Annotated in this window: 90 protein-coding genes and 2 pseudogenes; 34 read left to right on the top strand and 58 right to left on the bottom strand. The window is 73.1% G+C overall.

What is annotated here, in order from left to right:
* Positions 1-25 precede the first annotated feature (25 nt).
* Positions 26-532, bottom strand: coding sequence for an STAS domain-containing protein (locus OYE22_RS29720; protein ID WP_277323278.1), 507 nt, complete (start codon positions 530-532; stop codon positions 26-28).
* Between the two features lie 934 nt (positions 533-1466).
* Here OYE22_RS29720 and OYE22_RS29715 point away from each other — a divergent pair.
* Together OYE22_RS29715 and OYE22_RS29710 are read left to right on the top strand one after the other, a co-directional pair.
* The gene (locus tag OYE22_RS29715) at positions 1467-2237 is read left to right on the top strand and encodes a class I SAM-dependent methyltransferase (protein WP_277323277.1); all 771 of its coding nucleotides are present in this window, start codon (positions 1467-1469) and stop codon (positions 2235-2237) included.
* A gap of 302 nt (positions 2238-2539) precedes the next feature.
* On the top strand, positions 2540-3277 hold the full coding sequence (locus OYE22_RS29710) for a MerR family transcriptional regulator (protein ID WP_348652281.1): 738 nt from the start codon (positions 2540-2542) through the stop codon (positions 3275-3277).
* 141 nt (positions 3278-3418) lie between these two features.
* On the opposite strand, the gene OYE22_RS29705 is transcribed toward OYE22_RS29710, so the two are convergent.
* From OYE22_RS29705 to OYE22_RS29645, 13 genes are all read right to left on the bottom strand, one after another.
* A complete protein-coding gene (locus OYE22_RS29705) occupies positions 3419-4276 on the bottom strand; it encodes a hypothetical protein (protein WP_277323275.1) in 858 nt (285 codons plus the stop codon).
* Between the two features lie 511 nt (positions 4277-4787).
* Positions 4788-5360, bottom strand: coding sequence for a phage tail protein (locus tag OYE22_RS29700; RefSeq protein ID WP_277323274.1), 573 nt, complete (start codon positions 5358-5360; stop codon positions 4788-4790).
* A gap of 1 nt (position 5361) precedes the next feature.
* Complete coding sequence (locus OYE22_RS29695) at positions 5362-7356, bottom strand: putative baseplate assembly protein (RefSeq protein ID WP_277323273.1); 1995 nt, start codon at positions 7354-7356, stop codon at positions 5362-5364.
* Positions 7353-7760 (bottom strand): GPW/gp25 family protein, encoded by a 408-nt coding sequence (locus tag OYE22_RS29690; protein ID WP_176160548.1) that lies wholly within the window; start codon positions 7758-7760, stop codon positions 7353-7355. The genes OYE22_RS29695 and OYE22_RS29690 overlap by 4 nt, the downstream gene beginning before the upstream one ends.
* Before the next feature lie 2 nt (positions 7761-7762).
* Positions 7763-8038, bottom strand: a complete 276-nt coding sequence (locus tag OYE22_RS29685) for a PAAR domain-containing protein (protein ID WP_176160549.1) — start codon at positions 8036-8038, stop codon at positions 7763-7765.
* 33 nt (positions 8039-8071) lie between these two features.
* Entirely contained in the window at positions 8072-9973 is a 1902-nt protein-coding gene (locus OYE22_RS29680; protein WP_277323272.1) for a VgrG-related protein, read from the bottom strand.
* On the bottom strand, positions 9967-10908 hold the full coding sequence (locus OYE22_RS29675) for a LysM peptidoglycan-binding domain-containing protein (RefSeq protein ID WP_277323271.1): 942 nt from the start codon (positions 10906-10908) through the stop codon (positions 9967-9969). Before OYE22_RS29675 ends, OYE22_RS29680 begins: the two co-directional genes overlap by 7 nt.
* Positions 10909-10979: 71 nt before the next feature.
* On the bottom strand, positions 10980-11411 hold the full coding sequence (locus tag OYE22_RS29670) for a phage tail protein (protein WP_277323270.1): 432 nt from the start codon (positions 11409-11411) through the stop codon (positions 10980-10982).
* A 137-nt stretch (positions 11412-11548) separates the two neighbouring features.
* Entirely contained in the window at positions 11549-13669 is a 2121-nt protein-coding gene (locus OYE22_RS29665; RefSeq protein ID WP_277323269.1) for a hypothetical protein, read from the bottom strand.
* Between the two features lie 34 nt (positions 13670-13703).
* Entirely contained in the window at positions 13704-13847 is a 144-nt protein-coding gene (locus OYE22_RS29660) for a DUF6760 family protein (RefSeq protein WP_176160554.1), read from the bottom strand.
* Positions 13844-14311 carry a hypothetical protein gene (locus tag OYE22_RS29655; protein WP_277323268.1) on the bottom strand — a complete coding sequence of 156 codons (468 nt, stop codon included), beginning with the start codon at positions 14309-14311 and terminating at the stop codon, positions 13844-13846. The genes OYE22_RS29660 and OYE22_RS29655 overlap by 4 nt, the downstream gene beginning before the upstream one ends.
* The gene (locus tag OYE22_RS29650; RefSeq protein WP_176160556.1) at positions 14311-14754 is read right to left on the bottom strand and encodes a phage tail protein; all 444 of its coding nucleotides are present in this window, start codon (positions 14752-14754) and stop codon (positions 14311-14313) included. Before OYE22_RS29650 ends, OYE22_RS29655 begins: the two co-directional genes overlap by 1 nt.
* 44 nt (positions 14755-14798) lie before the next feature.
* On the bottom strand, positions 14799-16358 hold the full coding sequence (locus OYE22_RS29645; RefSeq protein ID WP_277323267.1) for a phage tail sheath subtilisin-like domain-containing protein: 1560 nt from the start codon (positions 16356-16358) through the stop codon (positions 14799-14801).
* 284 nt (positions 16359-16642) lie between these two features.
* On the opposite strand from OYE22_RS29645, the gene OYE22_RS29640 reads away from it, so the two are divergent.
* The 3 genes from OYE22_RS29640 (at position 16643) to OYE22_RS29630 (ending at position 21702) form a co-directional block, all read left to right on the top strand.
* Positions 16643-20476 (top strand): hypothetical protein, encoded by a 3834-nt coding sequence (locus OYE22_RS29640; protein WP_277323266.1) that lies wholly within the window; start codon positions 16643-16645, stop codon positions 20474-20476.
* A gap of 60 nt (positions 20477-20536) precedes the next feature.
* On the top strand, positions 20537-21103 hold the full coding sequence (locus OYE22_RS29635; RefSeq protein WP_277323265.1) for a HEAT repeat domain-containing protein: 567 nt from the start codon (positions 20537-20539) through the stop codon (positions 21101-21103).
* Between the two features lie 293 nt (positions 21104-21396).
* Positions 21397-21702 carry a hypothetical protein gene (locus tag OYE22_RS29630; RefSeq protein WP_277323264.1) on the top strand — a complete coding sequence of 102 codons (306 nt, stop codon included), beginning with the start codon at positions 21397-21399 and terminating at the stop codon, positions 21700-21702.
* A 22-nt stretch (positions 21703-21724) separates the two neighbouring features.
* Here OYE22_RS29630 and OYE22_RS29625 read toward each other — a convergent pair.
* From OYE22_RS29625 to OYE22_RS29610, 4 genes and pseudogenes are all read right to left on the bottom strand, one after another.
* A pseudogene (locus OYE22_RS29625) lies at positions 21725-23894 on the bottom strand (ATP-binding protein).
* Positions 23891-24673: a DUF4255 domain-containing protein gene (locus tag OYE22_RS29620; protein ID WP_277323263.1), complete on the bottom strand. Its 783-nt coding sequence runs from the start codon at positions 24671-24673 to the stop codon at positions 23891-23893. Before OYE22_RS29620 ends, OYE22_RS29625 begins: the two are co-directional and overlap by 4 nt.
* Before the next feature lie 87 nt (positions 24674-24760).
* Positions 24761-27505, bottom strand: coding sequence for an HYR domain-containing protein (locus OYE22_RS29615; RefSeq protein WP_277323262.1), 2745 nt, complete (start codon positions 27503-27505; stop codon positions 24761-24763).
* A 679-nt stretch (positions 27506-28184) separates the two neighbouring features.
* Complete coding sequence (locus OYE22_RS29610; protein WP_277323260.1) at positions 28185-28823, bottom strand: response regulator transcription factor; 639 nt, start codon at positions 28821-28823, stop codon at positions 28185-28187.
* Between the two features lie 222 nt (positions 28824-29045).
* Here OYE22_RS29610 and OYE22_RS29605 point away from each other — a divergent pair, with 222 nt between their 5' ends.
* Positions 29046-30485 carry a hypothetical protein gene (locus OYE22_RS29605; RefSeq protein ID WP_277323259.1) on the top strand — a complete coding sequence of 480 codons (1440 nt, stop codon included), beginning with the start codon at positions 29046-29048 and terminating at the stop codon, positions 30483-30485.
* Between the two features lie 101 nt (positions 30486-30586).
* Here the strand turns inward: OYE22_RS29605 and OYE22_RS29600 are convergent, their stop codons facing one another.
* A complete protein-coding gene (locus OYE22_RS29600; RefSeq protein ID WP_277324385.1) occupies positions 30587-31015 on the bottom strand; it encodes a MerR family transcriptional regulator in 429 nt (142 codons plus the stop codon).
* Between the two features lie 135 nt (positions 31016-31150).
* On the opposite strand from OYE22_RS29600, the gene OYE22_RS29595 reads away from it, so the two are divergent.
* Positions 31151-32221: an alkene reductase gene (locus OYE22_RS29595; protein ID WP_277323258.1), complete on the top strand. Its 1071-nt coding sequence runs from the start codon at positions 31151-31153 to the stop codon at positions 32219-32221.
* Between the two features lie 45 nt (positions 32222-32266).
* Here OYE22_RS29595 and OYE22_RS29590 read toward each other — a convergent pair whose 3' ends face one another.
* Complete coding sequence (locus OYE22_RS29590) at positions 32267-33142, bottom strand: DUF4157 domain-containing protein (protein ID WP_277323257.1); 876 nt, start codon at positions 33140-33142, stop codon at positions 32267-32269.
* Positions 33143-33454: 312 nt separating this feature from the next.
* Here OYE22_RS29590 and OYE22_RS29585 point away from each other — a divergent pair, with 312 nt between their 5' ends.
* The gene (locus tag OYE22_RS29585) at positions 33455-33883 is read left to right on the top strand and encodes a hypothetical protein (RefSeq protein WP_277323256.1); all 429 of its coding nucleotides are present in this window, start codon (positions 33455-33457) and stop codon (positions 33881-33883) included.
* Between the two features lie 90 nt (positions 33884-33973).
* On the opposite strand, the gene OYE22_RS29580 is transcribed toward OYE22_RS29585, so the two are convergent.
* Positions 33974-35005 carry a chitinase gene (locus tag OYE22_RS29580; protein WP_277323255.1) on the bottom strand — a complete coding sequence of 344 codons (1032 nt, stop codon included), beginning with the start codon at positions 35003-35005 and terminating at the stop codon, positions 33974-33976.
* Positions 35006-35410: 405 nt separating this feature from the next.
* Positions 35411-36424, bottom strand: coding sequence for a dihydrodipicolinate synthase family protein (locus OYE22_RS29575; RefSeq protein ID WP_277323254.1), 1014 nt, complete (start codon positions 36422-36424; stop codon positions 35411-35413).
* A gap of 72 nt (positions 36425-36496) precedes the next feature.
* Here OYE22_RS29575 and OYE22_RS29570 point away from each other — a divergent pair, with 72 nt between their 5' ends.
* The 5 genes from OYE22_RS29570 to OYE22_RS29550 all read left to right on the top strand — a co-directional run bounded on the left by OYE22_RS29570 (position 36497) and on the right by OYE22_RS29550 (position 46449).
* Positions 36497-37597, top strand: a complete 1101-nt coding sequence (locus OYE22_RS29570; RefSeq protein ID WP_277323253.1) for a LysR substrate-binding domain-containing protein — start codon at positions 36497-36499, stop codon at positions 37595-37597.
* 45 nt (positions 37598-37642) lie between these two features.
* Entirely contained in the window at positions 37643-38353 is a 711-nt protein-coding gene (locus tag OYE22_RS29565; protein ID WP_277323252.1) for a transketolase, read from the top strand.
* A gap of 97 nt (positions 38354-38450) precedes the next feature.
* Positions 38451-39353 carry a transketolase C-terminal domain-containing protein gene (locus OYE22_RS29560; protein ID WP_277323251.1) on the top strand — a complete coding sequence of 301 codons (903 nt, stop codon included), beginning with the start codon at positions 38451-38453 and terminating at the stop codon, positions 39351-39353.
* Between the two features lie 496 nt (positions 39354-39849).
* Entirely contained in the window at positions 39850-43116 is a 3267-nt protein-coding gene (locus OYE22_RS29555; protein ID WP_277324384.1) for an amidohydrolase family protein, read from the top strand.
* A 213-nt stretch (positions 43117-43329) separates the two neighbouring features.
* Entirely contained in the window at positions 43330-46449 is a 3120-nt protein-coding gene (locus tag OYE22_RS29550) for a glycoside hydrolase family 2 TIM barrel-domain containing protein (RefSeq protein WP_277323250.1), read from the top strand.
* Between the two features lie 186 nt (positions 46450-46635).
* On the opposite strand, the gene OYE22_RS29545 is transcribed toward OYE22_RS29550, so the two are convergent.
* Entirely contained in the window at positions 46636-47481 is an 846-nt protein-coding gene (locus tag OYE22_RS29545) for a hypothetical protein (RefSeq protein WP_277323249.1), read from the bottom strand.
* A 253-nt stretch (positions 47482-47734) separates the two neighbouring features.
* Between OYE22_RS29545 and OYE22_RS29540 the strand changes: the two genes are divergently transcribed.
* Positions 47735-49165 carry a PLP-dependent aminotransferase family protein gene (locus OYE22_RS29540; protein ID WP_348652254.1) on the top strand — a complete coding sequence of 477 codons (1431 nt, stop codon included), beginning with the start codon at positions 47735-47737 and terminating at the stop codon, positions 49163-49165.
* A gap of 150 nt (positions 49166-49315) precedes the next feature.
* Here the strand turns inward: OYE22_RS29540 and OYE22_RS29535 are convergent, their stop codons facing one another.
* The 4 genes from OYE22_RS29535 to OYE22_RS29520 all read right to left on the bottom strand — a co-directional run bounded on the left by OYE22_RS29535 (position 49316) and on the right by OYE22_RS29520 (position 53836).
* On the bottom strand, positions 49316-50503 hold the full coding sequence (locus OYE22_RS29535) for an aromatic acid exporter family protein (protein ID WP_277323247.1): 1188 nt from the start codon (positions 50501-50503) through the stop codon (positions 49316-49318).
* A gap of 297 nt (positions 50504-50800) precedes the next feature.
* Positions 50801-51994: an MBL fold metallo-hydrolase gene (locus OYE22_RS29530; RefSeq protein WP_277323246.1), complete on the bottom strand. Its 1194-nt coding sequence runs from the start codon at positions 51992-51994 to the stop codon at positions 50801-50803.
* 115 nt (positions 51995-52109) lie between these two features.
* Positions 52110-53423, bottom strand: a complete 1314-nt coding sequence (locus OYE22_RS29525) for a DUF6745 domain-containing protein (protein ID WP_277323245.1) — start codon at positions 53421-53423, stop codon at positions 52110-52112.
* A gap of 86 nt (positions 53424-53509) precedes the next feature.
* Positions 53510-53836: a hypothetical protein gene (locus OYE22_RS29520; protein WP_277323244.1), complete on the bottom strand. Its 327-nt coding sequence runs from the start codon at positions 53834-53836 to the stop codon at positions 53510-53512.
* Between the two features lie 306 nt (positions 53837-54142).
* Here OYE22_RS29520 and OYE22_RS29515 point away from each other — a divergent pair, with 306 nt between their 5' ends.
* From OYE22_RS29515 to OYE22_RS29495, 5 genes are all read left to right on the top strand, one after another.
* Positions 54143-55093: an STM4015 family protein gene (locus OYE22_RS29515; protein ID WP_277323243.1), complete on the top strand. Its 951-nt coding sequence runs from the start codon at positions 54143-54145 to the stop codon at positions 55091-55093.
* 188 nt (positions 55094-55281) lie between these two features.
* Positions 55282-56496, top strand: a complete 1215-nt coding sequence (locus OYE22_RS29510) for an STM4014 family protein (RefSeq protein WP_277324383.1) — start codon at positions 55282-55284, stop codon at positions 56494-56496.
* Between the two features lie 124 nt (positions 56497-56620).
* Positions 56621-57424 carry an STM4013/SEN3800 family hydrolase gene (locus tag OYE22_RS29505; protein ID WP_277323242.1) on the top strand — a complete coding sequence of 268 codons (804 nt, stop codon included), beginning with the start codon at positions 56621-56623 and terminating at the stop codon, positions 57422-57424.
* Positions 57421-58815 (top strand): STM4012 family radical SAM protein, encoded by a 1395-nt coding sequence (locus OYE22_RS29500; protein ID WP_277323241.1) that lies wholly within the window; start codon positions 57421-57423, stop codon positions 58813-58815. Before OYE22_RS29505 ends, OYE22_RS29500 begins: the two co-directional genes overlap by 4 nt.
* Positions 58816-58841: 26 nt before the next feature.
* Complete coding sequence (locus OYE22_RS29495; protein ID WP_277323240.1) at positions 58842-59777, top strand: STM4011 family radical SAM protein; 936 nt, start codon at positions 58842-58844, stop codon at positions 59775-59777.
* Here the strand turns inward: OYE22_RS29495 and OYE22_RS29490 are convergent.
* The 3 genes from OYE22_RS29490 to OYE22_RS29480 all read right to left on the bottom strand — a co-directional run bounded on the left by OYE22_RS29490 (position 59767) and on the right by OYE22_RS29480 (position 61772).
* Positions 59767-60567: an SAM-dependent methyltransferase gene (locus OYE22_RS29490; protein WP_277323239.1), complete on the bottom strand. Its 801-nt coding sequence runs from the start codon at positions 60565-60567 to the stop codon at positions 59767-59769. The two genes, OYE22_RS29495 and OYE22_RS29490, sit on opposite strands and share 11 nt — an antisense overlap.
* Positions 60568-60662: 95 nt before the next feature.
* Positions 60663-60899 carry a DUF397 domain-containing protein gene (locus tag OYE22_RS29485; protein ID WP_277323238.1) on the bottom strand — a complete coding sequence of 79 codons (237 nt, stop codon included), beginning with the start codon at positions 60897-60899 and terminating at the stop codon, positions 60663-60665.
* 3 nt (positions 60900-60902) lie between these two features.
* Positions 60903-61772 carry a helix-turn-helix transcriptional regulator gene (locus tag OYE22_RS29480; RefSeq protein WP_277323237.1) on the bottom strand — a complete coding sequence of 290 codons (870 nt, stop codon included), beginning with the start codon at positions 61770-61772 and terminating at the stop codon, positions 60903-60905.
* Positions 61773-61909: 137 nt separating this feature from the next.
* Here OYE22_RS29480 and OYE22_RS29475 point away from each other — a divergent pair, with 137 nt between their 5' ends.
* The gene (locus OYE22_RS29475) at positions 61910-62419 is read left to right on the top strand and encodes an ATP-binding protein (RefSeq protein ID WP_277323236.1); all 510 of its coding nucleotides are present in this window, start codon (positions 61910-61912) and stop codon (positions 62417-62419) included.
* Between the two features lie 136 nt (positions 62420-62555).
* Here OYE22_RS29475 and OYE22_RS29470 read toward each other — a convergent pair whose 3' ends face one another.
* Positions 62556-63347, bottom strand: coding sequence for an SGNH/GDSL hydrolase family protein (locus OYE22_RS29470; protein ID WP_277323235.1), 792 nt, complete (start codon positions 63345-63347; stop codon positions 62556-62558).
* A 227-nt stretch (positions 63348-63574) separates the two neighbouring features.
* On the opposite strand from OYE22_RS29470, the gene OYE22_RS29465 reads away from it, so the two are divergent.
* A complete protein-coding gene (locus tag OYE22_RS29465) occupies positions 63575-64399 on the top strand; it encodes a tyrosine-protein phosphatase (RefSeq protein ID WP_277323234.1) in 825 nt (274 codons plus the stop codon).
* Between the two features lie 56 nt (positions 64400-64455).
* Here OYE22_RS29465 and OYE22_RS29460 read toward each other — a convergent pair whose 3' ends face one another.
* The 16 genes from OYE22_RS29460 to OYE22_RS29385 form a co-directional block, all read right to left on the bottom strand.
* Positions 64456-65853, bottom strand: coding sequence for an aspartate aminotransferase family protein (locus tag OYE22_RS29460; RefSeq protein ID WP_277323233.1), 1398 nt, complete (start codon positions 65851-65853; stop codon positions 64456-64458).
* A gap of 114 nt (positions 65854-65967) precedes the next feature.
* Entirely contained in the window at positions 65968-66990 is a 1023-nt protein-coding gene (hpnH, locus tag OYE22_RS29455) for an adenosyl-hopene transferase HpnH (RefSeq protein WP_277323232.1), read from the bottom strand.
* Between the two features lie 5 nt (positions 66991-66995).
* A complete protein-coding gene (locus OYE22_RS29450) occupies positions 66996-67754 on the bottom strand; it encodes a 1-hydroxy-2-methyl-2-butenyl 4-diphosphate reductase (protein WP_277323231.1) in 759 nt (252 codons plus the stop codon).
* Positions 67754-69694, bottom strand: coding sequence for a squalene--hopene cyclase (gene shc / locus OYE22_RS29445; protein ID WP_277323230.1), 1941 nt, complete (start codon positions 69692-69694; stop codon positions 67754-67756). The genes OYE22_RS29450 and shc overlap by 1 nt, the downstream gene beginning before the upstream one ends.
* Before the next feature lie 145 nt (positions 69695-69839).
* Complete coding sequence (locus tag OYE22_RS29440) at positions 69840-70940, bottom strand: polyprenyl synthetase family protein (protein WP_277323229.1); 1101 nt, start codon at positions 70938-70940, stop codon at positions 69840-69842.
* Positions 70937-72364 (bottom strand): hydroxysqualene dehydroxylase HpnE, encoded by a 1428-nt coding sequence (gene hpnE, locus OYE22_RS29435; RefSeq protein ID WP_277323228.1) that lies wholly within the window; start codon positions 72362-72364, stop codon positions 70937-70939. The genes OYE22_RS29440 and hpnE overlap by 4 nt, the downstream gene beginning before the upstream one ends.
* A 302-nt stretch (positions 72365-72666) precedes the next feature.
* Positions 72667-73617 (bottom strand): presqualene diphosphate synthase HpnD, encoded by a 951-nt coding sequence (hpnD, locus tag OYE22_RS29430; RefSeq protein ID WP_277323227.1) that lies wholly within the window; start codon positions 73615-73617, stop codon positions 72667-72669.
* Positions 73614-74480, bottom strand: a complete 867-nt coding sequence (hpnC, locus tag OYE22_RS29425) for a squalene synthase HpnC (protein WP_277324382.1) — start codon at positions 74478-74480, stop codon at positions 73614-73616. The genes hpnD and hpnC overlap by 4 nt, the downstream gene beginning before the upstream one ends.
* 453 nt (positions 74481-74933) lie before the next feature.
* Positions 74934-75686: a TetR/AcrR family transcriptional regulator gene (locus OYE22_RS29420; protein ID WP_277323226.1), complete on the bottom strand. Its 753-nt coding sequence runs from the start codon at positions 75684-75686 to the stop codon at positions 74934-74936.
* Between the two features lie 508 nt (positions 75687-76194).
* Positions 76195-76986: an ABC transporter ATP-binding protein gene (locus OYE22_RS29415; RefSeq protein WP_277323225.1), complete on the bottom strand. Its 792-nt coding sequence runs from the start codon at positions 76984-76986 to the stop codon at positions 76195-76197.
* The gene (locus OYE22_RS29410) at positions 76979-77914 is read right to left on the bottom strand and encodes an ABC transporter permease (protein WP_277323224.1); all 936 of its coding nucleotides are present in this window, start codon (positions 77912-77914) and stop codon (positions 76979-76981) included. The genes OYE22_RS29415 and OYE22_RS29410 overlap by 8 nt, the downstream gene beginning before the upstream one ends.
* A 78-nt stretch (positions 77915-77992) precedes the next feature.
* Positions 77993-78838, bottom strand: coding sequence for a glycosyltransferase (locus OYE22_RS29405; protein ID WP_277324381.1), 846 nt, complete (start codon positions 78836-78838; stop codon positions 77993-77995).
* Between the two features lie 41 nt (positions 78839-78879).
* On the bottom strand, positions 78880-79665 hold the full coding sequence (locus tag OYE22_RS29400) for a CDP-alcohol phosphatidyltransferase family protein (protein WP_277323223.1): 786 nt from the start codon (positions 79663-79665) through the stop codon (positions 78880-78882).
* Positions 79643-80704, bottom strand: coding sequence for an iron-containing alcohol dehydrogenase family protein (locus OYE22_RS29395; RefSeq protein ID WP_277323222.1), 1062 nt, complete (start codon positions 80702-80704; stop codon positions 79643-79645). Before OYE22_RS29395 ends, OYE22_RS29400 begins: the two co-directional genes overlap by 23 nt.
* Positions 80692-81441, bottom strand: coding sequence for a phosphocholine cytidylyltransferase family protein (locus OYE22_RS29390; protein ID WP_277323221.1), 750 nt, complete (start codon positions 81439-81441; stop codon positions 80692-80694). The genes OYE22_RS29395 and OYE22_RS29390 overlap by 13 nt, the downstream gene beginning before the upstream one ends.
* Complete coding sequence (locus tag OYE22_RS29385) at positions 81438-83327, bottom strand: DUF5941 domain-containing protein (protein ID WP_277324380.1); 1890 nt, start codon at positions 83325-83327, stop codon at positions 81438-81440. Before OYE22_RS29385 ends, OYE22_RS29390 begins: the two co-directional genes overlap by 4 nt.
* 275 nt (positions 83328-83602) lie before the next feature.
* On the opposite strand from OYE22_RS29385, the gene galE reads away from it, so the two are divergent.
* The 3 genes from galE (at position 83603) to idi (ending at position 86545) form a co-directional block, all read left to right on the top strand.
* Positions 83603-84583 carry a UDP-glucose 4-epimerase GalE gene (galE, locus tag OYE22_RS29380; protein WP_277323220.1) on the top strand — a complete coding sequence of 327 codons (981 nt, stop codon included), beginning with the start codon at positions 83603-83605 and terminating at the stop codon, positions 84581-84583.
* A 345-nt stretch (positions 84584-84928) separates the two neighbouring features.
* On the top strand, positions 84929-85876 hold the full coding sequence (locus OYE22_RS29375) for a cation diffusion facilitator family transporter (RefSeq protein WP_277323218.1): 948 nt from the start codon (positions 84929-84931) through the stop codon (positions 85874-85876).
* A 57-nt stretch (positions 85877-85933) separates the two neighbouring features.
* Positions 85934-86545, top strand: a complete 612-nt coding sequence (gene idi, locus OYE22_RS29370) for an isopentenyl-diphosphate Delta-isomerase (RefSeq protein ID WP_187064919.1) — start codon at positions 85934-85936, stop codon at positions 86543-86545.
* Here idi and OYE22_RS29365 read toward each other — a convergent pair.
* Positions 86520-87014 (bottom strand): ATP-binding protein, encoded by a 495-nt coding sequence (locus tag OYE22_RS29365; RefSeq protein ID WP_277323217.1) that lies wholly within the window; start codon positions 87012-87014, stop codon positions 86520-86522. The genes idi and OYE22_RS29365 overlap by 26 nt on opposite strands.
* A 783-nt stretch (positions 87015-87797) precedes the next feature.
* On the opposite strand from OYE22_RS29365, the gene OYE22_RS29360 reads away from it, so the two are divergent.
* The 4 genes from OYE22_RS29360 (at position 87798) to OYE22_RS29345 (ending at position 92556) form a co-directional block, all read left to right on the top strand.
* Complete coding sequence (locus OYE22_RS29360) at positions 87798-88556, top strand: enoyl-CoA hydratase/isomerase family protein (protein WP_277323216.1); 759 nt, start codon at positions 87798-87800, stop codon at positions 88554-88556.
* A 179-nt stretch (positions 88557-88735) separates the two neighbouring features.
* Positions 88736-89596, top strand: coding sequence for a hypothetical protein (locus tag OYE22_RS29355; RefSeq protein ID WP_277323215.1), 861 nt, complete (start codon positions 88736-88738; stop codon positions 89594-89596).
* A 131-nt stretch (positions 89597-89727) separates the two neighbouring features.
* Positions 89728-89862, top strand: a complete 135-nt coding sequence (locus OYE22_RS29350) for an LPFR motif small protein (protein ID WP_277323214.1) — start codon at positions 89728-89730, stop codon at positions 89860-89862.
* A 264-nt stretch (positions 89863-90126) separates the two neighbouring features.
* Entirely contained in the window at positions 90127-92556 is a 2430-nt protein-coding gene (locus tag OYE22_RS29345) for a Tex family protein (protein ID WP_277323213.1), read from the top strand.
* A gap of 132 nt (positions 92557-92688) precedes the next feature.
* Here OYE22_RS29345 and OYE22_RS29340 read toward each other — a convergent pair whose 3' ends face one another.
* On the bottom strand, positions 92689-93681 hold the full coding sequence (locus OYE22_RS29340) for an alpha/beta fold hydrolase (RefSeq protein ID WP_277323212.1): 993 nt from the start codon (positions 93679-93681) through the stop codon (positions 92689-92691).
* Between the two features lie 700 nt (positions 93682-94381).
* Between OYE22_RS29340 and OYE22_RS29335 the strand changes: the two genes are divergently transcribed.
* Both OYE22_RS29335 and OYE22_RS29330 read left to right on the top strand, forming a co-directional pair.
* A complete protein-coding gene (locus tag OYE22_RS29335) occupies positions 94382-96133 on the top strand; it encodes an ABC-F family ATP-binding cassette domain-containing protein (RefSeq protein WP_277323211.1) in 1752 nt (583 codons plus the stop codon).
* 264 nt (positions 96134-96397) lie between these two features.
* Complete coding sequence (locus OYE22_RS29330; protein WP_277323210.1) at positions 96398-97042, top strand: HD domain-containing protein; 645 nt, start codon at positions 96398-96400, stop codon at positions 97040-97042.
* Positions 97043-97161: 119 nt separating this feature from the next.
* Here the strand turns inward: OYE22_RS29330 and OYE22_RS29325 are convergent, their stop codons facing one another.
* Complete coding sequence (locus OYE22_RS29325) at positions 97162-98943, bottom strand: ABC-F family ATP-binding cassette domain-containing protein (RefSeq protein WP_277323209.1); 1782 nt, start codon at positions 98941-98943, stop codon at positions 97162-97164.
* A gap of 146 nt (positions 98944-99089) precedes the next feature.
* Here OYE22_RS29325 and OYE22_RS29320 point away from each other — a divergent pair, with 146 nt between their 5' ends.
* The gene (locus tag OYE22_RS29320; protein WP_277324379.1) at positions 99090-100043 is read left to right on the top strand and encodes an FAD-dependent oxidoreductase; all 954 of its coding nucleotides are present in this window, start codon (positions 99090-99092) and stop codon (positions 100041-100043) included.
* Between the two features lie 244 nt (positions 100044-100287).
* On the opposite strand, the gene OYE22_RS29315 is transcribed toward OYE22_RS29320, so the two are convergent.
* Positions 100288-101154, bottom strand: coding sequence for an alpha/beta hydrolase-fold protein (locus OYE22_RS29315; protein ID WP_277323208.1), 867 nt, complete (start codon positions 101152-101154; stop codon positions 100288-100290).
* Positions 101155-102077: 923 nt separating this feature from the next.
* Between OYE22_RS29315 and rfbD the strand changes: the two genes are divergently transcribed.
* Positions 102078-103046 (top strand): dTDP-4-dehydrorhamnose reductase, encoded by a 969-nt coding sequence (rfbD, locus tag OYE22_RS29310; RefSeq protein ID WP_277323207.1) that lies wholly within the window; start codon positions 102078-102080, stop codon positions 103044-103046.
* Positions 103047-103148: 102 nt separating this feature from the next.
* Here the strand turns inward: rfbD and OYE22_RS29305 are convergent, their stop codons facing one another.
* Together OYE22_RS29305 and OYE22_RS29300 are read right to left on the bottom strand one after the other, a co-directional pair.
* Complete coding sequence (locus tag OYE22_RS29305; RefSeq protein WP_277324378.1) at positions 103149-104840, bottom strand: BCCT family transporter; 1692 nt, start codon at positions 104838-104840, stop codon at positions 103149-103151.
* A gap of 202 nt (positions 104841-105042) precedes the next feature.
* Positions 105043-107046 carry a Xaa-Pro dipeptidyl-peptidase gene (locus tag OYE22_RS29300; RefSeq protein ID WP_277323206.1) on the bottom strand — a complete coding sequence of 668 codons (2004 nt, stop codon included), beginning with the start codon at positions 107044-107046 and terminating at the stop codon, positions 105043-105045.
* Between the two features lie 245 nt (positions 107047-107291).
* On the opposite strand from OYE22_RS29300, the gene OYE22_RS29295 reads away from it, so the two are divergent.
* Positions 107292-108860, top strand: coding sequence for a M1 family metallopeptidase (locus OYE22_RS29295; RefSeq protein WP_277323205.1), 1569 nt, complete (start codon positions 107292-107294; stop codon positions 108858-108860).
* A gap of 191 nt (positions 108861-109051) precedes the next feature.
* On the opposite strand, the gene OYE22_RS29290 is transcribed toward OYE22_RS29295, so the two are convergent.
* The 4 genes and pseudogenes from OYE22_RS29290 to OYE22_RS29275 all read right to left on the bottom strand — a co-directional run.
* Positions 109052-109537, bottom strand: a complete 486-nt coding sequence (locus tag OYE22_RS29290; RefSeq protein ID WP_277323204.1) for a hypothetical protein — start codon at positions 109535-109537, stop codon at positions 109052-109054.
* 84 nt (positions 109538-109621) lie between these two features.
* Positions 109622-111088, bottom strand: coding sequence for an amino acid permease (locus OYE22_RS29285; protein ID WP_277323203.1), 1467 nt, complete (start codon positions 111086-111088; stop codon positions 109622-109624).
* 112 nt (positions 111089-111200) lie between these two features.
* Positions 111201-112706 (bottom strand): AMP-binding protein, encoded by a 1506-nt coding sequence (locus tag OYE22_RS29280; protein WP_277323202.1) that lies wholly within the window; start codon positions 112704-112706, stop codon positions 111201-111203.
* A 7-nt stretch (positions 112707-112713) separates the two neighbouring features.
* Positions 112714-113070 (bottom strand): annotated as a pseudogene (locus OYE22_RS29275) (AMP-binding protein); the annotation flags it as partial.
* A 394-nt stretch (positions 113071-113464) separates the two neighbouring features.
* Here OYE22_RS29275 and OYE22_RS29270 point away from each other — a divergent pair.
* On the top strand, positions 113465-114307 hold the full coding sequence (locus OYE22_RS29270) for a MerR family transcriptional regulator (RefSeq protein WP_277324377.1): 843 nt from the start codon (positions 113465-113467) through the stop codon (positions 114305-114307).
* Between the two features lie 74 nt (positions 114308-114381).
* Here OYE22_RS29270 and OYE22_RS29265 read toward each other — a convergent pair whose 3' ends face one another.
* A complete protein-coding gene (locus tag OYE22_RS29265; RefSeq protein ID WP_277323201.1) occupies positions 114382-115326 on the bottom strand; it encodes an erythromycin esterase family protein in 945 nt (314 codons plus the stop codon).
* Between the last annotated feature and the right edge of the window lie 17 nt (positions 115327-115343).

The following is a 115343-nucleotide window of genomic DNA, read 5'->3' as shown; positions in this document are numbered from 1 at the left end:
TCATCGGCGCCCACGCCAGTGGGCGTCACCCATCGTGGGGTGAGGGCGCCGCCGGCGCGTCGGGCCGGGGTCTGGTCCGGTGGTACGAGGGGATGACGCTGGCGATGGTCGCGCCGAGCGCCGCTCGCCCCGCGCCGCCGGGCCCGTGGCCCGCCGGTGGTGGGGAACTCAGCGGCAGGCCAGCCGCGCTGCGGGCCTCGCGCAGCGAGCCGTGCACCACGAAGGCGTGGTGCAGTCGGGTCAACCGCAGCATCTTGAGGGTGACCGGACGGGTGGTCAGGACGCGCAGGCGGCGCCCGCGCGCCATCAGCCGCTCGTGCAGTGAGCACAGCAGGCCGAGCCCGCTGCAGTCGATGAAGGTCACCGGCCGCAGGTCAACGATCACCTCGCCACCCGCCGCGGCGATCAGCCGGCGCAGCCGGGGCGCGAGTGCCTCGGCTGCCACGATGTCTATCTCTCCGTGAAGCTCGACGACGGTGATCGCGTCGTCGTACCAGCATCTCGCTTGGAACTCGGAATGCCACTGGCGCATGAGATGCCCTCATCGCTGTCGGTGCGTCCTCGGTTAGACGGTGAACCGTCGGTGCGTGCCGAGATTCTGGCTCCTCGACACGCGGCATACGTGCGGTGGGGGACGGTAGTCGCCAGGGGCAGGGCGACACCGGTCTTCACACTATTGCCGCTGTCACGTGCGACTACACCGACACTTACCGGCCAACTCCGAAACGGCGGCAGAACGGCGAGCTTTGGCCGGCGGAGCCGCGGTTGACCGTTCTCTGACAGCGCTTGCGCCGCCCGCCCCGAAGATCGCCCCGCGCCGACGAACCGGCGCCCAGCCGGGGCCGTCACCACCCTCGTGACCACGGCAGGCCCGGTGAGCGCGGCACGCCAGCGCCCGAGACACCCCTGTGGCGGGCCGCGACGCGGCCGCGCGACCGGGCCACCCGCGCGACGCGTTCGGCCGGCGCGGGACCAGCGGATAGAAAGCGCCGCCACCGGGGTGCGCGGGGGCGGATTGGCCGGTCATCTGGCTGGTTCCGGCCTGTTCTGCGCGGCGGGCGTCCGGCATGGCGAGACCCGGTGACGGCGCGCCGAACCGCCGTACGAGGACAGCGGCGAGGGGCGCCGAGCGGCGTACGAGCCGGGGGTCGGCGGCTCTCGGGCGGTGCGAGCGCGGGGTGACGGAGGTCGCGCGGGCGCGGGCGCCCGGGGTCGGCGGGGGGTGGGTCGCCCCTCGCGCGCCCGGCGTCACGGGACGTGCCCGAACCGGTGACGTACGGCCCACGGAAGCGGCGGGGGCGGTTCCACGCGCCTCTACACGCCCCAGAGGATGGCCGAAATTTTTCCCCCCTTGCGTGCCGCTTCTCCTTGCTGCCACCCGATTCCCCCGAAAGCCTCCTGGCTCGCCCGCGCGCGACCGCGAAAATCGCTGTGCCCGCCGCGAACCAGCACGTAGTTTCCGACACATGGACAGCACTGCCGGTACACCACCCCCGCGCCTGACCCGCCTCACCTTCCACGGCCCGCTCTCGGAGGAGCGGGCCGCGCGCATGATCGATCGGCTCGCCAGGAACGAACCCCGATCCATCCTCGACATCGGCTGCGGCTGGGGGGAGTTCCTGCTCCGCACGCTCGCGGCGACGCCCGGCGCCACGGGCGTGGGCGTGGACCTGAACGAGGAGGACATCGCCCGGGGCCGGGCGCTCGCCACCGCGCGTGGGTTGGACGAACGGGTCACCTTCCACGCCGAGTCCGGCGTCGCGACCACCCGTGGCCCCGCCGACCTCGTGCTCTGCTTCGGCGCCAGCCACGCCCTGACCGACGCCGCGCCGCCCGGGCACACGGCCGCCGCGCTCGAGGCGCTGCGCGGCCTGGTCAACCCCGGCGGCCGGGTGGTGCTCGGCGAGGGTTTCTGGGAGCGCACCCCCGCGCCCGCCGAACTCGCCGCCATGTGGCCGGACGCCAGCCCCGACGAGCACCCCAGCCTTGCGGAGTTGGTCGACCTGGCGGTGGCCGCCGGGTTCCGCCCGGAGTGGATCGAGTCGGCCGGCGCCGACGAGTGGGAGGAGTTCGAGTCCGGCTACCGGGCCGATGTGGAGGAGTGGTTGGCGAACCACCCCACGCACCCTGCGGCCGAGGAGACCCGCGCCCGCGTGGACCAGCAGCGCTCACGTTGGCTGCGGGGCTACCGAGGCGTGTTGGGCATCGCCTACCTCACGCTGGTCCCGGTGGCGTGAGCCCGGCCTCCCGCCGGCCGCGGCCTCGGCAGTGCGACGGCGCGACGGTATTGAGTGGCGCCGCGGCCGGTCGCTGAGGCGGTCGACGGGAGCCGTCCCACCCGCTCGCGGTGACGGGCCGCCCCAGCGGGGGCGGCCCGGGGCGTCGACGGCGGTTCAGGGCAGAGTGGGCGGGGCGCCCTCCCGGCGTACGGGGCGGGGGCCCGCGCATAATGGGCAGTGGAACTATCCGCTTCGGACGGTGCCGCCGGGCCCGCTCATGCCAGTCGATCGGGACGGAATCCGAGGAGAACCACGTGAAGATGTCCGAGCTGAGCCGCCGCAGTGGGGTGGCCATCCCCACGATCAAGTACTACCTGCGCGAGGGGCTGCTGCCGGCCGGGCACGCGACGGCCAGCAACCAGGCGGAGTACGACGCGGATCACCTGCGGCGGCTACGGCTGGTCCGCGCGCTGATCAGCTTCGGCGGCCTCTCGGTCACCGCCAGCCGCGAGGTGCTGCGCGCCATCAGCGAGCCGCTCGACCTCTACCACACGCTCGGCGTCACCCACTACGCGTTGGGCGCGCCGGTCGCCGACACCGGCGCGCGCGCCGGCACGGGCGGCCCGGGCACCCCGGACCAGGACGACGACTGCGCGGCCGAGGCGGCGGCGCTGGTCGACCGGATGGGCTGGTCGGTCGGCGAGGAGTCACCGGGCCGCACCGCGCTGGCCGCCGGGCTGCGCGCGCTGCGCAGGGTGGGCGCGGACGTCGGGACGGACGACCTGCTGCCGTACGCCGAACTCGCCGCGGCCACCGCCCGGGTGGACCTTGACCACCTGGCCGGCATCGAGGACCGCATCGACGTCGCCGAACGCGCGCTGGTCATGACCGTGCTGCTGGAGCCGGTCCTCGCCACCCTGCGCCGGATGGCCCAGGAGCACGAGGCGGCGCTGCGCTACCCGAGCGAGTCGAAGCAGGGTCCGCGACCCCCGGCCGCCCGGGCTGGGACCGACAACGCCGAGCCGGGCACGGGCACCGGTTCCCACCCCGCGTCCTGAGCGGCCGGCCGCGCCCCCCTGGTTCGCGGCACACAGCGCGGCCCCCGCTCCCGTCCGCCGCCCCTCCCCCGCGTACGCCCGGCGCACCGGGCGGCGCGTCGGCGGTGGCGCCGGGCGACGACACCAGCCGAAGACACCGACTCACCTGCGGCCGAAGAACTCCACCTCGGCGACGGCGACGCGGCGCTTGGCGCTCGCGCCGTAAGCCGCGTCGACGGCGAGCCGCACGCGTACGACGTCGGAACCGCGCACGTCGAAGGTCTGCTGGCCGGGCTGGTCCTTGAGGTTGACCGCCTTCGTGGAGCGCTCGCCGTCCGTGGTGAAGAGCGTGACGGTCAACTCGGCGGGGCGGGCCTGGGTCAGGAACTCGTCCTGGTTGGCCGACCGCCCCGAGATGACCAGCAACTTCCGCAGCCGCACCGGTTTCTCGAACGTCGCCTCCAGGTACTGGCCGGTCGCGGGGCCGGTGTCGGCGGGGGCCCAGTAGCGGTTGGTGAAGCCGTCGAAGGCGGCGCCCGCGCGGTGCCCGCCCGCCTCGCTGGAGGCCCGCGCCTCGGCGGGCCGCAGCGCCTCCGGCTTGCCGGTCTGGTCCTGCGTGAAGGTGAGCGCGTCCGAGAGCTGGGAGCGGGCGAAGTACGCGGCCGCCAGGAGGATCAGCAGCGTCAGCGGCAGCGCGAGCCGTGGCCTGGGCCACGTGCGGTGCCGGGGTCGGCTGCCGGCCTCCAACACCCGGTCCCGGTCGCGCCCGAACAGTCGCCGCCACCACGGGAGTCGGTTCTGCCCTGGGGCCCGGGCCGGGTCGCCGAGCTGCGCACCGCAGCGCTGGCAGAACCGCCGCTCGTGCGGGTTGTCCGCCCGGCAGCGCGGGCACGGGCGGCTGCCGGTACGGGTGACGGGCCCGGGCGCGGGCCCGGGGTCGTCCGGTGCCGGTGCCACCCGGTGGTCGGGCCCGGGGTCGTGCGCGTCCTCGCGCCGGTCGCCGGGGCGCCGCAGGGTCACCCCGTCCGGCCCGGGCTGGGGCGCCGGCCCCGGAGTCGTTCGGGCATCGGGCCGGGGAGTTGGCCGCGGGTCCGGCAGCGGGCCCGGCGGTGGAACGGCCGGTGACTGGCGCGGGCGCGGCGGCGCGGGCCGGTCGGGCGTGCGGGTCGGCGGTGGAGCGGGGGGCGGTGCTGGTTGCGGGGGCGGTCCCGGGGGCCCGGGCGCGCGGCCGACGCCGGGCGGGGCGGAGTCGGGGTCGGTGGTCGGGGGCGGGGTGGCGGTGGCGGCGTCGGGAGGGGGCGTGCTCGGGCGAGGTTCGGCGGGCGGCGGGCTGGGAGCACGGTTGGGGGCGGGATTCGGGGCGCGCCCGACGGGGGTTGGCTATCCGCGCCGCCCGCGTCCGGAGGCGGGTCGGCGGCGGCGCGGCCCGCCCGGTCGGCTTGGTCCGCCGCGCGTTCCCAGTCCAGGAAGGCCCGGCACGAGGCGCAGAACTGGGCGCCGGGCGCGTTGCGGTGTCCGCAGTCGGGGCAGGTCATGCCGGGCCCCCGGGTTCCTCGCCGGTCGCCTCGGCGGCCAGGACCTCCAGGCGGTACCCGACGTGCGCGGGGACCTCGGCGGCGACCAGCCGCTCCAGGCGGGCCCGGTCGAAGCGCTCCGGGTCGGCCACCCGCAGCCGGACCCGCACCCACGGCGGCGCCGAGCCCGGCAGCGCGCCACCGTGCTCGACCGCCCAGGTGGTGGCCCCACTCTCGGTGATCTCGGGCTCGATACCGGTCTCCACCCGGATCGCCGAGGCCAGCCCCGCGCGCGTGCCGCGCTCGCGGTGGCGTACGACCGCGCTGGCCACCACCGCCCGGCGCTGGTTGACCGGCCGCTCCTCGTCCGTGCGGGTGGCGACCCAACTCGCCATCCAGGCCACGAAGTCGTCCGGGGCGGTACGCGGATGCAGGTAGGCGGGCAGGTTGTCGAGGGTCAGCAGCACGGGGGCGAGCACCTCGTCCAGCGCGCCGAGGAACCGTACGAGGAAGTCCTGGTCCAGGTAGACGGCCGGGAGCTGGTCGGCCAGCGGGTGGGGGGTGGGAAGCCCGGGGATCACGGCACGCATCTCACACCTCCCGGACCCGCAACTGGTGCTCGAAGCTGAACACCAGCGCGTGCTGATCGAGGAGGATCTTGTTGGCGGGCTCGGCGCGGTCCCCGGTGACCGGGTCGGCCGGGAACAGCAGCACGTCCTCGACCAGTTCGACGCCGGGCAGCCGCTGCAACACGGCGTACACCTCGCCGGCGTGCACGGGCCGCCCGAAGGGCCAGCCGTCGCCGTCGGGGCCGCCCGAGAGCGGGTTGAAGTAGCCGTACAGGGCGGCGAGTCCGGCCTCGCGCAGCCGGTCGGCCGCCGCGCCGCGCTGCGCCTGCACCTTGGCGACGACGGTCACGCCCTGGTAGTAGGGCGGCTCGACGTGCAGTCGGGTGCCCAGCGGGCGGCGCTCGTCGAGGTGGGTACCGATCATCGAGAGCGTCTCGGACGAGGGGGTCAGGTCCTCGAACCTGATCCGGCCCTGTTCGTCGCCGCGCCCGGCCGGCACGACGAGCAGCCGCACCCCGCCCGCGTCCGCGGCCCGCCCCGCCCGGCCCTCGGCGGACTCCGTAGCGTCGTCGGCCAGTTCGCCCACCGGTACGCAGTGCACCCGGGCCACGTCGGGCGCGGCCTCGCGGGCCAGTTGCTCGTAGTCGTGCGGCACGACGGCCCGGTGCAGGGTGGCCAGCGTCAGCGGGCCGCGCACCCGCGCGTCGTCCACGCTCTCGCCGTCGACGCCGCCGAGCGCCGGACGCCGGTTGTCGACCCGCGCCACGTACGGCATCGAGCTGCGCAGGATGCGCAGCGCGTGCCGGGAGACGTTGCCGCGCCGCCCGCCGCCGGTGCGGTAGCGGCGCACCCGCACGGTGCTGCCCTTGGGTGGCACGGCGCCGAACAGCCTGAGCGATCCGTCGCGTTCGCGCACCGCCGGACCGAAGTCCACCTGTCCTGAGTTCGGGTCCAGGGTGATGTGTCGTTCGTACGCGGTGGAGTGGGCGAAGTTGTCGACGCGGGTCCACTCCACCCAGCCCGCGCCCTCCGCGACCTCGACCACGAACGGCTCCTCGCTCGGCACCACCGGCGGCCTGGCCACCTGGAAGCTCTGCCCCGGCACCCCCTCGCAGACACCGATGACCTCGTCGGTGACGGTCTCGGCGTGGCTGGCCTCCACGGTGCCGCCGATGGTGAACGCGGTGATCTCGCGCACCGTCGGCGAGGCCACGTAGGTGGGTTGGTCGGGCGCGGCCTTGAGCAGCCGGCACCGTATCCAGCCGGCGGTGTGCCGGGCCACCACCGACGTGGCGTGCTGGGCGGGCAGGTGGATGATGACCTCGCCCGCCTTGTTGAAGCCACCCGTGTCGTCCTTGTCCACCTCGCAGGCCACCCAGGCGGTGCCGTCCCACGCCTCCCACAGCAGTGGCGGGCGGCGCGGGTCCACGCCCACGCCCTCGACCCTGCAGTCCAGGCGCAGCACGACGACGCAGGCCGGCGCGGGGTTGGACAGGCCGACGTACAGGCAGTCCCCGGGGCGCGGGGTGGTGCCGAAGCAGTGGACGTCGCGGCCGAGCGCCAGTTCCTCGGTGCCGTCGGTGGCGTCCCCGTCCAGCGGCCAGGTCGCCAGGTGGGCCAGCGAGCACGGCACGACGGACAGGTCGGAGCTGGTGGTGAAGACCACCGCCTCCTCGGCCTCGGTGCGCACGGTGGCGACCTCGGTGCCGGCGGGGACCCGCACCGGCTCCGGCTGCGGGGCCGAGAGCCAGAAGGTGACGTCGGTGCGGGCCGCGGTGGGTGGGTAGAGGCGGACGCCGATCAGGTCGAGGAAGGCCAGGTAGTTCTTGTCGGGCACCCGGTTCAGCCGGTAGACGAGTTGGTCGACCATGCTGGCGAACGCCTCGATGAGGGTGACACCGGGGTCCGAGACGTTGTGGTCGGTCCACTCCGGGCAGCGCTGCTGCACCAGGCGCTTGGCCTCGTCCACCAGCCCCTGGAAGTGCCGGTCGTCCAGGTTGGGGCTGGGGAGCGTCATGTGCCCTCCTCGTGCCGGGGGATGACGTAGAACGGGAAGACCAGGTTGCGCGGGTCGTTGGCGCCCCGTATCGCGTAGCTGATGTCGATGTAGAGCACGCCCTCGTCCGCCTCGTCGAAGCGCACCGCCACGTCGGCCACGTCGATGCGTGGCTCCCAGCGCTCCAGGGCCAGTCGCACCTCGTAGGCGAGTTGTCCGGCGGTGCCCGCGTCGGCCGGGGCGAAGACGTAGTCGCCGAGCGCGCAGCCGAACTCGGGGCGCATCGGGCGCTCGCCCGGTGACGTGGACAGGATCAGCCGGATGGACTCCGCGATCTCCTGCCCGCCACGGACCAGGGCGATGCTGCCGGTGGCGTCGGTACGGGGCGGGAAGGCCCAGCCGGCGCCGATGAACTGCTGGACCATGGTCAGCCTCCGATCAGGACGGTGGGGCACCCGGCGACGATCGGCGAGCCGCAGCCGGCCGCGTCGCCCACCCGGGCGGCCGGTCGGCCCCCGATGAAGACGCTGGCGCTGCCGGGCGGGCGCAGCGGGGACGCCGGGTGCGCGGCGGGTGACGCGCACTGGTGCGGGGTGCCGACAGTGGCCGCCGGGCGCCCGCCGATCAGCACCGTCGGTACGCCAGGTCCGCCCACCACCCCGGGGTGGCCGGTCGGATCGCCCACGCGGGCGGCTGCTGGCATGCGCGCTCTCCCCCTGTCTTCGCCGTGGTTCGGTCAATTGATGCGTACCAGCGGGGAGTTGATGGCCACGGTCGAGCCGCCCTTCACCTCGGTCCGGTTGGTGCCGTGCACCGCGACCTGGTTGCCCCGCACCTCGACGGAGCCGCCGGTGGCGAGCTTGACCTCGCCGTTGCCGCCGTTGACCTCGACCCCGCCGCGGGCGGTGAGCCGCACCGCGTCGCCGGCCAGTTCCAGCGTTCCCTTGCCCGCGTCCAGCGAGACGCCGCTGCCCGCCTTGATGGACACCTGCTGGGTGGCCTCGATCTCCACGGTCCCGTCGCTGTGCAGCACGATGGTGGTGCCCTTCCGGTCGAGGTTGATGCTGAGCTTCCCGTCGCCGGTGACCAGGCGCAGGCCCTGCGGGCCGTTCGCCGTGTCGAGGAGTTCCAGCTTGTTGCCGCCCTTGGAGCCGAACGCCCGCTTGGTGACCGCCCCGCTGGTCGGGTCCACGGCCCCGCCGCCACCCGCGCCACCGGCGCCGCCGCCACCGGCGGCCCCCTGGCCGCCGCCACCGCCGGGCTTGTCCTGCCCGTTGTAGAGCGCGGCCAGCACGTACGGACGGTCCATCCGGGCCTGTTCGAAGCCGACCAGCACCTCGTCGCCCACCTCGGGGATGAACGCCTCTCCCCCGCCGATGCCGCTGGCCTGCGCGGTGCGCGCCCAGTCGCTCGCGTACTCGTCCGACAGCCACGGGAAGCGCACCTTGACCCGGCCGAGTCCCTCCGGGTCCTTGGTGTCGGTCACCGTGGCGTTGACGAGCCCGGCCCGGTGCGCGCCACTGGTCTGGCCGCCGCCGCCCGTGCCGCCGGTCAGCCCGTACAGCGAGCGCTCCTGCTGTCCGGAGACCGTCAGCCAGGTCTCGTAGCCGCGTACGGCGTCGAAGACGTGCCGGGACGAGGTGACGGTGTACCGGCCCTCGAAGGGCTTGCCGACGCCGGTCAGGGTGACCGCGCCGCCGGCCCGCACCGCCGGGTTGCCCCTGATCACGGCCTCCAGCTCGGCGAACGAGCCGGCGATCCGCTGGGCCAGCGCCTTCGCCGCCTGGTCCACCTCGGCCTGGCTGGCGTAGGCGGCGTCGGTGGCGACGTAGGTGGCCTCGCCGAATGGCTTGGCCGCGTCCGCCGCCGTGAGCCCGAGTTCCAGGGTGGCCGCCGTGCCGGCCTCCGCCCGGCCCACCAGTGGCTGCTTGGCCCGCACGTCCCAGCCGCGCACCTCCACGGCCGACACCTGTTCGGCCGCCGAGACCGCGGCCCGGCAGCGCAGCAGGTTGTCACCCATCTCCAGGACCAGCGGGTTGCTGTCGGCGCGGGCCGCTGTGTCGGGGGCGCCGCCGGCCTCGGTCGGCTTGGTGACGTGCAGTTGTCCGTCCATCACCCACGCCTGCGCCCCCGCCCCCTCGGCCAGGGTGCGGATGAACTCCCAGTCGGTGACGTTGGGTTGGGCCACGTGTTCCAGTACGGGCCCCGCCACGTCCACCGTGCCGGGGCGCAGGCCGGCGCGCTGGGCGACGCGGGAGACGACGTCGGCGAGCGTCATGTTCTGGTAGCTGGCCACCCGGCGGCCCCGCAGCAGCCGGTGCGACTCGTCCAGGCCGCGCACCACCGTGAACGTTCCGGTGTCGTCGATGTCCACCTCAAGCGCGGTGACGTGCCCGCTCAGCAGCGGCCCCGAGGCCCCCTCACCGGCCTGGGCCAGCAGCCGCACCGGCGCCCCGATCTCGATGCCCGCCTGCTCCAGGAAGACCCGGCTCGGGTCGCGGAAGCGCAGCAGGAACAGGTCGGGCAGGGTACGGCTGTCGTCCACGTACGCCTCGACCAGCGTGTTGGCCCACGCCGCGGGCAGCGGCCGGCCCGCCACCTCCACCACCAGCGTCTTCGCGACGCTCTGGCTCACCATCGGCGCCCCTGTGCCGACGGGGCACTGGGCAGCGGGCTCGGCGCGGCCACCGGGGCCGGCCCGCGCTCCAGCTCCCGGGCGCGGGCGGAGGGCGCGAGTCGACCCTGTTGGCCACGGGCGGCCAGATCCTGGGCCGTCGACCCGCGGCCGGGCAGCGCCGGGGCCGCGGCGCTGGCCGCGCGCAGCCGGGTCAGCTCGTCCGGCGCGGGCAGCAGCAGCTCCCGGCCGTTGGCCAGCCGCATCGGGTCGTCGATGCCGTTCGCCTCGGCGATCACCCGCCAGGCCGTCGGGTCTCCGTACTCGCGCCAGGCCAGGTCCGGCAGGGTGTCGCCGGTGCGCACCTGGTGCACGCGGCGCGCGTGCAGCGCGCCGGACGTCGGGTTCTGGCCCGGCGTCTCGCCGCTGATCTCCTCCATCGTCACCTGGCACACGGCCCGGATCGGCACCCCGGAGGTGGTGAACAGGGTGTACTTCACCTGGACCTGGCTGAGGTAGCCGGGGAAGCCGGTGAGGCCGCCCCAGTGGAAGACCACCCACGGCGGCGACGAGCGCTGTTGCTGCCGGGTCTCGCTGGTCGGCACGCAGCAGGCGAGCAGCTTCTCCACCGAGGTCACCACGCTGGTGTCCTGGGTGTCGCTGGCGTCGAAGAACATCTCCACGGTCAGCTTGCTGGGCTTGGGCCCCTGGTACTCGGGCGGACCCGCGCTCTTCGCGCCCTTGGCCGGGCTGCGCTTCCAGGCCGCCGCCTTGGTGAGGGTCAGCTCCTTCGGGTTGAACTGGAAGTCGATGCGCCCGGCCGGCCCACCCGGGGTCAGGCTGCCACCCGGCGGCGGGGTGCGCATCTCCAGGTACGCGTGTTCCAGCTTGGGCCGCGCCCCGCCGCCCCCGGGCCCACCCCCGGTGCCCGCCGCGCTGAACGCCACGGAGCCGCTCATGTCGTACCCCTCCGCCCCCTCCGCCCGCGCCCGCCGACCCAGTGCGGCCCGCCGACCGCCCCGGACACCACTCAGCCCTCCATGACGTAGCCGTGGTGGGCGATCTCGATGGTCTCGATGGCCACCTTGGGCGACTCGGGGTTGAACGAGGGCCCCGTCCAGCGCACCGGCACCACCTCAAGCAGGCCCCACTGGGCCACCTTCGTCCCGTCGCCGGTACGGGCCTCGATGTGGGCCGTCTTGCGCTTGAACCCGCCCGTCATGCTCGCGAACCACCTGGCCACCTTCTCCGTCTCCCGGGTCAGTGGCCGCGACAGCTTGACGTTGGAGTACTTGAGCCGGGTGGGGAGCTGCCACAGGTGGCCGTTGTTGCCACCCTCCTCGCGCTGTTCGAGCACCACCTCGCACCCCAGGCCCTCACACGTGTTGAAGGAGCCCAGCTCGATGCCGTCGATGGTGACGACGAAGCACACGGTCACCGCCGGGTCATCGGTCACGCTCACGCCGTACCTCCCTTCCCTGCCTGCTCATCGCCGCCCGCTCGCCGGGTGCCTGTCGTCGGTCCGTGCTCATCGGTGCGTGGTTATCGGTGCCTGGTCGTCAGTGCCTGGCTATCGGATGCCTGGCCCCTGGGGTCCGCTCATCGGTGTCTCGTCTCGATCAGGAAGCCGGCGCGTTCGCGCTCAAGCCGCAGCTCGGCCTTGAGCAGCCGGCTCAGCGGCGCGAACAGGGCCCGCACCAGCTCGTCGGTGACCGCCGGCGCGCCCCGCCCCCGTCCGTCGGAGGCCGCCTGTCCGCCACCCGGCCCGGCCTCCCCGTCCCCGCCCGGCGGCTCGTCCCCACCGGGCGGCTCGGCGTCCGGTACGGGCTCGGGGCCGGGCTCCGGCTCGGGCTCCGGTACGGGGTCGGGCGGCGGGTCCGGGGGCGGCGGCTCGGCGGTCTCGACGTCCCGTTGTACGGGCGGCGGCCCGACGGTGCGCTGCGCGGCGGCCGGCTGGTGGAAGACCACCGAACCGTCGGCCATGCGTTGCGCCACGCCGGCCGCGACGGCCACCGCACCGGCGTCGGGCAGCGGGCCCGAAGGGCTCGACTGCCTTACGCCACCTCGCTGTTGGGCCGCGGACCGGGGCGGCTCCGTGGCGCGTTGCAGGGCCGGGGACGGCGCGGACGGGCCGGTACGGGCCGGGCCTCGCTCGCCGCCGGGTGCGCTCGGCCCGCCGGATCGTGGCCCGGCCCACCGCTGTACCTCGACGGCCGGCCCGCGCGCGCCACCGGAGCCCGGCGCGAGGGTCTCGCCTCCCGTGCCCGACGCGGCCGGCCCGTTCGTCGTGGCTGACGCGGCCAGCTCCGTCTCGGGAGCGTCCCACCGCACCGGAACGGCGGCGTCCGACGGCTCGGACAGCGGGCCGCGTACGGCATCCCGTACCGGACCGGAGAACAGCGGCACCGCGCGCTGGGCCACCAGCGGCGCCACGACCACCGGCGCCGGCGCCGGACCGGTGGGCGCGGGCAGCGGGCTGCCGTCGGCCACCGCCGGGCGCACCGGGACCGCCGTCCGCTGCACCACCTCGGCGCCTCGTCCGGGCCCTACGCTCCCTTCCGTAGGGCCCGTGGCGGCCTCTCCGTATGTCGGGCTCTGGTTCACCGGCCGGGCCTGCCCCAGCGGCATGTCAGCCGAGGTGGCGACCGCCGGCTCGGCCGGTTGGTCGGACACGGCCACGCGGGAGACCAGCGGGTCGGCGCCGAGCAGCGGACGGGTCGGCGGCTCGGGGGCGGGGGACGAAGGGGGCGCGGGCTCGTCGGCGTGCGCGGACCCGTCGGGGGCGGGCGGCGGGTCGGCGGGCGGCGGGGCCGACGTGTCCGCAGGCAGCTCCGGGGTGGCGGCGTCGGCGGTGGGTCCGGCGCCGGTCGGGTTGGGTGCCGGGGGTTGGCCACTGGTGCTCGCCGCGGGGGTGCGCTGGGCCGTGGGCGGCAGCCCGGACAGCGGCGCGCCCAGCCCCGTGCCGCGCGTGCCCCGGGGCGGGGTGCCGGCGCCCGACGGCCCGGGCGTCGCCGAGCGCTGCACGGCGAACGGCGGCACGCCGCCGGAGGCGGGAGGCGGATCGCTGGACTCCGTGGCGGGCCGTGGCGTGGCCGGCGGCAGGCTCGGCACCTCCCGCAGCAGCGCGGTCTCCAGCGGGCGCGCGGAGGTCAGCGGCTGGGTCGGTTGGGTTGGCTGGGTCACCGCGCGCTGGACCGCCGCCCCCGGCTCGGCCGGGCTCACCGGGGCGGCGTGACCCGTCGAGTCAGCGTGGCTCGTCAGGTCGGCGTGGCTCGTCGGGTCAGCGTTGCTCGTCGGGTCGGGCGCGAAGTGGCGTACGGAGGCGGTTTCGTGGCTCGCGCCGGAGGGGGCCGAGGCGGTGTCCGGGGCGGCCGGGATGTCGGCCTCCGTGGGCCCGGTCGCGGTGGCGAGGTCGTGGCCGAGCCCGGCGGGCGCGTCGGGGCTGACGAGGTGGCCCAGCGGCGTGCTCAGCGAGGCGTCCTGCCAGGTACCGAGCGAGGCGTGGAACGGTTCGGGGTCGGCCACCAGGGGCGCGGCGCCCACGGTCCGTTGCAGCGGCGGCAGGTCGCGCCACGCCTGACCGCCGGACCCGCGCCCGGCGGCGCCGGGGCCCGGGGCGGCGGCGGAGGCCGGGGCGGTCGCGGACTCGGGTGACGCGCTGCCGGCCGAGGCGGCGCGGCCAGCGCCGGTCAGTCGAGACAGCCGGGACAGCAATCCCATCAGACGGTCGTCCCTCCCCCTCGCACGACGCGGTTCACTGCCCGTTCAGCCGGGCGATCTGGTGGACGTAGCGGAGCCGGTCGGCGTGCTCCAGGTCGAGGATCTGGTCGAGCGACCAGTGGAAGTGGTAGGCGAGGTACGCGACTTCCTCGTGTATCCGGTCGGTCGCGTACGTCACGATTCCCCCAGGCGACCACCGCCGGCGAGGTCCACGGCGAAGGTGTCCCGGCACGACGGGCAGGTCACCGAGGCGCGGGTGTGCCCCTCGGAGTTGATCCTGCGGTAGAAGTCCTGGAGGAACGCCAGGTCGGAGGCGAACAGGTCCTCCACGACGCCCGGGTGGATGTCCTCGATCGTGCCCAGCCTGACCAGCACCCGGGAGATCAACACCACCGACAGGTACGCGCTGTTGTCGCGGACCCGGTCGTCCCGCAGCGGAACCAGCTCGTCCCGCGCGGTCGCCAGCCGCATCACCCCCGACCTGTGCACGGTGCCCGACTCGTCGACGTACCCGCGCGGCAGCTCGAAGGCGAACTCGGTCCGCAGCTTCTCGGGCTGCCCGCCGCTCCCCTCCTCGCGACCGGCCGCCGGCGCGGAAGCGTCCGCGGGTGGGGCGGGGATCGCGATGGTGCGCCTGCGCATCACTCGACTTCAATGCTCTCGAAGGTGATGGCCAGCTTCTCGGTGAGTACGGAGGTGTCGCCCGCCTTGAGCGCGCTGATCTCCAGCGTCTTGGGCCACGCGTTGATCAGCTTGTACCGCTTGATCGGGATGCCCTCGTAGTCGTAGACGATGATGGAGCCGTTGCGGCGGGCGTTGTTCATGCGGCCGAAGCGCGAGTCGGTGATCCAGCGCTCGAAGCTGTTGTCCTCGGTCAGGCCGCGGGTCACGGTGACCTCGCCGGCCTTGGGGCGGCCCGGCAGCTTCTTTATCGCGTACTTGCCGTCGGCGGTGTTCTGCTTCAGCTCGATGACGTCCTGTTCCATCTTCAGGCCGGTGACCTCGGTGATCTGCCGGATCAGCACGCTGTCGAATTCCAGGCCGAAGGAATGCCCGACGGAGCTGTCGAGATCGGGCAGCGGCATAGCAGCCTCCTTGAGTCAGTCGGTCGCGGGCGTGGGCCGGTTGGTCACTCGTCGACCGCGCCGGAACCGCCGGAGAGTTGGGCGAGTCGGAACACCACGAACTCCGCCGGCTTGACCGGCGCCACCCCGACCTCGCAGATGACCTGGCCGGCGTCGATGCTCTCCGGTGGGTTGGTCTCCCGGTCGCACTTGACGTAGAACGCCTCCTCCGGCGTGAGCCCGAAGAGCGCGCCCTTGCGCCACTCGTTGACCAGGAAGGCCGAGATCGTCCGCCGCACACGGGCCCACAGCGCGTCGTCGTTCGGCTCGAAGACCACCCACTGGGTGCCCGCGAGGATCGACTCCTCCAGGTAGTTGAAGAGTCGGCGTACGTTGAGGTAGCGCCAGGCCGGATCGCTGGCCAGGGTCCGCGCGCCCCACACCCGGATGCCGCGCCCGGGGAAGGCCCGGATGCAGTTGAGTCCGATCGGGTTGAGCAGGTCGTGCTCGCCCTTGGTGATCTGCGTCTGGAGCGCCACCGCGCCGCGCACCACCTCGTTGGCGGGCGCCTTGTGCACGCCGCGCGAGACGTCGTTACGGGCCCAGATGCCGGCGACGTGTCCGCTGGGCGGCACGAAGGCGTTGCGTCCGACAGCCGGGTCGAACACCTTGAGCCACGGGTAGTACAGCGTGGCGTACTTCGAGTCGAAGCCCGTCGTCTCCGTGCGCCAGGTCCTGACCTGCTGCGGGCTGAGGCCGGGCGGCGGGTCGAGGATGGCGATCCGGTCGCCCATCCCCTCGCAGTGCGCGATCAGCCCCTGCTGGACCGCGATCACCGTCTCCAGGTCGAGCACGCGCCGCTGGTAGGCGCTCATCAGGTCGGGCGCGGCGACCATGGTGACGTCCTCGACGGCCTCCAGGCCGCCGAACCCGGTCCGCTGGTCCGGGTCGCCCACGTACGTCTCGGCCGACACCGCCTGCGGCGCCACGCCCGCGGCCCCGCCCGGCGGCACGGCCAGCCGGACCGACTGCGGCTCGGGCCGCGGCGGCGCCGCGCCCTTGCCGGGCTCCTCCAGGGCGATCAGCTGGGAGCGCGCCTTGACCTGCGTCGCGACGTTCTCCTTGCTGCGCTTAGTGGTCACCGCGGGGTACGTCTCGGCGACCTGCCCGTCATGCCGGACGATCAGCTTGAACACGTCCTGCGGCGGGTCCTCGGCCTCCGGGTCCGCGACCTCGACGGTGATCTCGCCGGTCACGCCGGGCAGCGCCCGCACGACGTACGGGCCGAGCTGGGCGTCCGGCGCGATGTCGATCTCCTCGGGGGTCGCTCCCGCCCCGTCCGGTTCCTGCTCAGCGCGCGGTCCGCCGATGCGAATGACGTAGCAGACGCCTCCGCCGTTGGCGAAGTACCCGTAGACCGAGGTGGCCAGGTACGTCCCCTCGACGAAGTCGCCGAAGACGGTGACGAACTGGGTCCAGTTCGTCACGAGCGTCGGCTCGTTGAAGGGGCCTTTCTGTGCGAACCCCACGAAGGCGGCAACCGAGGTCCCCACTCCCTCGATGGGCCGTGACCCGGACTCCACCTCTTCGACGTAGACGCCCGGGGACAGGTACGACGACGGCATACCACTCTCCTTGACCGGGGGGAAACGACAGCGATTCTCGTCATGTAAAGGATCAACGGAAAAGGACTTCGGGCTACCCGGCGTGCCTTCCGGGTTGCCCCAACGGGCAGCGGGCAGATCGCTGAGCGGTCATCTCGGGGTGCACCGGATCGTTCCCCGCCGTCTTGTGCTGTGGACCGCCGCCCGGGCGCATCCTGACGCCCATGTCCACTGCGCACGCGGGGAGTTGGGACGGTCCGGGGCGAACGACGCGCGTGCCCCGCGGGCGGTAACCGGGTGCTGCCGTGAAGAGCACACCCGACACGCCGTCCCCCAGCCGGCAGCGCCCGCACACGGGCGCGCCCACCGCGGGGCAGCATACGGGCGCGGACACGGAGCTGACGCCCGCGGCCGGCGAGTCGCCCAGGGTGTCACGCGCCGTCCGTACGCCCCCCGCCCCGGTCTCCGGCGGCCCCGGCCTGGACCGGCGCGGCCTGCAACGGCTGCAACGCGCGGCGGGGAACGCGGCGGTCTCGCGCCTTGTCGCGCAGCGGTACGCGGCGCCGGTGAAGCCGTCCCCGGCGCAGGCGCCGGGCTTCCGGCGCGTGAAGGCGGACGTCGGGACCAAGAAGCAGACGATCAAGCAGCACCAACCCGCGACGACGGAGTCGAGGTCAGCCCAGGACGCGGCGGTGGCACCGCCGGACGACAAGGAAGCCCAGGGCAAGGCGGCGCAGGCCGAGAAGATGAACGCGGCCAAGCCGGGCGAGTTCAACAAGCAGGCGTTCATCGACGCGGTGAACAAGGCGATCGCCGACCAGGCGCCGAAGAACCTCAACGAGGCCGACAAGTTCGCCGACTCCGGCAAGGCCGACCAGGTCAAGGAACAGGTGGACGGCAAGGTCACCGACGGCAAGAAGACCTCCGCCAAGGACATCGAGACCACCACCAAGGCCGCCCCCGACACCTCGAAGGTCGTACCTAAGAAGGTCACCCCGATGACGGCGGACAAGCCGCCGGGGAACCCGGGCGCGCCCAGCGCGGACGACGCGGTCCCGGACAAGCAGCCGCCGGCGGTGACGGACTTCTCCGACGGGCCGAAGCAGAACGACAAGGCGATGGCCGACGCCGAGGTCACCGAGGAGCAGTTGGCCAAGGGCAACGAGCCGCAGTTCGACGAGGCGCTGAGCGAGAAGAAGAAGGCCGAGGAGCACTCGAAGAAGGCCGGGCCGCAGGGCCGGCAGGCCGAGGACGCGGAGCTGGCGGACGCGAAGGCGGGCGCCGCGGCGGCCGGCGCGAGCGCGATGGCCTCACTGACCGCGACGCGCAGCGAGGCGGGCCAGAAGGTCGACGGCGGCAAGGGCGAGACGAAGTCGAAGGACGAGAAGAAGCGCGAAGAGGTCACCGCCAAGCTACAGAAGGTCTTCGACGCGACGAAGAAGGACGTCGAGTCCACGCTTGAAGGCTTGGACAAGAAGGTGGACGACCAGTTCACCAAGGGCGAGAAGGCGGCGAAGGACGCCTTCACCGAAGACCACAAGCGCCGCATGAAGAAGTACAAGGACAAGCGCTACTCGGGCTTCCGCGGCAAGCTCCGCTGGGTCAAGGACAAGTTCAAGGGCCTCCCGGAGGAGGGCCTGAACATCTTCAAGGAGTCGCGCAAGCTCTACGTCTCCAAGATGCAGGGCGTCATCTCCTCCATCGCTGACACGATCGGCACCGAACTCGGCAAGGCCAAGGCCCGCATCAAACAGGGCCGTTCGGAGCTCAAGGCCGAGGTCGACAAACTACCGGAGGACCTGAAGAAGTACGGCCAGGAGGCGGCGAAGGACTTCGAGGGAAAGTTCGAGGACCTGGAAACCAAGGTCAACGACAAGTCCGACGAACTGGTCCAGACCCTGGCACAGAAGTACACGGAGGCCCTGAACAAGGTCGACGACGAGATCAAGAAGCTCCAGGACGCCAACAAGGGCCTGATCGCCAAGGCCAAGGACGCGATCGTCGGGGCGATCAAGACCATCATGGAGCTGAAGAACCTCCTGATGGGCATCCTCGCCAAGGCCGCCTCCGCCATCGGCAAGATCATCAAGGACCCGATCGGCTTCCTGGGCAACCTGGTCAAGGCCGTCGGCGCCGGCCTCAACCTCTTCACCTCCAACATCCTCGACCACCTGAAGAAGGGCCTGGTCGCCTGGCTCCTTGGCACCGCCACCAAGGAGGGCATCGAGATCCCGGCCCAGTTCGACATGAAGGGCATCATCCAGCTCGTCGGCTCCATGCTCGGCCTCACCTGGGACAACCTCCGCGCCCGCATCGTCGGCAAGGGCGTGCCGGAGCAGGCGATGGAGAAGGTCGAACAGTCGGTGCCGGTCGCGGGCGCGCTGTCGCGCGAGGGCCCGGCCGGGGCTATGGATGAGATCCAGGCCGATACGGGTGACTTGAAGACCAAGATTTTGGATGACCTAAAGGCTTATCTGGTGCCGACGGTCATTATCGCTGGCATTTCGTGGATCATATCGCTGCTGACTCCGGCTTCGGCTTTTGTGCGGGCGGTCAAGGGCATCGTCGACATTATTACGTTCATCGTTAATCAGGGTGCGCAGATCGTTGAGTTCGTCAATGCGGTCCTTGATGCGGTGATCGCTATCGCGGGTGGGGGCAGTGCCGGGGTTCCGAAGATGGTCGAGGCCGCGTTGGCGGCGAGCATTCCGCTGCTTATTGGGTTCCTGGCCGCGTTGGTGGGGGTTGGCGGGCTGGCCAACAAGGTGAAGAGCGTGCTGCGGGCGGCGGGGAGGCCGGTGAAGCGGGCGCTTGACAAGTTGGTGGGGGTGATCGCGCGGAAGGGGAGGGCGATTTGGGGGCGACTTAGAAGAAAGCGGCATCAGAATGAACACAACAATAAGGCAAAAGAGAGGCACAGAAGAGATGCCCGCGAGGATGATAGCCCTCAAAAGAAAAGGGACAGCCTAGAGCGCATTGCCGCCATCTTAACTCCAAAGATCATTAAGTACGTAGGATCCGGAAAACATCGCACAGCCTTAGAACGGAGGCTCTCCGCATGGCGTAAAGAATACCGGCTCACCAGCCTCACGATGGCGCGAGATGGCTCAATAGAAGCCAAGATCAACCCATCAGTCACAATCAACAAAATCAGCATAAAAGATCGGCAGCTAGCCCAAATGATTCTCCCCGCCCTCGTAGAAGCCGAACGCGAATATTTTGCACATCTACTCCTGGATGAAGGCCGTGGTCCGACGCTGACTAAGGCAATTCACGGCTGGTCCAACGGCCGCCCCAATTCTCTAACCGAATTATCATCCTTCGAAAAAGGCATGGTAATGGCGTATTTTCGCCCCGGAGTCAAAGTTCTTGCAATCGAAAAGGGAGTCTCGATATTCACACCCGACAGCCAGCGGAGAAGCGCTTCTGTTGGTGTAATCGGGAGGGTTAACAACGTTGGAGCTTACGCCGCCAAGAAGAAGATGAACAAGAAAGGAAAAGTTATTGACGTCCTCAGCGCCGCTCAAGATTTGCGATTGAAATCAAAAAAGGCATACGGCAACCCTCTCGACGATCAAGAAATTGCCGCGAACTTGAGTTCATCGGAATTCAAAGAAACAGAACTGCGCGGTCGAGGAAACCCGCGCACTAAAACCGCAGCGAAGGCTCTTGAAGTTTTCATTCGTGCGATGAGAAGGAATCACAGGCTTATCCAATCGGTAGAAACAGGTCGAATGCACGGCGTGCCAAGTGCGACGGCGATTCGCAACGCCCTAGTGCAATCTAGGGTTGTGACGGGACTGGATCCGATCCTCGAAATGGATGGACAAATGAATATAATGGCACCTCTTGCGCAAGACCCAGATCAACAGAAGAAGCGCGAAGAGCGCCTCGGCATCGTCCTTATCGAGATGATAAAGACGTCTCCGCGCGCAGAAAATTCCCATATAATGAGCGAAAACTTCCTCATGTCAGGCAATATACTCGTGGCGGACGGGTACAGCGTTAATCCATTGGCCGAGCAAGTTGAACGCTACGCAGAGGCCAAATTGTCGGGAGCCGACCCAGAGCAGATCGAAAACGAGTTTAGGATGCTCAAGGTCGGGGTACGCGAATTACTCGAGCGCACGAATAGTTGAAAATTAAGACAATGTATTCGAAAGGCTGACCATTCGACCGCTACTACCAAAAGGGTATTCATGCGCCTGAATATGGTCTTCCGAGATGAGATCGACCCACAAGAACTGGCCAATTTTGCTGAGCAGAAACAGTGGATTTTCCACGGAAGCTACCCCGCAACGGAGTCAGAACCTGCGGAGCTCACCTGGGCATCACCGACAGGTGTCGGCATACACCTGATTGAGGACGAGGTACTTGACCTGATTTACTTGTCAATCGAGAGTGATTCGATAAAGGGCACACGTGAGGGCGATCTCAGGGAGGTTGCACGGTCAATCTCAGAGAGGTTCGAAACGATCGAACCTCAAGAGCTGTTAGACCTCTACCACTCCGAGCCAGACTGGAACGGTAAAGTGCTCGCCCTGATGCTGGTGGCGGCAGTAGCGGGTGAATACTCCACAGGCATCTCTGAAGCAGTGAAGAGCGGGTTCAGTTCTCAAAGCTCCGACGTGAGGAAGGCTGCAGCTATCGCCTCGATGTACACTCCTTGGAGCGACCTCAGGGAAATAGTTGAGGCTGTTTCTCGGAGTGACCCCGATGACCAAGTTCGCAACCTGGCTGCGACATCACTCGCAAATTTCCCATAATATCGCAGAGAAGTGCGGAATCAGTCGCTCCCTGCGGGTCAGTGGTCTTCGGTTGTGCATATCGCCCCGTGCGGAACTCTGACTAGCTCAGTATTCAACACGAGATATAATCTCCAGAATTCGCCCTCACCTCATGCGCCTCAACTACCGCGACCGAGCGAAGCTCCGAGAAGCCGGCGTAAGCGTTACTGGCTACGCCCTCCGCCCATGCTTGCGGTTTATTCTGGCACGGTGTCCCTACCAGCACCACACGCCACTCGCCTACTTTCGTGAGCTTTTTGCTAGGGTGAAGTATGCCCACTCATTCCTACGTCTCCAGTGAGCGGCTCACGACGCCCGTCTCCGTACACGAAGACATTGTCGACGCGGTGCACGCCCGCGTCGACAAGCGCTCGGTGCCCGCATACGGTGAGACCACTATGCAGTCCCAGACCGAACGCGAGGGTCTAGCCGAGATGATCTCGGCTAACGAGAAGACCCACGGGCCGCTGACCGCCGAGGAGATTCGAGCAGCCGAGGCCAAAATGTTCGGCGACGCGGATATCGCGAGCTTGAGCCGCACCCCGCCCGGCCCGCCCGTCACCATCACCAAGGTCTAACCCAGCACTCTCAAGCCACCCCTCACACCAACAACCCCACATACTCCCCGAACTCCGAAGCCAGCGTCAGCCGGCCCAGCTTCTGGTATTCGCGCTGTACCGCGTGGATCAGGTCCTCCATACGCACCGGCCCGCCGGACTCCGCCGCCAGGTAGGCCGCAGTCACCGCGACCGAGCGGATGTTGCCGCCCGCCAGTTCGAAGGACTCCGCGCAGAAGTCGAGGTCCAGGCCGTCCGCTCGCGGCAGCAGCGGCCCAAGGCACCGCTCCCACAGCACACGCCGCTGCTCCGCGTCCGGCATGGGGAAGTCGACCACCAGGTCCAGGCGGCGCGTGAACGCGTCGTCCAGGTTGGCCCGGAGGTTGGTGGAGAGGATGGCCAGGCCGTCGAAGGACTCCATGCGTTGGAGGAGGTAGGCGCTTTCGACGTTGGCGTAGCGGTCGTGGGCGTCCTTGACCTCCGAGCGTTTGCCGAAGATCGCGTCGGCCTCGTCGAAGAGGAGGACGCCGTTGATGCCGGTGGCCTCGGAGAAGATCTTCTCCAGGTTCTTCTCGGTCTCGCCGACGTACTTGTCGATGACCGTGGCCAGGTCGACCGTGTAGAGGTCGAGGCCCAGGTCTGCCGCGATGACCTCGGCCGACATCGTCTTGCCCGTACCCGAGTCACCCGCGAACAGGGCCGCCACGCCGCGGCCACGGCCGCCGCCGGGGCGCATGCCCCATTCGCCCAGGACGCGGTCGCGGTGGCGGGCGCGGGCGGCGAGTTCGCGGAGTTGGGCCAGGGGGTCGGCGGGGAGGACCAGGTCGTCCCAGGTGACGGCGGGTTCGATGCGGCGGGCCAGGCGGTCGAGGCCGGCGGCGTTCTGGGCGCGGGCGCCGGCGCGTACGTCCTCGGCCTGGACCTCGCCGCCGTTGAGGGTGGCCACCTGCGCCGCGCTGCGGGCCGCCTGGGCCACCTGGGCCGGGGTGAGGAGGAAGGGGGACAGGACGCGGGTGAGGTCCAGGTCGGCGGCCAGCGGTGCCGAGTGGGCCTGTTGCCACAGGGCCGCGCGGGCCTCGGGGCCGACGCGGGGGGGCGGGCAGCAGGAGGGGTGGGCGGGCGGACCAGGTGGCGTCCCAGGGGGCGCGGCCGACCAGGATCACGGGCAGGTCCGCCTCCGCGACGAGGCGGATCACCTCCGGCTTCTCCCTGGTCAGCGGGTCGATGGGGGCGCCGACCAGGCCGGCGCCGGTGAGGCGGGCCTCGCGGACGAGGGTGCGTACGGCGTCCGTCGGGTGTGGGTCGGCGGCCAGCCGTTCCAGGTCCACGCCGATGACCGACCGGCCCGCGTGGGAGAGCGCCGCCGCGGCGAGGGCCGTGCCGGCGCCGCCCTGTTCCTCGCGTACGTAGGTCAGCCCGACGCCGCTGGCGATGGCCCGCGCCAACGGTGCCGGGTCGCCCGTGCCGGGCGTGTGCCGCCCGCTCGTGCCCGGGTCGCCGTGCCACGGCGCGAGGACGTCGGCCACCCGGGGATCGGGGGTGGCGTGGCCCAGCAGGTGCGCCGTCACCCGGTCGGGAACGCGCAACGCGCGAGCCAGGAAAGGGCGTTCGGGCTCATCGACCAGCAGTAGCCCGCCGGCGCGTAGCGGTGCGGCGGGGTGCAGGCGGCCCCGTGCCTGCGCGTCGGCCGCCGACACGCCGCACAGGCCGAGCGCGATGCCGGCCGAGGGGCGTTGGCGGGTCACGTCGTCGTTCAGGTACGCGTAGAACTGCTCGAAGCGGTCGTCCAGGTCGGGTACGAGCGCGATGAGGAGGATCTCCACGTCGAGTGGGGTGAGGCCGAACTCGCGGGTGAGGGCGCGGAGGCGGGTGGGGCCCGTGGTGACCTCCACCCTCTTCTGGAGCCGCCCCAACTCCCCGGGCTCCCCCGGCCCGGCCCCGAGCGCTTCCGCCTGGTCCGCCCATGCCTCCGCCGCCGCCAGTTGGTCCGCGTCCGTCGCGTCGGGGCCGGCGGTCGTGCGGCCCTCGTCCAGGAGGCGACGTACGGTCTGGTCGTCCAGGTAGAGGCCACGGAACGCGTCGTCCGGGTTCGGGTCGGTGGCCTGGCGGGCGTCCACGGCGCGGCGTACGCGCTCCTCGACGAGGGCGGCCCTGGCCAGCAGGTGGCGCAGGCTCAGGTCGTGGTGGGCCAGGTGCGTGGCGTCCTCGCTCATCCGCGCCGTTCTTCCGAGATCCGGCGGCCGATCCCGGCCTGGCGGCGGCGCCCGGCGCCGGGGCTGGTGCCCACGCCGGGCTCACCCGTGCCAGGTTCCCGAGCGGCCGGGTCTGGGCGGCCCGGCTGGCGGCCGTAGATCGGCAACTCGGCGCCGCCCGGCGTGCGTTCGCGCGCCGGGGTGCCGGCCGCCGGGTCCTGTGGGTCGTGATCCGTGAAGCCGAGCCGCAGCCCCTCGTCCGTGACGGGTGGGCCCACCGGGTAGACCGGGGACTCCGTGACCGGGACGCTGACGACCAGGTCGAGCGAGGGTTTCAGCTCGCCGCCGAGGGCGCTCCACACGTCGGCGAACGAGCGGTCCTCGGGCGGTGGCAGGGCGACCGTCATGGGGACGGCGACACCGATGTCGGCGAGCGCGCCGGTCAGCCGTTCGCTCGGCAGGGACTCGTGGCGTAGCAGGCAGGCCAGGAGTGAGGAGAGCAACCGGTGTTCGTCCTCGGGGCGCTTGGTCCAGGCGGTGATCAGGTACGAGAGCTTGAAGAAGCGTGGCGGGCGGCGGCGGGCCACGACCACGCCGCGCGCGTCGTACTCGTTGTGCAACCCGCGCTCCCGCAGCCGCATGTCCTCCCGGATGTCGTACAGGTACAGGTTGATCGTCGGGGCGTTGACCTTGGCCGCCCACTCGCGGGTGGGCGCGTCGAAGACGACGGCGATCTGGGCCCCCTCCAGAACGTCCGTACGGAACAGCGTCCGCAGCACCTCGTCGACCTCGTGGATCACCGACCCGTCTCCCTCCGTCGTCGTCCGTCCCGTTCCGTTCCCGTACGTCGACCGACGGATCGGCCGCGCTCACCGGCTGCGGCCACGTCAACTGCGGCCCGCGAAGTCCGGTGGTTGCAGGTTGCGTTGGACCACCAGGAACGGTTTCGTCAGTCGATCGAGCCCGCGTACGTCGGCGCGCAGCTCGCGCGGGCCGAGGTGGTCCTTGCGGAGTACGAGCATCTGCACGGTGAAGGTGCCGTCCGGGCTGACGCGTACGGAGGAGCGGGCGGGTGTGATGCCCGGCTTCCAGGACAGCGAGACCACGGCGCCGGGCGGGAAGTCCGTGCCGCGCACCAACGCCACCTCGCCGGGCGTGCCGACCTTCGGGGTGACGGTCAGCTTCGGCTGGAGGACGCGGATGCGGGCCGTGGCCGTGTTGTCGCGCTGGTCGGGATCGGCGAGCGAGCCGCGTACGGACGCCCGTACGTCACCGGTGACCGCCGCGCGGTACTCGGCCCTCTGGGTCACTACGAGCCGCCCGCCGGGTGCGATGGAGCAGGGCGCGCGGCGAGTGCAGGCCGTCGGGGGCGCCAGGGTGCGCCGGTCCGCGTCCCTGGTGCGCGGCCAGGTGGTGTCGAGGACGACGTCGCGCGCGGTGTCGGGGCCGGCGTTGGTGATCACGAACCCGGCCGAGATCCGCTGGCCCGGGTAGGCCCGGGCGGGCGCGATGGTCGCGCTGACCGCGACGTCGGCGCTGGGCGGCCGGGGCGGGTCGGGCGGACGCGGTGGGTCGGACGGGTCCGGTGGGTCGGGTTGGTCCGGCGGGTCCGGTGGGTCGGGCGGCACGGGTGCGGGCAGTACGGTGAAGGTGGCCGTATCGGTGCCCTCGTTGGCCGCCGAGTCGGTCGCGGTGCAGGTCACGGTGGTCCGGCCGACGGGGAACAGCGAACCGGAGCGCGGGTCGCAGGTGACGGGCAGCGGGCCGTCCACCTCGTCCACGGCGGTGGCCGGGAAGGTGATCCGCGCGCCGCGGCCGTCCGTGGCGTCCACCGTACGGTCGTCCACCACGATCACCGGCGCGGTGACGTCGTTGACGGCGATGGTGATGCGTTGCCGGTAGTTGGGGGCGGGCGGCGGGTCGTCATCGTCACCGCCGGGGCCACCCGGGTCGCCGCCGGGACCGCCGGGGTCACCACCAGGACCCCCTGGGTCGCCGCCGGGGCCGCCGGGGCCACCCGGGTCACCACCGGGACCACCCGGATCGCCAGGCCCACCCGGATCGCCACCGGGTCCACCCGGGTCACCGCCAGGACCACCCGGACCACCCGGATCGCCACCAGGTCCGCCGGGACCGCCCGGACCACCCGGGTCACCACCAGGACCACCCGGACCACCCGGATCACCACCAGGACCACCGGGCCCACCCGGATCACCACCGGGTCCGCCAGGACCGCCCGGGTCACCCCCCGGCCCACCGTGCTGGCCTCCCTGTTGGCCACCTTCGTGGCCCCCGTGCTGGCCCCCGTGATGCCCGCCCCACGACGTCGCGGTGGTGCCGCCGAGTGCCCCGCCGAGCGTGCCGCCCGTCTGCGTTCCGTGCTGGCCTCCGTGCGTACCGGCGATGGTGCCGCCGGTCACGGTCGTGACGGTGTCACGCTCGCCGCGGCCGTCCGTCGGACCCGTACGCGCGTCTCCGTCGCCGGGCTCCTGCGACGCGTCGTCGAAGAGGTTGCCGTGCACCGTGCTGTCCGGGTCCGGCACCTTGCCGTCCAACAGGAACTGGACACCGCACTCCACCGCCGCCCCCTGCGGGGCGTCCTCGGCGAGTTCGATGGTCTCCCGGAAGGTGGCCACCTGGCCGCTCGTGACCTGCTGGGACTCGGGCTCCAGGCGTACCCGGAGCGCGGGGTCGCAGTTGACGGGTTGGTGGCTGACGGTGGTGGGCAGGTTGGTCAGGCCCTCGGTGATCTTCTCGGCCACCTGGTCCGCGTCGATGCCCTGGAAGAGGGTGCCGTTCGTGGCCTGGATGACCTTGGTGGCCTGGTTCGGTTCATGGGTCGGCTCGCCGTTCTGGCCGGGGCCGTTGCCGTTGTCGCCGTTGCCGTTCAACCCGTCGCCGAGGTACGTCTCCACGTCGACGCCGATCACCCGTACGCCCGCGTCCACCAGGGCGTTGGTCGCGTCGGTCAGGGTGTGCCCCTTGCTGGGGTCGTGGCTCGACGCGTCGCCGACCAGGACCACGACCGGGCTCGCGTCTTCCCGGAACCGCGTCTTGCCGTCGGCCCCGTTGGCGATCTGCCACAGCGCGTTGATCCAGTCCTCGGCCGGGCCGGGGCTGCCCTGCCCCAGGTCGGCCTTGAGGGCGTTGACCGCCGTGGTCACGGCCTTCAGGTCGTGCGTGAGGGCCTGCTTGACCTCGAAGACCCGCTCCCCGTCCGTCTGATCGCCGTACCTGGCCACCGCGAACTGCGAGTCAGGCTGTGACGCGCGTACCCCTGTGGTGATCTTTTCGAGGTCGTCCCGCAGGTCGGTGAGGGTGTCCTGCATGCTGAGCGTGGCGTCCACGAGCAGCACCACGTCCGGCCGGGGCGGTACGACGGGCGTCCGGACCTCCTTGACCACCTCGGTCGACTCCCCCGGGTCAAGGGACCGCTCTACGACAGCCGGTGTGACGCCCTCCGGGGCGGGTGATCCGCGGTCGACGGCGACGCCCGGGACGACGCTCACGGCGAGCAGCAGGGCGAGGGTCAGGGCGGCGACGCGGAACGCGTCGGAGCGCTCGGCCGGTTCGCCGTCGGCCCGCGAGCCGCCGCTGCCGCGCGACGCGGGTCGCAACGCGCTCAGCCGCACGCTCGGACGCCATCGAGCCGGCCACCACCGGGCGCGGCCCGCGGTGTCGGTTCCGGTCCGCGTTGGAAAGCGCTCACGCCCCCGCACAGAACCCCCCAGTCGGTCCATGACGCCCATGCCGCGTCGGTACGCCCGGCCAGCCTTGTCCGCGCCCTGGCCCGCGCGCCGGGCTCCAGCCTCACCCGCGCGCCCACGCCCGACAGCGGGGACCGAGCCAGCCCTTCGGGTACGGCGCCTGCCCGAAGGGGCAGCGCGACGGGCCACCCCACGGGAGCACCCACCCACCCGGCACCACCCGGGCCTCAGCCACCCCGGGGTTCACCACGGTCCCAGCCACCGTCACCCGCACAGCCAGACACGATTCACAGTCCAGGCTCACCGTCATCTCGGCCATCCATCACCACCACCTGTCGCAGCCATCGCGGCCACCCCGTCACCACCACCTGTCACAGTCAGCGCAGCCACCCGTCACAGTCGGCGCAGCCACCACAACCACCACAGCCTGAACACGTCGCACAACCCGCACAGCCGCCTCAGCGACACGGGTGACACCACAGGGTCGCAGCCGCAGCGAACAGGGTTGCTGGTCGCGCGCCACTCATCCCGCACGCCCGCGAGGGCACGCCGGCGCGCGCGTGCGAGGGTGCGAACTACGGGCGCGCGGCCCGGTGGTGGCGCGTCAGATCAGGCCCTGGCGGAGCGCGTACGCCACCGCGTGCGAGCGGTTGCGGAGGTTGAGCCGGGTCATCACCGCGTGCAGGACGTTCTTGATGGTGCGCTCGGAGTAGGCGAGCTTGAGCGCGATGTCGGCGGTGTCGTACCCCTCGGCGACCAGCCGCAGGACCTCGATCTCGCGTGCGGAGAGCCCGGTGAAGTTGAGCCCGCGCGGGCCGAGCACCTCCCCCTGGAGGCGGCCGACCTGGGCGAGCAGGGTGCCGAGCAGGTCGGCCGGCACGTGTCCCTCGCCCTTGGCCACCGCCGCGATGACCTGCACCAGGCGCTCGGGCGTCGCCTCGGTGCGCCGGATGACGCCGACGAAGCCGCACTCGGCGGCGCTGACCAGCTGCTGTTCGTCGATGTGCGTGGTGACCAGCACGCCGCGGGCCGTGCCGGTGCGTTGGAGTTGCCGCAGCAGGCTCAGCACCTCGTCGTCGATGAGGTCGACCACCACGAGGACCACCTGCGCGTCCTCGGTCCCCGCTGGGTCGACGATCCGTACCTCTGGTCTGGTACGGAGCTGGCTGGCCACGCCCGCCTGGGACACCGGATCCTGTGCTCGAAGGTCCACCAGGATGCGCTCCGCGCTCGCCGGATGCATATCGCTCTCCCGCCCCCCTATCTGCCATGGACCTGACACAAACGGAACCCGCGCCACCCCTCAGGTGCGTCGTTGTGCCACCCCCAGATGTGGCGCTCTTTCCCTTACCCGCGCTGTTCCTCACCCGGGAAGGAACCGATGGCTCAGAGCGAACCTGGTTCTGCCCGAAAGTGTTCCTGCTCGGCCACTCCTGTCCTGTGCGGCACGCCGTACCGTCCGGGCATGAGTGTTTCGGCCAGCTTGGACGACTCGCCCGTCTCCGTTCAGCCCGGCGGCGAGGCCGATCTCCCCGTACAGGTACTCAACTCGGGAACCACCGTTGAGGAGTTCCGATTCGAGGTGGTCGGGCCTTGTGCCGCCTGGGTCACAGTAGAACCAGCGGCGCTGTCTCTCTACCCCGGCGCATCGGGCACCGCCACGTTGTCGCTGCGCCCGCCGCGGAGTCCGCGGATCTCCGCGGGCCCGATGCCGCTCGGTCTGCGGGTGATTCCGACCAATGACACCGAGCACACCCAGGTGCCCGAACGGACCATCACCATCCTGCCGTTCGCCGAGGTCACCGCCGAGCTCGTGCCGCGTTCCTCGCACAGCCCCTGGCGCGGTCGGCACAAGCTGGCCGTCGACAACCTGGGCAACACCCCGCTGACGCTGGACCTGGCCACCCAGGAGGGCACGGAGCGGGCCAAGGTGACCTTCGAGCCGGCCGAGCTGACCATCCCGCCCGGCCAGGCGAAGTTCGCGCAGATCGCGGTGCGCCCCACGAACCGGCTGTGGCGCGGCGCACCGATCACCCATCCGTTCCAGGTCGTGGCCACGGCGCGGGGCGCGGAGGGCGTCGACGCCGCCGCGCCGCACGCGCCGGTGGTGGTGGACGGCTCGTACGAACAGCAGGCCATCCTGCCGCACTGGTTACCCCGCGCGCTGATCGTCGCGGTGCTGCTGGTGGGCGTGTTGGCCGGGCTCTGGTACTCGCTGCTGCGGCCCACCGTGCGGTCGGCGGCCCGGGAGGCCATCACGCCGGAGGCGATCGAGTCGGCGATCGACGAGAACAAGAACGGCGAGCAGGGCGACAGGCCCCCGGGGCAGGGCGGCGACACGGCCGGCGCGACCGGTGGCGGGGCCAACGGGGGCGAGGCGACCGGCGGCGGCGCCAACGGCGGGAGCACCGCCGGCAACACCGGCGGCGCGGGCCAGAACGGCGGCCGGAACGGTGGCGGCAGCCAGGGCAACACGGCGGGCAACGGCAATGGCGGCGGGAGCGGCAAGCCCGGCGAACCGGGCGGCCCGGCCGCGCCGAAGAGCGCCCGCGTGCAGGTGCGCGACGCGGTGGGCGGCTCCTCCACCACGCGGGACGCCTACACGGTGCCCGAGGGCAAGACGTTCGCGCTCACCGACATCGTGGTGCAGAACCCGCAGGGCGACGCCGGGACGCTGACCGTCTCCAGCCAGGACGGGCAGATCCTCAACCTGGCGCTTGAGAACTTCCGCGACTCGGACTACCACTTCGTCACGCCGATCCAGGTACCCGCCAAGAGCAGGATCAGTATCTCCGTGAGCTGCCGCGAGGTGGGCAAGCCGGTCAAGGCGCCTCGGCCGACCCAGTGTTCCGAGTCGCTGTTCCTGGGTGGCTCCCTGGTCGCCGACGCACCGGCCGAGGACTGAGGGTCAGAGGGCCGGGGGCGGTCGGGAGCACGGGCGCGGGCGTCGCGAGGGTTGGTCGAGACCGCAGGCCTGACGTGCCGTCAACTGGCTTGCGGTTACGCCTACTTGACCGTTGAGGCGGACGAGCACAGGTCGTGCAGGTGCTCGCCGGGCAGGAGGCCGTGTGTGGTGCAGCGCTCGCCCCTGCTCATGAGGTCACTTGAGGCGGAGATGATGGCGTCCAGCCGGTCGCGGGTGCTCGTCAGGCCGGCGATCTGCTGGTCGATGCGGTCCCGTTCGCCCGTGAGGCGGTCGAGCAGCATGGGCGTCACCTCGCCCGTGACCATGCACGGCATGATGCCCAGGATCGTCTTGCTGGACAGGCCCGCGGCGTAGAGCTGCTGGATCAACTCGACGCGGCCGACCGCGGATTCCGGGTACTGCCGCTGCCCGCTGGTCGAGCGCACCGCCGGGAGCAGGTGCTGCTCCTCGTAGTAGCGCAGCGATCGCACGCTCACGCCGGTCCGCCGCGCCAGCTCGCCGATACGCATGGAGTCCACGCCTCCCCGGGCCCCGAACCCGTGGCCCTGTGGTCCTGCTCACAAGAGTTGCCTCTGACGTCAGTGTCAGGTTTTAGCGTAACCCACGACCGCACCACGCTTCATCGACCAGCTCGGAGACCCGTCATGACCAGCCTGTTCGACAGTTACCAGCTCGGCGGACGCACGCTTCCCAACCGCATCGTGATGGCCCCGATGTCCCGGGCGCGGGCGACCGTCGACGGGCTGCCGACGCCGTCCACGGCAACGTACTACGCCCAGCGCGCCAGTGCCGGGCTGCTCGTCAGCGAGGGCGTGCAGCCGAGTCTGCAAGGGCAGTCGAACCCGTACACACCGGGGCTGCACAACGACGAACAGGTCGCCGCCTGGCGGCCGGTGACCGAGGCCGTGCACACGGCCGGCGGGCGGATCTTCGCCCAGCTCATGCACGCCGGGCGGGTGGGGCACGAGGCGGTCGCGGGGTTCCGTCCCGTGGCGCCGTCCGCCGTGCGGCTGGAGGCCGAGCTGTTCACCGGGCCTCGGGGGAGGCTGCCCGCGCCCGTCCCGCGCGCCCTGGCGACCAGCGAGGTGGCGGGCGAGGTCGCGGCGTTCGCGGACGCGGCACGGCGCGCGGTGGACGCCGGCTTCGACGGCATCGAACTGCACGGCGCCAACGGCTATCTCATCCAGCAGTTCCTGTCCTCGAACGTCAACCAGCGCACCGACGCGTACGGGGGCTCGGTCACCGGTCGTATCCGGTTCGCCGTCGAGGTCGCCGAGGCGGTCGTGGACGCCATCGGCGCGGACCGGGTCGGCATCCGCCTCTCCCCCGCCGGCACCATCTGGGACGTCGAGGAGAGCGAGGTCGCCGAGCTGTACACGGCGCTGTACCGGGAACTCGCCAGGATCGGCGTCACCTACGTGCACACCCTGAACTCCGCCGACCTGGAGCTCACCGCCGCGCTGCGCAAGGCGTGGCCGCACACGTACATCATGAACCCGTCCGCGGGCATCGTGGGCCCGCAGGCTGACCGGGAGCGCGGCGAGTACTGGCTCTCCCAGGGCATGGATCTCATCGGCTACGGCCGCGCCTTCATCGGCAACCCGGATCTGGTGGAGCGGTTCCGGCGCGGGGCGGCGCTGCGCGAGGCCTATGTCGAGACGTACTACCAGGGCGGCGACCGGGGGTACATCGACTACCCGCCCCTCGCTGGCTGACCGCGGGCGAGACCAGCGCGCGAGGCCCAGGGGCCGGGTGGCGCCCTACTCGGGCGGGGTCTCCTCCTCTTCCTCCGGCTTCTTCTCGGCCCGCTGCACGAACGCGCCCTGCACGTCCGCCGGTTCCTCGTCCTCGCCCTCGTCGGCGGCGCGCTGTACGGCGGGCGCGGCCGAGAGCTGGACGGCCGCCGGAGCCGTGGGAGTGGCCGCCGGCCGCGGCGTGACGGACTCGGCCGGTTGGGGGGCGCCGGACCCGGCCGGCTCGGGGGTGGGTGCCGGCGGCTCCGCCATGACCCGCTCGGCGGTGCTGGCGGCCTCCTGCTCGAAGCGGTCCCCCGGGTCGCTCACCCGGATGCCGCCGGGCGCCTCGGCGCCGTCGACGGGCCCGGAGCGTTGCTGGACGACGTGCGTCAGCTCGTGGGCGAGCATCGTGCGGCCCTGCCGCGAGGACGTGTCGTAGGCGTCGCGCTGGAAGACGACGTTGTTGCCGACGGTGTACGCGTGGGCGCCGACCTCCTTCGCCGAGTCGTGCGCCGCCGCGTCGGTGTGCACCCGCACGTCGGAGAAGTCGGCGCCGAGCCGGGCCTCCATGTCGGTGCGCGTCTCCGGGTCCAGGGCCTGACCGCCGCCCGACGACACCACGTCGTGCACCGACGAACGCGGCTGCTCCGAGGCCTCTTCGCGCGCCTCGGCCGCCTCGTCATCGCCGGTCGCCCTGCGCTGGACCAGGGTGCGCGCGACGCTGTTGCCTACGGCGCGTTGCAGGGTCGCCATGCCGGCGCGGCCGATGACGTCGGTACGGCCGGCGACGGCGGCCCGCAGGACGTGCGGGGTGCGGGCCCGCTCGTGGGCCTCGGCCGCCGCGTCGCGCGCGCCGGCCTCGTGGTGCTCGTGGTCGTGCTCATGCTCGTGTCGGCGCATCGTCGGCTCCCTCGGGGCGTCCCCCACCCGGCGTCCTGTCGCCCTCCAGCGTGAGCGCCGGCCGGCTCCGCGTCCAGGTCAGCTCCCGGCGGAGCCGGGCAGCACTGGCTGCCCGATCGGGCAGCGGCGGCGGCTCGGCGCGCCACGCCACAGCCGGCCAAGCAGCGCGCCCCCGTCCAGGTCACCCCGCGCCACGGCGTGCCGCTTCTAAGGGCCGGGGCGTGGCCGGGCCGGGCGGTGGGGTGGCATCATCCGAGGCGGCCACCGGCAGCCAGGGCGGTTGCGGCGACGGCCACGGCGGGGGGCAGGGCAGTGTCGGACGGTCGGTACGTACGGTTCCAGGGCACGGCCCGCAACGAGCGCGGCGCCTATCCCGGCGTCTTCGTACTCGTCAACGGGCTGGCGCGCGAGGGCAGGCTGACCGCCGAGCAGGAGCGCTTCCGGCGGACGTCCAACGCCTGGTACGACGCCGCGTACACCAACCCCTCGCACGTCGACACGTCGGTGTACGACCGCGAGCGGCATCCGACGGCCGTCGCCTGGTTCAGGAGTTCGGCCCGCCATCTCATCGAGCGGGTCGACGGCTATCTGGAGATCCTGACGGCGCACGGGGTCGGGTGGGTGCGGCTCAGCTCGACCGACCCGGGGCGCGTGCTCTACGAGGACGCGGTGCAGATCGTCGTGGTGCCGCACGCGCCGGCCGCGCCCGGGGGCGCGGCCGACGTCGCGCGCTTACGGTGAGGGCCCGGGCCACGCCCCTGGTGCGACCCGGGCCCGTACGCCCGCGGGCCGCCGGGCACAGGGCCCGGGCGGCTCGCGGACGGGCTCGGATCAGCCCTGGTAGCCGGCGAGGATCTTGGAGAACTCCCACTGCTTCTGGTCGATCCCGCTGCACGAACCGCCGTCGCCGCCACCCGCGCACGGCCGGTCCCGGTTCACGGCCCAGAAGCTGACCCGTGCCAGGTGGTGCTGCTTGGCGTAGTTGACCATCTCCTGGAAGCCGGCCGGGGTGACGACCTCACCCCGTACGTCGGTCTTGCCGTTCATCGAGGAGAAGCCGACCTTGCGGTAGGCGGCGTCGTCGCTCAGCCCGTACTCGGCCTTCACGATGTTCTTCAGGCCGTCCACGGCCGACTTGGTGGCGGCCACCATGTCGGTCGTGCCGTCACCGAAGTCGAACGGCATGACGGTCCAACCGTCCACGTCCAGGCCGGCCTTGGCGCCCTTGCGCACCAGGTCCTTGCCCGGCGCGATGGGGCCGCTCGGGGCGGTGCCGAAGGTGACGTAGACCTTCAGACCCCGGTTCCTGTCCTTGAGGATCTTCAGCGCGTCGATGACCCGCTTCCGTACCGGCTCGCTCTCGACCTCGGTGGACTCGATGTCGATGTCGATCGAGTCGAGCTTGTACGCGTCGATCACCTTCTGGTACGCGCCGGCGAGGTCGGCGGCGGACTTGCACGCCTCGCCGAGCTTGTTGCCGCTCCAGCCACCGATGGACGGGGTGATGGAACCACCCGCCGCCTGCACGGCCCTGATGGTCTGGGCGTCCCGCCCGCCGGCCAGCGGGCGCTGACCGTCCCAGGCGGGTTCACAACCGCCCTTGGCGAGGATGAAGGCCATGGTGAGCTGGGTGTTCCCGGTGGCCTTGAGGAACTCCGTCGCGTTCGGCGGGTTGCCCCAACCGAGGTAGAGGTAGGGGCCGTTGAGGCCGCTGACCGCAGCCTTGTCCGCCCCTCTGGCGGGCTGTTCCCTGACCGACTCCTGGGGTGTTGCCTGCGCGGTGGCCGTCATGACTCCGGCGGCGGTGAGCGCCACGGCGAACCCGAGTGCGAGGCGGCGGCGCGGTGCGAGGTGGGGGTGCACGGCACGCTCCAATCACGTGGAGGGGATGTGGCGTGGCGCACGCTATCGACGTGTCATGGTCCAGACAATAGAAACGTTAGGAAAGTTTCCTGTTGGCTGGAGTTCGCCCACTCCACGGCCCGCGCCGCATCGCCCTTCGCGTCCGCTTCGCCTCGCGAACTCCCACGTCAGCAGCGTGGTTGGGACGGCCGTACGGAGTTCGTGGCCGGTCGTAGCGCGCCCACGGTTGGCGCTCCGGCGCGCCGCGCCGCCCGTACGCCCGTACGCCGGCGCGCTCCGGCCGGCGGGTGCGCCGGGGCGGGCATCAGACCGGACGCCAACAGGCCGGGCGCGCGACACTCCGGCCCCGTCCGTCACGCCCGTACGCCCGTCCCACCCGTACGCCCGCCACACCCGTACACCCCGTCACACGCCTACGCCCGCCGTTTCGGCCACGGGCGCCCGCGTCGGAGCAGTGGCCGGGGTGGCGGCCGGAGCGGTCGGGGCGGGGTCGGCCGGCGCGTCGGGGCAGGGCGTGTCCAGGGCCGCCAGCTCCGCGAGCCGGCGCGTCGCCGCCCGTACGGCGCCCGGCCCCGCGGGCAGCAGCGGCAGGCGGACGTCGGGCGTGGGGATGCGGCCCTGGGCGGCCAACACGCCCTTGACCACGGTGGGGTTGGGCTCGGCGAACACGGCGGCGGCGAGGCCGGCCAGCGCGTGCCCCAGCGCGCGGGCCCGCTCGACCCGCCCGGTGCGCCAGGCGGCGACGAGTTCGGCGAACCGCTCCGGGGCCAGTTGGGCCGTCGCGAGGATGCCGCCCGTGGCGCCGACGGCCATCAGCGGGGCCACGAACAGGTCGTCGCCCGCCAGCACCGCGCGTCCCTCGGGGAGGTCTTCGAGCAGCGCGAGGGCCTCGGCGTCCACGCCGCCCGTCGCGTACTTGACGCCGGCCACGCCCGGCAGCCGGACCAGCGCGCGCAGCGTCGCGGCGGTGAGCGGCTGACCGGTGCGGTACGGGATGTGGTAGACGACCAGCGGCACGGGGCTGTTGGCCGCCAGCTCCGTGAAGTGCGCGAGCACGCCCGCGTCCGACGGCCGGGAGAAGTAGGGCACCGGGACGAGGGCCGCGGTGATCTCGGGCCAGGCGGCGAGCGCGGCCAACTCCGCCGCGCTGCCCCGGGTGTCGTGGGACCCCGCGCCCACCACGAGCGGGGCGGAGCGCCGCGCGCAGACGCGGGCACACACGTCGATGACGGTGCGCCTCTCCGCCGCGTCGAGCGTGGCGGGCTCCCCCGTCGTGCCGAGCGCGACGATGCCGGTCGCGCCGCCGTCGAGGACGGCGTGGGCGAGCCCTTCGAGCGCGTCGACGGCGATGGTTCCGTCGGCGGCGAAGGGCGTGATCAGTGGCGTGTAGAGCCCGTGCAAGGGCAGGTGCAGCGTCATGCGGCTGAGCCTGCCGCAGCCAGAAGATGCAGGTCCAGTTCGCTTTTCTGGCATCGAGCGTAAGGTGAGCTGATGCTCGATGTCCGCCGTCTGCGCCTGCTGCGCGAACTCGCCCTGCGCGGGACCATCGCCGCCGTCGCCGAGGCCCTGGCCTTCACCCCGTCCGCCGTCTCCCAGCAACTCAGCGCCCTGGAGCGCGAGGCGGGGGTGCCGCTGCTGGAGCGCACCGGGCGCCGGGTGACGCTCACCCCCGCCGGCCAGCGCCTGGTGCCGCACGCCGAGGCGGTGTTGGAGCGGTTGGAGCTGGCCGCCGCCGAGTTGGTCGACGCCCGGCAGGGGCTGGCCGGCCCGTTGCGGATCGGTACGTTCCCCACCGCGGCCCGGGCCATCCTGCCGGCCGCGCTGGTCGCGTTGGCCGACCGGCATCCACGGCTTGAGCCGATGCTCTCCGAGGTGGACCCGGCGGCGGTGGCGGACGCGCTGCGGGCCGGCGAACTGGACGTGGCGCTGGTACACGACTACGACTTCGTCCCCTCTCTGGCGGAGCCGGGCCTCGCCACGGAGCCGCTGTGCGCCGAGGCGATGTACCTGGCCTCGCTCACCCCGCCCGAGTACCCGGCCTCGGTCATCCCGCCCGACGCGCCCGGCGCGGCACCGGTCGGGGCGCCGGTCGGGGCGCGGCGGTCAACTGGTGCGCGCGCCGGCGCGGCTGGGCCCGGGGGCGCGACAGGACTTGGGTGCGCGCCGGCGCGCGAGGGTGACGACGAACCCGGGCTCGCGCGCTGGCGGGACGCGACGTGGATCACGGCCACGCCGGGGACGCTGTGTCACGCCATGACGATCCGGGCCTGCCAGGCGGCCGGCTTCGCGCCCCGGGTACGGCACCAGGTGGACGAGTTCGCCACGGTGCTCGCCCTGGTCGCGGCGGGCCAGGGGGTGGCGCTCGTGCCGCAGCTCGGCCTGGTGCACCCGCCGCCGCAGGTGACGCTGGTGCCGATGGCGATGAGCCGCCGGACCCGGATCGCCTTCCGTAGCGGGGCCGGCCGGCATCCGGCGGTCGCGGCCGTCGCGGCGGCGCTGCGCGCGGTGGTCGCCGAGGACGCCCCGCACGGGCACGGCGGCCCGCGCGGGGCCCTCACCGTTGACGGCACGGGGCGCTCGACGGGCCCCTGAGGCCAACTTGACTTCAAGTCGACTTGAGGTTGCAGGCTACCTGCCATGAACACCACGACGCTCGAGACCCCGTCGACCACCCCCTCCGGCTACGCCGCGCTGCCCGGGCTGATGAGCCTGATGACCGGCGACGAGAAGCACGACGCCGCGGCCACGTCCACGCTGGACGCGCTGTGGGTGCTCTACGACCGCGTGCTGCGCGTCTCGCCGAGCGAGGTCGACTCCCCCGGCCGCGACCGGTTCCTGCTCTCCAAGGGGCACGGACCGATGGCGTACTACGCGGTCCTCGCCGCCAAGGGCTTCCTGCCCGTGTCGACGCTGTCGACCTTCGGGGCGTACGACTCGCCGCTGGGCCACCACCCGGACCGCACGCTCGTGCCCGGCGTCGAGATCGGCAGCGGGTCGCTCGGGCACGGGCTGCCGCTCGCCGTGGGGGCGGCGCTCGGGCTGCGGGCCCAGGGGCTGACCGACTCCGCCGTCTGGGTCCTGATCGGGGACGCCGAACTGGACGAGGGCAGCAACCACGAGGCCATCGCGTACGCGGGCGCCGCCGGCCTGCCGCGACTGCACACGCTGGTCATCGACAACGCCTCGGCCACGCACGGCTGGCCGGGCGGCATCGCCTCCCGCTTCGAGGCGGCCGGCTGGTCCGCGACGACCGTGGACGGCCGGGACCACGAGGCGCTGTACGCGGCCTACACCCAGCCGCACCCGGACCGGCCGCACGCGGTGGTCGCCCGCGTCGAGCCCAAGTAGCCCGCCCCACCGCGCGTCCACGCCCCGCACGCCTGGGCCCGCACGCCCCACCGCCTCGCCCCGGCACCACCCACCCACCGTTTGGAGAGACCCACCCATGGACACCATGCGCGAGCGCTTCACCGCCATCACCACCAGGCTCCTGGACGACGACCCCCGCCTCGCGGTCGTCCTGGCCGATATCAGCGCGGACCGGTTCACCGACGCCGCCCGGGCCCATCCGGACCGGGTGATCAACGTGGGCATCCGCGAGCAGTTGCTCGTCAGCACCGGCGGCGGGCTCGCCCTGACCGGCATGCGCCCGATCGTGCACACCTTCGCCAGCTTCCTCGTGGAGCGCCCCTTCGAGCAGGTGAAGCTGGACTTCGGGCACCAGGGCACGGGTGGCGTGCTGGTCAGCGCCGGCGGCTCGTACGACTGGCCCGCCGGTGGCTTCACCCACATGGCGCCGGGCGACGTGGCCCTGCTCGACACGCTGGACGGCTGGACGATCCACGTGCCGGGCCACCCGGACGAGGCGGAGACGCTGCTGCGACACGCGGCGGCCGCCGGCGACGACCGGGTCTACCTGCGCCTTTCCGAGCAGTCCAACGCGGCGCCGCGCCCCGTGGACGGCAGCGGGCTGCACACCGTGCGCCAGGGGCGGCGCGGGGTCGTGGTGGCCGTCGGACCGATGTTGGACAACGTGCTCGCCGCCGTCGACGGCCTGGACGTGACGGTGCTGTACGCGACGACGGTGCGGCCCCTGGACACCGCGACGCTGCGGTCGGCCGCCGGCGCCACCGACGCGGCCGACGTGGTCCTGGTCGAGCCCTACCTCGCGGGCACGTCGTCGGCCGCGGCCGGCGAGGCCCTCGCCGACATCCCGCACCGGGTGCTCGGGCTCGGCGTGGCCCGCCGCGAGCTGCGCCGGTACGGCACCATCGAGGAGCACCTGGCGGGCCAGGGCCTGGACCCGGCCGGACTGCGCGCCCGCGTCGTGGACTTCCTCGGCGCGTGAGCCGGGGCGGTACGGGACGGGGCGAGCGACGGGTGGGCGGCGACGCGCCGGAGAAGGTCGGGCCGGGCGGCCCGGGGCCGGGCGAGGCGCGGGGCCGGGCGTGGCGCGGGGCCGGGCGCGTGACGGGCGCGTGACGGCTCGCGGGTGGCGGGCGGCCATGTCGTAGGTGCCCAACGACCCTCGTACAGCGGGGATGTGACCGTGCGTCTGGTTGGGCGCGGTGACGGTGCGGGAAATACGAGTCGGCGACGCGGTGTTGACCTTTCGGCCCTCGTCCGTGTCACGATCAGGCGCTTTGTTCTCCGCTTCCGCCCCGCGCCACCCTCGCGTACCAGGAGGATCGTTGGACACCACCGCCCCATCCGCCACTCCGCACCACCCCACCGGCGCCCCCGACGCCACGCCCCCGGCGGCGCCCGCCGCCGATCTCCCCGGCGAGGCCGCCGCCGGCCTCGAAGCCGCCGCGACGACGGCCGAGCCGCCCGCCCGCTCCCCGCTGTCGCGACGCACCTTCCTCCAGGCCGCGGCCGGCACCGCCGCCCTCGCCGGCGGGGCCGTGGGCCTGGTGCCCGAGCCGGCCGCCGCCGCGCCACACCGGGCCACCCTGTCGTTCACCGCCGCCACCAACGGTGCCGCGACGCTGGCCCCGGCCGGCGACCGGCTCGTGGCCGAGGTGCAGAACATCCTGTGGTCCATCCCGCGCGCGGGCGGCGAGGCCACCGCCCTGACCACGCCCGACCTCGAACCCACCCGTCCGGTCTACGCGCCCGACGGCAAGACGCTGGCCGTCTGCGCCTACCGGGGCGGCGGGTTCCACCTGTGGACGCTGCGCCCCGACGGCACCGGGCTGCGACAGCTCACCGACGGGCCGTGGGACGACCGGGGCCCGGCGTGGTCCCCGGACGGCACGCGGATCGCGTTCGCCTCCGAGCGCGGGGGCGACCCCGTGAAGGGCAGTCCGTACCGGGTGTGGGTGATCGACGTGCGCAGCCGTCGGCTCACCCAACTGACCGGCCTGCCCGGCCAGGACGGGCCGCACCAGGACGGCGCGTGGGAGGACTTCGACCCGGTGTGGTCGCCGGACGGCACCCGGGTCTTCTTCGTGCGCGCCAAGCTGGTGAACACCGCGCTCGACGCCCGCACCATCGCCTCCGTGCCCGCCGACGGCGCCGGCCCGGTCGCCGTCGAGCACGCTGACACCAGCACGGCGCAGCTCATGACGCCCGCCGTCGCGCCCGACGGCAGGCTCGCCTACCTGCGCACCACCCCGGCGCCCGCCGCCTCCTGCACGCTGGTCGTGGACGGCGCCCCGGTGGACGTCGGCGGCGATGTGCTGCCGGTGCCGCCGCGCTGGGTCTCGCGCGACGAGTTGCTGCTCACGGTGGACGGCCAGTTCCAGCTCGTACGGCCGGACCGGGCCGGCGCGCGGGAGGCCGCGGCGAGTGCGCCGGGCGGCTCGGCGGCGCGGACCGGCGCCGAGGTCATCGCGTTCTCCGCCACGCTGCCGGTGCGGCGGCCCCGCTACCGGGTCAAGCGCTACGACTTCGACGGCGCCGGCGTGCGCCCGGTGCGCGGTGTGCATCTGCCCGCGCTGTCGCCGGACGGCCGGCGGGTGGCGTTCGCCGCGCTCGACTCGCTGTGGGTGGCCGACATCGGCGGCGGCCGGCCCCCGCGCCGCGTCGTGCGCACCGACCCCACCCGCTACCTGCTGGCCCCGACCTGGACGCGGGACGGCAGCGCGCTGGTCTACGCCGACGACCGGGACGGCCTGTTCGCGGTGCGCCGCCGTGAACTGCGCACCGGCGCGGAGACGGTGCTGGCCTCCGGCGGCCGGGTGCAGCCGGCGCTCTCGCCCGACGGCAAGCGGCTGGCCAGCATCGACATGTCCGGCAACCTCGTCGTACGGGACCTGGCGACCGGCGGGGAACGGGTGCTGGCGGCGCCGCTCGGCGGGGGCGGCCTGCCCGGCCGACCGAGCTGGTCCCCGGACGGGCGGTGGCTCGCGCTGTGCGACCGCAACCGGCTCAACCAGCGCTTCCGCGAGGGGTACAACCTCATCCGCGTGGTCAACGCCGACAGCGGCCAGGCCAGGCTGCACGCCGTCGCGCCGCACGTGTCGATCTCCGACCGCTACGACTCGGGCCCGGTCTGGTCGCCCGACGGCCGCCACCTGGCCGTCGTCACCGAGTCCGCGCTGTGGCTGCTGCCCGTGCGCCCGGACGGCACCCCCGACGGCGCGCCGCGCCAGCTCACCGAGGAGAACGCGGACCACCCCTCCTGGTCCGGCGACTCGCGCACGCTGCTCTACCTCTCGTCGGGCAGACTCCGACTGATCTCGGCCGACGGCGGCACACCCCGTACGGTCCGCGTCGCGCTCGACTACCGGCGCCGGCGGCCCGAGGACCTGGTGGTGCACGCGGGACAGGTGTGGGACGGCACCGGCGAGGCGGTGCGCGAGGACGTGGACCTGCTGGTGCGCGGTGGGCGGATCGCCGGCATCGAGCCACACCGCGCGGGTCGGGCCGCCACCCGCCGCGTGGACGCCTCCGGGCACACGGTCATCCCGGGCCTGTGGGACGCGCACACCCACCCCTGGCAGGTGACCTACGGCGGACGACAGCCCGCGTCGCAGCTCGCGTACGGCATCACCACGGCCGTCTCGTTCGGCGGCTTCGCCTACGAGCAGCTCCGCATCCGGGAGGCGGTCGCGGCCGGCGCCATGGCCGGGCCGCGCCTGCTGACCACCGGTGAGCTGCTGGACGGCGGCCGAGTGGCGTACAGCATGGGGCGCGCGCACCGCACGCGGGCCGGGCTGCGTCGCTCGCTGGCCCGGGCCGAGGCGCTGGACTGGGACTTCGTCAAGACGTACGTCAGGGCGCCGGGCTGGATCATGGAAGAGGCGGCCCGGTTCGCGCACGAGCGGCTCGGAGTGCGCTCCGGCAGCCACCTGTGCACGCCCGGCGTGCAGCTCGGGCAGGACCTGACGACCCACCTCCAGGCCACCCAGCGCCTTGAGTACGGCCACGCCACGTCCGCCACCGGGCGCGCCTACCAGGACCTGCGCGAGATCTACACGGCCGGCGGTGACTTCCACCTGGTCGCCACGCCGTTCACCTCGTCGCCGCTGGTGGGTGCCGACCCGTCGGTGGCCGACGACGAGCGGGTGACCCGGTTGATGCCGCCGTGGGACACCGCGTTGGTCCGCCAGCTCGCGGCGCAGCCGCCGACGGACGCGCAGCTCACGGCGTTGGGCACGGAGATCGACGTGTACCGGCGGGTGCTCGCCGACGGCGGGTTGGTCGCGCTCGGCACGGACGCGCCGCTGGTACCCGTGGGGCTCGGGCTGCACATGGGGCTGCGCGCGCTGCACCGGGGCGGGCTGACACCGGCGCAGGCGCTGCGCACGGCCACCTCGGTCTCGGCCCGGGTGTTCGGCGCGGAACGCGAGTTGGGCACGCTGGAGCCGGGCAAGCTCGCGGACCTGGCCGTGGTGGACGGCGACCCGTTCACGGACTTCGACTCGCTGGTGCGGGTGGTGTCCGTGCTGCGGGGCGGGGTGCGCTACGAGACGCGCGAGTTGGTCGCGGCGTTCCCGGCGGGCGACACGCTGCCGGCGGGCCCGGCGTCGGGGCACCGGCACGCCGACACGCCCGACCACCGGCACGCCGACGGGGCTGCCGGGGCGGAAGGGGTCGATGGGGCAAGCTGGCTGGAGGTGGGGCGGCTGTTGCGGCGGGACTCCTGCTGCGAGGGCGAGATCTGACCCGGCGCGCGGGTGGGTCCGGGGCGCCCCGACACGGGCACCCCGGACCCACCCGCTCCGGCCCAGCAGCCGCCACGCCGCACCGCACCGCACCGCACCGCACCGCACCGCACCGCACCGCACCGCACCGACAGTCCACTGGCTCGCCACCTGGTCGCAACCACGGAGTGGTAGGGAGCCAGGACTGAGCCCGGCAGCCCGTGAGGAGCAAGGATGAGCCACTCCACAGCGACTCCCCACCCCTACTACGAGGACGTCTCGCCTGGCACCGGCACCCTGCCGCCCCGGTCCCACTCCCCCGCGTCCGACGCCCGCCGCCTCGACCTCAGCGGAACCTGGCGCTTTCGCCTGTCGCCCGGGGCGACCACCGCGAACACGGACTTCGCCCGGCCCGAGTTCGACGCCACCGCCTGGGACGAGGTGCCCGTGCCCGCGCACTGGGGGCTGCACACCGGCTCCGAGTCCCACCCCACGACCCCGCCGATCTACACCAACACCGGCTACCCCTTCCCGGTGGACCCGCCGCGCGTACCGGTCGAGGACAACCCCACCGGCGACCACCGACTCGTCTTCGACCTGCCGGCCGACTGGCCCACCACGGGCGAGGCCGTGCTGCGCTTCGAGGGCGTGGAGTCCTGCGCGCGCGTCTGGCTCAACGGCCGGGAGCTGGGCACCTTCCAGGGCAGCCGGCTGCCGCACGAGTTCGCCGTCGGCCCGCTCCACGCCCCGGGCGAGGGCGAGGAGCACGCGCTACGCGCCCGGGGCAACGTGCTGGCCGTGCGGGTCCACCAGTGGTCGGCCGGCAGCTACCTGGAGGACCAGGACCAGTGGTGGCTGCCCGGCATCTTCCGCGAGGTGACGCTGGTGCACCGGCCCGCCGGCGCCGTCGCCGACTACTTCGTGCACGCCGGCTACGACCACCGGGACGGGCGCGGCACGCTGCGCGTGGACAGCGAGCCCGCCGGCCGGGTCACGGTGCCGGAACTGGGCCTGGACCTGGCCACCGGGCAGAGCGCGAGCGTCCCCGTCGAGCCGTGGACGGCCGAGGCACCGAGGCTGTACGCGGGCGAGCTGGTCACCGAGGGCGAGCGGGTGCCGCTGCGCATCGGCTTTCGCACCGTGGCCGTCGAGGACGGGCTGCTGCGGGTCAACGGGCAGCGGGTGCTGTTCCGGGGCGTGAACCGGCACGAGTTCCACCCGGAGACCGGCCGCACCCTCGACCTGGAGACGATGCGGCGCGACGTGCTCCTGATGAAGCGGCACAACATCAACGCCGTGCGCACCAGCCACTACCCGCCGCACCCCGCCTTCCTCGACCTGTGCGACGAACTGGGCCTGTGGGTCATCGACGAATGCGACCTGGAGACGCACGGCTTCCACGCCGTCGGCTGGCGACGCAACCCGGTGGCCGACGACCGGTGGACGCCCGCGCTGCTCGACCGCGCGGCCCGCACCGTCGAGCGGGACAAGAACCACCCGGCGGTCATCATGTGGTCGCTGGGCAACGAGTGCGGCACCGGCGCCGGCCTGTCCGCGATGGCCGCCGCGATCCGCGACCGCGACCCGGACCGCCCGCTGCACTACGAGGGCGACCCGAGCTGCGCCGACGTGGACGTCTACTCGCGGATGTACGCCCCGCACGCGGAGGTCGAGGCCATCGGGCGCCGCGCCGAACCACCACTGCCCGACCCCGCGCTGGACGCACGCCGCCGCTCCCTGCCGTTCATCCTGTGCGAGTACGCGCACGCCATGGGCAACGGGCCCGGCGGGCTCAGCGAGTACCAGCGGCTGTTCGAGCGGTACGAGCGCTGCCAGGGCGGCTTCGTCTGGGAGTGGATCGACCACGGCATCGCCCGTCGAACCGCCGACGGCACGCCCTACTTCGCGTACGGCGGGGACTTCGGCGAGGAGTTGCACGACGGCAACTTCGTCTGCGACGGCCTCCTCTTCCCCGACCGCACCCCCTCGCCGGGGCTCGTCGAGTACAAGAAGGTGATCGAACCCGTCCGCATCGCGCCCGTCGGCGGCCCACACGACGCCGACGGCACGGCGACGGGCCCCGTCTCCGGCGTACGGATCAGCAACCTGTACGACTTCGTGGACCTGGCGCACCTGACGTTCCGCTGGTCGTACGAGGTGGCCGGCGAGGCCGTGGCACGGGGCGAGCTGGCCGTTCCGCCGCTGGCCCCCGGCGAGTCGGCGGACGTGAAACTGCCGCTCGTCGAGGGCGCGCCGCGACCGGTGGGTGAGGCGGTGTGGACCGTACGGGCCGAGCTGGCCGCCGACACGCCCTGGGCGTCGGCCGGCCACGAGGTGGCCTGGGGCCAGTGGCTCGCGGAGCCGGACGCCGCCGCGAGCGCCCCGCCGGCCGCGCCGGCGAACGGGGCGACGACGCCCGTCGCGGCGGACGAGGCCGACGGCAGAGCGCCGGCGAGCGCCGCGCGCAGCGCGCCCCGGACCGGCGACGACGGGCGGACCATCCTCCTCGGCCCCGGCACCTTCGACGCGAGCACCGGCGTGTTGCGCTCGCTGGGCGGGCAGTCGGTGGTGGGCCCGCGGCTCGACGTGTGGCGGGCGCCGACCGACAACGACGAGGGCGCCCCCTGGCAGCCCGACACCCGCTACGGCACCGTGTGGCGGAGCGCCGGGCTGCACCGCATGCGGCACCGCACCACGCGGGTGCGCGCCGAGGACGGGGCGCTGACGGTCGAGGCCAGGGTCGCGCCCGCGGCCACCGACCGCGCGCTGTCCGTCGTCTACCACTGGTCCGCCACCGCCTCCCGACTGCGCCTGACGGTCAGTGTGATCCCCGAGGGCGACTGGGACTTCCCGCTTCCCCGACTCGGGGTGCGGCTCGGGGTGAGCGGCGAGCTGGGCGACGCCGAGTGGTACGGCGGCGGCCCGGGCGAGGCGTACCCGGACACCGGGGCGGCCTCGCGGCTCGGCCGGTACGCCATGTCGGTGGACCAGATGCAGACCCCGTACGTGCGTCCGCAGGAGAACGGGGCGCGCGCGGACGTGCGCTGGGCCCGGCTGCGCGGGGCCGACGGCGGGTGGCTGCGGGTGGACGGGGAGCCGCCGTTCTGGTTCACCGCGCGCCGCTGGACGAGCGAGCACCTGGACGCCGCGACGCACACCCCCGACCTGGTGCCGGGCGACCGGATCTGGCTCAACCTCGACCACCGGCAACACGGCATCGGCACCCAGTCCTGCGGCCCGGGCGTCCTGCCCGCGCACCGCCTCGACGCGGGCCCGGCGACCTTCTCGTTCACCCTCTCGGCCGGCGGCCCCGGCGCGAGCCCGCGAGCCGGAGACCCGGGCGCCGCGTCGTAGCGCGTGTCGCAGGGCGAGGGACGAGGAGCCCCGGCGGCGCGGGCGGCGAGCGGCGGGGCCCGGCCGCCGCCGGGGCCGGTACGGGGGCGGCCCCGGGCGTGGGCCCGAGCGGGGGCCCGGGCCGCCACGCGCTGGCGCGCGCCGGTGGCGCGGGCGTACGGCACGGCGCCCCGGCCAGCGCGCCCCTCAGTCGGTCGGCGCGGTCGTGTGCTCGGTCGGGGTTCGATAGGCGCACAGCGGCAGGCAGAACTGGGTGATCGTGCCGACCGTGAGCGCGTAGGCGACGGTGCCGACCCCGACCCCGCCGCCCAGCGACCAGCCCACCGCCAGCACGGTGAGTTCGATCAGGGTGCGGACGAGCCGAATGGAGCGCCCGGTCAGGGCGGACGCGCCGGTCATCAGCCCGTCCCTCGGCCCGGGCCCGCAGCGCGCGCCGACGTAGACGGCGACGGCCAGCCCGTTCAGGAGGATGCCGCCGACGAGGAGGGCGATCCGGCCGGGCAGTTGGACGTTGGCGGGCAGCAACCACAGGCCGAGGTCGGCGGAGAACGCCAGGACGACGATGTTGGCCACGGTCCCGAACGTCGGCCGCTGCCGCAGCGGAATCCACAGCAGCAGCACGAGCGCCCCCACGAGGCCGCTGATGGTGCCGAAACTCAGCGCGGTGTGCCGCTCCAACCCTTCGTACAGCACGCTCCACGGGTTGATGCCGAGCGCGGCCCGCACCATGACCGCCAGGCTGAAGCCGTACAGGGCGAGCCCGGCGAACAGTTGCGGCAGCCGCCGCAGCGGGCGCTCGCCGAGCCGGACGTAGGTCAGCGGCGGGCCGCCGGCACGAGGCCGGGCGGAGCGCGGTCGAGCGGAGCGCGGTCGAGCGGAGCGCGGTCGACCGGAGCGCGGTCGACCGGAGCGGGCCGGCCGCGCGGGAGCGGTGGCTGGGCCGGGGGCGGGTTCTGGCGCGGGTGCGGGTTCGCGCGCGACGTGGCCCGGGTGGGGCTCGCGCGGGGAGGGGTCCGTCGTGTCCTGCCGCATGTCTCGTCGCCTCCGCCGTCTCGTACGCCATCACGCCATCGCGCCATCGCGCCCGCGCGCCGCCACCTCGCCCGCACGAGCGGCCGAGGGTCTGTCCCGAGCCGTGGGGCGTGGGACGTGGACCACCAAGGGCCGCTGGTGGGCCACTCTGTAGAGTGATTGGCCTGGAAAACAGGGCCAATATCGGGAGGGTGGTATGGCTGACGCGCGTGCGTTCGCGCCCGGGGGTCGGCCGGGCCGTACGGAGCGGACCGTGGGGAGCCGTCAGCTCGCCGCGATGCTGCCCGACCCCTCGGGAACCCGGCCCGCCTACCGCCACCTGGCCCAGGCCATCAGCGCGCTGATCCTGGACGGGCGGATCGCCCTGCACGTGAAGCTGCCCGCCGAGCGGGAGTTGGCCGCCGCGCTGCGCACCAGTCGCACCACCGTCACCGCCGTGTACGACCTGCTGCGCGAGAGCGGCTACGCGCACAGCCGCCAGGGCTCCGGCACCTGGACGTCCCTGCCCGACGGGCGCGCCCCCACCGGGGTGGGCCGGCTGCTCGGGGCCGAGGACACCGCGATCGACCTGGCCAGGGCGGCCTCCGGACTGCCGGAGCAGGCACTGCTCGACGCCCTCGCCGAGATCACCCCGCACCTGGTCGAGCACGTCCACACGCCCGGCTACCACCCGTACGGCCTACCGGAGCTGCGCGCCGCCATCGCCGAGCGGTTCACCGCGCGCGGCCTGCCGACCGTGCCCGAACAGATCCTGGTGACCTCGGGGGCCCAACACGCGCTCACCCTCGTCCTGGGGCTTCTGTGCGGTCCCGGCGACCGGGTCGTGGTCGAGAACCCGTCCTACCCCAACGCCCTGGAGGCCATGCGCCGCGCGCGGCTGCGCACCGTGTCGGTGCCGGTCACCGACGCCGGCTGGGACATCGAGATCATCGAGTCGACCCTGCGTCAGGTCGTGCCCCAACTGGCCTACCTGATCCCCGACTTTCACAACCCCACCGGCCTCCTCATGCCCGACGCCGACCGTGGCCGGGTGCTGCGCGCCGCCGGGCGCTCCGGTTCGTGGTTGGTCGTCGACGAGACCCTGACCGACCTGGCGCTCGACGTCCCGGCCCCACCGCCGTTCGCCTCGCACGCCGCGCCGGGCGGCACCGGACAGGTCGTCACCATCGGCTCGATGAGCAAGACCCACTGGGGCGGGTTGCGCATCGGCTGGCTACGCGCGCCCGCGCGCCTGGTCACCGAGTTGGCGGGGCAGCGCGTCGCCGCCGACATGGGCGGGTCGGTGCTGGACCAGCTCCTGGCCGTCGCCCTGCTGGCGCGGTCCGGTGAACTGCTGCCGTCCCGACTGGAGCGGATGCGCGAGCAGCGCGCGGCGCTCACCGCGGCCCTGGCCGAGCACCTTCCGCGGTGGACCTGGCGGCTGCCGCCCGGCGGGCTCTCGCTCTGGGTCGACCTGGCCGAACCGATCGCCTCGGCACTGGCCGACCGGGCGCTGGGCCACGGAGTACGCATCGAGAGCGGCGCCGTCTTCGCCGCCGACCCCGGCATCTTCGAGCAGCGGCTGCGCATCCCCTTCACCATGCCGGCGGACACGCTGCACGAGGCGGTACACCGGATGGCCGCCGCCCTCGCCGACGGCCTGCCCGCCACCCCCGCGTCGCGACGCCCGCACTGGGTCGCGTAGGACGAGCGCCGACGCCCGGTTGACGGCCGGCTGACGGCCGACGGCCCCGACCGGAGGCCGAGGGCGCGCCGTACGACCGCCGTCAGCACGGCGTACGACCGGCGCACGGCCGACGCTCGCGCACGACCGGCGCGCGGCCGGCGCGCGGCCTCACAGCCTGACGAGCTTGCGCAGCCGGGGAAAGCGTCCGCGGTCCTCGCGGGCGTTGCGGTCGAGTTCCTCCATGAGGCGCGTGGTGCGGTGCTCCATGTCCATCTCGTCCAGCATCCGGTCGATCTCCGAGAGCAGCGCGCCACGCAGGTGCCACTGGCGGGGATCGTCCCGGACGGACTCGCCGAGCAGGCGCGCGGCCCGCTCCCGGCGGTCCGCCGCCGCGTCCAACACCTCGGTCAGCCGCGTCTCGGCCTGCTGCGCGTCGGCGCTGACCTGCGTGGTGACCAGGGTGGCGAAGCTCTCGACGGCGTCGGCGACGTGCTCGATCAGCTCCGCCAGCGCGTCGGCCACCTCGGGCTCGAACAGCGGCTCGTCCCTGCGGTGCTTGGCCAGGTCGGTGAGCGTACGGGTGAGCACGCGCACCACCACGGTGCAGATCTCCAACGTGTCCAGGCCCGTACGCAGCACCACCCGGTGCAACAGGCCCTCCTTGACCCGTGGGTTGAGGCGCAGGCTGTCCTCCGCCTGGCGCAGCGCGGCATCCACCCGGGCGACGTCGTTGTCCAGCCGGCGGGCCTCGTGCAGGCGGGCCGCGGCGCGGTCGACGGGGGTGTGCTCGCCGAGCCCGCCGCTGATGTGCAGCAGCAGCTCGCGCAGCCGGCAGGCCAGGTCCTCGATGTGCTCGCTGGCGGTCTGCACCCAGACCGGCGGTGCGAAGAAGAAGTTGAACAGCAGTCCGACCACGGCCCCGATCAGCGTCTCCAACACCCGGTCCCAGGCCGTGTTGGCCACCCGGGTCACGCCGAGGACGAGCATGGCGCTGATCGCCACCTCGGCGGTGAACTCGCGCACCTTGACCAGGTGCCCCGCGGCCAGCGAGGCCAGGATGATCAGGCCGAGGCTCCACCAGGACAGCCCGACGAGGGAGCTGAACGCGATGGCGATGAGCACCCCGGAGACCACCGCGTTGACCCGGCGGATGCCGGTGGTCAGCGTGGCGTACAGGGTGACCTGCACGACGAGCAGGGCGGTCAGCGGCGCGGTCAGCGGCACCGGTTCGCTGCTGAGCTGGAGGGCGACGGCATACGAGATGGTCGCCGCCGCCGTGGACCGTATCGCCTGCACGACGGTGGGGTGGCGGCTGCGCTTGGTCAGTTCGGCTACGGGCTCCTTCACGTCGGGCACGTCCTGGCTGTCCCGCCCCCGGCCATCTCCGACACCGAAATGCCCGCTCTGCCACCTGCCTGGCGGTAGGCGGGCCAACCACGCGCCTGGGGCCGGCAGCCCCACCGCGCCGGGCCGCGCCGCGTCACGCCTCCTCCTTCACGCTCCCGTCAACGTTCCCTGTCAGCGTCTCCCGCCTGGCCGTGTTCCCCGTTCACACGCCACACGCACATCTCTGGCCCCCTCCGGCCCGACCGCTGACCCGGGCAGGAGCCCCGGCCCGCGAGCGAGCCGCCCCTCCGGGTTCCGTCTCCGGTGTCACCGCTCGCCACCCAGCTCGCCAGGTGCACGGTCCGCGCTGGCCGGCGGCCGCGTGTCCGCGGCCTCGGGGCGGCGCCACGGGCGGTCGACGGGTTCGCACGCCACACGCCACCAGGGGGCCACCGGCACCTCCCCCGCGGGCTCGAACGACTGCCCGGGAACGGGGAAGGCCACCGGCACGCCGGCGTCCGCGGCGGCGTCCCTGGTCCACTCGGCCGGCTCGGCCCACGGGTGCGGGGCCAGGTTGAAGGTGGCCCAGTGCACAGGGAGGAGCACGCCGCTGGCCCCGCCCTGGAGGTCGAGGTGTGTGCGCACCCCCTCGGCGGGCGTCATGTGGATCTCGGGCCAGAAATCGCTGTACGCGCCGATCTGGATCATCGTCGCGTCGAACGGCCCGTACCGCCGGCCGATGTTCGCGAACTCCGCGAAGTACCCGGTGTCCCCGCTGTGGAAGATCCGGTGGCGCGGACCGGCCACGACCCAGGAGGCCCACAGCGTGTGTTGTCCGCCGCGCAGCCCGCGCCCGCAGAAGTGGCGGGCCGGCGTCGCGGTCAGCGTGAGGTGGCCGACCTCGCCGGACTCGTGCCAGTCCAACTCGGTGATCCGGGTGGCCGGCACCCCCCAGTGCTCCAGATCGGCCCCGACGCCCAGCGGCACGACGAAGGCGGTGTCGGTGCGGGCCAGGGCGCGGATCGTCGGCATGTCGAGGTGGTCGTAGTGGTCGTGGGAGATGACCACGACGTCCACCGGCGGCAGCTCCGCCAGCGGCAGCGGCACCGGGTGCAGGCGCCGTGGCCCGGCGAAGGGGAAGGGCGAGCACCGCTGGCCCCACACCGGGTCGAAGAGCACCCGATGCCCGTCGATCTCGGCCAGCACGCTGGAGTGTCCCATCCAGGTGAGCCGCAATCCTGACGCCGGCTCCGCTGCCCAGTCAGCCGCGATCGGGTGGTGCACCGGTACGTGCCCACGCGGCGCCCTGCGGGCCCGGTCGACCTTGCTGAGCTGGGTGAGCAGCAGCCGACGGGTGGAGCCGGGGAGCAGGGTGCGGGTCGGCAACGGGTTGCGGAACTGGCCGGCGGCGAACTGCGGCGACCGCCGCATGCGTGCCAACCGCTCTCCCGCCGGGTCGGCCCCGAAGGCCGCCGGCCGCAGCGCGGCGATGGGCTTGCGTCGAGCGTGGGGGCCGGTCAAGGCACCTCCTGGAGGGGCGTGGGCGTAGCCGGTGGTGGCGCGCGGGGCGGTTGTCCACAACCTATGCGACGTCGTGCGAGCGACCGGCCCCCGGGGGCGAGGCCGCCGGGTCGGCTCAGGTCTGCCGCTGCGGCTCGTACGCCTCGGCGCTGAGCCCGAACGTCCAGGCCACGCCCTCGCGCGCGGTGCGGGTGCGCGGCGGCACCCGCAGCCAGTACGTACGGGACGAACCGTCGGGCTCCGGTGTGGAGTTGACCACCTCGACCATCACCACCGGCTCGTCACCCTCCAACTCGATGCGCCACAGCACGCCCGTCTCGTCCCGGTGCACCGGCTGGGCGCCGGACTCGCTGAGGTAGCGGTCGTACCTATAGTGCTCCAGCATCACGCGGCGCAACTCGGCGTTCTCCTCGGTGCGGATGCGCCGGGCGTCCAGCGCGTCGAGGCCCTCCAGGAAGTCGGCCGGCACCGGCATGCCCCGCCAGGCGTACAGGGCGAAGCCGTCGGGGTAGGCGAGGGCCGGACCGTCACCGCGGTCGAGCCGGCCCGCCTCGTCCCGGTGCAGCTCGCGGGGGCGTTCGCTGATGACCGCCACGTTCTCGTACGGCCACCACCAACCGGCCGCGCGGGCCACCGCGCTCACCCCGGTCAGCGCTTCGGCCCCGTCGAAGGCGGCCAGCCAGGCCGCGTCGTGCTGACCCAACACGGCCGACGCGAGGGCCAGCCGCACCGCGGTCTCCCGGGCCGCGCCGCGTTGTTCGCCCTGTGGCTCGCCCCGCCGCTCGTCCTGTACCCCGCCCTGTCGCTCGTCGGGCCCGGCCCCGGGCGCCGGCGCGGTGGTGCCCGCGCCGATGACCACGCCGGTGGCGCGCCCCTGATCGGGGCCGGCCAGGCCGATGATGATGCCGGCGCGGACGCGGTCGGTCAGGCCCCGCGTCAGCTCCCACAGGGGCGCCGAGGTCAGCGCCCATCGCGCGGCCCATCCCTGCGGGCCGAGTTCGGCGAGCACGCGCCGCCGTTCGGCCTCCCACGGTGCGGTGCGCACCGCCTCACGCACCGAACGGCCCGGCCGTGGCGCGTCCGGGTCGACACCCGCCGCGCGCAGCGCCCGCGCGGCGCGCGCTTCGACGTCGGAGGGCAGCGTCGCGCGCTGCCCCGTCAGCGACAGCACGGCCGCGGTGCCCACCAGGGGCGAGTCGGCCCACACCACCCGCTCGGGCTCGGCCAGGCCAGCCTGCCGATAGGCCAGTCGCACGCCGGCCTCGGCTTCCGCGCGGTCGGCGCCAGCGGTGGTCGCGGCGACCGCGCGCCAGTCCGTCCCGCCCGCGCCGCCCGACGGCGCCGGCGTCCGCCGCTCGTCCACGGCCGGCCGCCCTCCCGTGGCCTGCCCTTCCCCGGCGGTCCGCTGTTCCCCAACGATGTTCGTCATCTCTCGTTCCCCCTCTGTCGTTCGGTGTGTGTCGCGGTGCCGGGCCGGCGGGCGGTGGTGCCGCGCGGGCCACGGCCGTCGGTGGCTCAGTCCGCGACGACGCGCACCGCGCCCGGCGCGTACTCCCGCTGGCGCACCACGCGGTACCAGCCCTTCGGCAGCGGTATGGGCGCGTGCTCCTCGTGCACCACCCGGCCGCCTTCCGGGAGGTGGAGGTAGCCGGCGCCGCCCAGCCCAGGCTCGCGGACCAGCGTGCCCGGCCCCACGACCGCGTGCGCGTGCCCGGTGACCTCGCCGAGCGCCAGGATCAGCCGGCCGCGCCCGTCCCGAGGTCGCGGGGGCAGGGCGGCCACGCTCGGTGGCAGGGCCTCGCGGGCCACCGGCACGATCAGGACGTCTCCCTGTCGGTACATGTGCTTCCTCCGTCGGGCAGTTGGGCCGAGGTGTTCCGGCGACGCTCACGACGTTAGGTGGGGGGTCTGACAATCGACCGCGGCCGCCGCCCACGGCCCGACCCACCGGCCGCGCGCCCCACGCCACGGGGCCGGTGGGTCGGGCCGGCGTCGCGGAGTCGAGGCCACGGAGTCGACGCCCGCAACCTGCTGCTCACCGCCGTCGCCCGCCGCCCGCCGGACCGACTGTCAGTGCCGCTTGGTAGAACTCTTCGCAACGTCCCTCGCACGTCGTGCGAGCCGTACCGAACCCAGGAGATCCGCCCCATGACCGTTGAGCACCTGCAAGAACTGCACGGACTGCCGACCTTCGTCTTCCCGTCCAAGGGCGAGTCGACGGAGTTGCCGGCCGCGGAGGTCGTCGCCTGGTCGATCGCCGCGTCGCCGTACAGCGACGAGACGGAGTCGTTCACGGGGGTCTTCGAGCGGTTCCTGGCGACCGTGGACGTCGCCAAGGTGCGCGCGTTGATCATCGGCCAGTGGGGCGAGCCGTACGACAACAGCTCCGACGACGTGATCGAGCTGCTGGTGGCCGCGAAGGACCGGCTGACCTCCCTGGAGGCCCTGTTCATCGGGGACCTGGAGGCCGAGGAGGCGGAGATCTCCTGGATCGAGCACGGCGACGTGACGCCCGTATTGGCCGCCTATCCGCGACTGCGCGAGCTGGGCGTGCGCGGCGGCACCGGGTTGCTGTTCCCCCCGGTCAGGCACGAGGCGTTGCGCACGCTGACCTTCGAGGCCGGCGGCCTGCCCGGTGAGGTGGTGCGCGGCGTGGTCGCCAGCGACCTGCCGGCCCTGGAGTACCTGGAGATGTGGCTGGGTGTGGAGGAGTACGGCGGGGACGCCACGGTCGCCGACCTGGCGCCGCTGCTCGACGGCGGCCGCTTCCCGCGCCTGCGCCACCTCGGGTTGCGTAACAGCGAGATCCAGGACGAGATCGCCACGGCCGTGGCCGCCGCGCCCGTGGTGGCCCAGCTCGCCTCGCTCGACCTCTCGCTGGGTGTGCTCAGCGACGCGGGCGCCCTGGCGCTGCTCGACGGTCAGCCGCTCACCCACCTCAAGTGGATCGACCTGCACCACAACTTCGTCACCGAGGAGGTGGCCAACCGGCTGCGCGCCGCGTGGGAGCCGGCCGGGGTCGAGGTCGGCCTCTCGGAGACCGGCGACTCGTGGGAGGACGGCGACGAGATCCACCGCTACACGGCGGTCGCCGAGTGACGTCCGCGTCCACCCACCGTCAGGCGTCGCCGTGTCCCGGCAGTCGGCCGGCCGGCGCGTGACGGTGCGACGGGCGCGGGCGCGCCGCCGCGCGCAGCGAGCCGCACGGCCCGGCGGACCCACGGGGGCCGCCGGGCCCGGAACAGCACAGCCCGGACACGGGCCGGAGAGTAGGGAGGTGAGCCGCCATCGTCACGTCGTACGCGCCGGATGAGCGGGGTCCGCGCTTCGCGGTCGTCGGAGTGCGGGAGGGCCGGCGGGTGGCGCTGTTCACCGCCGCCGCTCGCGCCGCGGGGCTCGCCGCCCCGCGCGTGTGGGACTGGTCCGAGGTGCTGCGCGCGGGGGCCGTCTTCGAGCCGGGCGAGATCGTGCGGATCGACTCGCCGGGCGAGGACGAGGCCGCGGAGCGCGCGCTGCGCGGCGTGGACGACCCGACCCGGGTGGAGGGCACGGCCCGCTGGTACGCGCGGTTCACCTCGGCTGTGGCGGAGGTGGCCGACGCGGCGCGAGCCGCGGGAGCCCAACTCCTGGACGATCCCAGCGAGTTGGCCGTGCTGTTCGACAAGCGGCGCTGTCACGGTGCGTTGCGGGCCGCCGGCGTGCCGGTGCCGCCGTCGCCGACCTCGATCGCGCCCGCGACTCCCCCACGGGCGCCGTCGACCCCGGCCGGCGGGGCCGACGCGGTCGAGCCCGTGGGGCCCCGCGCGCCCGTGCGGGGCTGGGACGACGTGCGCGCGTTGCTCGCCGGACCGGGCGGGTTGCGGCGCGCCTTCGTGAAGCTCGCGCACGGCTCGTCGGCCTCCGGCGTGCTGGCCGTCGAGTGGGCCGGGCCCGGCCGGGTGTCCGCCAGGACCTCGGTGGAGCGCTCCCCCGACGGACGGCTGTTCAACTCGCTGCGCGTGCGCCGCTACGCCACCGAGGCGGAGGTCGCCGCGCTGGTGGACGCGCTCGCGCCGGACGGGCTGCACGTCGAGCGCTGGCTGCCGAAGGCGTCGCAGCGCGGGCGCGCCGCCGACCTGCGGATCGTGGTGGTCGGCGGGCGGGCCACGCACGCCGTCGTGCGTACCAGCCGGTCCCCGATGACCAACCTGCACCTGGGCGGGGCGCGCGGCGAGTTGGTCGCCGCCCGGGCCGCGACCGAGGCCGCCGGCGTGGCCTGGGGCGAGGTGCTGGGCCTGGCCGAGCGGGCCGCCGCCTGCTTCCCGGGCACCCTGTGCGTCGGCGTCGACGTGCTGCCCGGCACGGGCTGGCGGCACTTCGCCGTCGGCGAGGTCAACGCCTTCGGCGACCTGTTGCCCCGGCTGACCGGCCTACCCGGCAGCGGCGCCGAGGGACTCGACACCTACGGGGCGCAGATCGCCGCCGTCACGACGAAGGAGCACCGCCACCATGTCACCCGCTGACCCCGCAGGTCAGGACCTCCACGCGGGCCAGGCCGCACCGGAACGCGCGAACCCCGGTTGTCCGGGGCCGAGTTGGGGTCCGCCCGAGCCCCGCGACGAGGCACCGCACCTCGTGGAGCCGGACATGAACGCCGTCGTGGGCAGCCACGACATCCTCCTGGTCACCCTGGACACGCTGCGCTACGACGTGGCCGTCGACCTGCTGGCCCGTGGCCGGCTGCCGCACCTGGCGCGCCACCTGCCCGGTGGTCGCTGGGAGCGCCGGCACGCCCCCGGCAGCTTCACCTACGCCTCCCACCAGGCCATGTTCGCGGGCTTCCTGCCCACGCCGGCCGCCCCGGGGCCGCACCCGAGGCTGTTCGCCGCGCGCTTCGCGGGCAGCGAGACCACCGCGGCCGGCACGTACGTCTTCGACGCCCCCGACCTGGTGTCGGGCCTCGCGGCGGCGGGCTACCACACGGCCTGCGTCGGCGGCGTGGGCTTCTTCAACAAGGGCGGCGCGCTCGGCTCGGTGCTGCCCGGCCTCTTCCGGGAGAGCCACTGGGAGCCCGAGTTCTCCGTGGCCTCACCCACGTCGTTCGAGTCACAGGTGGCCCGCGCCGAGCAGGTCGTGGCCCGCACCCCCGCCGAGCAGCCGCTGTTCCTGTTCGTCAACGTCTCCGCGCTGCACCAACCCAACTGGTTCCACCTGCCGGGTGCCACCCGCGAGGCGGGCGACTCGTGGGAGACGCACGCCGCCGCGCTGGAGTACGTGGACCGGCACATCGGCCGCCTGCTGGCCGCCGCGAGCAGCCGCCGCCGCTGCTTCGCCATCATCTGCTCCGACCACGGCACCGCGTACGGCGACGGCGGCTACACCGGCCACCGGCTCGCCCACGACGTCGTGTGGACCGTGCCGTACACCCACTTCTTCCTTGAGGGCCCATGACCGTCACCATCCCGCTCAGCACACCCGACACCCCGGCCGACCCGGTCGACCCGGTCGACCCGGTCGGCTCGCCGTACCAGTCGTACGTCTACGGCTACCCGCACAAGACCGCGTACGAGGAGCTTGAACCCCGCCCCGCGCTGCGGGAGCTGTGGGCGGGCGAGGACCGCGGCGCGTTGTCGCTGTACGCGCACATACCGTTCTGCGAGGTCCGCTGCGGCTTCTGCAACCTGTTCACCCGCATCGGCGCACCCGACGGCCTCACCGGCGCCTACCTCGACGCCTTGGAGCGCCAGGCGCGCGCCGTGCGCGAGGCGCTGGACGAGGGGGGCGAGGCGCCGCGGTTCGCGAATGCCGCGTTCGGCGGCGGCACGCCGACGTTCCTGACCGCCGCCGAACTCAGCCGGCTGTGCGACATCGCCGAGCAGCGGATGGGCGCCGACCTGCGGGACGTTCCGCTGTCGGTCGAGGCGTCGCCGGCGACGGTGACCACGGACCGGCTCGCAGTGCTCGCCGAGCGCGGCACCACCCGGCTGAGCCTCGGCGTGCAGACCTTCGTCGAGGCCGAGGCACGGGCCGCCGTCCGGCCACAGCGCCGCGCGGACGTGGAGGCGGCGCTCGGCCGGGTGCGCGACGCCCGCATACCCGTGCTCAACATCGACCTGATCTACGGCATCACGGGCCAGACCGAGCAGTCCTGGCAGCGCTCCCTCGACGCGGCGCTCGCCTGGCGGCCCGAGGAGCTGTACCTGTACCCGCTCTACGTCCGACCCCTGACCGGCCTCGGCCGGGGCGGCACCGGGGTAGACCCGGCCTGGGACGAGCAGCGGCTGCGGCTCTACCGGCACGGCCGCGACACGCTGCTGGCCAGCGGTTACGAGCAGACGTCCATGCGGATGTTCCGGCGTCGCGGCGCGCCGGTCGTCGGCGACGACGAGTACGCCTGCCAGCGCGACGGCATGGTGGGGCTTGGCTGCGGCGCCCGCTCGTACACCTCGCGGCTGCACTACTCGTTCGACTACGCCGTGGACATGCGGACCATACGGGGCATCGTCGACAACTACGTGGCGCGGCCCGCCGACGCGTTCACGCGGGCGACGCACGGCCGTTGGATGGACGAGGACGAGCGCCGGCGCCGCCACGTGTTGCAGTCGGTGCTCCAGGCCGAGGGGATGGTGGTGGCCGACTACCGGCAGCGGTTCGGCACCGAGCCCGGCGTGGACTTCGCGGCCGAACTGGCCCTGTGCGCCGACCGTGGCTGGCTCGACGAGAGCGCGGGTCCCGAGGTGCTGCGGCTGTCCGCCGAGGGGTTGGCGCACTCCGACGCGCTCGGGCCGCTGCTGTTCTCGCCCGCCGTGCGCGCCGCCATGGCCGCCTACGAGCCCAAGTGAGGGAGGTACCCGTGAGGGAGGCATCCGTGAGGGAGGAGTCACCGAGCGGTGCGGGGACGGAGCTGACCGTCCTCTACCGGGGGCCGCTCGCCTCCTGCGACTACGACTGTCCGTACTGCCCGTTCGCCAAGCGCCGCGACTCCCGCGAGCAGTTGCGCGCCGACCGGGCGGCCCTGGAGCGCTTCACCGGCTGGGCCGCCGAACGCACCGAGGACAGGCTGTCGCTGCTGTTCACGCCGTGGGGCGAGGGGCTGGTCCGCTCCTGGTACCGGCGCGCGCTCACCGAGCTGAGCCACCTGCCGCACGTGCGCCGGGTGGCGATCCAGACCAATCTGAGTTGCCGCACCGACTGGCTGGGCGCGGCGGACCTGGACGCGCTGGCGCTGTGGTGCACCTACCACCCGGGGCAGACGCCGTACGAGCGGTTCGTGGCCAAGTGCGGCGAGTTGGTGGAGCGTGGCGTTCGGTTCAGCGTCGGCATCGTGGGGCTGCCCGAGCACCTGACGGCGGCGCACCGGCTGCGCGCCGCGCTGCCCGCGCACGTCTACCTGTGGGTGAACGCGGCCGAGGGGCGCTCCTACACCGACGCGGAGGCCGAGCAGTGGGCCGCGATCGACCCGCTGTTCGGCTACAGCCGGCACCCGCACGCCAGCGCCGGGCTGCCTTGTCGTACGGGCTCATCGGTCATCTCGGTGGACGGCGACGGCACGGTGCGCCGCTGCCACTTCGTCCGCGACGAGTTGGGCAACCTCTACGACGGGTCCTACCGGGCGGCGCTGCGCCCGCGCCCGTGCACGCGGGAGGTGTGCGACTGCCACATCGGCTACGTGCACCTGGAGACGCTGCCGCTGTACGACGTGTTCGCCGGCGGCGTGTTGGAGCGGATACCGGCGCGCGTGCCGACGGCGGACGCGACTGGCCCGGTGCCGCTCCCACTCGGCCCGACCAGGCTCACCGCTTGACGCCCACGCCCCCGTAGAAGGCGACCCGGCCGTCCTCCGCCTCGCCGGCGGGCTGCTCCGGGCGCCACCGCGACGCCTGGGCGACCCCGGGCTCCAGCAGGTCGAACCCCGCGAACAGGGCCTCGACGGCCGGCTGGTCGCGCAGGTGGAGGCTGGCGGTGGCGGCCCGGTAGACCTCGCTGGCGTCGCCGCCCGCGCGGTGGAAGTCCCCCGTGCCGTGGCTGAGGACGAGGAAGCTGCCGGCGGGCAGCGCGTCCCGCAGCGCGGCGACGATGCCGGCCGGGTCCTCCTCGTCCTTGACGAAGTGCAGGACGGCGAGGAGCAGTACGGCCACCGGCTGATCGAAGTCGATCAGCTCGCGGACGGTGGGGTGGTCGAGGATGTGTCGCGGTTGCCGGGCGTCGGCGAGCAGGAAGCCGACGCCTGGCGTGTTGGTCAGCCTGGCCCCGGCGTGGGTGGCCACGATCGGGTCGTTGTCGACGTAGGCCACGCGGACGTCGGGGGCGATCTGCCGGGCAGCCTCGTGGGTGTTGGGCGAGGTGGGGATGCCGGTGCCGATGTCGATGATCTGCCGTACGCCCTGCCGCACCACGTGTTGCACGGCGCGGAACAGGAACTGTCGGTTGGCGCGGGCGCTGGGGCGGGCCTCCGGGGCCATGGCTATGACGCGCTCGGCCGCCTCGCGGTCGATCTCGTAGTTGTCTTTTCCGCCGAGGTAGTAGTCGTACATGCGGGCCGGGTGTGGCCTGCTGGTGTCGATCCCGGGGATCGAGGGGCCCTGCTCAACCATGCCGTGCTCCGCTCGGTGCCGATGCCTGTGGTGCCGCCGCGATCGCTCGCCCGCGCGCCGCCCCGCCGGCGCTGGTGGCCGGCGGGGCGGTGCGGTCAGGCGAGGAGGAAGTCGGCGTCACCGGCCTTCGCGCCCTGGATGAACCGCGCGATCTCGTGGTGGCTGTAGATCAGGGCGGGCCCGTCCGGATCGGTGGACTGGCGCAGCGCGATCCGGCCGTCGCCGAGGCGCATGGCCTCCACGCAGCTTCCCCCGTTGCCCCCGCTCCAGGGCTTGTGCCAGCCTTCGGTACCGAGTTCGGTGGCGGGCATGCCGTTGTAGATGCGATCCATGGTTCAGATCTCCTTGCGAATGCCACCGAGGATCGACTCGGTGGTCTGTGCTGGCGCGGCTTGCGCGCACATCCGGTCCAGGGCCTCCAGGAACATCGACACGTCATCGCGCTGGTCGAAGTAGACGGCGCCGACGAGGCTCTCCGAGTACGCGATGTCGGGAAGTTCCGGGATCGGGAACCGGAAGATGTGGAAGGGGCCGTACATGGCCGGGTGTGGCCCGGCGTCGAACGGCATGACCTGGAGCCGGACGTTGGGCATGGCGGTGGCCTCGATGAGGCGCGTGAGCTGGTCGCGCATCACACCGGGTCCGCCGATCGGCCGCCGCAGCACCGTCTCGTCGAGCACGGCCCACAGCAGGGGTGGGTTCTCGCGGGTGAGCAGCGCCTGGCGCTCCTTGCGCAGCGCGACGCCACGGTCGATGTCCGCCTCGGAGGCGTGCGGCATGCCGGCGCGCAGCACGGCGCGCGTGTAGTCCTCGGTCTGCAACAGGCCGGGGATGTAGTGCGGCTCGTAGGCCCGGATGAGGTTGGCCTCGACCTCCAGGCTGACGAAGGCGCTGAACCAGTCCGGCAGCACGTCGCGAAAGCGGTGCCACCAACCGGGCTGGTTGGCCTCGCGAGCCAGCGCGAGGAAGCCCTCGACCTCTTCCTGGTCGCTCACGCCGTAGGTGGTCAGCAGCTTCTCGACGTACGGGATCTTCAGGCCGACCTCGGCCTTCTCCATCCGGCGGATCGTGGCGTGGGTGACGTCGAGCGCGCGACCGGCCTGCTCGTAGCTGAGTCCGGCCTTCTCCCGTAGGTCCTGCAGGCGTCTGCCGAGCACCACGCGCAAGACGGTCGGGGCACCGCCTCCCGACCGTGCGTCTGCCACTGCCGTTCCCCTTCCAAGCGCCGTCACGGGTAAGCAGTCTGTCATGTGCTCAGCTCACCGAACAGACTGCTCTTACGATTCTGCAATTTACAGATTGAAGCTTGCCATTCGTCACTGACGGGCCGCATAGTTGCGGCGTGGCCACTTCATACGACGGTCTCTGGTTAGGACGCCCGGGCGGCGCGGTCGCCCAACGCCTTCAGGACGCGTTCCATCTGCCGGCGCTCAGCACCTCGGTCGCTGAGGCACGCAAGCGGGTTCTGGCCCGGCTGGCCGAGTGGGGTGCCCACGACGAACTGCGGGACGACGCCCAACTCGTCGTATCGGAGCTGTTCACCAACGCGGTACGGCACACCAACAGCGACCGGGTCCGCTGCGAACTGCGCGTCTTCGCCGACCGACTGCGGGTCGAGGTGGCGGACCAGGGGCGCGAGCACGCCACGTTGTGCCCCCGCGAGAGCGGCTGGGAGCAGGAGGGCGGACGCGGGCTGATGCTCGTGGAGGCGCTGTCCGACTCCTGGGGCGTACGCCCGCGCGAGGGCGGGCAGGGCCGGGCGGTCTGGGCCTATCTGCCGACCGCCGGCCTGCCGGCGCAGTCCACGGGGCTCCCGGACCGGCCCGCCGGCTCCTCCCCCATCTGGGCCTGACGGGCCGCCCCTTCACGACGCCGGAGCGTTCGAGCCCTGGTGCCGCGGTCCGCCTGACGGGCACGCCAGCCAGCGCGGCAGCGCGGGCCCGCGCCCGGGACGGCGCCTCGCGCCGCCCCGGAGCGCCGGTCGCGGGCTAGAGCGGCAGCAGGTCAGGTCGCTTGGGCTCGACGTGGTCGCCGGAGGACTCACCGCGCAGGCGGCGGCCGATCCAAGGGACGAGGTGTTCGCGCGCCCAGTGGATGTTGTCCCGACGCACGGCCGCGGCGGGGCGCTGGGCCAGCGGCGGCCAGGGCTGGTCGGGGTCGGCGCACACCTCAAGACCGAGGACCTGCGCGGCGCGCAGGGCGACCCGGGTGTGCCCGTCGGGCGAGAGGTGCAGGCGGTCACCGCTCCAGGCGCGCCGGTCCTGCACGGACCGCAGCGACCACAGGTCGAGCACCGGGCAGTCGTAGCGGTCGGCGATGGCGCGCACGTGCGCCGTGTACGTCGCGATCTTCCCGCGTAGATGCCGCAGCACCGGCACGTCGCGCGTGTCGAAGCCGGTGCACACCAGCACGGTGCCCACGGACGAGGCGAGCTTGGCCACCGCCGCCTCGTACCGGCCGGCGACGTCGTCGGGATCGCTGCCCGGTCGCAGGATGTCGTTGCCGCCCGCGCAGAACGTCACCAGCTCGGGCCCCAGCTCAAGGACGCGCGGCACCTGTTCCTCGACGATCTGGTCGAGGAGTCGGCCGCGGACGGCGAGGTTGGCGTAGCGGAAGTCGTGCTCGGCGCGTTGGTCCGACAGCAAGACGGCGAGCCGGTCGGCCCAGCCTATGAAGGCCCCATCGGGCCCTGGGTCGCCGACGCCTTCGGTGAAGCTGTCTCCGACGGCTGCGTACGACTCGAACGCGCCACTGTTGTTGGTCTTCGAATCGGCTGCCACGTCAGCACATCCTCCTCCGAACGAAGTGACCTACGCCACCGTAACCAAGGGTTGACGTGGGGTGATCTATCCCACTGGATCTCTTACATAAAGCCGGAATAGCATCCGCACCGACGATGACAAGGGGCGGGCGCGGCCGAAATGATGGTGCGGCGGGCCCATACCGTAGGGTCGGCCCCCCGCCTCTCGTTGACCACAGCAGGCACAACCCGCACCGAGGAGCAGCCGTGACACAGCAGATCCCGCACGCCTCCCCCAGCACCCCGCACGAGCCGGAACCGCGCCTGTCCGGGGTCAGGAACTTCCGGGACGTGGGTGGCCTGCCGACGCTCGACGGCCGGCGGGTGCGCTCGGGCGTGCTCTTCCGCAGCGGTCACCTCGCCCACGCGACCGAGGAGGACGCGGCGTTCCTGGCCACGCTGGGCCTGCACACCATCTTCGACTTCCGCAACGCCGCCGACATCAGGGTCGAGGGCCCCGACGTCGCGCTCCCCGGTGTCCGCAACGTCAACATCCCGCTCACCGACCCGGCCGAGGGCGCCGAGTTCTGGTCCATGGTCTTCCACGGCGACATCGAGCAGCTTCGGGCCGAACTCTCCGACGGCCAGGCCGCCGGCCGGATGATCGCCTCGTACCGCGCGATGGTCACCACGCGCACCGCCGAACACGCCCGCGTGCTGGCCGCGCTGGCCGACGACAGCGTGCCGGCGCTCATGCACTGCGCGGCCGGCAAGGACCGCGCGGGCCTGTCGATCGCCATCACCCTGCTCGCCGTCGGCGTCACCCCGGAGGCGATCGAGGCCGACTACCTGGCGTCGGCGGCGGCCCACCGGCGCTACAAGGTGCGCCGCCACAGCGACTCCCCCGAGGCCATGTCGCCCGAGGTGCTCGAACTCATCGGCCCCCTCTTCGACGCGCGGTCCAGCTATCTGGCGGCGGCGTTCGAGGCGATCGAGACGACCTGGGGCGACACCGAGCGCTACCTCACCGAGGGCCTCGGCCTCACCCCCGCGCTGCGCACCCGGCTGCGCGAGCGGCTGCTGACCGACTGACCGCCGGCGCGCGCCGGGCCCGTGCCGGGGCGCGCGCCCAAAGCGGCCACCCGGCCTCACCGGTTGGCGACGGCTTGCTTCACGAGGGTCTTGCCGAACTCCCACAGCAGGCCGCCTCCGTCGTGCGCGTCGTCCATGACCTCCGTGAACGCCGCCACGAAGCGGTCCACCTCCGGCTCGCCGATGATCAACGGTGGGATCAGCTTGATCACTTCCAGGTGGTCGCCGGAGACCTGGGTCAGGATGCGGTGCCGGTGCAGCAGCGGCGCCACCACCAACTGCGCGAACAGCCCCTTCCGCGCGGCCTGGAGCATCGTCCAGCGGCCGCGCAGCTTCAGCGAGGTGGGCCGGCCGAACTCGATGCCGATCATCAGCCCCCGGCCGCGCACCTCGTGCAGCAGCTCGTAGCGCGGCACGAGCGCGGCGAGCCGCTCGCGGAGCAGGTCGCCGGTGCGCCGGGCCCGGGCCACGAGGTCCTCCTGCTCCATGACCGCGAGGGTGGCCAGGCCGGCCGCCATGGCCTGGGCGTTGGAGCCGAAACTCGCGGAGTGCACCAGCACCCGGTCCATCGAGGAGTAGACCCGCTTGAAGATCCAGTCCTTGCCGAGGGTCGCCCCCACCGGCACGTAACCGCCGGACAGCGCCTTGGCCACGCACACCAGGTCGGGTTCGACGCCCTCCTCGTGCTGGTAGCCGAAGAAGTCCCCGGTGCGCCCCATGCCGGTCTGCACCTCGTCGGCGATGAGCAGCGCCTTGTGCCGGTGCAGCAGGTCCTGGGCGGCGCGCAGGTAACCGGGCGGGGCCGCGAGCACGCCCTTGCCCTGGATCGGCTCGACCACCAGGGCGGCCACGTCACCCCGTCGCAACTCCCGTTCCAGGGCGGCCAGGTCGCCGAGCGGCACGGCCGTGTCGGGCAGCAGCGGCGCGAACCCGTCCCGGAAGCCGTCCTCGCCGTTGACCGAGAGCGCGCCGGTGGTCAGCCCGTGGAAGGCGTGCGCGCAGTACAGCACTCTGGGCCTGCGGGTGGCGTACCGGGCGAACTTGAGCGCCGTCTCGACCGCCTCGGTACCGCTGTTGCCGAAGAACACCCGGTCCAGGTGCGGCGCGTGTGCCAACAGCCGCTCGGCGAGGAGTCCGGGCAGCGGCTGGCAGTCGAAGCGGGTGAGGTCGGCCAGGCCCGCGTCCAGGACGTCGTGCAGCGCCTTGCGGACCACGGGGTGGTGGCGGCCGAGGCCCATCACCCCGAAGCCAGCGAGCATGTCCAGGTAGTCCTGGCCGTCGGCGTCCCAGAAGTACGCGCCCTCGGCCCGCTCGTAGACCTTGTCGAAGCCGATGGTGTGCAGCATGCGCGGCAGTTGGTGGTTCAGGTACCGGGCGTGCAGTTCGTAGCGTTCGCCCCCGCGCTCCGTGAGGAGTCTGCCGAGGTCGAAGCCCGTCGATTCGGCCACCGTCATGCTCCTGCCCCTTCGTGTGTGCGTCGCTCGTCCTGCCGCGCCGGCCAGCGCGGGCCGCGTGCGCGTGCGCCGGGCCCCGCTCGGGGTGGGTGCCCGGCGCCCGCGCCGGCGGCCTCACCTGTTGGCCGACACCGTTTCCCTGGCCGCGCGCAGCGACTCCTTCAGGGAGCCCATGGTGGCCAGCACCGCCGTGGGCTCGTACCCGCAGTGCGCCATGCAGTTGTCGCAGCGCGGGTCCTTGCCACGGCCGTACTTGTCCCAGTCGGTCTCCTCGATCAGCTTCTGGTACGTGGGCACGTACCCGTCGCTCATCAGGTAGCACGGGCGCTGCCAGCCGAACAGCGAGTAGTTGGGGATGCCCCAGGCCGTGCACGGGAAGTCGGTCTTGCCCTCCAGGAAGTCCAGGAAGAGCGGGCTGTGGTTGAGCCGCCAGCGGCGGCGGTTACCGCCGGCGAACGCCTTGCGGAACAGCTCCCTGGTCTGGCCGACGCCCAGGAAGTGCTCCTGGTCCGGCGCCTTCTCGTAGGCGTAGGCGGGCGAGATCATCATCTCGTCCACCTTGAGGTCGTCGTTGAGGTAGTTGAGCACCTCGATGATGTTCTGCGGGGTGTCGGTGTTGAAGAAGGTCGAGTTGGTGGTGACCCGGAAGCCGCGCCGCTTGGCCTCCTTGATCGCCTCCACCGCCTCGTCGAACACCCCCTCCTTGGCGACCGACTCGTCGTGCCGCTCGCGCAGGCCGTCGATGTGCACGGTGAAGGCGAAGTAGGGCGAGGGGGTGAACTTGTGCAGCTTCTTGCGGAGCAACACCGCGTTCGTGCAGAGGAAGACGTACTTCTTGCGCTTGACCAACTGGCGGACGATCTCGTCGATCTGCGGGTGCATGAGCGGCTCACCGCCGGCGAGGGAGACCATCGGGGCGCCGGACTCGAGTACCGCGCCGACCGCCTGCGCCACCGGCATCCGCTGCTTGAGCACCCCGGCCGGGTGCTGGATCTTGCCGCACCCCTCGCAGGAGAGGTTGCAGGCGTACAGCGGTTCCAACTCCACGATCAGCGGAAACTTCTCCCGCCGCCGGATCACTTTCTGTTCGAAGAGATACGTCCCGACCCGGATGGTCTGACGAAGCGGCATGGCCATCTAGCTCACCTCCTGGAGAGCGGTAACGAACGGTGCCATTGGCAGAAGGCAGGAAGGATCGAGCGGAGCACCCGGAAGGCGGATATTCCACCGCGCAGGGTGCCGACGCGGACCAGCTCATGCTCTGGAGCGTCCACGACCACCCGAACGGCCGCAACCGGGCGCGGGCCCGCGCGCACGGCGGTGCGCAGGGTCGCCGCGGACTCCATGTCCACGGCGACGGCCCCGGTCGCCCGCAGCCGGGCGCGCTCGGCGCCGCGCACCACGTGGTCGGAGCCGGCCACCGGGCCCGTGTGCACGGCGGGCGCGAGGCCGCGCCCGGAGCGGCGGCACAGGTCGGCCAGGGCGCTGGCGAGGACATCGGTGCCGGTGCACTCGGTGCTGCCCGCGTGGTCGCGGGTCTGGTCGGCGACGACGAGGTCGCCGGGGTGCATCCCCGGGGCGAGTCCGGCGCAGAACCCGGTGGCGATGACGGCCGCCGGGCCCGGCCCCGGTACCGGCCGGTGGCCGCCCGTCGGGTCCGGACCCGGCGGATGCCCCCGGGGGCCGGCGGCGCCCGCTACCGACCGTCCCGGCCCCGGTCCGACCGCCGTGGCCAGGACGCGCTCCATCGAGCGCTCGGCCGCCCGCGGGCCCATCCCGGTGCGCAGCAGCACCATGGGGCCCGCGGCCGCGCCGCGGTCGCCGCCGCGCAGCGCGAGCCGCTCGATGCCGAGCGCGCAGACCACCAGGAGCGGCGGGGCCGCGGCGGAGGCGTCCGCCATCAGGCCCCCTGCCGTTCCGCTCCGAACGGCTGCGCGTGGATGTAGCGGCCGAGCGCGGTGATCGGGAAGACCATCCGGTACAGGTGGTAGTTGATGGAGAAGTCCCACGGGAAGCCGGTGCCGGTGAAGTACGGCTCGTCCCAACCGCCGTCCGGGCGCTGGGTATCCACCAGCCACGCGATCCCGCGCCGTACGCACTCGCTCTCCCGCTCGCCGGCCGCGAGCAGCGCCAGCAGCGCCCACGCGGTCTGCGAGGGGGTGGACTCGCCGCGACCCACCCACGCGCGCTCCCGGTACGAGCGCTGGTCCTCGCCCCAGCCGCCATCCTCGTTCTGTACGCTCTCCAGCCAGCTCACGGCCCGCCGGATGCTCGCGTGCGTGCTGGGAATGCCGGCGAGCACGAGGGCGGGCACCACGGAGCCGGTGCCGTAGAGGTAGTTGGTGCCCCAGCGGCCGAACCAGGCGCCGTTCGGCTCCTGTTCGGCCAGCAGCCAGTCGATGCCACGCTGGGTGCGCGGGTCGCCCCGCTCGCCGAGCGCCACCAGCATCTCCACCACGTGCGCGGTGACGTCGGCCGACGGCGGGTCGATGACCTCGCCGAAGTCGCAGAACGGCAGCTTGTTGGGGAACGGGCTGACGTTGTCCGCGTCGAAGGCGCCCCAGGCCCCGTTGCTCGACTGCATGCCCAGGTTCCACTCGGCGCCGCGCTGGATGGCCCGCTCGACGCGCTGCGGGTCCGGGTGGCTGACTCTGCGCAGCGCGAGCACCACCTCGGCGGTGTCGTCGATGTCGGGATAGTTGTCGTTGTGGAACTCGAACGCCCAGCCGCCGGGGCGCAGTTCGGGCCGGCGCACCGACCAGTCGCCCGGCTTGTACACCTGCTCGTCGAGCATCCAGTCCGCGGCGCGCACCAGGGCCGGGTGGTCGTCGGGCAGGCCCGCGTCCGCCAGCGCGATGGTGGCCAGGCAGGTGTCCCACACCGGCGACTGGCACGCCTCGACCATCCGGACCCGCTCCCCGTTCTCGTCCTCGCGCCAGACGGCGAACCGGTCGAGGGAGGCGAGGCCGGCCCGGAGCACCGGGTGCTCCAGGTCGTAGCCGAGGAGGTGCAGGGCGATCACCGAGTAGACGGCCGGTGGCTGGATGCCGCCCCAGCAGCCGTCGTTCTCCTGCCGTTCGATGATCCAGCGCGCGCAGGAGCGGATGGCGGCCCGGCGCAGCGGGCGGACGGCGACCTTGCGGTAGCTGTGCAGCGCGCGATCAAGGCGCTGGAAGGCGCCGTCCCAGGTGGTGGCGGGGGCCAGCGGGCGCGGCGGGTTGGGGCGGCGCGGGTCGGCGTGCAGCTCGTCCAGCGCGAACGGCGCGGGGCGCACCGGGCGCTTGGCCGAGACGATGGTCAGCGGCACGATGGTCTGCCGCGCCCAGCAGCCGAAGTCGTAGATGTTCAGCGGCGCCCACTTGGGCAGGTAGATCAGCTCGGGCGGCAGCTCGGGCAGGTCGTCCCAGCTCCACCAGCCGAACAGGGCGAGCCAGATGCGGGTGAAGACGCGGCTCGCGGCGATGCCGCCCGCCTCGCGCACCCACGCGGAGGCGGCGGCCAGGTGCGGGGCGTCCGGCTCGTCGCCCGCCAGGCGCAGCGCCACGTACGCCTCGATGGTCGCCGACAGATCGGGCGGACCGCCGTGGAAGGTGGCCCAGGTGCCGTCCGGGCGCTGCCGGGAGCGGATGTGGCGGGCGGCCGCCGCGGTGGTACCGGGGTCCTGGATGCCGAGGAACTGGCGGAGCAGGAGGTCCTCGGCGTCCATGGTGACGTTGGTCTCCAGGTCACCCTTCCACCACCCCTCCTTGTCCTGGCGGGCCAGCAGGTGGTCGACGGCCCTGGCCGTCGCCTGCCGGGCCGCCGTTAAAACCGTGGTTGTTTCGACGACTGTCGCTGTCATGGCTTCCCCTTTCACAGTCCGTTCACTGCCGTGCTGGGGTTGCGTCGAAAGGCGCCGTGGCCGGCGCCCTCCGGCGACCGCGAGCTAGGTGTGGTGGCTGAGCCTGGCCGGGTACTCCCGCCAGCCCCCGTGTCTCATGGGCAGGTCATCCCTCTCGTACGACGACGAAGTCGGCGAGCGCCACCAGTTGCGCTCGCACCGCGGCGGGCATGTCCACCTCGTGCAGCGCCGCCACGGCGGTGGCGTGCTGCCGGCGAGCTTCCTGGGACGTCCACTCGCGACCGCCAGCCTCCTCGATCAACGCCGCTCGGCTAGCGAACTCTTCCTCATCGAAGTCAGCGATGTCATCCGTTTTCCCGTCATGACTCGCGTCGGCCGCCAGGATTCGGGCCAGCCGCTCGGAGGCGGGCCCGCCGGCGGCCAGCGCGGCGACCACGGGCAGGGACTTCTTGCGCTGACGCAGGTCGCTCCAGGGCCGCTTGCCGGTGGCCACCGGGTCGCCCCAGATGCCGAGCAGGTCGTCGACGGCCTGGAAGGCGAGCCCGAGGTGGTAGCCGTACGTCTCCAGCGTGTCGGCCATCCGGTCGTCGGCGCCGCCGAGCACCGCGCCGATGGAGACCGAACAGGCCAGCAGCGCCCCGGTCTTGTTGCCCTCCATGTCCAGGCACTCCTGGACGTTGACCCGCCCGCGCTGCTCGTACGCGATGTCCTGGGCCTGCCCGTCGATGAGTCGGCGGGTGGCGGTGGTCAGCCGCCTGGTCGCGCGGCCGGCGTCCACCGTGCCCAGCTCCAGCAGGACCTCGTTGGCCAGCGCGAACAGCGCGTCGCCCACCAGGACGGCCTGGTCGGGGCCGTGCACCTTCCACACGGTGTCGCGGTGGCGGCGCTGCTCGTCGCCGTCCATCAGGTCGTCGTGCAGCAGCGAGAAGTTGTGCACGAGCTCGACCGCGACCGCGCCGGGCAGGCCCACCTCGGGGGCGGCGCCCGCGGCCTCGGCGGAGAGCAGGGCGAGCGCGGGGCGCACCGCCTTGCCACCGTCGGCGGCCGAGGGGTTGCCGTCGGCGTCGATCCAGCCGAAGTGGTAGGCGGCGACGGCATTCATGGGCGGGGCGAGCCTGTCGACGACCTCGCGCAGCACGGGCGTCACCAGGGTGCGCCCGCGTGCCAGCATGGCGCTGACGTTCGCGGTCTCGACGGGGATGGCCGGAGTCACGGTCTCTCCTCTGTTTCCGGTCACAGTGCTCATACCGCCTCCCGCAGCGGGCTGCGGTGCGGGCGGCCGAGCTCGGAGAGCGCCGCGTCGGCCGCGGTCAGCCCGCTGCGCACCGCGCTCTCCATGGTCGCTGGCCAGCCGGTGGCGGTCCACGCCCCGGCCAGGTACAGGCCGGGCGCGTTCGTGGTGGCGGGCGGGCGCAGTCGGCCGACGCCCGGCGCGGGAGCGAAGGTCGCCGTGCGCTCCCGGGTGACGAAGAAGTCCCGCACGGTCGCGCCACGGGCGGCGGGCAGCAGGCGCGCCAACTCGGGCAGGTAGCGCTCGCGCAGCCGGGCCACGGGCTGGTCGATGTCGTCGTGGGCGGCGGACTGGGAGACCGCCAGGTACTGGCCCTCGGTCAGGCCCGAGGTGTCGGTGCGGTCGAAGACCCACTGCACTGGGGTGCCGATGGCCACGAAGAAGGGGCGGCGCAGCACCTTGCGGTCGTAGACGACGTGCAGGTTCAGGATGGGCGCGGTGCCGATCTTCAGCAGTCGACCGGGGTCGTCCAGCGCTCCGGCCGGCAGCAGTCCGTGTGCCTCCTGCTGGGGCAGGGCCAGTACGACCGTGTCGGCGGTGAGCCGGGTGCCCGCGTGCGGCGCGGTCTCCACCTCGACGCCCCAACCGCCCTCCGCCTCGCGGCCGATGGCGGTGACCCGGCTGCGCAGTTCGACGCGCACGCCCGCCGCCTCAAGCGTGGCGCGGGCCCTGGTGTCGTGCAGCTCGCCGAGCGGCACCCGGGGGATGCCGATGTCGGCGTGGCCGGGCTTGGTGAGCAGCCCGGTCTTGAAGACCATGGTGGCCAGGCCCAGGGAGCACTGCGCGGAGCGGGCGTTGAGGGTCGCCACGGCAACGACGTCCCACACCGCCTGGATGGCGCGCGCGGACTGGCCCTTGCTGCGCAGCCAGTCCCCGAAGTTGATGCCGTCCAGGGCCGGGTCGTGCGGGTCCAGGGACTTCAGGGCGAGCGCGGCCCGGCCGACGGCCGCCCGCTCGACGGGCGACAGGTGCGGGTAGGTGGCCAGGGTGGCGGCCAGGTGCAGCGGCACCGGGAGCGCGGTGCGGCGCAGCCGCCCCAGCCTCGGCTCGGGCCGGCCCACGTCGAGTACGGGCACGTCGAGCCGGTCCTGCAGCGGGGCCAGGTGGCGGGCGCCGACGCGGTCCAGGAACCAGCCGTACGCGGTGCAGCACCGCAGGTAGACGTGCTGGCCGTTGTCGATGGTGAGTTCGCCGGCGGGCGAGGGGCGGCGGAAGGAGAACGCGGCGCCGCCCAGCCGGGGCCGGCCTTCGAGCAGGGTCACCTGCAGCCCGGCGTCGGCCAGGGCCAGGGCGGAGGTGATACCCGCGAGCCCTCCCCCGACGACGACGGCGGTCCGGCCCGCGCGGGTCAGGTGCTCAGGGTGCGTGCTCGCTGCCATCGTGCGCCCCTTTCTCGGCTGTGCTCGGCTGTGCTCGACTGTGCTCGGGTGCTGCGGGTACGCCTGGTCCTTCTGATGCTCCGGGTGCTTCCGCGTGACCGCTTCGGCCGCTCCCGGTCGCTTCTCGCCGCTCCAGGTCGCGGGCGGCCGGCGCCGCGACCGTTCCCCGGCTGCGACGGGGGACGCCGCGACGCCCCGTAGGGTTGCCCCACCGGCAGGGCTCTCACGCCGGGTCGCGCGAACGTACTGGTCTCCCAGCGTGCGCGGGGGCCGGCCGGCGTGCGGCACCGGCGCGTGGGCCATCACCCGCGCCCCCCACCGGTTCGCCGGTTCACGGTGCGCGCGTCGACACCCGCCAGGCCGCGCACGGCGACGTACGCCTTCTCCCTCCCGGGCAGCGAGACGCGGCCGTGCAACACGGCCGCGGGGTCCCTGGCGATGCGCTCGAGGAGTCTGCGGTAGATGCCGGCCATGGCGGCCACGCACGCGCCGCTGCGCCGGTCGAGCAGCGGCAGCAGCCGGTAGCCCTCGGCGAACAGCGCCCGCGCGCGCCGGGCCTCGAAGTGCACCAGGCCCGTGAAGTCGGCGCCGGCCGGCGGCGTGGCGCCGTGGAACCCCGCCGAGCAGCCGAACTTGGCCAGGTCGTCGGACGGCAGGTAGGTGCGCCCGTTGGCCGCGTCCTCCCGAACGTCCCGCAGGATGTTGGTGAGTTGGAGGGCGAGCCCCAGCGTGTCGGCGTACTCGGCGGCGCGCTCGGCGCCGGGGGCCCCGGGCACCGTGCCGAAGACGCCGAGCGAGAGGCGGCCGATGGCGCCGGCCACGCACCGGCAGTACACCCGCAGCTCGTCCCACGTCTCGTAGCTCTCGCCGCGCACGTCCATCAGCACGCCGTCGATCAGCTCGTCGAGCCCGCCGAGCGGGATGGGGAAGCGGCGCGCGGCGTCGGTGAGGGCCACGGCCACGGGGTCGGTGTCGTCCTGCTCCACCGCACCGTCCGCGATCCGGCGCAGCAGTTCGCGGGTGCTCTCCAGCCGCTCTTCCTTGGCCGACGCGCTCAGGGCGCCGTCGCCGATGTCGTCCACCCGGCGGGAGAAGGCGTACAGCGCGGACATCGCCCGCCGCTTGTCCGTGGGCAGCAGCCGGATGCCGTACGCGAAGTTGCGGGCCTGCTGGCCGGTCACTGCCTCGCAGTAGCGGTACGCCGCCGTCACCGGTGCGGGGGTAGGCGAAGGTCCTTCCACTTCCTGGGTCACCCCTCTCCTCGCAGTGTCGCCGCGACCTCGCGCAGTTGGCTGGGCTTGGTGGGCCTGGGGGGTCCAGGGAACACGTTGTGATCGGCGCGCGCGACCGCTTTCAGGGCGGCCCGCCCACCGCCCACGAAGCCGGCGAGCAGCAGCCTGAGCCGGCCGTGGACGCTGCTCACCAACGGAGCGCCTTCGTTCAGCAGGTCGTGGGCGCGGCGGGCCTCGAACGCGATCAGCGCGCGCACCGGTGCGCTGGCCGTCTGGACGCGCAGGTCCGCCTCCGTCACGCCGAAGCGCCGCATGTCCTCGGCGGGCAGGTAGATCCGGTCCCGGCCGAGGTCCTCGGCGACGTCCTGGAGGTGTTCGATGATCTGCAACGCGGTGCAGATCGCGTCCGAGCGCCGCACGCGCTCGGGCGTCGCGGTCCCGGTGATGGCCAGGACCAGGCGGCCCACCGGGTTGGCGGACAGCTCGCAGTAGTCGAGAAGCTCCTGGTAACTGGCGTACCGGCGCACCCGCTGGTCCTGCCGGTTGGCCTCGATGAGGCCGAGGAAGGGGCCGGGGCCGAGCCCGCACCGGCGCACGGTGGGGCGCAGCGCGCGCAGCAGCGGGTGTCGCGGCGGCTCGGCCCGGTCGTCGAAGACCCGGCGCAGGTCCGCCTCGAACGCGTCGAGCAGCGCGGTGGTGTCGTCGGCCTGGGACCGGTCGAGCCCGAGCAGCACGGCGTCACCGCCGCCCGGCGCGAGGTCGCCGTCGCCGATGTCGTCGACGAGTCGGGCGTACCCGTACACGGCCATGAGGTCGTCGCGCCAGGCGCGCGGGAGGAAGAAGGGGGCGACGGGAAAGTTCTCGTGCGCTGCCTTGTCGAGCACCGCGCGCGCCTGCTGCTCCGGCCAGGCTCGCGGGGTGGGGTGGGACCGGCTGCGCTCGTCTTCCAGGGTCACCGGAGACAGCCAGGCGTACGGGCGCGTACAGCGCCACCACAGGGGGCAGGGGCGCCGGGGCCTGCGGGGGCACTGGGTAGGGGCCGCGTGGCCAATGCCGTCACATCCCCCGTTCTACACCGCATGTCAGTCACGGCACGACGCGGACACGCCGCGCCCCAGGTCGCGGGGGATGGGCTCCGGACCCCCGAACGGGGGGCCGGACACGTGTCCGCCATAGTCCGGATGGTCATCAGTACAGCGTACGCGGAGCCGAGCGGTGCGCTGTCAGGTCGGGGGTCCCGTGGCGGCCGCGCCCTGTCGGACGGAGAGCGGGGCGGCGTGGTGCGGCCTTCCGGCCGCTGGCCGGCCCGACGCGACGGGCCGGCGCGCGCGGCGGGGTCAGCGGGCCACCGGCTGGTCGGCCGCGTAGAACTCCTCGATGCCCAGGACGGCGGCCAGGTCCTGGAGTTCGCGCTCGAAGAAGGCGTCGCCGTTGGGGAGGGCGAACGCCAGGTGGCCCAGCGCGTCCATCGAGATCACGCCGTACAGCCGCACCCAGCAGCGGACCATGATGGCCAGGGCCTCGACGGGGAGTTCGACCTGGTACTCCCGGCGCAGCGCCGTGAGCTGTGCCACCAGTTCGGGGTCGAGGGAGTCCGGGTCCGGGACGGGGAAGCCGCGGCTGCGCCACAGCTCCGATATCAGGCCGGCGAACAGCGACCCGAAGGCCCAGCTCGCGTCGCGCTCGGCCTGGCCCGCCTGCCTGCCCTCGCTGGGCCCCCACGGGCCGAGGATGAGGCCGAACTCGTGCGGGTGCTCGATGGCCCAGCGGCGCAGCGCGCGCCCGGACGCCAGCAGTTCGAAGGCGGGCTCGCGCTCGGGAACGGCCTCGATCACCGCGCGCAGATGGCCCCCCATCTCGCCGAAGATGTCGCGCCGTATCGCCTGGATCAGCTCGTCCCGACTGGTGAAGTAGCGATACACGGCGGGCGCCGTCATGCCCATTTCGCGGGCAATGGCGCGGATCGTTACATTGCCCGGGCCGTCCTGCACGAGAAACTCTCGTGCCACATCCTTGATCTCCTGAATGGTCGCGATCCGCAGTCGTTCACGACGCGAATACGGTGCGACAGGTACTGCTTCTTGCGACACACGCCCTCCCTATGCCCGGCGTTTTCGCGTGCGAACCACACGCGTGCGAGCACGCCCCACGTTCGAACTCGTCAGCACCCACGGCAACCGGCCGGTCACGCAAAGCCCGTCGCGCGGTGCCACCCCGCGCGCCGCGCGCGGGTCGACGGCCCCCAATTCACCGCCCCGACCGCTCCCACCCGGCCGCACTATGGAACACATCGCACCGAAAATACTCGCCCCCGAAATCCGGGAAAGACCGCGAGGATCAGCGCGGCAGCACCCTACGGGCACACGATCGCACACACAACACAGCGTACGAAAAGTGATAGCGCACGCGCCTCGCCGCGCGCCCTCCACTTCGGCCCACTGAATACTCGACACCGCTTTCACGAAATGTGGTACAGGCCAATTCATAAAGCGGCAACGAATTGTACGGGTGGCGACCGCGCCGGGTTCGGTAAACGCCACAGGAAAACGCCCGCCCGGCGTGTGAACGCGGGGCGGGCGTTGTGCGGGGACGGCGGAACTACCGGCTCGTCTCCTTCTCGTACGCCTTGATGACCTCGTCGGTCGGACCGTCCATGAGCAGTTCGCCCTTCTCCAGCCACAGGACGCGGTCGCAGGTGTCGCGGATCGACCGGTTGTTGTGGCTGACCAGGAAGACCGTGCCGGCGTCCTTGCGCAGTTCGCGGATGCGGGCCTCGGAGCGCTTCTGGAACTTGCGGTCGCCGGTCGCCAGCGCCTCGTCGATCATCAGCACGTCGTGGTCCTTGGCGGCGGCGATGGAAAAGCGCAGTCGGGCCGCCATGCCGGAGGAGTAGGTGCGCATCGGCAGCGTGACGAAGTCGCCCTTCTCGTTGATGCCGGAGAAGTCCACGATCTCGTCGTACCGCTCGCGGACCTGTTCGCGCGTCATGCCCATCGCCAGGCCACCGAGAATGACGTTCCGTTCGCCGGTGAGGTCGTTCATCATGGCCGCGTTCACGCCGAGCAGCGAGGGCTGGCCGTCGGTGTAGACGTGGCCGCGCTCGGTGGGCAGCAGCCCCGCCACGGCCTTGAGGAGCGTGGACTTTCCCGAGCCGTTCGAGCCGATCAGGCCGATCGACTCGCCCCGCCGGGCGACGAAGGTGACGCCGCGCACGGCGTGTACCTCGCGCATGCCGGGCGAGGCGGTGCGGCGGAGTATGCGGCTGAGCGCGGCGGTGGCGCTGCCCTTGCCGCGGGCGCCGCCGTTGACGCGGTAGACGATGTGCACGTCGTCCGCGATGACGGTGGGACGCGGGTCCTTGGGGTTCTGCTCCGGGGTTCGCTCAGCCACGGCCGTACTGCTCCTCTGCCTTCCAGAAAAACAGGAATCCACCGATGCCGACCAGCAGGGCCCAGCCGAGGGCCAGCAGCCACACGTGCGGCGGCAGGTTGGAGGCGGAGTAGTCGTCCATGAGGGCGTAGCGCATCAGGTCGATGTAGACCGACGCCGGGTTGGACAGCAGCAGGTCGTCCAGCCACTCGGGGACGTCCTTCTTCGCCAGCATCTCCGGGATGCTGTACATCACGCCGGAGGCGTACAGCCAGGTCCGGGTGATGAAGGGCAGCAACTGCGCCAGGTCGGGCGTCTTGCTGCCGAGCCGGGCCATGACCATGGCGAGGCCGGTGTTGAAGACGAACTGCAGCGCCAGCACCGGGATGATCAGCACCCAGGACAGGCTGGGGTAGTGCCCGAACCCGACCAACACCATGGCCAGGACGATCATCGAGAACAGGAGCTGCTGCAACTGCTGGAGCGAGAAGGAGATGGGCAGCGCGGCCCGGGGGAAGTGCAGTGCCCGCACCAGCCCGAGGTTGCCCGAGATCGCCCGGACGCCGGCGAGCGCCGACGTCTGGGTGAAGGTGAACACGAACACGCCCGTGACCAGGAACGGGATGTAGTCGTGGTTGTCCATGTTGCCCCGGCCGCCCATGATCAGGCCGAAGATGAGGAAGTACACCAGCGCGTTCAGCAGCGGTGTCGCCACCTGCCAGAGCTGGCCGAGCTTCGCCTGGCTGTACTGCGCGGTGAGCTTGGCCTGGGAGAAGGCCAAGATGAAGTGGCGCCTCCCCCACAACTGCTGGACGTACTCGCCAAGCCCCACCCGGGCACCGCTGACCGAAAGTCCGTACTTCTGGGCCAGCTCGGCGGGGGTGAGCCCGTCGTCGGGGGATGGTGGGGAAGTCATGGCGACCACACTGTCGTGCGTAGTCTCGCTCACAGTTGACACTTTCATCCTCAAGGTGCGCTGCCGGGGCCGTGCCCAGGATCGCGCCCGATGCTCTCAGACCAGAGCTTCTCAGATCACAGGAGGTCGGCCCAGCCGGGTCAGGCGCCATACCGTACGCCACTTCATCGGCCGTCGCGGACCGCACGGCGTCGTCCAGCCTTCCTTGAAACCGCCGAACCACGCGCGCAACGCCGGCCCCGACGGCCGCCTGGCCAACGTCAGCAGCATCCATACCGCCAAATAAGCGGGCACCAGGGGAAGCGGCAGGTTCCGTCGGGCCAGCCACACCCGGTTGCGGGCCACCATGCGGTGGTAGACCGCGTGCCGGCTCGGGGCGGTGGTCGGATGGAAGAGCACCAGGTCTGACCGGTAATCGATCATCCAACCCGCGTCCAGCGCCCGCCAGGCGAGGTCGGTCTCCTCGTGCGCGTAGAAGAACTCGTCGGGCAACCCCCCGACCTCGGCGAAGACGCGGGTACGCACCGCGTTGGCGCCGCCGAGGAAGGTGGTCACCCGCGAGGAGCGCATCGGGTCGGAGGCGCGCAGCCGTGGCACGTGGCGGCGCTGGGTCGCGCCGGTGTCCGGGTCGGCGATGCGGAAGCTGATGATGCCGAGCGCGGGGTCGGCGGCGAAGGCCGTACGGCACAGCTCGGCCGTGTCCTCGCCGGCCAGCAGCCCGTCGTCGTCGAGGAAGAGCAGGATGTCCACGTCCCGGCCGCCGGGCCCGAACGCCTCGATGCCCACGTTGCGGCCGGCGGGGATGCCGACGTTCTCCGGCAGCTCCACGGTGCGCACGCCGGCCGGCAGCGCCGGCAGCGGCGAACCGTTGCCGACCACGACCACCTGGACCGGGTCGCCGTGCTGCCGGGCGACCGAGTCGAGCAGGGCCCGCAGCTCGTCGGGGCGGTTGCCCATGGTCAGGACGACCGCACCGACGGAGAGCCCGGAACCGGCGCTCACTTGAGCCTGCTGGAGGCGAGGATGGACACCAGGTGCAGCAGGGTCTGCACGATGGCGATGGCCGCGAGCACCGCGACGCCGAGGCGCGTGTAGAACAGGTCTCCGCGCGTCAGGTCCAGGAGCGCGACCAGCAGGATGACCAGCGACGCCTCGACGCCGCCGACCAGCCGGTGGAACTTCAGCGCGGCGGCGGCCTTGCGGGCCAGCGCGATCCCCGAGGAGCGCGGCGTGGCGGCCTCGTCCTTGACCGCGGGCAGCCCGCTGCGCGCCCGGGCCACGTCGACCAGGTCGGTCTCGGCCTTGATCAGGATCGCGCCGAGGGCGGCCAGCGTGCCGAGGAAGGCCCACATCCAGTTGGTCGAGTCGCCCTCCTGGTGGAAGACGTCGGCCGCCCGGACGCCGAAGCCGACCAGCAGCGCCGCCTCGCAGAGGTAGTGGCCGACCCGGTCCAGGTAGACCCCGGTGATCGAGGTCTGTCCCCGCCAGCGGGCGACCTCGCCGTCCACGCAGTCGAGCAGCAGGTAGAGCTGGATGAGCACGGCACCGAGCAGCGCCCCGGTCAGCCCCGGCACCAGCAGCGCCGCGCCGGCCAGGATGCCGGCGACCACCATCAGGTAGGTGAGCTGGTTGGGCGTGATCCTGGTGTTCACCAGGTACGGGTCGCACCGCAGCGAGATCTCTCGCATGTACAGGCGTCCGGCCCAGTGCTCACCGCTGCGCCGGTCCTTGACACCCTCGGGGTGGACGACCGGACGGAGTTCAGCTACTGACGGTTTTGGCATAGTCGGCGTATGCGTCCCTGATCTCGTCGGTGGAGAGCCCCAGGTGCTCCAAGATCGTGTAGCGCCCTGGGCGGGTCTGCGGCGCGTACTCCACTGCCGTGACGAACTCGTCGGTGGTGAAGCCGATCTCGCTGGGCAGCACGGGCAGCCCGTGCCGCTTGAGGACGTCGACCATCAGGGCCGACGTCTCGTGCGCGCCCCGCAGGTACATGGCGAAGGCGGCACCGAGGCCGCACTGCTCGCCATGCGAGGCGGCGCGCTTGGGGTAGAGCAGGTCGAACGCGTGGTTGATCTCGTGACAGGCACCCGACGCGGGGCGGCTGTCGCCGGCCACCGACATCGAGATCCCGGTCAGCACCAGGCCCTCGGCCAGCACCGTGAGGAACTCGTCGTCGCCACAGCCGCCGGGGTGCCGCAGCACCGCCTCGCCCGCCTGCCGGGCCATGGCCGCGGCCAGGCCGTCGATCTGCTCGCCGGTCTCGCGGTGCGACAGCTCCCAGTCCGCGACCGCGGAGATGTTGGAGATCACGTCGCCGACGCCCGAGCGGACGAAGCGGATCGGGGCCTCCCTGATCACGTCCAGGTCGATGACGATGGCGATCGGGTTGGGCACGCCGTACGAGCCGCGCCCCGCGTCGTTGTCGAGCGTGGCGACCGGCGAGCACAGCCCATCGTGCGAGAGGTTCGTGGCGACGGCGACCAGGGGCAGGCCGATCCGCGCCGCGGCGAACTTCGCGCAGTCGATGATCTTGCCGCCACCCATGCCGACGACCGCGTCGTAGCGCCCCGACTTCATGGCGTCGGCGAGCTTGATCGCGTCGTCCAGTGTGCCGCCGCCGACCTCGTACCAGGAGGCGCCGGGCAGCGCCGGGGCGAACCGCTCGCGCAGCGCCGCGCCGGAGCCGCCGCTGATGGCGATGGCGAGCTTGCCCGAGGCGGAGATCCGCTGGTCGACCAGGAGCCCGGCCAGGTCCTCCAGGGCGCCCGACCTGATGTCGACGACGACCGGCGAGGGGATGAGCCGGGTCAGTACTGGCACGCGATCTCACGTCCCTTGGCGAGGTCGTCGTGGTTGTCGATCTCGACCCACTTGACGTCGCCGATGGGGGTAGTGTCGATGGTGAAGCCGCGATTCACCAGCTCCTGGTAGCCGTCCTCGTAGTAGAGGTCGGGGTCGCGCTCGAAGGTGGTCTTCAGCGCGTCGGCCAGCTCCTCGGCCGCCTCCGGCTCGATGAGCGTGACGCCGATGTACTCACCGCTGGCCGAGGCCGGGTCCATCAGCTTGGTGATCTTCTGGACGCCCTTGGCCGGGTCGGTGACGACCTTCATCTCCTCGTCGGCCAACCGCTTGACCGTGTCGAGCGCGAGAATGATCTTCTGGCCCTTGCCGCGCGCGGCCAGCAGCGACTTCTCGACGGAGACCGGGTGCACCGTGTCGCCGTTGGCCAGGATGGCGCCCTGCTTCAGCACCTCGCGGGCGCACCACAGGGAGTAGGCGTTGTTCCACTCCTCGGCCTTGTCGTTGTCGATGAGGGTCAGGCGGACGCCGTACTTGCGCTCCAGCGCCTCCTTGCGCTCGTACACCGCTTCCTTGCGGTAGCCCACGACGATGGCGACGTCGGTGAGACCCACCTCGGCGAAGTTGCCCAACGTGAGGTCGAGCACGGTCGTGGTGCCCTCCCCCGCCGGGTCCACGGGCACCAGGGCCTTGGGCAGGGTGTCGGTGTAGGGGCGCAGACGCCGCCCGGCGCCTGCCGCCAGCACGAGGCCGATCATGCGGGTTCTCCTGATTCGTCGTGTACAGCGGGTGCTCCGGAGGAGACCCAGAAGCGGATGCTCTCGATGAGCACCGCCAGCGCCAGGGCGACAGCGAGTGCCGTCAGCGCGATGGTGAAGCCAGTGCCGTGCAGCAGGGCCGCGATGACCGTGACCACCAGGACGCGTCCCTCGTGCCCACCCGTCATCCGCACCAGCCAGGCGGGCGGCGCGCCGGTACCGCCGCGGATGCGGTACACCGTGTCGTAGTGATGGTAGGCGACGGCGGACACCAGTCCGAAAGCAGCGGGCAACGCTCCGTTCACCTCGGAGCGAGCGGCGAGCACGAGGATCGTCACATACTCCGCCGCCCGGAACAGCGGCGGGACCAGCCAGTCCAGGGCGCCCTTGAGCGGCTGGGCCACGGCCAGGCCGGCGCAGAGCGCGTACGCCGCGGCGCCGATCACCGGCCACCAGGCGCCCGGCTCCCCCACCCACAGCGAGCCGACGAGTACGACGGTGCCCACGGCCGCGAGCAGCGGGGCCGCGAAGGGGAACAGCGCCGCGCGGCGCCAGGGGCCGCGGCCGACCGCCTCGGCCAGCGGGCCCGAGTCGGCGAGCTGGGCCAGGGCCGCGGCGGCCCGGTCGGTACGTACGGCCGTCCGGCTCAGCGAGCGCAGCACCCGGCCGGCCGTGGTGTAGCAGGCGGCCAGGGCGCAGCCGACGAGCAGCGCGTAGAAGGTGATACGGGGCGTGGTGAGCGCGGTCAGTACGGCGATCATGGCCCAGCGCTCGCCGATCGGCAGCACGACCATGCGCCGGGCCCACACCGTCCAGCCGACGGTGTTGAGCCGGTCGGAGAGGGCGGCGGTGGGGCTGCTGTTGCCGGTCGCGTCGTGGTTGGCCTCGTTGAAGGAGAAGTCCACGACGTGTCGGCAGGTCTGCAGCACCATGGCGGCCAGCGCCAGCGTCCACACGTCGTCGCTGCCGCCGCCGCGCGCGGCGCCGATGGCCAGGCCGGCGTAGTACGCGTACTCCTTGGCCCGGTCGAAGGTGGCGTCCAGCCACGCGCCGAGCGTGGAGTACTGGAGCGAGTAGCGGGCGAGCTGGCCGTCGGTGCAGTCCAGCACGAAGGAGGCGATCAGCAGCACGCCCGCGGCGACGAAGCCGGGCCGGGTGCCGGTGGCGGCGCAGCCGGCCGCGATGAGCGCGGTGAGCAGCGACGCGGTGGTGACCTGGTTCGGGGTCAGGCCGCGGCGGGCGCACCAGCGGGCGATGTAGCGCGAGTAGGGGCTGACGAGGAAGGTGGTGACGAAGCCGTCGCGGGCCTTGACCGCGCCGCGCAGCCGCACCTTCTCCTCGTCGACGGCGGCGACGGCCGCCCTGGCGCGGGCGCGGGCCGTCTCGTCGGCGGGTACGGCGGCGACCAGGACGCCCAGCTCGGGCCGGTGCACGGGCACGTCGGCCGCGGCCAGGTCGGCGGCGATGAGGTCGGGCAGGTTGGCCGCGGTCGCCGCGTCGGGGCCGCTCGCGGCGGAGCCGTCGGCCTGGGGCGCGTCGGCGGGGTGCCGCGAGGGGGTCGTGTCGGTAGGCGCGGTGCGCGCGGGTATGGCGCGGGCGTGCGCGGCGCGCACGAGGGCCGCGCGGGCCTCCGGCTGGGCGGTCAACGCGCCGGTCACGGCGGCGGCCGGAAAGCGCGGGTCGGTCAGCGCCAGGCGCAGCGCGTGCAGGTGGCCGGCGAAGCGGGCGTCGACCAGCGCGACGCGCTGGTGCGCCGGGGTGGCGGCCAGTTCGCGGGCGACCTCGGCGGCGTCGGCCGCCTGGCGGACGTCGAAGCCGAGGGTCCGCAGGTCGTCCACGACGGACGGGCCGACGACCGGAGGACCGGTCACAATGGCGGTCGACAGACGAACTCACTCCTTGGCAACTGGCATGGCCGCGCCCGTTCATGGCCGATTCACGCGATGTCCGGGCAGCGGTCGTGACCTGCCCCGACCCGGGTGCGGCGGACAGGGCGTCGGCAGAGGCTATCGGATCACCGAAGGCGACCGTTCACCGCACATTCACTCAAGGATCGAGTGAACGACGGTTTGGTCCGCGCGATCATCATGGTCGATGGCCGCTACCCGCGCCAAACGCCCGTTCGCTCCGGCAGCCGATTTCCGGTCGGTAGGGTGCGGACATGATGTGGCTGATCACCGGCGGTGCCGGATACATCGGGGCGCACGTCGTCGACGCCATGCGCGCGGCGGGCGAGCGCGTGGTGGTGCTCGACGACCTGACGGCCGGCCGCTCCGAGCGGCTGCCGGCGGACGTGCCCGTGGTCCGTGGCTCGGTCCTGGACCGGGAACTCCTTGGCCGGGTGCTGGCCGAGCACGAGGTGACCGGTGTGGTGCACCTGGCGGCGCGCAAGCAGGTGGCCGAGTCCGTCGAGCAGCCCATCCGCTATTACGAGGAGAACGTGCACGGCCTGGCCGTACTGCTCGACGCGGTGGCCGCCGCCGGCGTACGGGCCCTCGTCTTCTCCTCGTCCGCCGCCGTCTACGGCATGCCCGATGTGGACCTGGTCACTGAGGACACCCCGTGCCAGCCGATGAACCCGTACGGCGAGACCAAACTGGCCGGCGAGTGGCTGGTACGGGCCGCCGGCCGCACGCACGGCATCGCCACGGCCTGCCTGCGGTACTTCAACGTGGCCGGCGCGGCCCGCCCCGAACTCGCCGACACCGGAGTGTCCAACATCGTCCCGATGTTCTTCGACCGGGTCACCACGGGCCGTGCCCCGCTGGTCTTCGGCGACGACTACCCGACCCCGGACGGCACCTGCGTACGGGACTACATCCACGTCTCCGACCTCGCCGACGCGCATCTGGCCGCCGCCCGCTGGTTGGCCGACCGGCCCGCGCCGGGTGACCTGACCGTGAACGTCGGCACCGGTCGCGGCGTGTCCGTGCGCGAGATGGCCGAGCTGGTCGCCGAGGTCACCGGGCACGGCGGCCCGGTCGCCGAGGTAGCGCCCCGGCGGCCGGGCGACCCGGCGCGCGTGGTGGCGTCGGTGGAGCTGATCGCCAAGGAACTCGGCTGGTCCGCCCGGCACGACGTGCGCGAGATGGTCACCTCCGCCTGGCGGGGCTGGCAGCACCACCGGGGCCAAGCCGGCTGAGACGCCGCTCACGGTGTCGTGGATGCGCCGGCGCGCCCACGACACCGCGGCGCGCCGGAGGACAGCGGAGTGACACCGCTCGTCGGAGCGCGGCGGGCGCACCCGTCGGGCCCTCGCGCCGCCGGTGACCAGCGGCTGAGCGGAGAGCGCGCCCCGCGCCGGACCGCAGGCGCGCCGCCGGCCGCGAGTGCCGCGCGCCAAACCCCTCCCCACATCGCATCTGTGCAGGTCACGGCACATGACAACGGTATTCAGCGCCGCGTTGCAATCACCCCCCGTCGCACCGTTCACTGAGATCGACGCCGGTCGGCGGCGGCCGGAGCGAGTCCGATGTGGAGGCACTTCATGGGCGCTGGGCATCAGCACGGGCACTCCCACGGGGGTCCACCGGCCGGGGCGACGGGCACCGCGGCCGCCGCCTACCGGGGGCGGCTGCGCATCGCGCTCGGCATCACCCTGACGGTGATGGTGCTGGAGATCCTGGGCGGCCTGATGGCCGGCTCGCTGGCGCTGCTCGCGGACGCCGGGCACATGGCGACGGACGCGGTGGGCCTGGCCATGGCGCTGCTCGCGATCCACTTCGCCAACCGGCCGCCGAGCCCGCGGCGCACCTTCGGCTACGCGCGCGCCGAGATCCTGGCCGCGCTCGCCAACTGTCTGCTGCTGCTCGGCGTCGGCGGCTACATCCTGTACGAGGCGATCAGCAGGTTCCGCACGCCGGCCGCCACCGAGGGCGGGCTGACCCTGGTGTTCGGCGCGATCGGCCTGGTCGCGAACATGATCTCGCTGTCCCTGCTGCTACGCGGCCAGCGCGACAGCCTCAACGTGCGCGGCGCCTTCCTCGAAGTGCTCGCCGACGCGCTGGGCTCGGTGGCGGTGCTGGTCTCGGCCGGGGTGATCATGGCGACCGGCTGGCAGGCCGCCGACCCCATCGCCTCGCTGCTCATCGCGGTGATGATCGTCCCCCGCACCTGGAAGTTGTTCCAGGAGACGCTGAACGTGCTGCTTGAGGCCGCTCCCAAGGACGTGGACATGGCCGAGGTGCGCGCGCACATCCTGGCGCTGCCCGACGTGGAGGACCTGCACGACCTCCATGTGTGGACGATCACCTCGGGGATGCCCGTCCTGTCAGCACATGTCGTCGTACGTCAGGATGCGCTGGATTCGGTGGGCCATGAGAAGTTGCTGCACGAGTTGCAGGGCTGCCTGGGCGAGCACTTCGACGTGGAGCACTGCACGTTCCAACTGGAGCCGAGCGGACATGCCGCGCACGAGGCCAAGTTGTGCCACTGACGTGTGCCCCTGACATACGGCAAACTGGGTGGCCGAAGCCCGACGACGAGGATGGACATGCCGACCACACCAGCCAACGGCCGCTCCACCGACAGCGCGGCGGCATCCGTGCCCGCCTCCGCTGCGCAACCGATCATGCTCGAACTGGTCGATGAGGACGGCAACACGATCGGGACCGCGGAGAAGCTCTCCGCCCACCAGGCGCCGGGCCAACTGCACCGCGCCTTCTCCGTGTTCCTCTTTGACGACCGCGGCCGGCTGCTGCTCCAGCAGCGCGCGCTGAGCAAGTACCACTCCCCCGGCGTCTGGTCCAACACCTGCTGCGGCCACCCATACCCGGACGAACCCCCCTTCGTGGCCGCCGCCCGGCGGACCGGCGAGGAGTTGGGCGCGGCCCCGCTGCTGCTGCGCGAGGCCGGCCGGGTGCGCTACAACCACCCGGACCCCGCGTCGGGCCTGGTCGAGCAGGAGTACAACCACCTGTTCGCGGGGCTGATCGGGACCGACCTGCGGCCCGACCCGGAGGAGATCGCCGACACGGCGTTCGTCACGCCCGACGAGCTGGACAAACTGCGCGCGGAACGGACGTTCTCGGCGTGGTTCATGGACGTGCTGGACACGGCACGGCCCACGATCCGGGAGATCACGGGCGCCGCGGCGGGCTGGTAGGGGCGAGCGGCAGCGCGGCCCAGACGACCTTGCCGCCGCTGGCGGTGTGCTCGACGTCGTAGCTGCCGCCGACCTCGTCGGCGACCGCCTTCACCAGCAACAGCCCCCGACCGCCGGTCTGGCCCTGGTCCGCGACCAGGGCCTTCGGTCGGTAAGGGTGGTTGTCCTCGACCGCGACGCGCACCCACGCGCGGCCGATGGAGACCTCCACGGCGATCTCGGGCGAGAGCAGCGCCGCGTGCTTGACGGCGTTGGTGACCAGCTCGGAGACGATCAACAGCAGGGACTGCAGGACGTCGTCGCCGACGGGAACGCGCTGGTTCCTGAGGAGGTCGCGCACCGCGTGCCGCGCCTGCGGCACGGCCGCCTCCTCGGTCTTGGCCGTGAAGCGCCAGACCCCCTCGTACGCGATGGCTCTCCGGGGCGGGGCCTGCCCTGGGTCAGGCGGGACGCTCCCGAGGATCTCCATGTCCGATACCCACCCATCGCCGCAGCTCGACACTGGGGACGAGTGTTGGGAACGCGCGGGTCGATACCGGCCAACTGAACACAAGTCAGCGCCTATCGATACCTTTTGACCGATTGAGGGCCCTTCGCGTACTCGCGCGACACATCTTGTCCGCTCCCCGGGGGACACGTTGATCGCCTGCCGATGACCGACCGCCGGCGTCGCCAGCGCGACCGGCGCGGCGCGCTGGCCGGTTCGGACGCGGCGGCGCCGGGGGGTGGACGCCGCGCCCCCGGCGGCGCCCCGCGCGCCGGGCCGCCGCCCGCGCGCCACGGGCGGGTTCGCACGGCGCGGGGCGCGCGTGAGGGATCGCGGCACGGCGCGCGCCACCACCCCCGGCCACCCGGCACACCGGCGCACGCGCACTGGCGGAAACCGCACCCCCGGAGGAGGCGTGGTCGGTCCGCGCCCAGGCCCCCACGCGCCCCACGGAGGCGCGGCACGGCACGGACGCGCGCTGCTCGGACGCCACGGACGCGACCGTCACCCGGCGCCGCCGGCCCACTCGTCCGGGTGGTCTTGGCACCCGGCGGTCACGGCGCCTCGCATCCGGGACACCACGTACCCCCTGCGCGGGACGCCGCCGAGCGCGCCGCTTCCCCCGCCGCGACCAGGCAAATTGCCCCGTCTAGGCGCCGTTGGGGACTTTGCCCCGGGCTCGCGGGCGGGGGAAGTGATCTCTTCCACTCAGCCGACGATGCGATCTTCGCCGTAGCCTTCCGGCCACCCGGATACGATCCGCGCATGGAGCCTTGCCTGCTGTATTCGGTCACCGACGGCATCGCGACCGTCATGATCCACAATCCCGCCAAGCGCAACGCGATGACCTACGACATGTGGCGCGAACTACCCCCACTCCTCGACAAGCTCACGGTGGACCCACACGTGCGGGCCCTGGTGCTGACCGGCGACGGGGACACGTTCTGCGCGGGCGCGGACATCGGCTCCCTGATCGAGCGGGGCGAGGAGGCCCAGGGCCTCGCGGTCTCGGCCGAGGAGGCGTTGGCGACGTTCCCCAAGCCCACCCTCGCCGCGGTGCGCGGCTACTGCGTGGGCGGCGGCTGCCAGCTCGCCACCGCCTGTGACCTGCGCTTCGCCACCGACGACAGCGCCTTCGGCATCACGCCGGCCAAGCTCGGCATCGTCTACCCCGCCTCCTCCACGGCCCGCCTGGTGAGCCTGGTGGGGCCGGCCACGGCCAAGCACCTGCTGTTCTCGGCCGAGTTGATCAACGCCCAGCGGGCCCACCTGCGCGGCCTGGTGGACGAGGTGTTCGCGCCGGAGGACTTCGACCACGAGGTGGCCCGCTTCGCCCGCGTGCTGGCCTCCCGGTCGCAGCTCACCCAGGCCGCCGCCAAGGAGTTCGTCGCGGGCCCCACCGACCCCGAGCGCACCGCCTACTGGACCGAGCAGGCCCGGACCAGCGACGACACCGTCGAGGGCGTCACCGCCTTCCTGGAGCACCGGGCGCCGCGCTTCAGTTGGACGCTGCCGGCCAGTTGACCCACCGGCCACGGACACGGGGGCGGCGGGCCACCCACCTGGGACTGCGGGGACACCCACTCGGGCCACCCACCACGGCCGGCCACCTGGCGGCGGGGCCGGGGCGAGCGGGCGGGGGCGGCGCGGGACGTGTCCCGTAGCTCTCCCGCGACCGACTACCTGCGGGTAACGTGCCGGGCATGACCTCACACCCCGAGCGCGCCGGACGCCACTGCCACCAGGTGCTCAACCCCCTCCACTCCTGTACGTACTTCGCGCCCGAGTTCACCGACGAACTCGGGCGGATAGGCGTCAAGGAGCGCGCCGCGTACTTCGCCGCCCGGTCCGCTCCGCTGGGCCGGGTGGGCGCCGGCACGGTGACCGCGACCTTCTACAACTTCAAGTACGACTGGGTCGCCCAGCACGTGCCCGCCGTCTGGGACGTGACGACGCCCGAGGCGGTCATCGAGGCCCGCCTCGCCGCCGCCGACGGCACGTTGCGCCGGCTCTTGGGCGCCGAGGCGATCGCCTCCCCGGAGATGGCCGAGGCCGCCGAACTCGCGCTGCGCGCCACCGAGGCGTGCGACCGAGCCGCCCGCCCGCTGTACGCGGCCCACGCCGACCTGGCCGTCCCCGACGCGCCCCACCTGGCGTTCTGGCACGCCGCGACGCTGCTGCGCGAGCACCGCGGCGACGGCCACCTGGCCGTGCTCGTCGCCGCCGAACTCGACGGCCTGGAGGCCGTGGTCTCACACACCGCCAGCGGGTTCGGCGTGGCGCCCAAGTGGGCCCGTACGATGCGCGGCTGGTCCGAGGACGAGTGGGCGGCGGCCCAGGAGCGGCTGCGCGAGCGCGGGTTGCTGACCGCCGACGGCGAGTTGACCCCGTCCGGGACCGCGCTGCGCAAGGAGCTCGAGGCCGAGACCGACCGGCTGGACCGGGCTCCGTACGAGCACCTGGGCGCGGCCGGCGTGGCACGGCTGACGGAGCTGGCCACGGCCTTCACCGCGACGGCCATGGCCGCGGGCGCCTTCCCGGCCGACTTCCTAGGCAAGGGCTGAGCCGAACGGTTGGCCCGGCGCGCCGAGCGTGGGACCGGAGTCGGTTTATCGACCGCGGTTGGGGTTACTCGGGGTCACGAGCCACGGGGCGTCCTGGCGGGCGCATCGTGGGCGCAGACAAGGAGGATTCCGTGTTCCGTGCCGTCGCAGATGTCCTGCGTACCATCGGTGGCGCCATCGCCACCGTGGTGACGCTCCCCTTCCGCGTGCTCGCTCGGCTCTTCGGCGGAGCGTCGCGCGGTGGCCCGCGCCGACGCGGGGTGTGAGCACACGTCGGTGGGTGACGACCTGACCCCGCCCGCGCAGTACCGCACTCCACGCGCCTGACCGCAGCCGCCCGGCCCCGTGCCGGGCGGCTGCGGTGTGCCGGGGCGCGGCGACCGGCCGGCTGGCGGGCGGCCGGTGTCAGTTTGGGCCGGTAGGCGGTCGGCTCGCGCTCCCGCGCGCGGTTCGCGGTCCGTCGTCGTCGCACTGTCGTACCCACCTGCCACAATGCAGGTCGCGGTGCAGAGACGAAAGCGGAGCGTGAAGTGACGACGTCCATCGAAGGCCGGATCGCCGAAGAGCTTGGGGTGCGGGAGCGGCAGGTGAAGGCCGCCGTCGAGCTGCTGGACGGCGGTTCGACCGTGCCGTTCATCGCGCGCTACCGCAAGGAAGCCACCGAGATGCTCGACGACGCGCAGTTGCGCGCCCTTGAGGAGCGGTTGCGTTACCTGCGTGAACTGGAGGAGCGGCGGGCGGCGATCCTGGAGTCGGTCCGCTCGCAGGGCAAGCTCGACGCGGAGGTGGAGGCGCGCATCCTGGCCGCCGACTCCAAGGCGCGGCTTGAGGACGTCTACCTCCCGTTCAAGCCCAAGCGGCGCACCAAGGCGCAGATCGCCCGGGAGGCCGGGCTCGAACCGCTGGCCGACGGGCTGCTCGCCGACCCCTCGGTGGAGCCGCGCGCCGCCGCCGAGGCGTTCGTGGCCGCCGACCGGGGCGTCGCCGACGCGGCGTCCGCCCTCGACGGCGCGCGGGCCATCCTCACCGAGCGGATCGGCGAGGACGCGGACCTGATCGGCGAGTTGCGCGAGCGCATGTGGCAGCGCGGCCGGGTGGCGGCGAAGGTGCGCGAGGGCAAGGAGGAGGCGGGCGCGAAGTTCGCCGACTACTTCGACTTCGCCGAGCCGTTCACGGAGCTGCCCTCGCACCGGGTGCTGGCCATGTTCCGCGGCGAGAAGGAGGAGGTCCTCGACCTCACCCTGGAGCCGGAGGAGCCGTCCGAGGAGCCCGGCCCCAGCTCGTACGAGCAGGTCATCGCGCGCCGCTTCGGCATCGCCCAGCGCGGCCGGCCCGCCGACGGTTGGCTGGCCGACACGGTGCGCTGGGCCTGGCGCACGCGGGTGCTGGTGCACCTCGGCATCGACCTGCGGCTGCGGCTGCGGCAGGCTGCGGAGGACGAGGCGGTGCGGGTGTTCGCGGCCAACCTGCGCGACCTGCTGCTGGCCGCCCCGGCGGGCACGCGGGCGACGATGGGCCTCGACCCCGGCTTCCGTACGGGTGTGAAGGTGGCCGTCGTGGACGCCACGGGCAAGGTGGCCGCCACCGAGACCATCTACCCGCACGTGCCGCAGCAGAAGTGGGACGCCGCGCTCGGCACGCTGGCTCGCCTCGCCAAGGAGCACCAGGTCGAGCTGATCGCCATCGGCAACGGCACGGCGTCGCGCGAGACCGACAAGCTGGCGGGCGAGCTGTGCGACCGCCACCCGGAGCTGGGGCTCACCAAGGTGATGGTCTCCGAGGCCGGCGCGTCGGTGTACTCGGCCTCGGCGTTCGCCTCCCAGGAGCTGCCGGGCATGGACGTGTCGCTGCGCGGCGCGGTGTCCATCGCGCGCCGGCTCCAGGACCCGCTCGCCGAACTGGTCAAGATCGACCCCAAGTCGATCGGCGTCGGCCAGTATCAGCACGACCTGTCCGAGGTGAAGCTCTCCCGCTCGCTGGACGCGGTGGTGGAGGACTGTGTGAACGGCGTGGGCGTGGACGTCAACACGGCCTCGGCGCCCCTGCTCGGCAGGGTCTCCGGGATCAGCGCCTCGCTGGCCGAGAACATCGTGGCGCACCGCGACTCCAACGGCCCGTTCCGCAACCGCAAGGCGCTCAAGGACGTGGCCAGGCTCGGTCCGAAGGCGTACGAGCAGTGCGCGGGCTTCCTGCGCATCCGTGGCGGCGACGACCCGCTGGACGGCTCCAGCGTGCACCCCGAGGCGTATCCGGTGGTGCGCCGCATGGTGGCCTCGGCCGGTAGTGACGTGGGCTCGCTGATCGGCAACACCGCGGTGCTGCGCCGACTGGACCCGGCGGAGTTCGTCAACGACTCCTTCGGGCTGCCGACGGTGACCGACATCCTCAAGGAGTTGGAGAAGCCGGGGCGCGACCCACGGCCCGCGTTCAAAACGGCGACCTTCAGGGAGGGCGTCGAGAAGCTCGGCGACCTGACGCCGGGGATGTTGCTTGAGGGCGTGGTGACCAACGTGGCGGCGTTCGGCGCGTTCGTGGACGTCGGCGTGCACCAGGACGGCCTGGTGCACGTCTCGGCGATGTCGCGGACGTTCGTGAAGGACCCGCGCGACGTGGTCAAGCCGGGCGACATCGTGCGGGTCAAGGTGCTCGACGTGGACGTCCCGCGCAAGCGAATCTCGCTCACGCTGCGGCTCGACGACGAGCCCGCGCGGGGCGGTGAGCGCGAGGGCGAGCGGGCCGAGCGCGGCGGCGCCCGTCGGGGCGCCCCGCAGCAGCGGCAGCGCGGCTCGGGTGGTGGCTCGGGCGGCGGCGGAGGCCAGGGCGCCCGCACCGGCGGCGGTCAGGGAGCCCGCTCCGGTGGTGGCCAGCGCGCCGGGGGCCGCCGCGACGCCGCGCCGGCCAGCGGTGCCATGGCCGACGCGCTGCGCCGAGCGGGCCTGCTGGACCCGGGGCGCGGCTGAGCGACGGCGCGTTCGCGGGCGCCTCGCGCCCCGCGAACGCGCCAAAACGGGCAGGGCGGGCGGGGCGGGCGGGTGCGGCGCGTGCCCAGCGGCTGGCCCGCCGGCCGGAGACGCGCCGCGCCCGGCGTCGCCTCAGCCCACCGGGGGCAGCGCGCCCAACCAGTCGAGCAGCATGCGGGTGACCTCGTCGGGGCGCTCCTGCTGGACCCAGTGGCCGCAGCCGTCGATGAGGTGGCGGGCGGTCAGGGCGGGCAGCGTGCGGTCGAACGCCGCGATCGCGTCGGCCATCCAGGTGGTGGAGGCGTCGCGCGTGCCGCCGATGAACAGCGCGGGCTGGGTGATCGGGGCGCCGTCCCAGTCGGCGAGGTCGGCCCAGTCGCGGTCGATGGCGCGGTAGCGGGCCAGCGCCCCGGTCAGCCCGGTGCGCTCGAACTCGCCGGCGTAGGTGTCCAGGTCCGCGCTGCTCAGCCAGGCGGGCGCGCGGTCACCGGGGAAGCGGTCCCGCATCCGCCCTCCGCGCGGGACGAAGTACGGGCTGGGGGCGTCGGCCGGGGGCATGGTGTCGGCCGAGAGCGCCGCGTAGAAGCCGGCGAGCCAGCCCCGCACGTCGGGCTCGATCTCGGCCTCGGCCCGGCCGGGCCGCTGGAAGTAGCTGACGTAGAACTCCTCGTCGCCGCCGATCCCCGCGAACGCGTCGGTGGGCTTGACCGGGCCGCGCGGCGCGTAGGGCACGCTGAGCATGCCGACGGCGGTGAAGACGTCGGGGCGCAGCAGCGCCGCGTTGGCCGCGATGTTCGCGCCCCAGTCGTGCCCGACGATCACCGAGGTCCGCTCGCCGAGCGCCTCGACCACGGCGGCGGCGTCGGCGACCAGTTCCACCATGCGGTACGCCTCGACGGCCGACGGCTTGCTGGAACGGCCGTAGCCGCGTACGTCGACGGCCACGGCGCGGTAGCCGGCGGCGGCGAGGGCGGGCAGTTGGTGGCGCCAGGAGTACCAGGACTCGGGGAACCCGTGGAGCAGCAGCACCAGCGGTCCGCTGCCGCACTCCGCGACGTGGGTGCGGCCGGCGGGCGAGGGCACGAGCCGATGCGTGACCGCTCGCGGGGGGTGGGGCTGGACCATGGGGGCCTCCGGTGCGAAGAGGTGGTACGTGAACCCGCGGCTGCGGGGTGCTGACACCGGCACGACGGCGCGACGCCGCCGGGCACGGTGCGGGGCGGCCACGGGTGGAGCCGCTGCCCTGTGCACGAGTTCGATCATCGAGCCCCCGGCGACGGCACGGCGAGCGGCTTTGCCGAATCGGCAAACGCCGCGCACCGGGCGACGGGCCGGGTTCAGCGGCGGCCGCGTCGGGGCCGCCGCTGGGCGTCCGCCGCGCCGTGGGGCGTCCGCCTCGCTGTTCAGCCCGGCCGCCCGGGCCCGCTTCCGCACTCGCACCGGGTCGGCGGCGTCGGCTGTGGTCCGCAGGCATCGCCCTGGCGCGTCACCAGCCGGCGGTCCCACAGCTCGTCGGTACGGCCCGCTCGGTCGCCCGGGACGGCGGGTGGTGCCGCGAGGTACAGTGTTCGGGTCCTGTTGTCTCCGATAGAGGTGGACGTTGCGCATCTGAGGTTCGCGACCATCGCGCGGTACGGCCCCGGCCGTACGCCTACCACGTTGAGCTGGCTCTCTCGCCGCCCGTGGTCCGCGCGGATGCGACCTCGGTGCCCGAGCCGTCCCGACCCGTCGGACGGCCGCGCTCCCCCTTCCGGTTCCGGCCCGGTCGCCGCGTGGTGCTCGCATACGAAGCCCCCGTTCCTGCGCTTGCGACTGCGAGATCACCATGGCCCATTCACCCTCCCCCGCTTCCTCTGGTTCTTCTGCTTCCTCCCACTCCTCCCCCGCCGCCGTGACCTGCTCGGCCCTGACGTTCCGGTGGCCGGACGGCACGCCGGTCTTCGACGGGTTCTCCCTCACCGTCGGCCGGGGCCGCACCGGGCTGGTCGGCGGCAACGGCACCGGCAAGTCCACGCTGCTGCGGCTGCTGGCCGGCCAACTGCGCCCGGCCAGCGGCTCGGTGGCCCTCCGTGGCAGCCTCGCCTATCTGCCGCAGAACATCACCCTCGACACGGAGCTGCGCGTCGACCAGGCGCTGGGCATCGCCGAGCGGCGCGCCGCGCTGCGCGCCATCGAGTCGGGTGACGCGCGCGAGGAGCATTTCGACACGATCGGCGACGACTGGGACATCGAGGAGCGGACCCAGGCGACGCTGGGCCCGCTCGGCCTCGGCGACATCGAACTGGACCGTACGGTGGGCCAGTTGTCCGGCGGGGAGACCGTCCTGCTCCGGCTGGCCGCCCTGCTCATCGAGCGCCCCGACATCCTCCTCCTCGACGAACCGACCAACAACCTGGACCTGTTCGCCCGGCGCCGGCTCTACGACGCGGTCGACTCCTGGCGCTCCGGCGTGCTGGTGATCGTCAGCCATGACCGCGACCTGTTGGCGCGCGTGGACCGCATCGCCGAACTCCGCTCCGGTTCGGTGACCTGGTACGGGGGCAACTGGGCCCAGTACGAGCAGGCGCTCGCCACCCAGCAGGAAGCCGCCGAGCGCACCCTGCGGGCCGCCGAGGCGCAGGTGCGCAAGCAGAAGCGCGAGCTGGAGGAGACCCAGATCAAGGTGGCCCGCCGCGAGCGGCACAGCAAGAAGATGGACGCCCAGCGGCGCGCGCCCCGGATCGTCGCGGGAGAGCGCAAGCGCTCCGCGCAGGAGTCGGCGGACAAGCTCCGGGGCGTGCACGAGGAGCGGCTCAACGAGGCGCGCGAGCGGCGCGAGGAGGCGGCGGACGCGATCCGTAACGACGCCGAGATCCGGGTCAGCCTGCCGCACACCGCCGTGCCGGCCGGCCGCACGGTCCTGAGCCTGCGCGCGCTGCGGCCCCGGTACGGCAGGCTGCGCGAGGGCGACCTGCACGTGCACGGGCCCGAGCGGATCGCGCTCGTCGGGCGCAACGGCGCCGGCAAGACGAGTTTGCTGCGTACCATCGCCGGCACGCTGCCGGCGCTGTCGGGCGAGGCCACGGCGCACGTGCCGCTGCGCTTCCTGCCACAGCGACTCGACGTGCTGGACGAGGAGTTGAGCATCGCGGCGAACGTGGCCCGGATGGCCCCGGGCGTCGGCGACCAGGAGATCCGTTCGCAGCTCGCGCGGTTCCTGTTCCGTGGCGCGCGTGCCGCGCAGCCGGCCGGGACGCTGTCGGGTGGGGAACGCTTCCGGGCCGCGCTGGCCGCGACGATGCTCGCCGCGCCGGCCCCGCAGTTGCTGATGCTGGACGAGCCGACCAACAACCTCGACCTGGCCAGCGTGCGCCATCTGAGCGGCGCCCTCGACTCCTTCCAGGGCGCCCTGCTGATCGCCAGCCACGACCTGGCCTTCCTTCGGTCGATCGGCATCACGCGCTGGCTGTTCGTGGATACGACGCTGCGCGAGACGACGGCCGACGAGGTGGACGGCCTGCTGGAGGCGTCCGACACATCCGAGGAGGCCGACACACCCGAGGCGTCCGAGGCGGCTGCCGCGTCCGAGGCGCCGTAGCGGGCGCCGGCGGCCGGGCGGCGCGTGTGCGCGGGGGCGGGCCGCGCGGTGACGCGGGCGGGGCGCGCTGGTTCACTGGTGTCGGCGCGCCCCGCCCACTGCCGGTCGCCGGCCGTCGGGTGGCGTGAGCCGAGGCCCGGGGCTGGCCGAGGGGCGCGCGACGGGCGCCCGTACCGGGACGGTCGGGGCCGGGAGCGAGCCGGCGACCGGTCACCGGTCACGGTCAGCCGGATGACGACAGGACCGAGGACGAGGAGACCAGCCATGCCCGACGCGTCGCACGTCGCGGGGATCACCGTGCCCGACAGCGCACTCGCCAAGGAGGCCACCGACCTGGTGCGCGCGGTGACCTCCGACCTGATCTACCACCACTCCCGCCGGGTGTTCCTGTTCGGCAGCCTGCTGGGGCGCGAACGCGGCCTGGAGTGCGACCCCGAGCTGCTCTACGTCGGCGCCATGTTCCACGACCTGGGCTTGGGCGAGGAGTTCCGTACCAGCGGGCGCCGGTTCGAGGTGGACGGGGCGGAGGAGGCCGCGAGGTTCCTGCGCTCCCACGCGGTGCCCGAGGACGCCGTGCGCCGGGTGTGGACGGCCATCGCCCTGCACACCACGCCCGGCGTGCCGGAGTTCATGGAACCGGAGGTCGCGCTGGTCACCGCCGGAGTGGAGTACGACGTGCTCGGCATCGACTACGAGCGCGTCAGCGCGGACGACCGGGCCGAGATCACCGCGCTGCACCCGCGCCCGGACTTCAAGCGGCGCATCCTGGCGGCGTTCACCGAGGGCATCGCGCCCAAGCCGGAGACCACGTTCGGCAACGTGAAGGCGGACGTGCTCGAACACTTCGTGCCCGGTTTCCGGCGCGGCGACTTCGTCACCGTCATCGAGAACTCACCCTGGCCGGAATGAGCCCCCGCCGCCGTCCGGGCCGGGCCACCCCGGCGTGACCGGGTCGCGTCGCCGCCCCCAGCCCGGCCCCCCGGCCCGGAGTGGCGCCCCGGCCCGGGGTGACGGCGCGCGGCCCGCTGTCAGACCTCGCTGACCCGCCCGTCGGCCACCTCGACGCGGCGCGTGGTGTGCACGGCGTCCAGCATCCGACGGTCGTGGGTGACCAGCAGCAGGGTGCCGTTGTACGAGGCGAGCGCCGACTCCAGTTGCTCGATGGCGGGCAGGTCCAGGTGGTTGGTCGGCTCGTCGAGCACGAGCAGGTTCACGCCCCTGGCCTGGAGCAGGGCCAGGGCTGCGCGGGTGCGCTCGCCCGGCGAGAGGGTGTGCGCCGGGCGCAGCACGTGGTCGGCCTTGAGTCCGAACTTGGCCAGCAGCGTGCGTACCTCGGCCGGCTCCAGTTCGGTGGCGACGGCGCCGAAGGTGTCCAGGAGCGATCCGGTACGGGCCCGCGCGGCACGCGGGCGCCCCGGCCGCGCCCCGTCGCCCGCGGCCGCGACCTGCCCCGCGCCGGCGATCCGGTCCGGTGGGCCCGGGGCGTCGGCCGGGTCCGGGCCGTCGTCGAAGAGTTGGGCGCGGGCCTGGTCCACCTCTCCGACGATCACGCCGGAGCCCAGCGAGGCGTGCCCCTCGTCCAGGGGCAGCCGGCCGAGGAGGGTGGCGAGCAGGGTGCTCTTGCCGGAGCCGTTGGCCCCGACGATGGCCACCCGGTCCGCCCAGTCGATCTGGAGGTCCACCGGGCCGAAGGTGAAGCCGCCGCGCCGCACGCGGGCCCCGCGCAGGGTGGCCACCACCGAGCCCGAGCGGGGCGCGGCGGCGATCTCCATGCGCAGCTCCCACTCCTTGCGCGGCTCGTCGACCTCTTCGAGCCGCTCAAGGAGGCGTTCGGTCTGTCGGGCCTTGGCCGCCTGCTTCTCGGTGCTCTCGACGCGCGCGTTGCGCAGCAGCTTGTCGCCGTCGGTGGCCTTGCGGCGCGCGTTGCGCACGCCCTTGTCCATCCAGGCACGCTGGGTGCGGGCCCGCTCCTCCAGGCCGGCGCGGGTCTGCGCGTACTGCTCGTACCGCTCCCTGGCGTGCCGGCGCGCGGTCTCGCGCTCCTCCAGGTAGGCGGTGTAGCCGCCGCCGAAGAGGGTGAACTGCTGCTGGACGACGTCGAGTTCGAGGACCTTGTCGACCGTACGGGCCAGGAACTCGCGGTCGTGGCTGACCAGCACGGTGCCGGCACGCAGCCCGCGGACGAAGTCCTCAAGTCGGCCCAGGCCGTCGAGGTCCAGGTCGTTGGTGGGCTCGTCGAGCAGGAACACGTCGTATCGGCTGAGCAGCAGTGAGGCGAGGCCGGCGCGGGCCGCCTGGCCGCCGGAGAGGGCGGTCATCGGCCGGTCGAGGCCGACCGCGAGGCCGAGCCCGGCGGTGACGCTCTCGGCTCGCTCGTCCAGGTCGGCGCAGCCGAGCGCGAGCCAGCGCTCCCACGCGGTGGCGTACGCGTCGTCGGCGCCCGGGCGCTCGGCCGCCAGCGCCTCGGTGGCGGCGTCCAGCGCGGCCTGCGCGGCGGCGACCCCGGTGCGGCGGGCGAGGAAGTCGCGTACGGTCTCGGCGCCGGTGGCCGGGTCGGAGCCGCCGGTGCGCCGCCGCTCGTGCTCCTGCGGCAGGTAGCCGATGGTGCCGTGCGGCGGGCTGAGCGTGACGCTCCCCTCCGCGGGCTCGGCCAGCCTCGCGAGGAGGCGCAGCAGCGTGGACTTCCCCGCTCCGTTGGCGCCGACCAGGCCGATGGTGTCGCCCGGGCCCACGACGAGGTCGAGCCCGGAGAACAGGGTGCGGTCGCCGTGCCCGGCAGCGAGGTTCTTGGCAACGAGGGTGGCAGTCATCAGGCGGTGATCCTAACGGCGGGGCGCGGCGGGACGCTCGCCGATATCCGTCGCCGCGCGCGAGGGGCCGGCCGCGCGGGGAGCCGGTCCACGGGTGGGGTCTCGCGTGGGGCGCAGCGAGCGGATAGCGTCCGCGCATGGTGAGCATGGTGCGCGACGTGATCGTGGTGGGCTCCGGGGTCATCGGTCTGACCTGCGCCGTTACGTTGGCGGAGGGTGGGCTCGGGGTGACCGTGTGGAGTCGGGACCCGGCGGCGGAGACGACGTCGGCGGTGGCGGGCGGGCTGTGGTGGCCGTACCGCATCGAGCCGGCGGACGCCGCCGGCCGCTGGTCGGTGGCCTCCCTGGCCGAGCTGACCGCCCTGGCCGCAGACCCGGGCGAGACGGGGGTGCGGTTCGCCGACGGCACGCACGCCGGTCTGGGCCGCGCCGGCCTCGGGGCGTGGGCGGACGAGGTGCCGGGGCTCGGCCCGGCCGCGCCGGCCGAGTTGCCCGCAGGGTACGCGACCGGCCTGCGGGCCCGCGTGCCGCTGATCGACATGCCCACGCACCTGCGGTACCTGGAGCGGCGGCTGGTCGCGGCGGGCGGCACGGTGGAACGCCGGGCGCTGGCCTCGCTCGCGGAGGCGGGGCGGCGGGCGCCGGTGGTGGTGAACTGCTCGGGGCTCGGCGCCCGGGAGTTGGTGCCCGACCCCGAGGTGCACCCGGTGCAGGGGCAGGTCGTGGTGGTCGAGAACCCGGGGCTCGCGGAGTGGCTGGTGGCGGCCGACCCGGTGGCGGCGGAGACGCTGTACGTGCTGCCTCAGCCGTACGGGGTGGTGCTCGGAGGCACGGCGCGGGCGCACGCGTGGGAGCTGCGGCCCGACCCCGCGACGACCGAGGCGATCGTGGCGCGCTGCACCCGGGTCCGGCCGGAGTTGGCCGGGGCACGGGTGGTGGCCCACCGGGTGGGGCTGCGGCCCGCGCGCCCGCGCGTGCGGCTCGCGGTGGAGGAGTTGCCCGGCGGCGCGCGGTGCGTGCACAACTACGGGCACGGCGGCGCGGGCGTCACCGTGGCCTGGGGCTGCGCCCAGGAGGCGGCGGCGCTGGCGACGGCGTAGTCGGCGCCGGGCGGCGGGCCGGGCGCCCCGTGTGCCGGGGCGGTTGCGGGGGTGCCCCCCGCGAGTCCGACGGCAGGGCCTTTGGGACCGCCGGACGCGCGGGGAGCACGATCATGGGGCCGGCGCGGGGCCGGCGGGGCCCGCCGCACGGGGCGGACCGGGCCGCGCCTCGGGGCGCGCGCCCGGGGTGGGGGCGCCGCTCGCTCACGGCGGCGCGCGCCCCAAGACAGCAGGCTCAGCGGGGTCAGCGAGGGTGCGCGCCGAGCAGGGTGATCAGCCCGTCGACGAGGGCGTCCCGCCAGCAGGCGTAGTCGTGACCGCCGTTGAACTCGGTGTGGGTCACCGGGTAGTCGCGGGCCCGCAGCGCCGTCCGCAGGCCACGGGTGAGTTCCAGCAGTCGCCCCTCGCCCAGCCCCACGCCGAGGTGGAGGCGCAGTTCGCGCGGGGCGCCGTCGGCGTACCGGCGCGTGATCCAGGGCACCGGGTCCGCGCCGCTCTCGGGCTCGCCCACCGGGTGCCAGGACAGCGCGGCGGACTGGGCCAGCACGTTGCCGAACCGCATGGGCGCGGCGTACCCGGCGTACAGCGCGCTCACGCCGCCGAGCCCCCGTCCGGCGACGACGGTGCGGGCCGGATCGTCGGTGACCGGCCAGCGGGCGGCGGCCCACGGCAGCAACTCCGTCGCCAGAAAGGCGACCTGGGCGTCGTGGCCGCCCAACTCCCCGGCCCGCGTGGCCCCGTCCGCCCGGTCCCAGTTCGGCGCGAGCACGATCAGCGGGGGCAGCAGACCGACGGCGATGAGCCGGTCGAGTACGGACTCGAAGCCCAGTTGGCCGAACCACATGTCGCCGTCGAGCAGCACCACCGCGTCGGTCTCGGCGGGCAGCGGCCCCGGCGGCTCGTACACCCACACGTCGCGCTCGGCGGCGAGCGCGCGGTTGCCGAGCCGGTGCCGTCGCAGGCTGCCGGGGTGTACGTCGTCGGGCGCCTCGGCCCAGGGCGGGGCGTCAGGGCCCGGCGACCGGGCGCCCGTTGGGGGGCGGTGGGTGGCGCGACGGGCGGCGGGCACGCCGCCGAGCGGCGCGGCCACGGGAGTCGGACGCGTGCTCATCGGCCGCTCCCACCGCTGGCCATCGACTCGCGTACGGCGCGATACGCCCGGGACGGCGGGGCCGTCGGGAGCGACGAGCCGTGGCGGGAGCGACCGACGAACCGGACACACATCGGCAACCTGCGTTTCCGCACCCCTCGTCGCCTTGCCGTCGCCCCGCGCTGGCAGGGGCGCGGGGCGGAGGGCACGTCGTACGCGGGAGGGGCACATAGAAGGACGGTTGTGGGTGAGGTCACACACCCAACAGGGCGAGCACTTACTTAGGTAAGCCTAAGCTAACCACGTGCCTCACCGCTCAACAACACCCCCAGGCCGTACGCCCCAACTCGGCGCCACCGGGCCCCTGTACCGAGCCCGCGTCCACGTCCCACCCTGTCGCGCGCCCCTGCCCCCGCCACCCGGCCCCAAGGCGGCCGGGGCCGGCCACCACTTCTGAGGCCACGGAGCCACGGTCCGCCAACGCCGAACCGCCGGCAGGCGATCCGCACACCCCCGCCCCTCCTCCTCCGCGTGCCGCGACACCGCCCGTCGCCCGCCCTCCCCGTCCCCACGCCCCCGACCCCCGGAACCCGCATGAGAATCCTCGTCACCAGCGGAGCCGGCTCCCCCGGCTTCCCCTCCGTCCGCCCGCCGCTCGGCCCGCGAGGCCGTGGCGGCGCGTTGGCCGCCGCCCTTCCCGACTCCCGCGGTCCCGCGTCCGGTCGGGCGGGCCTGCTCGGCGCCGGCTCGGACCGGGCCAGGGACGCCGCCGGTCCCAGGGCCCCCGCGCCGCGCCACGCGCCGGACGGGACGCGGACCCCCGCCGAACCCGGCTTCGCGCCCCGGCGCTCCCGCTCCGGCGGGCTCGCCGCAACCATCGACGGGTCCCGCTCCCACCACTCGTGGTGGCGCCGGGAGCCGCGCGCACACCTGGAGGTAGTCCGATGAACGGCTGGTTGATCACCGGAGCGGGCGGCATGCTCGGCCGCGAGCTGCGCGCCCGGCTCGCCGCGGCGTCCGTCCCCGCCCTCCCGCTCACCCGCGCCGACCTGGACCTGACCGACACCGACGCGGTGGCCAGGGCCGTGCGGCGCACCAGGCCCGCGATCGTCGTCAACTGCGCGGCGTGGACCGACGCGGACGCCGCCGAGACGCGCGAGGCCGAGGCGCTGCGGGTCAACGGCGACGCGGTGCGCGGCCTGGCCCGGGCCTGCGCCGCGAGCGGCGCCCGGCTGCTGCACGTCTCGTCCGACGTCGTCTTCCCCGGCCGCGCCACCAACCCGTACGACGAGACCGCGCGCCCCGCCCCGCGCACCGCCTACGGGCGCACCCGGTTGGCCGGCGAGCGCGCCGTGCTCGAGGAGTTGCCGCGCACCGGCACCGTGGTGCGCACGGCGTGGCTGTACGGGGCGTACGGCCCCAACTTCATCCGTGCCATGGCCGCCCGGGCCACGGCGGGCGAGGGCACCCTGGCGGTCGCGCACGACCAGCACGGGCAACCCACCTGGACCCGGGACGTCGCCGGCCGGCTGCTCGCGCTCGGCCGGCTGCCCGCGTCCCAGGCGGCGGGCATCTTCCACGCCACCTGCGGAGGCCGCACCACCTGGTACGACCTGGCCCGGGAGGTGTTCCGACTCTCCGGTGCCGACCCGGACCGGGTGCTGCCGGTGGACGGGGCCAGCCTGGACACGGTGGCGCCGCGCCCGGCGTGGAGCGTGCTGGGCCACGACCGGTGGGAGGAGGCCGGGTTGACGCCGCCCCGGCACTGGCGCGAGGCGCTCGCGGTGGCCTTCCGGTCGGTGACCTCCGAGGGCCCGCCGGCACGGCGGCGCACGGCCTCCCGGCGCCCGCTGCCGAGCGCGGCGCGAACCGCCGCCGCGAACCGTGGCCCGGTGCGCGCGCTGAGCGGCTGAGCGGCGGCGCGGGCCCACGGGCGAGGGGCCTCGCGCGCGGTGCGCGAGGCCCCTCGGGGTGCTGCATGCCCGTGCGGTGCGGCCGTGGTCGGCCGGATCGCGTTACGCCTTGCCCACCGGCGTGGTGTCGGCTTCCTCCGCGACCGTGGCCCCGGAGCCGGGCACGATCTGGAGCTCGAAGTCGCCCGCGTACCGCTCGTGTCCGGCGATGACGGCCATCTCCACGGCCTCCTCGCCCTTCTCGCCGCGCACGATCAGCGGGTCGCGCCGCAGGTCGCGCATGAGCGCCACGCACATGCCGACCATGACCAGCACAAAGGGCGCGGCCACCAGGATGGTGAGGTTCTGCAGGCCGGTCAGTACGTCCGAGCCGCCCTCGCCCACCATCAGCATGATGGCCGCCACGGCACCGGTCACCACGCCCCAGAAGATGACGACGAGTCGGGTGGGTTCGAAGGAGCCCTTCTGCGAGAGCGTGCCCATGACGATGGAGGCGGCGTCGGCGCCGGAGACGAAGAAGATGCCGACCAGGATCATCACCAGGACGCTGGTGACGGTCGCGATCGGGTACTGCTCGAGCACCTCGAACAGCCGGCCCTCGGGCGAGGAGTCGGCGCCCAGCTTGTCGGCGGCCTGGAGCTTCATCGCGGAGCTGCCGAAGACGGCGAACCAGAGCAGCGACACGGTGCTGGGCACCAGGATCACACCGCCGACGAACTGCCGGATCGTGCGCCCCCGGCTGATGCGGGCGATGAACATGCCGACGAACGGCGTCCAGGAGATCCACCACGCCCAGTAGAAGACCGTCCAGGAGCCCAGCCAGTCGGCGACGGACTGGCCGCCGGTGGCCTCGGTGCGGCCCACCAACTGCGGCAGGTCGCCCAGGTAGGCGCCCATGGAGGTGGGCAGCATGTCGAGGATGACGATGGTGGGGCCGGCCACGAAGACGAAGACGGCCAGTGCCAGCGCCAGCACCATGTTGGTGTTCGACAGCCACTGGATGCCCTTGGCGATGCCGGAGACCGCCGAGGCGACGAACGCCACGGTGAGCACCGCGATGATGGCCACGAGCAACCCCGTGCCCACGTCGCTCTTCCAGCCCAGCTTCTCCATGCCGCTGCCGATCTGCACCGCGCCCAGGCCCAGCGAGGCGGCGGAGCCGAAGAGCGTGGCGAAGATGGCCAGGATGTCGATGATCCGGCCGGCCGTGCCGTTGGCGTGGTGCTTGCCGATCAGCGGCGTGAACACGGCGCTGATGGTCTGCCGCCGCCCGCGCCGGAAGGTGCTGTACGCGATGGCCAGGCCCACCACCGCGTAGATGGCCCACGGGTGCAGCGTCCAGTGGAAGAGGGTGGTGGCCATCGAGGTCTGCATGCCCTCGGCGTCGTTCTTCGGGTCGGTGCCCGGCGGCGCGTCGATGAAGTGCGACATCGGCTCGCTGACGCCGTAGAACATCAGGCCGATGCCCATGCCGGCGCTGAACATCATCGCGACCCAGGAGACCGTGCGGAACTCGGGTTCCTCGCCCTCCTTGCCGAGCGTGATCTTGCCGTAGCGGCTCATCGCCAGCCACAGCGCGAAGACCACGAACCCGGACGCGGCGAGCATGAACGCCCAGCCGCCGTTGTGGATCAGGTCGGTGAGCAGGTCGGACGAGACGTCCTTGAGCCCGTCGGTGGCGATCGCGCCCCAGGTCACGAACGCGAGCGTGAGGGCGGCCGTGACGCCGAAGACCACGCGGTCGGTCCGTGGCGGCGTGGTCTGGTGGGGGCTGCCGGGCACGCTGGCCGGCACCGACGGATCGCCCCGACCGCCCTTCTCCTGAGTGTTCTCCGCCACGCGTCGACCTTCTTTCAAGGAGCAACTAACAAGTGATTCCTCTGCCCGCTACCCCCAACCGGCCAACGCACTCCTGCCGGTTTTTTTCGGCCCAGGCCGCCGGTGGTGGGTCGACTCACCACCGGCGGCCAGGAGTTACGCCAGGTACGGGACGCGGCTAGCCGATCGGCCGGGCCGCCAGACCCGCCGGTCGCCGGTCGATGGGCCCGGGCTCGGGAACCGACGTGAGCGGGGCGCTCGCGCCGGGCACCGGCGTGGACGCCGGGCGCTCCACGAGCGCCGGCGCGCCACCGACCAGGGGCAGTTCGGCGCTGGTGCGGGTCAGGTCGAGGGTCAGGCGCGGCTGGCTGTTCGGGGCGGTGATCAGGCCGCGGTCGGTGCCGGCCACGATCAGCGCGAGCCGGTGCCCGGCCTTGACGACGTGGTCGCTGGCGGCCAGGTCGAGGGTGATGGTGTGCGCCCGGCCCGGGGTGAGCGGCCGGCCCACGTGGTCGTCGGCGTAGTTGCCGAGGTCCGCCCAACCACGGCTGAAGATGGTGTAGTCCACGGCGCGGGTGTCGGCCCTGGTGTCCAGGAAACAGGCGCTGTCACCCGGCCGGCTCTCGCCCCAGCAACTGCGGGTGGTGAGGTTGGTGATGCCCTCACCCGAGCCGGTGTAGTTGCGGATGGTGTCCGGGCCCAGGTCCACCAGGACGGCCGACAGGTGCGCGGTGCGGGTCGTGGGCACCGCCGTGACCTGGACCTTCGCCGAGCCGGACAGGCGCAGGTCCTTGGCGAGCGGCCGGGTGCTGAACGCGACCTTGGCGGCGGTCGGCTGGTCGGCGCGCGCGGCCCAGTCGGCCTCGCTCTGGCGCGGGTCGTCGGTGAACGTCTCGGTGCTGCCCGCCGCCGCGGGCTCGGTGCCCAGGGTGCCGACGCCGGGTGTGGTGCCGTTGCGCGGGCGCAGCGTGGTCGCCCGGGTGCCGGGGGCGGGCCAGGTCGCGTCCGTCGTCCACCGGTCCACCTCGCGCTCGATGTCGGCCATCGGCTCGCGCTCGACGCCGTTGTCGACGCCCAGCAGGTAGTGGTCGAACCAGCGGTGCACGACGTCCACCCACTGTGCGCGGCGGATGTCGAACGGGTCCACGTGGCCGGCCTGGGTCAGCCAGATCTTTCGCTCGACACCGGCCGCGGCGAGCTTGTCCCACCACTGGCCGAGGTGGTTCATGCGGACGTTGAGGTCCTGCCCGCCGTGCACGGCGAAGACGCTGGCCTTGACCTTGCCCGCGTCCGGCACGTAGTCGCGCTCGGCCCACATCGGCGTCCAGTCACCGGTGCGCGGGGCGCCCCGGACCAGCTCGTTCTTGACGGCGCCGCAGCGGGCCGCGGCCTCCGGGCTCTCGATGCCACGGGCCAGGCCGTCGGGGCCGCCGTTGTGGTACGGGGCGCCCTTGGCGAAGTAGTAGTCGTACCAGGAGGAGATGGCACCGATCGGCACGATGGTCTTCAGGCCCGGCACGCCGGTGGCGGCGACGCCGTTGGCGACCGTGCCGTCGTAGCTCTTGCCGATCATGCCGGTGGCTCCGGTGCTCCAACTCGCGGTGGCCCGGGTGTTGCCGGTGCGGGTGGTGTACGCGGTGCCCTGGCCGTTCAGCCACTGCACGACGGCCTTGGCCGAGATGATGTCGGACCGGCCGCCGACGTCGACGCAGCCGTCGGATCGGTTGGTGCCGGCGAGGTCCACCAGGACGGCCGCGTAGCCGCGCGGCACGAAGTAGTTGTCGTAGTGCAGCGGGAACTGCACGGGCTTGCCCGCGCTGTCGTAGGTCTTCTTCTGCGGCTCGTTGCCGCGCCCGCAGCAGGAGTAGTAGGGGCTCGCGTCCATGACGACGGGCACCTTGCCGCCCCTGCGGGCGGGTTCGCTCGGGCGCACGATGTCGGCCGCCACCCGGTCGGGTCTGCCGTCGCGGTCCAGGTCGAGACCGGTGTCCACCCACACGGACTCGCGGATCGCGTCGGCGTAGGAGTAGACCGGCCGGCTCAGCCCGTCGCGTACCGTGCCGTCCCGGCCCCGGCCGCCGTGTGCGGCGGCCGGGGCGGCGAGGGAGGCCATCAGGGCGGTCACGACCGCCAATATGAGCGTCGTCCACTGGATGCGGGTGCCCCGCGCACGTTTTTGCACGGGCGGACGGTAGCGCGAGGGGCCGGGCGGACAGAAGAGGGCGACGGGCCGGCTCCGGCCGGTGTGACGGGAGTGTTCCGCCAACGTGTGACAGGTGTGTCCTCCGTATGGCGCATGTCGATCGCGTGACAGTGAGCGCCATGGACATGTCCTCCGGGATCAGAAAACCATATGGTCAAGCCGACCCATCGATCGCTCGTCCTGACCAGGACGGATCGTTTCTGCCTGACCGAGTTGGAGGACTCGTGCGCTACAGATTCCTCGCCCCGAGCGCGGCTGCCGCCTGCCTGCTGCTGGCGATCCCGGCATCGGCCGCGCAGCCCACTCCGGGCGCCCCGGGCGTCGGCGACAGCTACTACCCGGAGAGCGGCAACGGCGGTTACGACGTCTCGCACTACGACCTGCGCCTGAAGTACCAGCCGAAGACCGACCTCCTGGAGGGCACGGCGACGCTGGTCACCACGGCCAAGCAGGACCTCTCGCGCTTCAACCTGGACTTCGGACTGCCCGTCAGCGAGGTGCGCGTGGGCGGCAAGAAGGCCACCTTCACCACCGCGGGCAAGCACGAGCTCGTGGTCACCCCGGCCTCCCCGCTGGCCAAGGGCCAGCAGACGTCCGTGGTCGTACGGTACGCCGGCAAGCCCTCCGCGCTGGCGATCGACGGCTTCACCGCCTGGGCCCGTACGCCCGACGGCGGCGTCATCGCGCAGGAGCCCGAGGGCTCCGCGTGGTGGTTCCCCGGCAACGACCACCCCACCGACAAGGCGACGTACGACATCTCCATCTCGGTCCCGGACGGCACCCAGGCCATCTCCAACGGTGTGCTGCTCTCGGAGTCCTCGAAGCTGGGCTGGACCCGTTACAACTGGCGCTCGGACAAGCCGCAGGCCACGTACCTGGCCACGCTGGCGATCGGCAAGTTCGACATCACCAAGGACACCACCGCCTCCGGCCTGCCGGTCATCAACGCGTTCAGCAAGGACCTCGGCGCCAACGACGGCGCGGCCCGCGCCAGCATCGAGCGCAGCACCGAGATCACCGAGTGGCTGGAGACCGTCTTCGGCCCCTACCCGTTCAACTCGGTCGGCGGCTACGTGCCCAACGTGCCGGCCAGTTACGCGCTGGAGACCCAGACCCGCCCGTTCTACGGCAAGAAGGCGTTCGACCGGGGCAGCAACGTGTCGGTCGTCGTCCACGAGTTGGCGCACCAGTGGTACGGCGACAGCGTCTCCCTCAAGGACTGGAAGGACATCTGGGTCAACGAGGGCTTCGCGCGCTACAGCCAGTGGCTGTGGTCCGAGAAGGAGGGCGAGGGCACCGCGCAGGAGCTGGCCCAGTACGCGTACGACCAGCACCCGGCCGACGACCCGTTCTGGAAGGTCAAGCCGGGCGACCCGGGTCCGGACAACCAGTTCCACGGCGCCGTCTACGACCGGGGCGCCATCGCCCTGCAGGCGCTGCGCAACGAGATCGGCGACGACGCGTTCTTCGCCATCCTCAAGGACTGGCCGACCGTCAACAAGTACGGCACCGCCTCGGTGAAGGACTTCGTCCACTTCGCCGAGAAGTCCTCGGGCAAGCCGCTGGCGCAGCTCTTCGACACCTGGCTCTACACCGACAGCAAGCCCGCCGCGCCCATCGCGCACGAGGCGGGCATCGCCCGCGCGGCGAAGCCCTCCTCGGCCTCGTCGGTCGCTCCCTCGGGCCTGAAGCAGCCCAAGTCCTGGAAGCAGATCCAGGCCACCAACTCCGTGCACGACCACGGCGGGCGCGGCCATGACCACGGTCACGACCACGAGCACGACCACCGCTGACGCCGTCAGCGACCCGGACGCTCCGCGCGCGGCGGCCTCCCGGCGGCCGCCGCCGCGGCCGGGCGCCCGGTCATGAGCGCGCCGGCGCGACGAGGCCCCCTCGTTCGCGCCGGCGCGCCGGGCGCCGCTCGGCCGCACGGTGCCCCCCGGCCCCGTCGCGCACGGTCGCGCGGCGCCCCTCCCGGGGATGGTCACTCAGGGGTTCGTGGCGTGCCGAGGTGCCGCTCGGTAGCGGCCCGCCGCCTGTCCCGCGTCGACGGCCGCGCGAACCACTGGTCGGCGCTGTCGCCGCTCAGCGCCCAGCACACCGCGCCGGGCACGGCGAACCCCAGGAGTTGCAGCGGGTGGAAGGTGGAGGTGGCCACCGCCAGCGCGATGCCCAGCCCGCCGAAGCACAGGACCAGGACCTCGTACCCGTACACCAACTTGCTGGCCACCAGCGCGCGCCGGAAGAAGAACACGCTGGCCACCAGGAGTGCCGCGGCCGTCCCGTAGCTGAGGTAGGCCACGAACCGCAGCACCCCCTCGCCCTCCACCTCCTGCCCGTGGTCGTGGCGCGTGTCGATCTCCGCGAACACCCACCATCCGATGTACGCGCTGGCCAGCGCCTGGATCCAGATCATGGCCAGGCAGCCCCTGACGGTCGCGGGCATGGCGGACGGCGGACGTGCGTTCATGGCGGGCGACTCCTTCGGGCCTGACGTCGTGTCGCCCGGGCAGTCTCACCGCGCCCCTCGGGGACCGGTCCCGGCGGCGGCCGGCTACTCCGTCCGCTCCCCCGGGAGCTCCTCCCGCTCGGCGCTGGCCTCCCGTACCCGGCCACGGACCACGAACCAGCCGGCGATCAGCGCGGCGACGATGATCGGGGCCAGCATGATGGTGTCGCGCCCGACGCCGCCGTCGTACCACATCAGCACGATGACGCCGGCCAGGAAGGCGATGGTGGCGATCTCGGTGAAGGGCGAGAAGGGCAGTTGGAAGGAGGGGCGGGTGAGCTGGCCGGCCTCGGCGCGGCGGACGAAGACGATGTGGCAGAGCATGATCGCGGCCCAGGCGGAGATGATGCCGAGCGCGGCTATGTTGATCACGATCTCGAACGCCTTGTCGGGCACGACGTAGTTCAGGCCCACGCCGACCACGCACACCGCCGAGGTGAGCATGATGCCGCCGTAGGGCACCTGGTTGCGGTTCATCCGGCCGGTGAACTGGGGCGCGGAGCCGGCCTTGGCCATCGAGCGCAGGATGCGGCCGGTGGAGTAGAGCCCGGAGTTGAGGCTGGACATGGCGGCCGTGAGCACCACCAGGTTCATCACGTGACCGGCCGCCGGCACACCGATCTTGGACAGGACGGTGACGAACGGGCTCTCGCCCGCGCTGTAGCCGTCCCAGGGCAGCAGCAGCGTCAGCAGCACGACCGAGCCGACGTAGAAGACCCCGACCCGCCACATGATGGAGTTCACCGCGCGCGGCACGACCTTCTCGGGCTCGGCGGTCTCGCCCGCGGTGACGCCGACCATCTCGACGGCGGAGTACGCGAACACCACGCCCTGCAGGACCACGACGACCGGCAGCAACCCGGTCGGGAAGATGCCCCCGTTGTCGCTGATGAGGCTGAACCCCGGGGTCTCGCCGCCCACCTCGTGCTGGGTGACGAGCAGGAAGATGCCGATGGCCATGAAGACGACCAGGGCCGCGACCTTGATGATCGCGAACCAGAACTCCAGCTCACCGAAGATCTTGACCGAGACGAGGTTGATGGAGAGCACCACGGCGAGCGCGATCAACGCCATGACCCACTGGGGGATGTCGCTGAACATGCTCCAGTAGTGCGTGTACAGCGCGATGGCCGTGATGTCCGCGATGCCGGTCGTGGACCAGTTCACCACGTACATCCAGCCGACGGCGTAGGCGCCCTTCTCGCCCAGGAACTCCCGGGCGTAGGAGACGAAGGAGCCGGAGGACGGCCGGTAGACCACCATCTCGCCCAGGGCGCGGACGACGAAGAACGCGAAGAGTCCGCACACCGCGTACGCGATGGCCAGCGCGGGCCCGGCGGACTCCAGGCGTCCGCCCGCCCCCAGGAAGAGGCCGGTGCCGATGGCGCCGCCGATCGCGATCATCTGGATGTGGCGCGCCTTGAGGTCCTTGCTGTACCCCGCGTCACCCGCGTCCTGTAGCGCCCCGCTGGGCGGCGGTGGGGTCCCGTGCTGAACGGCTTCATTGCCCACGAGCTACGTCTCTCGCCTTCGCGTCGGAATGTTCTGTCACAGGCCGCTGATCGATCGGCCCGCGGCAGTCTCACATCCCGAGCGCCGCGCTCACGTCATACCGTGGGTCATCTCACACCTCGTACATCTCCTCGATGACCTGCGCATACGTGGCGTGGATCACGTGCCGGCGCAGCTTGAGCGAGGGGGTGAGTTCGCCGGTCTCCGGCCCCCACTCGCGGTCGAGCAGGCGATAGCGCTTGACCTGCTCGGTGCGGTTGAGCCGGCTGTTGGCGGCGGCGACCGCGCGCTCGACCTCGGCGCGCACGGCCGGGTGGCGCGACAGCGGGCCGGCCCCGGTCGCGAGGCCCTGCCCGGCGACCCAGGCGGCGGTGGCGTCCGGGTCGAGCACCAGGAGGGCCACCAGGTACGAGCGGCGGTCGCCGTGCACCAGGGCCTGGCCGATCAACGGGTGTGCCTTGAGCGTGTTCTCCACCAGCGCGGGCGAGACGTTCTTGCCCGTGGAGGTGATGATCAGCTCCTTCTTCCGGTCGGTGACGTACAGATAGCCGTCCGCGTCGACACGGCCGACGTCGCCGGTGGCGAACCAGCCGTCCGCGTCGCCCAGCCGCGCCACCGAACCGTCCTCCTGGAGGTAGCCGCACACGACCTCGCCGCGCACCTCGATCTCGCCGTCGGCGGCGATCCGCACCTCGACGCGGTCGATCGGGCTGCCGACCGAGCCGAGCCGGAACCCGCCGTGGTGGTTGAGCGTGCACACGCCGGTGGCCTCCGACATGCCCCAGACGTCGAGGATGACGACCCCGAGCCCGGTCCAGAACCGCACCACGTCCTGCGGCATCGGCGCCGCGGCGCTGATCGCCCACGTCAGCCGGTCGAAGCCCATCGCCGCCAGCAGCGGATCGAGCCCCTCCCGCCTGGCGCGGGCGTACGCGTCGGCCAGCGCGCCCGTGGGCTCCTCGCCGCGCTCGCGGCACGCCACCCAGGCGCGCGCGGTCTCGCCCGCCGCCCGGATCGCCGCCTGTCGCTCGGCGGGCAGCCGGGCGAGCGCGCCGCGCGCCGCCACGGTCAGCTTCTCCCACACCCGTGGCACCCCGAAGAACTCCTCGGGCCGCACCTCGCGCACGGCCTGGGCCACGTCGCCCGGGTCAGCGCAGAAGTACACGTGCGAGACCCGCAGCAGCGGCATGTACAGGCCCAACATGCGCTCGGCGATGTGCGCGAAGGGCAGGTAGCAGATGTGCGCCCCGTGCGGGGCCACGCCGAGCTTGCGGTCCAGGGACGCGCCGCTGACCACCACCTGCCGCTGGGTGGCCACGACGCCCTTGGGCTCGCCGCTGGTCCCCGAGGTGTAGACGACGGTCGCCGGATCGCCCGGGCTCCCCCGCCGCCAACACGCCTCGAAGGCGTCCGGGTCGAAGCGGCGCGCGCCGTCGGCCAGCACGTCGGCGTACGCGGTGACGGAGCCGTACGCGGTGGCGGGGCCGTACGTGGTGGCGGGGTCCTGCGCGGTGGCGGGGGTGGTGGGCGCGTCCGCGGGGGGCGTGGGCGTGGGAGCCCTCGCCGTCCGGGGCGGGGTCGGTCGCCGGCGGCGGGTCCACGACGACCAGGCGCTCAAGGGGTCCCGTACGGTCCAGCAGCGGGCCCCAGCGGACGAGTTCCCGTTCGCCGTCCACGATCGCGCGCCGGGCGCCGCTGTGCCGGACGATGTGCGCGATCTGCTCGGGCGAGGCCGTGCCGTACACCGAGATCGGCACCGCGCCGAGGTGCACCAGGGCCATGTCGCTCAGCCAGTGCTCGGGCCGGTTGACCATCATCATCAGCACCCGTTCACCGCGCCGTACACCGAGCGCGGCCAGACCCGCCGCCAACTCTCCGACCCGCCGACGGGTCTCGGCCCAGTTCATCGAGGCCCAACCGCCGTCCGGAGCACGCCAGGACAGGGCGGGCAGGTTGCCGAACTCGTCGGCGTTGCGCCGCATCAGGGCGGGCAGCGTCGGGTCGCCGGGCGGGTCGGAGAGTCGCAAGGTCGGGGTCAAGGCCGCCTCCTGATGGAGTGGGTGCCGGACGGACTGCGCGCGGGGAAGGTTTCACAGGAGCGGTGCGACAGCAATACTGTTGCGCTCAGATGTACCCCGTGCCGCGTGCGCGCAAGGCCAGGAACCGGCCACCTCACGGCACCCGAGTGGCCCAGAGAGCGAGGCGCAGCCGATGAGCGAGGCCCTGACCGCGGACGCCAGCGAGCCCGAGGGACGCCGCGCCGCGGCCGGCCCCGCGGCACGCCGAACGCCCGGCGCCAACGGCGCGCCCCACGCCGAACAGGCCCCCGCTCACGCGCCGGAGCCGACCGGCGCCGGCGGCTCCGCCCGGCTCGGGCTGACCGTGGACGAGTTGGCGGCCCGGGCCGGCGTCACGGTGCGCACGGTGCGCTTCTACGGCACCCGCGGCCTGCTGCCACCGCCGCACATCGGCCCGCGCCGGGTCGGCCGGTACGGTCCCGAGCACCTGTCGCGGCTGGCCCTGATCGAGGAGTTGCAGCACCACGGCATGACGCTGGCGGCCATCGAGCGCTACCTCCAGCAGTTGCCCGCCGACATCAGCGCGCACGACCTGGCGATACACCGGGCCCTGGTCGCCTCCTGGACCCCGGACGTGGCCGAGGAGGCCGGCCGGGACCTGCTGGAGCGACGGGCCGGACGGCCACTGACCGAGGGCGACATCGACCGGCTGGCCGCCATGGACGTGCTGGAGCGCACCGCCGACCCCGACGTCTTCCGGGTGGACCCGGCGATCCTGCACCTGGGCGTGCGGCTGCTCGACGTGCCCATCCCGCTGGAGACCCTGCGCGCGGCCCGCACGGTGGTCCTCGACCACGCCCGTGCCTCGGCCCGCGAGCTGAGCCGGCTCTTCCGGGACGAGGTGTGGGGCCCCTACCGCGAACGCGAGTCGGACCCGGCCCAGGTGGCCGCCATGAAGTCACTGTCGGCGCACATGCAGCCCATGGTGGTCCAGGCCCTGGTGACGGCGTTCCAGCGCTCCCTGCGGGAGGAGTTGCGGGCGGCGTACGGGCCGTCGGTGGCCCAAGCGGGGGGCGATGGGGCGGCGACGGCCGAGGAACCCCAGGGAGCCGGGGAAGCCGACACCGCCGGCGGCGCGGGCGGGGCCGACACCCGGGCCAGCGGCGACGAGGGCGTGCCCGGCCGGGAGAAGGCCGGCTAGCTGTTCTGCCCGGCGGATCGGTGCCTGTCCGTGTGGCGGAGCCGGCGTCCGCGGAATGCTCCGCTGGGCGGCCTTCAGGGCAACGGCCGGGACGGTGTCACCTCCTGTGTGTGGACGACGACGTCGAACCAGCTCGCGAGTGAACCGCCCGACATGTGGTGGGCCGCGTCGTCCCGGGGGTCGTAGAACGGGCCGATCAACCGCGTGCGCGTCGGGGCGTCCAGGAGGCGGCGGATCGGCTCGGGCCGCGATGTGCCCAGATCCAGGACGTATCCCGCCCTGTTCTCGCCGGCCGCGTGCAGCAGGCTGTCGACGAGGTCCGGGCGTGGAGCGGTCAGGGGCTGGCCGATCGAACCACGCCCCATGGTCAGGCCCACGGACCGGTAGTCCGGTCCCATGCGTTGACGCAGGTATCCGCCCATGTTCTGGTGGGACTCCAGGGGCTCGGAGGGAGACACGGTACGAGGGGTGCCGACGGCGGTGTGCGCCATGCCACCCCAGTAGACGACCTTGTCGCCGGTGAGCCGCTGCCACCAGCTCACACCGTCGGCCAGCGTACGTTCCAGTTCGGCCAGACCGTCGAGCCGGGTGGTACGCCGCACCGGTTCAGCGGGGAACCGCGCGAAACGTACCGGGTCGGCCGGGTGACGCTTGTTGTGGGACCGCATCCAGTGGACGAGATCGAGGATCTCGACGGTCCGCCAGAACGACCGTGCCTTTCCCAGCATCGCGTGAGGATCTCCGTCGCCGGTGGCGACGTAGACGTCTAGGCCGAGGCGACCAGGGTCGTCGCCCTCCAGGGCAAGGGAGCGGAACCCCTCTTCTTCCACCAGCAGCCGCACGATGCGATGCGCCACGTCCGACAGTTCACGTGTCTGTCGGGAAGCCGCTCCCAGCGCCACGATCCTGGCGTCCCGCACCAGCGGGGCGAGCGGCCGCAGATCGTCCAGCGGCTCGTCGGGCTTCCTGTTCGTGAGTGGATGGGAGTTCTTCTCGATCCATTCGGTCACTGTCTCCATGGGCCCGCCCCTCATCA

The organism is Streptomyces sp. 71268 (assembly GCF_029392895.1).
GTDB lineage: Bacteria > Actinomycetota > Actinomycetes > Streptomycetales > Streptomycetaceae > Streptomyces.
The sequence above is the reverse complement of the archived record's forward strand: the minus strand, read 5'-3'. Positions and strand labels throughout refer to the sequence as shown.

Coding starts and splice junctions, on each gene's coding strand:
- OYE22_RS29520 (WP_277323244.1), bottom strand. CDS start 53,836: ATGTACCGACAGGGAGACGTCCTGATCGTGCCGGTGGCCCGCGAGGCC.
- OYE22_RS29340 (WP_277323212.1), bottom strand. CDS start 93,681: ATGGTCCAGCCCCACCCCCCGCGAGCGGTCACGCATCGGCTCGTGCCC.
- OYE22_RS29545 (WP_277323249.1), bottom strand. CDS start 47,481: ATGCGGCAGGACACGACGGACCCCTCCCCGCGCGAGCCCCACCCGGGC.
- hpnE (WP_277323228.1), bottom strand. CDS start 72,364: ATGGCAGCGAGCACGCACCCTGAGCACCTGACCCGCGCGGGCCGGACC.
- OYE22_RS29710 (WP_348652281.1), top strand. CDS start 2,540: ATGTCCGAGCTGAGCCGCCGCAGTGGGGTGGCCATCCCCACGATCAAG.
- OYE22_RS29355 (WP_277323215.1), top strand. CDS start 88,736: ATGACCTCACACCCCGAGCGCGCCGGACGCCACTGCCACCAGGTGCTC.
- OYE22_RS29595 (WP_277323258.1), top strand. CDS start 31,151: ATGACCAGCCTGTTCGACAGTTACCAGCTCGGCGGACGCACGCTTCCC.
- OYE22_RS29590 (WP_277323257.1), bottom strand. CDS start 33,142: ATGCGCCGACACGAGCATGAGCACGACCACGAGCACCACGAGGCCGGC.
- OYE22_RS29335 (WP_277323211.1), top strand. CDS start 94,382: ATGGCCCATTCACCCTCCCCCGCTTCCTCTGGTTCTTCTGCTTCCTCC.
- OYE22_RS29500 (WP_277323241.1), top strand. CDS start 57,421: ATGACCGTCACCATCCCGCTCAGCACACCCGACACCCCGGCCGACCCG.
- OYE22_RS29720 (WP_277323278.1), bottom strand. CDS start 532: ATGCGCCAGTGGCATTCCGAGTTCCAAGCGAGATGCTGGTACGACGAC.
- OYE22_RS29315 (WP_277323208.1), bottom strand. CDS start 101,154: ATGAGCACGCGTCCGACTCCCGTGGCCGCGCCGCTCGGCGGCGTGCCC.
- OYE22_RS29450 (WP_277323231.1), bottom strand. CDS start 67,754: ATGGCGGACGCCTCCGCCGCGGCCCCGCCGCTCCTGGTGGTCTGCGCG.
- OYE22_RS29400 (WP_277323223.1), bottom strand. CDS start 79,665: ATGCCAAAACCGTCAGTAGCTGAACTCCGTCCGGTCGTCCACCCCGAG.
- OYE22_RS29525 (WP_277323245.1), bottom strand. CDS start 53,423: ATGACGAACATCGTTGGGGAACAGCGGACCGCCGGGGAAGGGCAGGCC.
- OYE22_RS29360 (WP_277323216.1), top strand. CDS start 87,798: ATGGAGCCTTGCCTGCTGTATTCGGTCACCGACGGCATCGCGACCGTC.
- OYE22_RS29700 (WP_277323274.1), bottom strand. CDS start 5,360: ATGCGTGCCGTGATCCCCGGGCTTCCCACCCCCCACCCGCTGGCCGAC.
- OYE22_RS29330 (WP_277323210.1), top strand. CDS start 96,398: ATGCCCGACGCGTCGCACGTCGCGGGGATCACCGTGCCCGACAGCGCA.
- OYE22_RS29390 (WP_277323221.1), bottom strand. CDS start 81,441: ATGATCGGCCTCGTGCTGGCGGCAGGCGCCGGGCGGCGTCTGCGCCCC.
- OYE22_RS29630 (WP_277323264.1), top strand. CDS start 21,397: ATGCCCACTCATTCCTACGTCTCCAGTGAGCGGCTCACGACGCCCGTC.
- OYE22_RS29325 (WP_277323209.1), bottom strand. CDS start 98,943: ATGACTGCCACCCTCGTTGCCAAGAACCTCGCTGCCGGGCACGGCGAC.
- OYE22_RS29605 (WP_277323259.1), top strand. CDS start 29,046: ATGAGTGTTTCGGCCAGCTTGGACGACTCGCCCGTCTCCGTTCAGCCC.
- OYE22_RS29635 (WP_277323265.1), top strand. CDS start 20,537: ATGCGCCTGAATATGGTCTTCCGAGATGAGATCGACCCACAAGAACTG.
- OYE22_RS29675 (WP_277323271.1), bottom strand. CDS start 10,908: ATGAGCGGCTCCGTGGCGTTCAGCGCGGCGGGCACCGGGGGTGGGCCC.
- OYE22_RS29440 (WP_277323229.1), bottom strand. CDS start 70,940: ATGAGCACTGTGACCGGAAACAGAGGAGAGACCGTGACTCCGGCCATC.
- galE (WP_277323220.1), top strand. CDS start 83,603: ATGATGTGGCTGATCACCGGCGGTGCCGGATACATCGGGGCGCACGTC.
- OYE22_RS29715 (WP_277323277.1), top strand. CDS start 1,467: ATGGACAGCACTGCCGGTACACCACCCCCGCGCCTGACCCGCCTCACC.
- OYE22_RS29365 (WP_277323217.1), bottom strand. CDS start 87,014: ATGGAGATCCTCGGGAGCGTCCCGCCTGACCCAGGGCAGGCCCCGCCC.
- OYE22_RS29550 (WP_277323250.1), top strand. CDS start 43,330: ATGAGCCACTCCACAGCGACTCCCCACCCCTACTACGAGGACGTCTCG.
- OYE22_RS29650 (WP_176160556.1), bottom strand. CDS start 14,754: ATGCCGCTGCCCGATCTCGACAGCTCCGTCGGGCATTCCTTCGGCCTG.
- OYE22_RS29515 (WP_277323243.1), top strand. CDS start 54,143: ATGACCGTTGAGCACCTGCAAGAACTGCACGGACTGCCGACCTTCGTC.
- OYE22_RS29695 (WP_277323273.1), bottom strand. CDS start 7,356: ATGACGCTCCCCAGCCCCAACCTGGACGACCGGCACTTCCAGGGGCTG.
- OYE22_RS29290 (WP_277323204.1), bottom strand. CDS start 109,537: ATGAACGCACGTCCGCCGTCCGCCATGCCCGCGACCGTCAGGGGCTGC.
- OYE22_RS29320 (WP_277324379.1), top strand. CDS start 99,090: ATGGTGCGCGACGTGATCGTGGTGGGCTCCGGGGTCATCGGTCTGACC.
- OYE22_RS29680 (WP_277323272.1), bottom strand. CDS start 9,973: ATGGTGAGCCAGAGCGTCGCGAAGACGCTGGTGGTGGAGGTGGCGGGC.
- OYE22_RS29265 (WP_277323201.1), bottom strand. CDS start 115,326: ATGGAGACAGTGACCGAATGGATCGAGAAGAACTCCCATCCACTCACG.
- OYE22_RS29375 (WP_277323218.1), top strand. CDS start 84,929: ATGGGCGCTGGGCATCAGCACGGGCACTCCCACGGGGGTCCACCGGCC.
- OYE22_RS29685 (WP_176160549.1), bottom strand. CDS start 8,038: ATGCCAGCAGCCGCCCGCGTGGGCGATCCGACCGGCCACCCCGGGGTG.
- OYE22_RS29600 (WP_277324385.1), bottom strand. CDS start 31,015: ATGCGTATCGGCGAGCTGGCGCGGCGGACCGGCGTGAGCGTGCGATCG.
- OYE22_RS29460 (WP_277323233.1), bottom strand. CDS start 65,853: ATGACGGTGGCCGAATCGACGGGCTTCGACCTCGGCAGACTCCTCACG.
- OYE22_RS29690 (WP_176160548.1), bottom strand. CDS start 7,760: ATGGTCCAGCAGTTCATCGGCGCCGGCTGGGCCTTCCCGCCCCGTACC.
- OYE22_RS29405 (WP_277324381.1), bottom strand. CDS start 78,838: ATGGGCAACCGCCCCGACGAGCTGCGGGCCCTGCTCGACTCGGTCGCC.
- OYE22_RS29505 (WP_277323242.1), top strand. CDS start 56,621: ATGAACGCCGTCGTGGGCAGCCACGACATCCTCCTGGTCACCCTGGAC.
- idi (WP_187064919.1), top strand. CDS start 85,934: ATGCCGACCACACCAGCCAACGGCCGCTCCACCGACAGCGCGGCGGCA.
- OYE22_RS29560 (WP_277323251.1), top strand. CDS start 38,451: ATGGACACCATGCGCGAGCGCTTCACCGCCATCACCACCAGGCTCCTG.
- shc (WP_277323230.1), bottom strand. CDS start 69,694: ATGACAGCGACAGTCGTCGAAACAACCACGGTTTTAACGGCGGCCCGG.
- rfbD (WP_277323207.1), top strand. CDS start 102,078: ATGAACGGCTGGTTGATCACCGGAGCGGGCGGCATGCTCGGCCGCGAG.
- OYE22_RS29565 (WP_277323252.1), top strand. CDS start 37,643: ATGAACACCACGACGCTCGAGACCCCGTCGACCACCCCCTCCGGCTAC.
- hpnH (WP_277323232.1), bottom strand. CDS start 66,990: ATGGCCATGCCGCTTCGTCAGACCATCCGGGTCGGGACGTATCTCTTC.
- OYE22_RS29655 (WP_277323268.1), bottom strand. CDS start 14,311: ATGCGCAGGCGCACCATCGCGATCCCCGCCCCACCCGCGGACGCTTCC.
- OYE22_RS29490 (WP_277323239.1), bottom strand. CDS start 60,567: ATGGTTGAGCAGGGCCCCTCGATCCCCGGGATCGACACCAGCAGGCCA.
- OYE22_RS29645 (WP_277323267.1), bottom strand. CDS start 16,358: ATGCCGTCGTCGTACCTGTCCCCGGGCGTCTACGTCGAAGAGGTGGAG.
- OYE22_RS29570 (WP_277323253.1), top strand. CDS start 36,497: ATGCTCGATGTCCGCCGTCTGCGCCTGCTGCGCGAACTCGCCCTGCGC.
- OYE22_RS29610 (WP_277323260.1), bottom strand. CDS start 28,823: ATGCATCCGGCGAGCGCGGAGCGCATCCTGGTGGACCTTCGAGCACAG.
- OYE22_RS29665 (WP_277323269.1), bottom strand. CDS start 13,669: ATGGGATTGCTGTCCCGGCTGTCTCGACTGACCGGCGCTGGCCGCGCC.
- OYE22_RS29485 (WP_277323238.1), bottom strand. CDS start 60,899: ATGGATCGCATCTACAACGGCATGCCCGCCACCGAACTCGGTACCGAA.
- OYE22_RS29575 (WP_277323254.1), bottom strand. CDS start 36,424: ATGACGCTGCACCTGCCCTTGCACGGGCTCTACACGCCACTGATCACG.